This window comes from Paenibacillus protaetiae (assembly GCF_004135365.1).
GTDB classification, from domain to species: domain Bacteria; phylum Bacillota; class Bacilli; order Paenibacillales; family Paenibacillaceae; genus Paenibacillus_AP; species Paenibacillus_AP protaetiae.
Window position 1 is genome coordinate 1787137 of record NZ_CP035492.1, and the last position, 115343, is coordinate 1902479.

A 115343-nucleotide genomic window follows, 5' to 3' on the forward strand; every position below is an offset into this window, starting at 1 on the left:
CGCCGGAAATTTGGAACGAGCTGGCTCATTACAAAGACGCCGGATCGGATAAAATGAGCATCTGGGGTTATGACGAAGCTAAAAACTACCCGTCTTCCGACCCTAAAAAAGTGAAATTAAGAGGTCTTAATATCGGCCGCCAAAACGATGGCTCGATTCTGATCAATGCGATGCAGCTGTTTAACATTGACCCCCTTGATCCGCAGTCGGTTGCTCAAGGGGTTGAAATCGGACAGAAGGAAGCCCCTCTTATCGCTAATTATTTAAAAAGCCATTTCGACGGGTTTAAAAACCTGGAATATGCCGGAACGGCTAACGAGCTGTATATCCGGGAATCCCGGCATTTAATCGGCGAATACCGCTTGAAGCTTAAAGATTTGATGGAAAACAAAGACTTCTGGGATGCAATTGCTTACGGTTCTTATCCAATCGACATTCAAAGCATCTCATCAGGCGGCTCCGGCACAGTACTGATGAAGCCGAAGCAATACGGCGTGCCGTTCCGGACGCTTGTACCCAAAGATATCGACGGGCTGCTTGTAGTCGGCAGATCCGCCAGCTTCGATACCATTCCGCATGGCAGCGCCCGGGTTATTCCGCTTGGCATGGCTACAGGGCAAGCGGCAGGCGCAGCCGTAAAAATCGCGAAAGACAACGGCATTACGCTGCGTGAACTGTCCAAATCCGAGCCGCTGATCGATCAGCTGAAAAAAACGCTGGTGAAGCAAGGCATGGATTTAACGATGAACAAAATTGAAGCACAAGACTACGAGAAACATAAAGATTTCAACGGTCTTGTCGCCGCTGCCAGCATGTATTTAACATCCGGAGGATACAAGAACGACAGCTGGAAACTAGACGAGCCTACCAACATTCAGCGTTATTTGAACCAGCTGAGGCAGGTAAGGAAGTTCCATGCCGACAAGCTTGCAGGCGACCCTTATACAGCAGTTGATTCTATTCAAGACCCGATCCAGAAACCGCTGACGCTGACGATGGCGGCTTCGATGCTGACGGCGATGATTGGCAATGAGCAGGATGAACAGCATTCCGTTGATTATTTGCTGAAAAAAGGCTGGCTCAAGCAGGAGACTATCGACTCCATTACCGATCCGGCGCATCTGACAAACGGAGACGCTTATCAGATGCTGTACGATTTGTCGGTTTCGCTTATGAAGCTGGAATTTTAAGGCGCTCCTAAACCATGCACAAAAAGCTTCTAAATACCACTTGTGTGGCGTTTAGAAGCTTTTTTATTAGGACTGGACGAAAGCCCTTATACCTGCGCTCTCCCTTTATAAGCTACAGCTTAAACCGCTCGATATGTGACTGCAGCTGCTCTTGAAGCAAAATTTGTTTTTGTTTGGGGCCAATCAGATCAAAATGCGGATAAAGCTCTCTAACATGAATATATTTAGGGTTCAAGCCGTTTCGCCTGCACCAATCGGCCAGTTTTTCTATATTCGAACACCCTACCTTCGTTACCGTGCGAATGCCCGGAAACCGCGGGTCCAGCCAATAATGCGTCAAATAAGCAATTTCCCCGCTGGACGCTTTATTTTTCCAGTTCTGCAGCTCTTCGCGGGATATGCCAAATGCCATCGTTAGACACCACTTCCCTCTACGATACGCTTAACTCTTCCGACCTGGCCGTCGGACAGCCTGACTTTAATCCCATGCGGGTGGTTCGGCGAATTGGTAAGCAGCTGCGCCACAGTCCCTCTTGTCAGTTTTCCTGTCCGCTGGTCTTGTTTTAAAACAATATCAACCGTCATTCCGGGTTTAATCGCCGATCGTTGTGTGCCGTCCATGCTGATTTCATCCTTTTCCGCCTAAGTTTTTGTTTAAATAGCATATCACAGCCGCCTTCAGGATGCACTTCCGTTACGCTAATGTTATACTAGTCGTTATACGATGAAACGAAATGAGGAAATCTAAATCATGTCTAGCGCATTTACAACGCTTGGAGTTCATACGGAACTGGCACAGTTCCTTCGAAATAACGGCATTACGGAGCCGACTCCCGTCCAAACCCAAACAATCCCCCTCCTTCTGCAAGGGCAAGACGTCATTGCCCAGGCACAAACCGGGACGGGTAAAACGGTTGCTTTTATCGTGCCGATCCTGCAGCAAATCAACACGCAAAAAGATCAGGTTCAAGCACTGATATTGACCCCGACGCGTGAACTTGCCATTCAAATTACCGGAGAGCTGAAAAAACTTGCTCCTGCTGTTGGCGCTTCCGTACTTGCCGCTTACGGCGGCCAGGATGTGGAGGCGCAAATTCGCAAGCTGAACAACGCCCCTCATATTATAGTAGCAACTCCAGGAAGACTGCTGGACCATATGCGCCGCGAAACGGTCAATTTGGGCAAGCTGAAAATGCTTGTTTTGGACGAAGCGGATCAAATGCTTCATATGGGATTTTTGCCCGAGGTTGAAACAATCGTGTCTCAGACGCCGAAAGCGCGTCAAACGATGCTGTTCTCTGCCACAATGCCGGATGCCATCAAACGTCTCGCCGGCGAATATATGAAATCGCCTGCCGATATTCGGATCAAAACCGCACATGTGACGCTGGACAATATAAAGCAGCTTGTTCTCGAAACAACAGACCGGGCCAAGCAAGGCGCTCTCATCCGGCTTATCGAGCAGCACCGGCCGTATTTGGCAGTCGTATTTTGCAGAACCAAAATCCGCGCCAAAAAGCTGAATGAAGCGCTGCAGGACTACGGCATCGCCTCGGACGAACTGCATGGCGACCTGACGCAAGCGAAACGCGAGCAAGTGATGAAACGGTTCCGCGATGCCAAACTTCAAGTGCTTATCGCGACTGACGTTGCAGCACGCGGACTTGACGTAGAAGGCGTTACGCATGTATTTAACTATGACGTCCCGCAAGACAGCGAAATCTATATTCACCGGATCGGCCGCACCGGCCGCGCCGGGCAATCCGGGACAGCGATTACACTGGCAACGCCTCGCGATCGCGGCACTGTGCAATTGATCGAGCGGAACATTAACGCGAGCCTGGAACGCCGCCGGCTGGAAGCGGACGGCGCCATCGTGCGTGTAGACCGCGCGCAAGAAACAGCTGGCGGCCGTTCGCAGCGCGGCAGCAGCGGACGCGGGAACACTTCGCGCGCTGGCGGACGCGGCAAGCAGCGCGGCAACGCCCGCGGATTCGGCGACGCGGCGGGTTCTTCACGCGCTGGCGGCGACAGCCGCGGCAAACAGCGCGGCAACGCCCGCGGATTCGGCGACGCGGCGGGTTCTTCGCGCGCTGACGGCGACAGCCGCGGCAAACAGCGCGGCAACGCCCGCGGATTCGGCGACACGGCGGGTTCTTCGCGCGCTGGCGGCGACAGCCGCGGCAAGCAGCGCGGCAACGCCCGCGGATTCGGCGATGCGGCGGGTTCTTCGCGCGCTGGCGGCGACAGCCGCGGCAAGCAGTACGGCAACGCCCGCGGATTCGGCGACGCGGCGGGTTCTTCGCGCGCTGGCGGCGACAGCCGCGGCAAGCAGCGCGGCAACGCCCGCGGATTCGGCGATGCGGCGGGTTCTTCGCGCGCTGGCGGCGACAGCCGCGGCAAACGCGGGGCAAATTCGTCAGCGCCAAGCGGACCGCGCAGCTGGGCGACCGGACAGCAGCCGGCAGGCGCAGCCCAAAGCAGCGGCCGGAAACCGGCGGCCGGCGGCCGAAACGGCGGACGTTCCGGCGGCAGCGGGCGCGGAGCCGCTGGGAGACCAGGCGGCCGGCGCGGCAAATAAAATACGATGGCACCTGCCTATGCTGCAGGTGCCATTTTTGTATAAAAACAGTGCGTACAAACGCCTAAATTACTTCGCTTACGGATAAATGTCCATACCTATATCTCCGCTAATCATACAATACAGTATACCGGACGGCGGGATTCGCTCTGAAATGCCTGCCTCGGAAAAAAGATTTTAAAGGAGGAACAAAGATGTCTGGTTACGGCGGTTATGGCACTGGTTCGTTTGGTTTTATTCTGGTTCTGTTCATCCTTTTGGTTATTATTATTTCAGTAGGGGTATGGCACTAATTACAGCACAGCCCCGGCCATTATGAACGCATCTTGTATAACCAAAGAAGACATCAGCCTTAGAGGCTGATGTCTTCTTTGGTTATACGGTATATATGCAGCAATACCGCGCAGTTCCCCATTATGCAAACTTGCGCAGCGCGTAAGCAACGCCTTCTTCTTCGTTGGACAACACCACATCGTCGGCTGCTTCCTTCACCCGGTCGGGCGAATTCGCCATGGCAAGGCCAAGTCCGGCAAATTCCAGCATGGCAATGTCATTATAGTAATTGCCGATCGCAAGCACCCGCTCAGGGGGGATTCCGCGGGATTCCGCCAGCTGCTGAAGCGCCGCCCCTTTATTGGCATCCGGGTGCTGGACGTCGATAAAGAAATCTCCGCTCCGGATCAATTGCAGCTGCGGCGGCCATTCGCTCCAATCCGCTTCCACGCGGTCCATCTCTTCCTTGGAGCCAAAAACGGTAAATTTCAGCAGGCGGTCCGGCAGCTGATCATCCGGACCAACCAGCATCGGCTGCGCGTAAAACCGGCTGTACATTTCCTCGGCTTCCGGCGTCATGCCCTCCACGAACATATCAAAAGCAGTATTATAATCAAAATGGATGCCATGGCTGCGGCTGTATTCCAGGTACGGCTGCAGCAGCCGGTGTTCAATCGCATAATCATGCAGCACTTCCCGGTTGTCCGATAAAATGGTTGCCGCTCCGTTATGGGTAATGACTGTACCGCTCAGCCCAAGCTGCTCCAATACAGGCAATGCGCCGGACGGTCCGCGGCCGGTGCAAAGCACAATTTCAGCACCTCCTGCCGCAGCCTCCCGAACCGCCTCTCTCGTTTGCTCCGTCAGCTCATGATGGTCGGTAAGCAAAGTGCCGTCTACATCCAATGCAATCAGATCAAATTTTCTCTCCACTATGTTTCGCCCTTCCTCTCTCTTTTTGGTTATGAAACAAAAAAAAGCTTGCCCGCTACGCCTTCAAGACGCCGGCGCTGCGATGGGCGCGGAGCCGTTCCACTTCCTCTTCGGTCAGCTCCCGGTAAGTCCCTTCCTCGAGATCGTCATCCAGCGTCAGCGGTCCCATCGCCACCCGCTTCAAATAAACCACTTTTTTACCGACCGCTTCGAACATTCGCTTCACCTGATGAAACTTTCCTTCTTTAATCGTCAGCGAGATGGTTGACATCACTTGCCCATCTTCCGCTGTCTTTTGCTTCAGCACATGCAGGCTGGCCGGCATTGTCTTGTAGCCGTCATCCAGCACGACGCCTTCTGTAAAAGCAGCTTTGTCCCCTTCGCCAACATCCCCTTCGACAACCGCCTCATACGTTTTGTCGACATGCTTGCGGGGAGAAAGCAGATCGTGGGCGAGCTGCCCGTCATTCGTGAGCAGCAGCAGCCCTACCGTATCCTTGTCCAGCCGGCCTACAGGAAACGGCGACAGCAGCCGGTCCTCATCCTCCAGCAGATCAATAACCGTCCGTTCGCGGCCGTCTTCCGTTGCGGATATGACTCCCGGAGGCTTATTCATCATAAGATAAACGGTATCCCTGTATACAACAGGTTCTCCATGAAACGTCACCTGCTGCGTATCAGGGTCCACAATCAATCCGCTGTCCTTGGCGGTTTTGCCGTCAACGGCAACCGCTCCTTGCTTGACCGCTTTTTTGATTTCGCTGCGCGAGCCCAGTCCCATATTGGAAAGAAGCTTGTCGAGACGCAACTTTTTTGCCACTTACATCCTCCTCCATCCTGCAGGCAGCTTGTTTTTGACCATGCCGGCCGCATAAACGCCCCAGCCAAGCGGATAACCGTCCGCACAAATAAGCACATAACCCTTGAACTTATCCTTCTGTACGGAAGAATCCGCAGTAATCAGCTCATCCGGCTCCACAAACAACGTTTCCCCGCGCAAATAGCGAAAAACTTGCGGATCTTCAGCCGGCCAATTTAATGACACAGATGCTTCCCGCTGCGTTAAACCCATCGCCAGCGCTTGGGATGGCGTAAATTTGCCGTTATCTACGCCGCCGATCAGCCACCCTGACCGAACGACTTTAAGCCCGTCGAGGGATGGCATGCCAAGCGGCTGCAAATATACAAGCGATCCAAATAAGTAAATCTGCATCTCCTGCTGCCGCTGAAACAACAGCTGCTCCGATGCAAACCGCTCCCACAGCTGCTCAGGCGCAGCACCTTCTTCTTTCGTGGAAAGCCGTTTGAAAGCGCCTTTTCCTTTTGCCCCGCCGCGCGGAACGGACGCATTCAGGCGTCCGCCGCGGTCATCACGGCGTTTCTTGCCGCCCCGTTGATCCGGTGCAGGTTCGAATCGAGCGTCCCGATGATCAGGGTTCTCCGTTATGATATGGCCCCGGATGTCCCATGCAGCCTGCGCCGTTTCTGCTACAGCATCCCTATTCTCCGGTGCGGCTTCGCCCGGTTTCTTGCGAAGCACAGCTGCATAATGGCCTTCGCCATGGATCAAATACGGCCATAACCGTACCGTGCCTTGCGTTTCTGCCACATTTCGCTGCCATTCGCCTGCTTCGTAACCGGGCTCCGTTTCATCCGCCCAATCCGGACGCCCTTCCGTCCAGCCGTAATTGGGATCAACCGGCACAACTTCGAAATCAGGCCGGTCCGCCAAAAACTTGGCGATTTGCCGTTCGTTTTCTTCCGGCGCAAACGTGCAGGTCGAATAAACCAGCTTGCCGCCGGGCGCCAGCAGCTCCGCCGCATGCCGCAAAATATGATGCTGCATAACCGAGCAGCGCTCTACGGAATGCGATTCCCAGGACTGCACCATCGCCTCGTCTTTTCGGAACATCCCTTCGCCCGAACAAGGGGCGTCCACCAGAATCCGGTCGAACCAGCCCCGAAAAACCGTTACAAGCGAAGCCGGCTCTTCATTCAGGACAACGGCGTTGCGCACACCGGCAAGCTCGATATTTTTGGCCAGCGGCTTCGTTCTTTCCCTGGCGTTGTCATTGGTGACAAGTACGCCTTTGCCTTGCAGCTTGCCGGCAATTTGCGTCGATTTGCCGCCCGGCGCCGCACATAAATCAAGCACGCGGTGGCCCGGCTGTACATCCAGCAGCTCCACGGGCGCCATGGCGCTTGGCTCCTGGATATAATAAAGGCCGGCATGATAATGAGGATGTCTGGCAGGCCTGTCCTCTCCGTTATAGTAGAACCCTTCCGGCGCCCACGGTACCGATTTGGTGCTGTGCCCGATCGGAGACAGCTCCTTCCACTGGCCAGCCGTTATTTTTAGCGGGTTAACTCTTAATCCGTACAGCCTTGGTTCATCATAAGATGCGATAAAACGATCAAAATCGCCCTTGAGCAGCTGCTTCATCCGCTCGACAAACAATAGCGGCAGACTGACTGTCATGTTGTGAGATCCTCCTACTTCCTGCTTATGTCCGGCGAACCTGCGCGCGCCTTAATGGAAAAGCTAAACCCCAGTCCGCTTGGCAGCAGCGTTGCTGGAGGTTTAGCTTATTAAGTCGTGCCGTTGTTCTTTTTTGCACGGATAATTGCCGCTTCAAGTTCATTGGAAAGCTGGTCCAGGCCGTATAAATCTTCGCTTTCCCACAGCTCCTTGAATTTCAACTGGAACTGTGCAGCTTCCCGCACTCTGCGGTAAAAGTACAAATCCTGGATATGGTTCAGCACTTTGGATACGACGTTCGAACGCTCTTCAAAATCACGCTGCGAATCCAATATTTCATGCCGGATGCTCGACATCTCCTCATCCAGCTTAAATGCGGCTTCCGATGCGTTTTTTAAGCGGAGCCGAACATCCTCCGGCAGCGCCTCTTTATATTTATAGTTAAGGGAATGCTCAATCGTCGCCCAAAAATTCATCGCCAGTGTGCGGATTTGAATTTCAGCCAGCACATCTTTTTGTCCCAATGCGGTTTGCACCGGATATTTGACGATCATATGGTAGCTCCGGTAGCCGCTTTCCTTAAAATTCGTTATATAATCCTTTTCATAGACGAGCGCCAAATCTTTGCGGCTTCTAATCAGCTCCGCCACCCGGCGGATATCGTCTACGAACTGGCACATGATCCGGATTCCCGCTATATCTTCAATGCCTTGCTCAAGCTGGTCAGGCGGAACGTTCAAACGTTTCGCTTTCTCCAGGACGCTTGAAATTTTTTTCACTCGGCCGGTGACAAACTCTATCGGCGCATAAGCTTCACGCATCTTCAGTTCACTGCGCATCGTCTTAAATTTCACTTTCATTTCCTCAACCGCTTGCTCATACGGCTGTAAAAATAGATTCCAATCTCTTCCGTCCATCCGGCCGCCTCCAATCCTTAATGATGATCTGCGCCTACTGCCTCGGCAATGTTGCGGTAGCCGTCTTTTCTAAGCAGCTGAACCAGTCCGCCCGTTATCTCCCGCACCACGTCCGGGCCTTTGTAGATCAGGGCTGTATAAATTTCAACCAAGGATGCACCAGCGCGAATTTTATCGTATGCGTCAGCTGCTGTAAAAATGCCTCCGGAGCCAATAATGGGCAGCTGGCCTCCCGTTTGTCGGTAAACGAAACGGATAACTTCCGTTGAACGTTCCCGGAGCGGCTTGCCGCTTAACCCGCCGGTTTCCGCTTTATTGGCATGCGTCAGCCCATCGCGGGATATTGTCGTATTTGTTGCGATAATGCCCGATACGCCGCTCTCCTGGATGGCTGCAACCGTCAGCTCCAGCTGTTCGTCCGTCATATCCGGCGCAATCTTCACCAGAACAGGCTTCGCATGCTTGCCGGACCGGGACGCCTGACGGCCGATTTCCTCTTTCACTGCGGAAAGCAGCGTGCGAAGCTCATCGCCATGCTGCAAAGCGCGCAAATCCGGCGTATTCGGCGAGCTGATATTGACAACAAAAAAGTCGCCGTGCTCGTATAATGCTCGAATACAAGCCTGATAGTCTTCATGCGCCAGCTCATTTGGCGTCACTTTGTTTTTGCCGATATTGACTGCAATCGGTATGCGGTGCAGCTTGCGCCGAGCCAGCTGGCGGGCCATCGCTTCTACGCCGTCATTGTTGAAGCCCATCCGGTTCACCAGCGCTTCATCCGGCGGAAGCCGGAACAGCCTTGGCAGCTCGTTGCCCGCCTGCCCTTTTGGCGTAACGGTTCCCACTTCCATAAATCCTAGGCCAATACTCGTAAAGCCATCTGTCGCTTTCCCGTTTTTGTCCAGCCCTGCCGCCAGCCCCACCGGATGCGGAAAATGAAGCCCAAACAAATCGGTTGCCAGCTCAGGCGTTTCCTTGACGCCGTATAAAGCGTGCAGAATGCCATTTACACCGGGAATGCCGTTAGCCGTATGCAAGCCGTCTATTACGAGATGATGCGCTTTCTCCGCATCCATCCGGAATAATAAAGGCTTCGCCATATGTTTATATAACAACTTTCTTTCACTCCGTTCTAAGATGTTTGTCCTAACTGACAGTTTATCTTTTTTAAAGGAAAAAAGAAAGAGCAAGGTGCACGGAATAAGGCTGTTTTGCGTTGCAGCCCTTAGAGAAAACGGTTACAATAATAGCATCTATTTTATGCCTAAAAGAAAGGTTGATGGCCTGTGAGCAACACAAAACGGAAGCCGCCGGTAATGAAAGCAAAACAAAATGAGACCTTGAACAAAAAAGGCCTCATTTGGACGGGTTCGATATTTGGTGTCGTGCTGATTGCCGTAGTGGTATTGCTTCTAGTTCAATAACGGGTTATCCTAGCCAGCTGTATTTATGATGAGGATTGGTTTCGTCCTGGACAGGCTTTAGCCGGAATCGGGTTTCCGGCGCTGGAGCAGGTTTAGGCGGCATCAATCCTTTTTGTATCGTCACTTTTGTTCCAAGCGGCACCAAATCATACAGTTCCTCCAAATCCGCCCGCTCCATTCGGATACAGCCAAGCGATTCATCTTCGCCGATGCTGTCAGGCTCGTCGGTGCCATGAATGGCGTAAGGTCCGTCCGACAGCTCCATCCCCCGGCTGCCGTATGGGCCTTTGTCCGTTCCGTTCGGATTTTTAACCTTTTCGGTAATGGTAAACGTCCCCTCCGGCGTCTTATTCCCGCCAAGCCCGACCGGATAGCTTCTGACCATAATATCTCCGCTGACGACGGCAAGCCGATGTTTCGCAGGGTCAACTACGATCTGCAGCTCGGTCCGCCACTGCTTGTCCGCCGGTACGATGCCGGAACCGCTGCCGGGCGCCGGCTGCTGCTGGACGCCGGCTGCCAGCGCTTTCACGTTTTGATCAACGGCCAATTGCTGCATAAGCGGCGCAAACATTGCCGCCATGCCTTCTTTTTCTCCTGCTATGTAGTTATTCGGGTAAGACCCGATTAAATCAGACAACGATGCCGGCATCGACCCTTGCTGATGAAAATAAGCGATGATAGCGCTGGACAGCACCCATCGCAGCTCCTGCTCTGCGCTCCAATGCTTCAGCACCTTCACCATCGGCGCAGAGTCCGCCGGTTTGCAATTGCAGGATGCCGGGTCATACATTGCCACTTCCCATTGCCCGTCCGGCTTTTCTTTTTGCGTGGACAATAAGAGCTTTGTGCGTCCTTGCCATAAACGCCATGCCCCATCCTCTTCCATCTGCGCTGCCAGCACGGTCCCGGCGCGGCCGCTTTCCGCAGCAGCTAACTCCAATGCCGCGCCAAGCGGCTTCTTCTCGGCACGTTTCGTGAAGACAACCGCTGGAGGAGCCTGCTGCTGCAATGCTGATTCCGCAGCCGTATGTACGGCGGCGGCTTGCGGCCGCTTATCCCGCTCCACAGGGCTTGCTTGCAAGCCGGAAAGCAGCAGCAGCAATAATGCAAGCACAACCGACTTTAGCCGGAAGCGCCTTTGCCGGCCGCGCTCCTTCCACTTTTGAAGCTGCTCCAGCTCCTGCTCTACCGCAACAAGCGGATGCATTTTCCGTTCAAATGCTTCATACACTTCTCCGGCTTCCAAATAACAGTAATTCGCTTTGGATAACTTGCCTTGCTCTTCATATTGCTTGCCAAGCAAATACCAGGCCATCCGGTTGCCGGGATGCCGTTTGACAAAGCTCTTTAAATAATAAATATGTTCACGGTCCTCCATAACACCGCTCCTTAACCATGTCATACGATAGTTATCGGCAAAAAGACGGCATTTCGTTGCACTTCCGTTTGCCGCCCGCCTGACAGGCGGGCGGGCGCCTTATCACGGAATAAGGGGCTGTCCCCTATCATGCGGACAGCCCCTTATCCCACTTATTATCGAATCGTTAATTGCCGTATACATCAAACGACCAAAGTGAATAGCCGAACTGCGTGGCGCGTTCCGTTCCAAGCATACGCACGTAACGGCCGCTTCCGTTCACCGGGATCGTCTCTTCATTGCCTGTACCGGTTGTGGTGCTGTACAAATCCGTCCAGTCATTGCCGTTAGCTGAAATTTGCAGTTTATACGATTTGGCGTAAGCCGTCTCCCATTTCAGCTTAATGCTGGTCACGGTGCGTGTCTGCCCCAAATCGACCATCAGCCATTGCGGGTCCGCGCCTGGCGCAGATGCCCACCTTGTTCCCGGATCTCCGTCCACGGCCGATGAAGCTACAAACGGAGTTTCAAACGAAGAAGCGGCAGCGTCTTTACCCAAAGACAACAATGCTGCGTCTGCTCCTCCGCGCGGATGGCCATCCACTTCTATTTCATACAGCGAATATCCGTATATCGTTCCGCGTTCCGTTGCATACAAACGAACATAACGCCCGCTTCCGGTTACATCAAATTCGTCGGCTGCACCGTCGCCTGTCGTTGTCGAATATACATCTGTCCAATCGTTGCCGTTATCCGACACTTGGATTTTATAAGATTTGGCATACGCCGTTTCCCAATTCAGCTTCACGTGGCTAAGCTGATACGGTACGCCCAGATCAATCGTCAGCCACTGCGGGTCTGCGCTTGTCACAGATGCCCAGCGCGTCTCCGTGCTGCCGTCAACGGCGTTAGCGCCTGCGAACGGAGTTTCAGTGGATGAAACTGTTACAGGCTTGCCGGCAGCTACATTAGTATCCGTACCGTTGTTGCCGCCATTGCCGTTCTCACCGCCATTGCCGTTGTCCCTCCGTCGCCGCCGTTGCCTCCGCCAATCGGCGCCCACTGATCGTTTGCAGTCGAATTGACCATCGGGTTGACCGTCACTAATGATTTAGGTCCGACAACAGCCGTTCCTGTTGTTCCGCCGGCATTTTTAAAGGTAACCGTCACAGGGCTGGAAGTCGGATTCCACACTTGTGCCTTATAATCCGCGCCTTTCTTGTAAACCGTTGCGCTTGTCCATCCGGTTGCCCATACATCCTTCGTGCGGGTGCCAAGCGTAGCCATATTGTGCACAAACCAATACGTATTAAAGATTTCATTTTTTTGCATATGGGTTGCATCCCATTTGTTAATGACCGCCTGCGGGTCGCTTAACGCCTGGATTGGCCATACGATATGGTACCAGTCCGTTTCCGGGCCGCCGTTATCGGCTACAAATCCGTTATATAGTCCCGCCGCCTTGCCAGGCTCCAAGCTGTAGCTGGTCAAATATTCAGAGGTCGGCAGCCAGTGGATGCCATAGACATATACCGGGTCGCCGTTGAAAAACGTACCGAAGAAATTGGACGAGCCGTAAACCTGTCCGACAGACTTATGTGTAAATTCCGGCAGCCAGTTGTCGCCGTCATAGTTAAACCAGTACTGCTCAACCGCGTTCAGCTCCGTTGTAAAACCATAAATTGCGGCATCGCGGAACGATTGATCGTTGTTGACCAATGCCCACATGTATTCTCCGACCCAGCCAAACAGCGATTCGCCGGCTGCTTCCTGGTTATTGCCGTTGTCATTGTCGGCGTATCCGCCAGCCCATGAATGGCCTTCGTACGGATCAAAACTGCGGAAAAACGGGTACATGGAATCCGTGCGCGAAGGGTTGGCATAGTCACGGATCAAGTGATCCACCATCGAGCCGTAATCGGTTCTAAACCCGTCGTCAAATGTTGCCAGCACAGCTGAAGCAAACACATAATAACCGTACGTAAAGTGATGGTCCGTGATGCCGCTGTTCGCTCCAAATTCGCTTGTTTTATAATACGTCGTGCCCCAATCCGAATTGTAATACAAGAAATAGTCAGGTTCCCCGTTTGTATACGTATACCAATCCGTCAAAATAAGCTTGATGCGGTCCAGGAACTTATCGCGCAGCTCCGTTTCGCCAAGTTCATTGGCAGCAAGCACGCCCATCGCAAGCGGATGCAGCTTCTTGCCTTGCCAATACGCATCGGCGGCCATCAGATTGCTGCTTGTCTCCTCATCCAAATCTTCCAGATAAGAAACCATCAGCGACTTGTCATACGCAGAATCGGTCGGCTCCGTAAACTGCGGAACGATGCCGTAGAACTGGTCCACGGTAGTAAAACTGTTGCCTTCATGTACTTTCAGCGTACCGCGCACTGACGGATAAGTAAGCGCCGTCAGCGAAGAAGGGGATACTTTCCACTGATGCGGGTAAAGCGCCATCAGCGTTTGGTTGGAGAAACCGGAACGTACGAGCTGCGTCGACACATTAAAATTGGTCGTTACCTGGCTCGTTGCTTCATTATAGTTATAGTTCACCTTGGTGTCCGTCACAAAAGCATAAGCATGCTGATAGTAATAGTTCAGGTTGGAAGCTTGCGGCATCGCGCCGACGGACAAATAATTTTGCCCGCTGCCCAGCTCGATTTTAATTTTCGCCCCTACCTTCTTAAATACAGTGCCCGGAGGAGCAAAAATGCCGTAGTAACGGGTTTGCGGCGCGCCATTCGGGTCACCGTTCGTATTGGCGATCTTGACGCCGATGTGGTCAGCTGTCAGCGTGGAGCCTTCCGTTGTCAGCACGGCGTTGCCGTTATCGTCAAACAGCTGCGTCATAAGCGACGAGAAGATGTCCACTTGATTCGTGCCTGTGAATGTATTAAAAACATAAGGTGATCCTTTCACGAAGGTCGACTTCATCTTGTCCGCCTGACCGTCGCTTAACACGGCGTCAACGGCCCAGTCCGAGTAACCCGTTACGCGGGTGACCAGTTTGGAGCTGTCGATATTGCCGCCCATGACATACAGATCCGGATTGCCGTCGGCATTAACCGCACGCCCGTCCGAGGAAAGCCATCCGGCGCCCGGATTTAAGATGCCAAGTCCTTGCGGAAAATATTTCGATTTCAGCGGCAGTGTAACCAAATAATCGCCAAATGGCTTGATAAGCAGCGACTGCCACCAGTCGTTTGACGGGATCGGCGTTGTCACGTTGGAAGATTTATTCGCAGGATATTTCGGCTGTGGCATATGAATATCATTGGTCAAGTAGCTGCCTGCGCCCGATTGGACGGCTTGCGGCTGCGGCAGCGGCTCGATAGTGTACACCGGCTGCGGCTGCCCGGCCACATAGTCGTACACTTCAAATTCCAGCAAGGAATAGCCGAAGCTAGTAGCTCGTCCAATTCCGTTCATCCGCACATAACGGCCGTTCGTATAAAGCGGAATGTCCTCTTTGCCGCCTGATCCATGAAGCTGGCGGTAAACGGTAGTCCAGCTGCTCCCGTTATTGGACACCTGAATATCGTAAGCCCTTCCGGCTGCCGCTTCCCAATTCAAAATTACACGCCCGATCTGATGAACTGCCCCCAGGTCAACGGTAATCCATTCATTATCCGTTGCATTTGAAGACCAGCGGGTTGCAGTATTGCCATCAACGGCGTTGGACGCTGCCGTCGAACCCGGCGGCAAATAAGCGGAATCTTCAGTAGAAGACACGGATACCGGCTTATTCAGCGCCACATTGGCACCGTAGTCCGCCGGAGGGCCGCTAATTCCGCCTGTACCGTAAATTTCAAGCTCCAGTATCGAATAGCCGTAGGCAGCAAGCGCGCGTTCAGTGCCATATATCCGCACATAACGCCCGCTGCCAGTTATATGGAGATCATCTTCGCCGCCGTCACCCGTCGACGTAGAATAAATGTCCGACCAAGTCGATTCATCGTTGGATACCTGAACTTTATAAGCTTTGGCATAAGCGCCTTCCCAGACAATTTTGACCTCGTCAATTGAAGCGTTAGCGCCAAGATCCACATACAGCCATTGGGGATCCGTTCCCCACGTGCTTGCCCAGCGTGTGCCGGTCGATCCGTCTACAGCAAGATTCGCTGTATTGGCTCCCTCTGTGGAAGAGGCATAGGCGATACGGTTTTGCGACAGCAAATACGATCCGGCGGCGTGCGCCTCGCGGATAAACAGCGATGAGACGAGAGAAACCAACATCGAGACGATAAGCGACATGATAAATATGCGGCCTTTACCTGTTGCCCGATTCGATACAACTACCATTATTTTTTTAACCTCCTACAACAGTTCATTTATAATTACGATAGCTTATGCTGCCTTGCCCTCCTTTCTCGTTTTCTCAAGGTGAAATGATAACGCTTCCATATCATTTCACCGAATAGTATACGCTGCTGTTTTATGGTATAAAATGCCAATATTTTGCGTTTGATGCCATTACCTTTCCTTTTTTTGCGTTAGCCGCCTGAAGCCTTGCTGCGATTATCCCGAATAAGCGCCTCGGAGAGGAGCCTGCCGGCACGGCTATTCGGCTGCATGTTCCTTAACGCGCAAAAAAACCGGCCAGACATTATAGTCCGGCCGGTTTAAATCAGAGCAGAACGAAGCCGGCTTGCCAAAAAGGCATGCCGGCTTCGTCCGGTTGTTACATATTAAACGGTTCATCCGCTACTTTAATAGAATCGGTTGGGCAGCCGTCACATGCATCCTGCATATCGTCGTACAGATCTTCAGGAATTTCAGTTACGCCTTTGTTACCGTCGTTATTATATATAACTTCAGCGAGACCTTCATCATCGTAATCATAAATGTCAGGTGCAGTAGCCCCGCAAGCGCCGCAAGCGATGCAAGTATCTTTCTCGACCCAAGTAAATTTTGCCATATATGTTTCCCTCCTGTAAAATATACGAATCATTCTCTTTGTAAAAATGATAAGCTTGTCTTGTTCAGACTGCTGCCGTAATAGTAATCCTTACACCTCAATATATAACAATTATGCAGCCTTTTTCAACATGAATGAAACAAAAAAACATTTTATCATGGATGTTGCCAAATATCTATAGTGATTATTGTGATCTTTGCACATAGGCTATTTTATTCTTCACTAGGCGCTTTCGCCACTCTTTTTCCGCTTTTTGGAAGAAGTCCGGCTGAATGAATCGCCTTCTCCCCGAATTTATCTCTCAGCTTATCCATTGCCGCCTCAAGCGCATCCTTGCGGGGCTGTTGCTCATAATCAAATAAATCCAGCTGAATGGCGGTTTCTTCCGCAGGCGATAAATTTTGAAGGGTCACTCCAAGCAGGCGGATCGGATCCCCTTCCCGCCAATGGCGCTCCAGCAGGCGAAGCGCTTCCCGGTAAATATCCGACGTTTGCTGCGTAACGGCTTCCATCGTGCGCGAACGCGCTATAGTCGTCATATCCGGCTTGCGGATCGTAATCTGAACCGTTCCCGTGACCAGATGCTGCGCCCGCAGCCGGCGGCCGGTACGGTCGGACAACTCCAGCAAGATGCGGGCAGCTTCTTCTTTCTCGGTAACATCAGCAGGCAATGTTGTCATATGGCCGATGGACTTGCTCGCTTCCTCCTCCGGGTTAACAGGAGAATAATCACGCCCGTTCGCGGCATCCTTCAGCCATTGTCCCATGACGCCAAAATGGCGGCGTAAAAACTCCGCGTCGGCGGCAGCCAGCTGGCTGATTGTTTTCACTTGCAGGCGGTTTAATTTTTCAGCCGTTTTTTTGCCGACTCCAAACAGCACATCACAAGGCTTATCCCACATCAGCCTGGGCATGTCGCGTATACGCAATATCGTTAACCCGTTAGGCTTCTTCATGTCCGAAGCCATCTTGGCAAGCAGCTTGTTTGGTCCTATGCCGATGGAGCAGGGCAAAGCGCATTCCGATTGTATCCGCCTCTGGATCGTCTGCGCAATTTCCACCGGCGTTCCAAACAACCCGGAACCGGTAATGTCCAAGTAACATTCATCAATGGACATTTGCTGGACTAGCGGCGTATATTGGCGGGCAATGGCCATAAAGCGCTCCGAATAGCTGCGGTACAATTTGAAATCGGTTTTGATCAAAATAAGCTCCGGGCATGTTTTTAACGCTTCACGTACTGTCATGCCGGTTCGCACGCCTTTTGCCCGGGCGGCATACGAGCAGGTTACGATTACGCCTCTCCGCTGCTCGGCATCCCCGCCTACGGCAGTAGGTTTATTTTTATACTTACCCGGCTCCTCCGCTTCATGCACCGAACAATAAAAAGCGTTCATATCCAAATGCAGGATTACGCGCGGTCCGTTGTCAGCTGCAGCATGCTGCTTCACGTTTCCACCTCCGGCACGATGTTTGTTCTCCGAAATCAAAACATTTGTTCCCTTCAGCATACCGCCGCACAATGCTTCGGTCAACTTGCCGTGCCGGTTTCTTTAACCCGTTATTGCGGTATAGCAATAACGCTTTTATGCTAAAACTAAGCGCCACTTCCCCTTGCTGCATAAAAAGTTGCCGGACCACTCTACTTTCACGCGAACAAATGTTATAATACGTTAATATCTGATTTGACTTGCGTTCAGTTAGGAAGAGGAGGCGTCATGACGCATGACCACGAGCATTTCCATATTTGATACGACGCTGCGTGACGGCACACAAGGTGAAGGAATCAGCCTGTCGGCAGAAGACAAGTTAAAAATCGCTTTAAAGCTTGATGCTTTGGGCGTCCACTATATTGAAGGCGGAAATCCGGGCAGCAACAGCAAAGATATCGAATTTTTTCAGCGGATTAAGCAATACAACCTGTCCGCCAAAATAACGGCATTCGGCAGCACGAGGCGCAAAAACAGTTTGGCGGAACATGACACAAGCCTGCTTAGAATTGCCGAATCCGGCGTCCGGGCAGCTACCCTTGTAGGCAAGTCGTGGGACTTCCATGTACATACCGCCCTGCAGACGACGCTGGAAGAAAATTTGTCGATGATTTACGACTCTATCGCTTTTCTGAAGCGGAATCATATGGAAGCTCTTTTTGATGCCGAACATTTTTTTGACGGCTATAAAAACAATCCCGAATATGCGTTGTCCGTCCTTCGCCGCGCCGAAGAAGCAGGCGCAGACTGGATCGTCCTGTGCGATACGAACGGCGGGACGATGCCAACCGAAATTCACGACATTGTGTCCGTCATTCGCCGTGAGCTGAGAACAAACATCGGAATTCATACACATAACGATTGCGAACTTGCCGTGGCCAATTCACTGGCAGCCGTTCAAGCGGGAGCCCGCCAGGTACAAGGCACGATTAACGGATACGGGGAACGTTGCGGCAATGCCAACTTATGTTCTATCATCCCGAATTTGCAGCTGAAGCTTGGTTATGAAGTGCTTGCTGCAGACCAGATCAAAACCCTTACGGGCACAGCCCGTTATATAAGCGAAATTGCCAACGTCCATATGCCGGTCGGTCAGGCGTATGTCGGTAATGCTGCATTCGCGCACAAAGGCGGAATCCATGTATCGGCCATCATGAAGGATTCCAAAACCTATGAGCATATCCAGCCGGAGCTGATTGGCAACAAACAGCGCATTCTCGTATCGGAACTTGCCGGGCAAAGCAACGTCATTTCCAAAGCGCAAGAGCTTGGCCTTGACGTCAATGCAAACAATGAGAAAACAAAGCAAATTATTGACCGGATCAAAGATCTTGAGCATCAGGGTTACCAGTTTGAAGGAGCAGACGCTTCCATGGAGCTGCTTCTCCGCGAAGCATTTACCGAGATGAAAGAAGCATTCAAAGTCGAGTCGTTTAAAATGCTCGTTGACCGGGACAGCGGTTTTGAAAGCGGGCCAATGTCATCCGAAGCGATCGTGAAGCTGAATGTGGACGGCACTTATGTGTACACGGCTGCTGAAGGCAACGGGCCGGTCAACGCGCTCGACAATGCGCTCCGGAAGGCGCTTGTCCAATTTTACCCGAAAATCGAAGAGTTCCATCTGTCCGATTACAAGGTGCGCGTTCTGGATGAAAAAGGAGCGACGGCGGCCAAAGTACGCGTGCTGATCGAATCCGCCGGCAAAAACAGCACATGGAGCACCGTTGGCGTTTCCAGTAACGTCATCGAAGCCAGCTGGGAAGCGCTTGTCGACAGCTTCCGGTATGCACTGCTTCATATGGACAAAGTGGAACCGGCGCCGGTTGAAACATTGGAACGGGCCGGCCTCGTAAACCAGTAATAGAATAAAAGTGGTTGAACGCGTTGCTCACGCGCTCAACCACTTTTATTTTCACCGATATATTGATTAATGAGCCGCTCCCACTCCCCGTATGTAATTACGCCGTTAATCCGCTCAAGGATTACGCCATTCCGGTCAATGAGGAATGTGGTCGGAAACGTGTTTACCTTGTACATATCTGTCACTTTGCCGTCGCGGTCCATCAGCACGGGGAATGTAAACTTTTGATCCTGCACAAATTGGCGCGCAGCCCGCTCTTTATCATATTTGGTTGCATTCAGACCGTACATCAGTAGGGCATCCCCGTATTGTTCATGCAGCTTTTGCAAATCCGGCGCTTCCAGCTCGCATGGCCCACACCACGAAGCCCAGAAATTGACAAGCGTCAGCTTGTCCTGCGGTCCGCCAACCGTATACGGCTGATCATCCAGTCCCGGCAGCTGAAACGCTACCGATGACGAGCCTGCTTTTGGCTTAAAGTCAGCTGCTTGCACTTGCGTCTGGTCGCCCCATACAAATAAATAAACTGCAAGCGCTGCGAGAATGAACGCTGCCGTAAACCATCCTGAAGCTCTATTCACTTTCGCCCCTTCTTTCCGTTCAACGCAAAATATAATCTGCCTACATGGTATCACGGACAGATTGGAACAACAAGCGGGTTCCCTGTACAAACTTCCGCTTGCGCACGGTAGCTTCAGTGTTGGCTTGACCGGCCAGGATCATACCTAATTAAAATAACGGCGTGAAAGTGGAGGCTGCATAGTGGAATGGATAATATGACGGATATCCGCATAACACAAGATAGCTTACATACGTTGACAGCCTTATGCTTGTCTGCCCTGCCGCATGAATGCTGCGGATTGCTTACGGCTCCCGTTTCAAGCAACGGACAGGAGGCGGCTATAACCATCACAGGTGTCGTTCCTGTCGCCAATATTCATCCGCAGCCCGAAACCGGGTTTGCATTTGATCCTGCCGAATGGGTTGAAGCGTACTTCCGCATAACAAAAAACCGGCAGCACATTGCCGGCATGTATCATTCGCACCCTTCTTCGCCGCCAGTCCCTTCTGTCCGTGACCTTGAAGGGCTTCCGCAAGAAGAAGCAAGTACACATTGGATTGTTTCCTTATCCAATCCGCAGCGGCCTGCTGTCAAACCCTATCGGCGAAACGGAAATCAACTAACCGCTATCCCGCTAGTGATTGCTTAAATACGCGTAAAGTTCGCCTAACGTAAAAATTTGCTTATCGGCGATAAGCTTCAAATACGTCTGCCACAGCTCCGCCGTCATTCTAGCATCCTGCAAAGCATGGTGCCGCCCTTCAATCGGTATGCCGTTTGCCATCAGCAAATCGTCAAGGGCGTAACTATCCCTGCGGGGATCCAGCCATTTGGCAACCATCATCGTGTCCAATACCCGATGATTCAGGCTGATTCTTGATGTTTTCCATAATGCCGCATTCAAAAACTGCTTATCATGACCGGCCGCATGGGCGATCAGCATTCTTTTCCCGACAAATTCCATAAAATCATGCAAAACCTGCATCAGATCAGGCGCATCCTGGGCTTTCTCGTTCGTGATGCCCGTCAGATCCACAATGGAACGGGGAATAAGCCGCTTCGGATTAACGAGGCTGTAGAATGTTTCTTCCTCCAGCACCCGGCCTCCAATCATCCGGACAGCCCCAAACGAAATGATTTCATCCCCGTTACCCGGATAAAATCCCGTTGTTTCCAAATCAAACACGACGTATTCCAATTCGCTCAGCCGGGATTCCAACACAGCCTGCTTACGCTGCCCTTTGTTTACAGAACGAATAAATGCCATCTGCTGGGCATTTTGCGACCCTAACATCGAAGCGATCGCCGGTGTAAAGCCTCCCATTTTATATAAATTCCACATGCGTCCAACGCCTTTTGGCTGTTCTTTCATCGTCTGCTACACCGCCTTACATCAGCCTTCCCATACTCCCCATAATCTTTTTATATACACGCCGCTGCAGCTTTTTGCCGATGCGCAGCCCGCTTTTCAGCTCATCCGTCATTTCCTTCGTCAGGCTGGAGCTGGCCAGCTTCCCGTTATTCGCATACCAGCCGTTCTCCTGAACGGATATGGTCATCAGCCGCAGACGGACAAATAAACGAAATGCCTGCTCGTATTTGGCGCCTTCCTCCTTCGTCAGCTTCCCGATTTCCGACAATTTGCGAAGACGCGACAAGGTCGACGTTTCCCGCACTCCCGCTTCAATCGCAAGCAAACGGCTGGCATTCACCATCGGAATATAAGCGCCGTATTTAATATCCAAGCTTCCCGCGAATTGCCCGTATTGCTCTTTCAACAGCTGCCCGAACAAATTAAGCAGCACTTTATGGCGCATTGTATTATCCAGCATTCTTCTTGAAATTGGAGGATGCAGCCGAACCTGCTCGTAATAAAATGATTTCAGTTCATCCGCCAGCCTCTGCTCGCCGTATACTGCCCTGCCATCGGCCATAATTAGCAGGTACCGCACCGACTCCCAGGCCGGTTCTGCAAACCACCCGCCCAGCTTGGCTTTCCATTCCTGTAAATCGAGACACCATTCCGGCTGGTCGCTAAGCACATTCCCTTCACAAGGCGGATAGCCGGCTTGCTTCAAAACATTTACAATAATAGCTGCAAACTGCAAAAAGTATGATTTCACCGAATCCCGGTCATCGTTTGACTGCTCATATACGAAGCCGCTGTCCTGATCGCTCGACAAGGTCTGCTCCGTCCGCCCGCCGCTTCCGAACAATAAATAAACATATGGCACGGGGGAGAACCCATCCCCAACCGTGCCATTTCTGTTTCAGCGAGAATAATGGCGCGGCGGATGACCGCATCATGAATCTCGTTTAATTGTTCATTAAATTGTTCGATAGGCGATGCAGGGAGAACAGATTCCATATAAGACTGCGCCTGCATCCGGGCAAGCCGAAGCATATGCGCATCTTCAGCGGACCCGATTTGTTTAAGCAGCTGTCCTTGTATCGGATCAGCCATCCGATGCTCTCTCCCCTCAGACATCCTTTTTTTCTATTTTATTGGATTTAAGCTTGGATGTCTTGGCCTTTTTTCATTTGTTCCGGATAGCCGTAAGCGCCATGCTCGCTAAGGTCGAGACCTACAATTTCTTGTTCCTCCGTTACACGGAAGCCGATAATGAGCTTCATCACGCCAAGAACAAGGAACGATGCCGCCATTACGAATGCGCCGCACACGACAACCGATTCAAATTGCACCCACAACTGTTTCCAGTTGCCTGTATCAATCAGGCCGCCTTGACCGATACCTACTTTTTCAGCCAGCTCGGTTGTTGCAAAAATACCGTTAGCAAGCGTACCCCAAATCCCTGCGACGCCGTGTACCGACAAAGCGTAAATCGGATCGTCGACTTTCACTTTTTCGAAAAACTTCGCGCTGAACACAACCAGAATCCCTGCAACTGCACCGATGACAACTGCCGCCCAAGGGTCAACGAACGCACAGGATGCGGTGATCGCAACCAAACCTGCCAGCGTGCCGTTCAGCGTAGCCGTAATGTCCGCTTTGCCGGAAATTGCCCACGATACGAGCAATGCGGCAACAGCGCCTGCACCTGCGCCCAGCATCGTAGTAAAGCCTACATAGCCAAAAAATCCATCGCCGACCGAAACAGTCGAACCAGCGTTAAAACCAAACCAGCCTACCCACAACAGCAAGACCGAAAGAGCTGTAAATACTTGGTTATGACCTTGGATTTCATTCGCAGAGCCGTCTTTGTTGTATTTGCCGATCCGCGGTTTCAATAATACCGTTGCCGCAAAGGCAGCAATTGCACCCGACAAGTGAACGACTGTAGAACCGGCGAAGTCTTGCGCGCCGTCTTCAGCCAGCCAGCCGCCGCCCCAAATCCAGTGCGCGATAATCGGATAAATAAGTCCGGCGAAGAAAATCGTAAATACGAGGTAAGAAGACAATTTGGCACGTTCTGCAAATCCGCCCCATGCGATGGAAAGCGATACGACTGCGAATGCCAATTGGAACAGCCAATAAACGGAAGACGGATACGCGTCGCCGTCACCAGCGGCAAACGGCGGGCTGTAGAAGAAGTCGCCCCATCCGATAAAGCTGTTGCCGCCGCCAAAAGAAATTCCGTAACCTACTGCCCAATAGATCAAAGCTGCAAGGCCAGCGGTAAAAATCGTTTTGCCGGCTACGTGGCCAGCATTTTTCATGCGGGTCGATCCCGTTTCAAGCAAAATAAAACCGGCTTGCATCAGTAAAACGAGGACAAACGCTACCATCACCCATAATGAGTTCAACCCCATATTCAAGGTAGCGCCCGACGGGTCTTCAGCAAACGCCAAGGTCGGGAATAAAATGCAAAGCAACCCCAAAGCTAACACCATTTTCTTAATCACAACGACCACTCCCTAAATGTGATATTACCTAACATATGAGGAAAGACTTAATGCCATTATAGTCACAATTGCTTACTTTGACAATACACTTTGCCTTAAACTTCACAAAAAATCTAACGTTCGAGTCCTTCGTGTTCTTAAATGTTAAGTTTTTTAACAAAGTTTTAGTCGTTTCTAGGCGGGATAGGCATCATTTTTCGCATTTCAATTCTATGAGCGCCGCCGGCATTCTATTACTGAAGTGTTTGCATTGCTAGCCGATAGGAAGTACATGTAATACGTTTGACTGTACGGTTACTTTCCGATTATGATACATGTATAATGAAATGAGAGGAAAAAGGAGTTGAGTAAAATGGGGAGATGAAGCTGTACCGGATCGGAGAGTTGTCCAAGCTGGCGTCGGTAAGTGCCAGGACGATTGATTATTACACTTCGTTAGGCCTAATTGAACCGATGGAACGGTCAACAAAAAATTACCGGCTATATAGTGATGAAACTTTAATTCGGCTCAAACGTATTGAGCAAATGAAAAAAGATAAATTTACATTAGATGAAATCAAATCAGCCTTGTCAGAATGGGATAAAGTATCAAGCGCTGAACAAGTGACGCAAAGGATGACCGATCTGGAGAGGCATTTAAGCCAGCTGCAAAGAGAGGTCAAAGAATTGGAGCCGGTACTGAAATCGTTAAAGCCTAAACAGGTGAACAAGGTTTATACGCGGCTGATGCCCCAAACCATTGCTTGCATCGAAGCGCTTATGATTCTTTTGAACAAAAACAATCTGATGTAAACGTTGAGGAGGTATGGGCATGTTTTTCCACCCAATGGATTTCTTAATTATTATCGCAGTCGCAATATCCATATGGGCTCAATTCCGGGTTAAAGGAACGTTCAACAAATGGTCGGAGGTCAGAGCCGCCAGCGGCATGACCGGTTATGAAGCGGCGAGAAGAATGCTGGATGCAAACGGCCTTCACAACATTCCGATCGAGCCGGTCCGCGGCTCGCTGTCCGATCACTACGACCCGATCCATCGCGTTGTACGTCTATCGGAGCCTGTCTATTACGAAAATTCCATATCGGCCATTTCGGTCGCCTGCCACGAAGTAGGCCATGCCATTCAGCATAAAGCACATTACCCGATGCTTGTGCTTCGCCACCGGATCTTCCCGGTCGTGAACTTTGCATCCGGCCTGGCACCGTTTCTGCTGATTGCCGGATTTTTGTTTCAGGCTATGGGCCTCGTTGGACTTGGCATTATCTTCTTTTCGGTTACGGTTGCGTTCCAGCTGATTACGCTTCCTGTCGAATTTAATGCCAGCAACCGCGCCCGCGACATTATGGTCGCAGAAGGTTTCATTTCAAACGAAGAAGAACGGGGCGTTGCCAAAGTGCTTAATGCCGCTGCGCTCACTTATGTAGCTGCTGCTTTAATCTCTTTGCTCGAACTGTTGAAGTACATCATGATATTTACCAGCTCGCGTGATGAATAATCCCCTGCAAAAACCTGCAATGCAGCGCATTGCAGGTTTTTTTTGTGCGCACGGCGCTTTCGCTTTCCCCTGAGGCGCGTATCGCTATCCGAAGTCCCTGCTTTGTTTTGGCGGGCTAGTCTTGTTGCTTCCGCGTATCGAGTCCGTATATTGTGTACACGTGCCGCGTATCGCGGGGGCGAGTCTCGCTTGTCTCGCTGCCTTAAGCGTAATCCATCGGGATATACTGCAACAAGCACTTCTTGTCTGTAACTTTTTTCCACGGGCTGCGTCTAATGAGCAGAAAGGAGTTGGCATTACGATGATAAAGCGATTAGCCGGCTATGCGGCAGCATTGTCCTTATGCATGAGCTTGCTGTTCCCCGGCGGACGAACCTACGCCGCAGAAGCAAACGTGAAGGTTACATTGCCTTCGTTTGCCGTTACATTAAACGGCCATACAGTCGAAAATCAGTACCGCGAATATCCGCTGCTTGTTTACCGGGGCATTACTTATTTTCCGATGACATGGTACGATACACGGATGCTTGGATTAGAGGCAATCTGGTCGCAGCAAAGCGGGCTCCAAATTAATCAACAGAATGTGACAGCGTCCTATGCGCCATACAAATCCAAGCAGCGCAATGCGGTTTCTTATACCGCAAAAGTGACGGCCACAGCCGTTACCGTAAACGGCAAGATGATAAACAACAAGCAAGAATCCTACCCGTTGTTAAGCTTCCGGAATGTGACCTACTTCCCGCTTACGTGGCGTTTCGCACATGATGAATTTGGTTGGGACTATAACTGGAGCAGCACGGGCGGACTTCGCATCACTTCCCACAACCAGCAGCTCCAAACAGCGGCGCTCCCTGCCGATGCCGGCCAGAATGACGTTGCCTTGTACAAAGGGTATTATTATTTTGTCGAGACGACAGGCGTCATTAACCATGTGTACCGTTCTTCAGCGCTTCAGCCCTCCAAGAAGGAAGAAATCTATTCATACATCATAGAAACTGATGTCGGCCTGCAAAAGATGATCCAATTTCAAATCCGCGGCAACGCATTGTGGTTCACCTACCATCTTGGAGGAGGGATAATGGGGTCGGATCAATACGTTAAAATTAGCGAAGACGGCAAAGCAAAACTGATGCATTCAGGTTATCTGGACTTTCGCGATACGCCGGAAGGGACGCTCCTTATTTACCAAGGCGCCTCAGCGTTTGAAGGCAGCAACTTGCGATTGCTGTCGACAGCGGATGACCCCGAGACGGGCAAGTCCATTGGAGAGGCCGGAATCAATTATGGCGTGCACATCAAGTACAGCTTTGGCACAGCATTAACGCCTGATCCTTCTACCACTGTAATGGGAGACGATCTGTACATTCTTGCTTCACGCCAGGAAAACAATATTAATCAAATTCATAAAATCGATTTAAAAACGAATACAACCGAGGTTATTATTCAATCCGCAGTCAGCTCGTTCCGTATCATCGGCAACAAGCTGTATTACACGCAAGACGAGGACGGCGCTTTATATTCATCCGCTTTGGATGGAACGGGCAAGACCAAGATGACTGACCATGCCGTGTCCTGGTTTGACAACCTTGACGGGAACTTGTATTACACAACGAAAAAAGGGACAAACGAGTTCGAGCTGTACAAAGCCGATCCGGCCGCGCAGGACCCTCTTGTGTGGCCCAAACCATTTGCAGAAGTTCATGCTGTAAATGGAATTCTAGTGTGCCGGCCTGGCGATAACGACGGCGCTGTCCTGCTGAATGCATCAGGCAGTTTGCTGGTCAACATTACAGATCCGATTTCGAATATTCTTACTTCCGACGAAGGCGTATTGCTCCAGACGTCAAGAGATTCATCCATAGAGCTGATGCATGAAACCGGAATGTCAGGCAGCTTAACTGAACAGTAACCGTATCGATACGAATGAAAAAGCCATGCAGATTAGGGGCAGTCCATCGAACCTCTAATCTGCATGGCCTCTTTTATCGGAAATTATTGCAGTATCCACGGCTAACATTAGCCGAATCAGAACGGTTTATTTTTTAAAATGCTCTTCAAAATATTGCAGCAGGAAGCTGTGAAACACTTTGGCGACAAGCGGAAGCTTCTCATTGGAACGGTGAATCAGCCCGATTGTTCTCGTCACCTTCGGCGACAACAGCCGCACCTTCGCAGGATGGAGCGCGCCGTATTGATGAAGCGCCATCTCCGGCAGCAGGCTGACACCCATTCCTGCAGCGACAAGCCCGCTGATCGTCTCGGTCTCTTCGCCTTCAAATGCGATTTTGGGCGTAAATCCAGCCTCTTGGCACGCCTCCCACACAATGGGCCGAAGCGAATACCCTTCGCTGAACAAGACAAACACTTCATCCCTCAACTGGGACAGATGGATGGCCTCCTCATAAGCGAGCGGGTGGTTTGGCGGCAATACCGCATAAAGCTCTTCCGTCAGCAGCACTTCGCCGCCAAGCGCCTCATATTGCTCGGGAAATGGCGATATAAATGCGAGGTCAATTTCCCCTTTCAGCATATCGCGGATCAGTGACGGATACATGCCCTGCCTGAATCTGAACTTGACGTTCGGATGCAGCTTGCGGAAAGAAGCGACTACCTGCGGAATAACCGAGACGCCAAGACTGTGCGGAAAGCCTAATCGGATTTCGCCTTTTTCCGGATCCAGAAACTCATGAATTTCGACCACAGCTCTTTCCAAATCAGCCAATATCACTTCCGCCCGTTTCAAAAAAAGCTGTCCGACCGGCGTCAGCTGCAAATTTCTTCCTTTTTGCAAAAACAGTTTAACATTCAGTTCTTCTTCCAGCTGATGAATTTGCCTGCTGACAGCCGACTGGGCGACATGCAGCTCTTCCGCCGCCTGCGTGACATGCTCTTTTTTTGCAACTTTAACAAAATAATAAAGCTGACGAAGTTCCATAGCCTTCCCTATCCCCTACATAACAAAATAATCAATAGCGAGTTGTCTTGCGCACTTTGCGTTGCATAAACCGGTCAAACAGGCCAAACAAAATAAATCCGGCCAATCCGCCGCCGACATGAGCCCATAGGTTAACATTAGCTACCATCAGCGAGTACACAATGCCTGAAATCAGGATCATATAAACCGTTGTGCGCGAGCCGCTGTCCAGCCATGCTTTGCGGAACAGCGCCAAAAATAAATAAGCCCCGTACACGCCGTATATCGCACCGGAAGCACCTACCGACAATACTCCGTCTTCATCCAGCGCAATAGCCATCGCAGCGCTCACCGCATTGGCCAAAATCCCGCTCAGCAAATAAAACAGCAGAAACGGCGTATGGCCGATCAGCCGTTCAAGCGGCGGAGCAAAGATAAGCAGGGCAAACATATTGAACAGCAGATGTTCGATCCCTCCGTGCATAAACATGGATGTCACGTAACGGTAAATCTGCGCGGTTCCCATCGGGTCCTGTCCAGGCTCCGAATAAAATGCGCCGTAATTGAACAAATGGTACCCGTCCGTAAGGCTTCCCGTCGCCGCTACGATAATAAAATAAATGATATTCAGCGCAATAACAGCCGATATGACCGGGTATTGCTTCAGGTAGCCCCTGAAACTTTCATACCGCATAAATATCATCGCAATCCTCCTTACTATTCATCGGCATAACCACTTCACACCAACAGCTGCATCTATTGGACAATCATTCCTCCTAAGCTTATAATAATTGTGGCATTGACCAATCCATTACAAGGAGGACATGAATATGTCTCAAGAACGTACCGGCGTTGCCGCATTTAAAGGCAACCCTCTCACATTGCTTGGCCCTGCACTTCAAGTCGGCGACCAAGCCCCTGATTTTTCGATTAACAAAACTTTGGTAGATAACGTTTCCTTAAAAGATTATGCCGGCAAAATCAAGCTGATCAGCGTTGTGCCTTCGATTGATACAGGTGTTTGCGATGCGCAAACCCGCCGCTTCAATGTAGAAGCCGGCAGCCTTGGCGACAATGTTGTCGTGTTGACCGTCAGCGTAGATACGCCATTTGCGCAATCGCGCTGGTGCGGTGCCGCAGGCGTCGACAAAGTGGAACTGCTCTCCGACTTCAAAGGACATACATTTGGCGAAGCTTATGGCGTTTACATCAAGGAGCTTGGTCTTGATATGCGTTCGATATTTGTACTGGACGCAAACGACAAAATCCAATACATTGAAATTTTGTCGGAAATGACCGAGCATCCGGATTATGACAAAGCAATTGCCGCCGTTAAAGCACTTCTGTAAAGGAAATATTCACAAACAAAGCGAGTGAAGGGTAACCTTCCTCGCTTTGTTTTTTGTCGTCCGCTAAACGTTGGTTGTCTTGTATTGTGCAAGTTTTTTGTCCAGCGTACGGTATATTTCAAGAATAACTCTGTAATTAGATCCGAGATCTCCCAGGCTGCCTCTAGAGGCGGAATAAATATCAACAGCGGACGTCACCGGATTTACGCTAATAACCGACACGGTAATATCCATCGTCCGGCCAAATGCCGTTCTTTTTTCCATGACGATCTCGCCGACACTTTGAACCTCATGAAGAATTTTAAACCCTTGCATCTTCTTGAGAGTGGATGTTACTTCTTCCCAAGCCTTGTCTTTGGACAGCTTATAAAAATGAGATTTGAGCGCCGGGTCTTTAGCTTTATCTCCCGTTAATTCATGACTGCGCAGCAGCCCCATTAAGGTCCGCTTCAACAACAGAGATCTCCCCCTCTTGCTATGTACGTTGCGTATGACACGAAAAGACAAAAAAAAGAAACCCGCCTATGCCGTCCGACTCACATGTTTCTGAACCCGCTCTCGCAGGTGGGTGTCCGCAGAAATGGTTTTGAAGTCCCCGTTCGAGGGCATATCAGCTGCATTTCAATATTGAACTCCCGTGAAACAGCCATTGGTTCAAAACAACGAAGAGCCGAAACGAACATCGCAGGATGTACTGATTATTATAGCCCTTCGACACGCAAAAGTAAACCGCGAAGCGTTTTCCGCTATTGGCAAAGCTTGCTTTTGCGCGTCTAGCATTATGATTTGTTATGATCGGAAGACGAATCGGTCAGCTCAGGGAACTCTTCTTCCTCGCCTGCGTTTTCTTTCGCCTTCTCCGATTGTTCCTGCAGCTTCTGATAAATCAGGTGGAAGCTCCAGAACGATAAATAAGCAATAATGCTTCCCGCGAAAAACGGGATAAGGAATGTAAATTTCGTGCTGATAAAAATAACGACACCGTTCATCACGACCATCGAGATGGAGCGCAGCGGACGGCCAATCGTAATTAATAAGGCATTTTTAACTAATTGAAACGTTTTCATATGATAGTGGACAATCATAGAGAAAAAGTTAAATACTGATATCATTACGAGTACCAGGAACGCCACAAAAATATACGAAACGATATTGTTAATCTGATTGCGGTATACGACAAAATCAACAAGCAATATCACTAAAATAACGGTATAAAGAAGACCGCCAAGCATGCTTTGCTTGTAATTTTCTTTATAGCCTCTGAAAAACGTTTTGAGAAGCGGCACATCAGCTTCTCCCATCACCCATTTCCGCGCAACGGTAAACATAGCCGCCGTAGCAGGAAACAGTGTAAATGGAGCTGTGACAGCTGCCACAAGCAAAGTGGAGTACAGCTGATTTTTATCCTGGGCAAACAAAGATACAAACGCTGAAAACATAAACGGAATTGAACATACGATCCATAAAACATTGGTAACAGCCAGTCGCATAATCCACTCGGATATGCGGTAAAAGCCCCCCATTAAACCTCTAGGTTCCATTTGTTCCGCCTCCATATAGGTGAATTTATTTCCAATATCCAATGGGTGATACAGGTATTTGCCCGCCTATTTTTACCCGTGCTGGGCGAATGTCCAGACGGCGAACACCTAACCGCATAGGATATATTGTTAAAATTAATCAAGTCAGTAAGGAGGCTGCCCCATGAGCAACTACGGTGGTTACGGCGGTGTATGGTCTTCCACAGGACTCGTGCTTGTTCTTTTTATCCTGCTGGTTATCATCACGAGATCGTTTGTATATTGAAACTTGCGGTTTTAAAAAGGAGGGGAGCGTCAAAAGCCACTGACCTGCTCCCCTTGCCTGTTTAATTAGTTATTCGCGAAATCGCTGCCGGACGGCTTGCTTGGACGGCGTTCGCCGCTGCGTCCTTCACGGTTTTCGCGGCTTTTGTAGCCGTCGCGGCTTTTGCCTTCCCCGCTGCGGTAGCTGCTGCCGCCGCGACGGTCGTCACGGCCGCGGTATCCGCCGCCGCTGCCACTGCCGCTGCGGTTGCCGCCGTAAGAGCTGCCGTTAAAGCGGCGGCCGTTCGAGCGGACATCCGGTCTGCGTTTTTTCGCACGGATCGGATCTTCAGGCGTAAGCTCGATCGTAATGTCCTTCTTCTCGCCGGTAAGCAGCTTGATCGCTGCGGCAAGCAGATGAACGGAATCGTATTGCTCAAGCAATTGGATCGCGATGCCTTTATATTCATTAAAGCTGTCGTCTTGGATCGTCTCCAAAATTTTCTCAGCCGTTACGCGCTGTTTGCCTTCAATCGCTTCCGCGATGCTTGGCAGCGGTTTGCGCGTAATTTTGTGGCGCGTTACTTTCTCAATAAAATGCAGGTGGTCGATTTCGCGAGGCGTCACGAACGAATAAGCTGCACCTTCTTTACCGGCACGGCCCGTACGGCCGATACGGTGTACATAACTTTCCGGATCTTGCGGTAAGTCGAAGTTAATTACGTGCGTAACGCCGGAAACGTCCAGGCCGCGTGCCGCTACGTCTGTTGCAACAAGTACATCAATGCTGCCGTCGCGGAATTTGCGCATTACGTTGTCGCGTTGGTTTTGGGACAAGTCGCCATGCAGGCCGTCTGCGGAATAACCGCGTTTTTGCAGCGCTTCGCTCAGTTCGTCGACGCGGCGTTTCGTACGGCCGAAAATAATCGCCAGCTCAGGCGATTCCATGTCGAGCAAACGGCTGAGGGCATCAAATTTTTGACGCTCATGCACTTCAACATACGATTGCGCAATGGTTGGCGCACTTACTTGCTTCGGAATTACCGATACATGTTCCGGATTTTTCAGAAACTGTTGTGCAAGCTTCTGGATGTTTGGCGGCATCGTAGCCGAGAACAACATCGTTTGGCGTTCTTCCGGCACCATGCTGAGAATCGACTGAATGTCGTCCATGAAGCCCATATCGAGCATTTCGTCCGCTTCGTCGAGAACGACCGTATGCACATCATCCAGACGGATCGTTTTGCGGTTAATATGGTCAAGCAATCGTCCCGGTGTACCGATAATGATTTGCGGTCTTTTTTTCAACGCGCGGATTTGGCGCCCGATTTCTTGACCGCCGTAAATCGGCAAGGAACGAAGTCCTTTAAATTTCGTCAGTTTACCAATTTCCTCGGCTACTTGGATAGCAAGCTCGCGTGTCGGCGTCATAATGAGCGCAACGATACGATCTTCTGTAACGGGGATTTTGTTAATTAACGGAATACCGAATGCAGCCGTTTTTCCTGTACCTGTCTGAGCTTGACCAATGAGGTCGCTCCCTGTCAGCGCTATTGGTATGGATTTGTCTTGGATAGGGGTCGATTCCTCGAAACCGAGCTCCGTAATTGCCTGCAACACTTTAGGTTCCAGGCCAAATTCAGCAAATGTTTTCAAACTTTCTCATACTCCTTCTATCTGCAGCCTACTTGAAAATATCCAAATCATTATATCACAAACAGATGGACGAATACCAGCTAAGCATAAAAAGCCATACTATAAAGCGAAGCGACAAGGCATTTGTGCCAGTAATCCCCAAGTTTGGAGAGGGCCTTCATGATCAAGTCACCTTATGTATATGCCGCGGTCACAAGTATCGTTATGTTATGCAGTTCCGTGCTCATCGCCGTCTCCTTCAACTTGTTTCTTATACCGCACCAGCTGCTGAGCGGCGGTATATCCGGCATAGCGATGATGATCGGCTACATAACCGGTAGCAATATCGGCTGGCTGTATTTGGTATTGAACATTCCCGTGCTCATTTGGGGCTGGGTCATGCTGGGACGCCGTTTTATCGGATTAAGCATATTGAACGTGGTGGCCTCCACGCTGTTTATGCAGCTGATCCCGGTTAAGCCGATTACGGACGATATTGTGCTCGGGGCTGTATTCGGCGGAATCATTCTTGGCCTTGGCACCGGGTTTGCCCTGCGGTTTAACGGTTCGACCGGGGGTTCGACATTATAGCCTCCATTGTGACCCGAAGGCGCGATTTGCCGATCGGCATGATTATTTTTATTTTGAACGGTCTCGTCATCCTGCTGCTGGTGTTGTTCAAAAAAGACTGGAATCTGGCGCTTTATTCCTTGCTTTCCATCTACACCGCCGGTAAGGTTGTCGACATTATCCATGTCCGCCATTTGAAAATCACGGCGTTTATCGTCACGAACAAGTCAGAAGAAATGCTGAGCAAGCTTCTGAAGCATCGCAGAGGGGTAACCATTATGAAGACGCGTGGCGCTTATTCTCAAGAAGAACGGGATATGCTAATGACCGTAAGAACGAGATACGAATTAGCGGACCTCAGGAAAATGATTCTATCAATCGATCCCAAAGCTTTTGTGACGATCGTAGAAACGGCGGGCATTATCGGCGAATTCCACAGACAAAATGATTAAAAAACAGGCAATAGGCGTTTGGGAAATGCCGTATATCCCTATGTTTTTGAAATTTTTCCTGTTATACTGTGAGTATCCCGTCGCTCCACGTTTCTTGCCATAAGATTTGCCCTGAATTTTCGATTTTCGAACTTTCATTGAAAGGGTGATGCTGAGTGGATATGGAAACTGTCAAATTGTCACAGATTGTGGAAAAACTCGTTCCGGAGTTAAGTTCATTTCTGACCGAACGGGAGCTCGACATCAGCATCGTGCTGCGCGACGGACTCTCTGTGCTGGAGCCGGAGGACGCTGTTGAGATTGTGCAGCAGAGCATTTTGGAACAGCAAAGGAATGCTTGTTTGCAGTAACGAAGCATGAATACGAACGGCCTTGTCTTTACGAGCCTGCCCTGGCCAGGGGCAGGTTTTTTGTTTGCTTTCGGCGCTTGAAGAGGATGACCAAGGCAACAACCCTATATGATAATCCGTCCTTATCTTCGAAAAAGCAGGTGCAACCTCGTCCAATTGTGCTTATAATAAAGACGAAACGCTTACGGGGAGAGAGCATGATGGACATTATTTTATCTTCACTGCTGCTTTTGTACGGCCTTATGGGCGGCAACGGGGATCAAGACATCACCGCCCAGCAGCTTGCGGTTTCTTATATTAATGCAGCAGCCGGAACGACGATCGTTCAACCGGCTGAAGGTTACCCTGCTTTACCCGGCGAATCGGATAATTCAGCTCCTGCAGCCAAAACCGATCCGCAGCCGGACGCTCCCGAAATTAAAGGCATTTACGTATCCGCTTACTCTGCAGGCGGAGCCCGGATGCCCTCGCTGATCAAGCTGGTCGACGATACGGAGCTGAACAGCATGGTTATCGATATGAAAGACGACAACGGATATATTACATACGCGACGGAAACGCCGGAACTTCTGGATTTGGGGACGCCGCAAAAGTACATCGGCGACATTAAAGGCCTTATGGATACGTTAAAGCAGCATAACATTTATCCGATCGCCCGGATTGTAACGTTTAAGGATACGATGCTCGCTACAAAGCACCCGGAGCTATCGTTTTTGCAGGCGGACGGGACGTTGTTAAAAAACAGCAAAGGCGAAAGCTTTGTCAATCCGTACAGCGAGAAAGTATGGAAATATAATGTAGATATTGCCAAAGAGGCTGCCCGGCTCGGATTTAAAGAAATCCAGTTTGACTATGTCCGCTTTCCGGAAGGCTTTGAAACCAATGCGGATACGTTAACTTACGAAAAAACGGACAAATCCCGCGTGGACACCATTGCCGGTTTTGTCAAATATGCAAGGCAGCAGCTGGAGCCGCTTGGCGTCCGGGTATCGGTCGATATATTTGGCTACGCTGCATCCGTCCCTGCTGCTCAAGGGATCGGGCAAGATTTTGTTAAAATTTCAAATGACGTACATGTCATCTCGCCGATGATCTATCCAAGCCACTACAGCTCCGGCTGGTTCCATCTGGATGATCCCGATATGAACCCTTATGCGACTATAAAAGGCGCGATGGAGGATACGCATAAAAAACTGGACCCCATGGGCAGCCTGAAACCGGTTATCCGCCCGTGGATACAGGATTTTACCGCAAACTGGCTTGGCCGCGGCCATTATATGAAATACGGCAAGGAGCAGGTCGAGCAGCAAATCAAAGCGCTGAAGGATTCCGGCGTCAATGAATATTTGCTCTGGAATGCCGGCAATAAATATTCGTTTGACACTTCCGCTTCCGCCGATCCGGATTAGTAAAAAAAAAGACGTTCCGAAAGTTACTTCATACTTTCGGAACGTCTTTTTTTGGTTAAATGGCTTACGAGCGCAGCGGCGGAAAAAGCTAAGCCGTTATGAAGCCGGTTCTTCCTGGCAATCCGGCAGCTTCACCAGAAACGCCGTGCCGTGCCCCAATTCGCTTTCAACCTGCACGGTGCCGTGATGAAGTTCCACAATTTTTTTGACGAGCGAAAGCCCAAGTCCGCTTCCCCCCGCTTCACGGCTGCGTGCGGCATCCACTTTAAAGAACCGTTCGAACACAGCTTCATGCTGCTCTTTGGCGATTCCGATGCCCGTATCTGCGATCCGGAATAACAACCCGCTTCCGTCATGCTTCAGCTCAATTGTAATCGTGCCGTCCTTTGGTGAAAATTTGATCGCGTTATGAATCAAATTCACCCACACTTGGCTGAGCAGATCTTCATCCGCTTCTACGGTCACTTCATGCAAATTTACTTGCATATGAATCGATTTATCGGTCCATTGCGGCTCAAACGACAAAATAATGCGGCTGAGCTGACGGTCGAGGCGATAGCGCTTCAGCTCAAAAGGATGCCGCTCGGAATCCAGCGAAGCAAGCTTCAGCAAATTATCGCTTAGCTTGGATAAACGTTCGCTTTCCGCCTCGATGATCGATAAATATTGCTGGCGCTCCTGCTCGCTTAGTTTGGCATTGCGCAGCACCCGCGCAAAGCCTTTGATCGACGTCAGCGGAGACTGGATTTCATGCGAAACGTTCGAGACGAACTCCTGCCTCATATGCTCCAGCTGCTGCAGCTCCAGCACCATATTGTTAAGCCCGTTGGCAATATTCTCAAACGGATGCGTCTCATTAAACGGCCCCATATTTTCCTTGCGCAGATCAAGCCGGACGCTGAAATCGCCTTTCGCTATCCGCTCCATCGCCTCAATTAGCGACTGCCCGTTTTCCCTTCGTTTATGGCCGGTTAACAGCATAATCGTCATCACAAACAAATACATGATGATGATGCCAAGCAGCACATTGGCCATCTGATGAATGTACGGATTCAGCTTCCATCCGAACGCATGCAGCAAATAAGGAAGCAGCCAATACCCGACACTCCAGCAGGCAAGCAGCACAAACAAAAAGGCGACGACAGCCGCTATCATCTGCGCCAGCGCCTTCATAAACCGAATATTCATCCCGTTACCTCCAGCCGGTAGCCAAGCCCCCGGATCGTGCTGATTCGGAAACCGCAGCTTTCGGGAAAACGCTCCCGCAGCCGGTTAATATGGACATCAAGCGTTCGTTCGTTACCTTCAAAATCATAACCCCATATTTCCTCGATCAGCTGCCCGCGGGAAAACGATTGCCCCGGATAGCTGGCGAGCCTGAACAGCAGCTCGAACTCTTTGAGCGGCAGCGTAATTTCCGTCCCGCCTACCGATGTTTGGTACGTTTTGCGGTTCATCCACAAACCGCCGATCTGAATCATTTGAGACGCTTCAATCCGGTATCGTTTCAGCAGCGCCTTCACTCTTGCCACTAGCTCAAGCGGTTCGAACGGCTTCACCATGTAATCGTCCGTCCCCAGCTCAAATCCTTTCAGCTTTTGCGCCACTTCGCCTTTGGCCGTCAGCATGAGTGTAGGGATGTCCCAGACTTCCTTCAGCTGCCGGCACAGCTCCCAGCCATCCATGCCGGGCATCATGACATCAATAACAGCCAGATCCACCTTATGGTCTTCCAGCTTATCCATCGCTTCCAAGCCGTCGGACGCCTGCAGCACTGTAAAGCCTTCCTCTTTCAAAAAATGGCTCACCAGCTCCCGAATATGCGGATCATCATCTACAACAAGCAATTTGATCATCGGAATACCTCCCGCTTCCTTTTATCGTTATACCTTCTCGGCGATCCGCAGCTGCTGCGCGGCAAACTCCCGGTACAGCGAATGCGTCCGCATCAGCTCGTCATGCGTTCCCCTGCCGGTTATGGATCCATGGTCCATAAACAGGATCTGGTCCGCGTCCACAACGGTGGACAAGCGATGCGCGATTACGATCGTCGTGCGCCCTTTCATCAGCACGCTTAAAGCTTCCTGAACCGCTTGTTCCGACTTGCTGTCGAGGCTTGACGTCGCTTCATCCAGCAGCAAAATTTGCGGATTGCGCAAAAGCGCCCTGGCGATAGCGATCCGCTGGCGCTGGCCGCCGGACAACTTCACGCCTCTTTCGCCAACTTCGGTATCATAGCCGGCAGGAAGCTCGCTTATAAAGCCGTCTGCATAAGCCATAGCCGCAGCCATCCGCAGCTCTTCGTCCGTGACATCCTTGTCGAGGCCGTAACAAATATTATCTTTAACCGTGCCGGCGATAAGCGGGCTTTCCTGCGATACGTACCCGATCTGTTTGCGCCAAGACGCAAGCGACAATTCATAAATCGGATCCGGACCCAGCCGAACCTGCCCCTCCTGCGGCTCATAAAATCGTTCCAACAGCGCAAATAACGTCGTTTTTCCGCTTCCGCTTGGACCAACGATAGCGGTCATTTTGCCTGCTTCAATGGTGAAGCTGATATCTTTGATTACGCGCTCATCCGTTTTATAACCAAACGAAAGATGCTCCGCCCGGATCGGAAGACGGGCATTCTCCACTTTCCGCCCTTGCTCCAGCGCTTCAACCGGCGCCTCCAGCGTTTCGATAATCCGCTCCGTTGCTCCGACCGCCTTTTGCATTTGCGTAAAAAAGGTGGAAATCTGGTTGATCGGCATAATGATTTGCATCAAATACAAAATGAATGCGACAAGATCGCCGGCGGTAAGCGCGCCGGAAGAAACCCGCATGCCGCCGTAACCGATCAGCAGCACCATAACAGCCATCATAACAAATCCGACCAGCGGGCCGATAAACGCCTGAACGCGGCCTTCTTTGACGCCCAGCCGGAACAAACGGCCAATCGCTTGTTTGCCGCTTTCGTATTCGATGCCTTCGGCACGGTAAGCTTTCACAAGCCGGATTTCCGACACTGCCTGATTCAAGGTGGAAGTAAAACTTGCCGTCTCATCCTGCATTGATTTCGAAATCCGGAGCATCATGCGTCCGATCGGAAACATAATCAGTGCTGTCAGCGGGACGGCAAGCAGCATTAACAGCGTCATCCGCCAATCCAGCGTGAACAAAATAATAACGGCGCCGATAATGGAAATGATGCCGGTGAAAAATCCGGTTACATGCTCCGTAATCAAACCTTTGACGACAGCCGTATCGTTCATCATCCGGCTGACAGTCTCGCCGGTCCGATTTTCGTCATAATAGGGCATCTTCAGCAGCAGAAGCTTTTTCCACAACCTGTCGCGGATTTGAGCCACTACATATTGGCCGGCCTTGCCAAGCAAATAAATCGAAACGCCGGACGCCAGCGCCTGCATTCCGAAGAACAAGCCGAGCACCGCCATTTGCCAGCCGTTCAGCTCGGATAATGTAAAGCTGTCCACCACACTTTTGGTCATAAGCGGCACGAACAAGCCTGCGACCGTCGAGCATACGCTGAGGATAACAGCGATACCAAGCGTCCACTTCGGCGGCTTCGTATCCCGGATCAGTTTTATGAAAGGACGCAAATGTTTTTTAGGACTTGTTTGGCCTCCGCCGTCTTTTATGGCGGATCGGCCTGTGCGATTGTTCTCCATTCTGTCTCCCCCTAATTGCCTGCTCATGTGACCTTGATGGGCTTTATAAACTACAAGATACCGCTCCTATGTAAACTGGATTTAAATCAGCTTATTATCTCCTTCTCCGCAACAAAAAAGGCGCAGAGCATAATGCCCTGTGCCTTTTTTCGTTAAGTATGGTCTGCTGCTGTGCGCTATTGCGACAGGCGAAGCGCCAGTTCATACAATTCCATATTAAACGGTTTTTTCGTATTGACGATCGTTTCGATATCCGTTGCCACGAGCTTGCTGTTAATAACGCCGCAGCCTTTGCCGGATTCGCCGGCCATCAGCTGCTGCACAGCGAAATCGCCCAAACGGCTCGCCAAAATACGGTCGATAGCGGTTGGCGTTCCGCCGCGCTGAATATGCCCAAGCACCGTTACGCGCGCATCAAGTCCGGTTTCGTTCGTAATTTCACGGGTAACGTCTTCACCTTTTGCTGCGCCTTCCGCGATGACGATAATGCTGTGGCGTTTGCCTTTTTCAAAATTTGCTTTCATCCGTTCGGAAACTTCTTTTATATCATAAGGGACTTCCGGCACAATAATCGTCTCCGCACCGCTCGCTAGTCCGGCATGCAAAGCGATATCGCCGCAATGGCGGCCCATTACTTCCACTACCGATGCACGTTCATGCGAGCTCATCGTATCGCGGATTTTGTTGATTGCATCCACAACAATGCTTACAGCCGTGTCGAACCCGATTGTAGCGTCCGTAAACGGAATATCATTATCAATCGTTCCAGGCAATCCCATCGTTTTGATGCCCAGCTTGCTCAGCTTGTTTGCCCCTTGGTAAGAACCGTCGCCGCCAATGACAACCAAACCGTCGATACCGCGCGAACGGAGCACTTCCGCACCGCGCTGCTGCCCTTCTGAGGTGAGAAATTCTTTACAGCGCGCCGTTTGCAGCACCGTACCGCCGCGTTGAAGAATATCGCCCACGCTGCGCAGATCCATTTGGCGCAAATCGTCATTCAGCAGCCCTTGATAACCGCGCTGGACGCCATAAACCTCCAGTCCGTTATACAATGCGCTTCTGACAACAGCACGAACGGCTGCGTTCATGCCTTGCGAATCCCCTCCACTGGTTAAAACGGCGATTGATTTCACTGCTGACATGTGTCATTCCCCCATAAGCATCATAATAATATGTCAAGCCTGCTGCCGGCGGATCCATACGCTGTTGACCAAAAAGAAAACCCGGGTGAGCGGACTTCTTTTCATCAATTTCCGGGTCACCATACGTACTTCCGCTTGACCACGCACCTTCGGATCTGACAAATAAAGGGCGAGCAAGCCTTCAATAATTAAGCGATGAAATTTGGAACCCGGCAGTACAACCACATCTTCGCGGGCTCTTCTGGCAATCATGGACATACGCTCTGCAAGAAGTGTGTAATTGTCATAATAATTGCAAAAATTAAGATCGCCGCCTTGGACATCCTCTTCCTGATCAATTAAATAATCAAGCAGAATATGCAGGCCGCATACATGCGGGAAATATGTATTTTTAATCGCATCAGCTTCCCGGGCAGTTAGCCCTTCGCTGCCGGCAGCGAGAAAAAGCGTAAACATGCCTAACGTTGAACCGGTAGCCGCGGCAAATTCGTTCCATTGTAATTCCGGGTAACGGCTGCGGTACGGCTCCCACCAGGCGAGCAGGCGCGGCTCGCGCAATTCGCGGCGAATGTGCTTGTACACTTGAAGGTCGCTGTATAACATCACCAGTTCCGTTACAGCGCTCTGGACGCTGGCGTAAGAAGGCAAATTTGCGGCATGGCGCTGGCAAGTCTGCACCAAATGGCGCAAATAGCCGCCATCATCCTTCTCGTTATGCAAAGCGTAATAATCTTGAAGCTCCGCGCCGGGATGAACAGCATCCAGCATAGATTGGTGCAGCTGCCGAAAATCATCCGGATCAAGCGAAGTGCTTCGGTCGCATAAATTATCCAAATAATCGCTAATCGTCTGAAGCGCGACAATAAGCGGAATGAGCGTGTTTCGCTGCTCCAAATTAGCCGCCGCATATACGGCGCCGCCTTGGCAATGAAACTTCTTGCTGGTTAGGCTGTCCAGCGCCTGCGCACGAAGCTCCGGATCGGGGATCCGTTCGGCAAAAGCGCGCAGCTGCCGTAATTCGTGCTCGACACTGGGCAGGACATATTTATACACGCGATACATAAGCTTAAATGGGCTTTGGGGGATATGCCGGCCGTCTAATTTTGCTGCTCTCATCATACCCCTCCAATCCTAGTTTAACGATGAGGCCTGCTATCAACCTCTTGATCGGCACGATACCAAATGAGTAAATCATTAATGCGGCTGGCATATTCGGCAATTTCCGTATTCAGCCTGCACGAAACCTCAAAGTTGTCTTCTTGGTTCAGCTGATCCTGCTTCCGGTTAATAACCGTTTCCAGTTGTTTGACGAGGTCCGGAATCGATCCGCGGATCCATTCCCATCTTGCCACGATAGCGGCTTGTTCGTCCGGCTCCAGCTCATGCCACAATCCATCAACGGCCGGCAGCAATAACCCAAGCCTGTCATCCCGCTTAAAATGGTCATTTATCATCCAAGAACCTCCAACACTAATGTACCATTTCAACCGTTAATAATCCAGCATCCGCGCCAGATCCAAACATTATTGCCGGAAAAATGGCTGCGTAAAGTGCATTTCATGCTATACTTGGACAGAAAAACAGGAAATTAACATAACGGAGATGCAACCACAATGGACTTATCTGCCTCAGTGCAAACCAAATCCGCCTCTGCCAAAAAAGAAACGCTGGCGCTCCGGGGGTATACGTTTGCGGTTTATACAACGCAAGCGGTTGTGACATCCTTTTTGCCGCTTTATTTTTTGGACGGCGGGTATTCGGAGCAGCAAATCGGGCTGCTTTATTCGACTGGACCCATTATTTCGATCGTCAGCAACTTAATTATGGGTCTAGCAAGCGACCGGTACCGTACGGTCAAAAAGCTGCTGATCCTGTTGCTGTTCGGCCAGCTGGCTGCGATGGCGGCTTTGTTTCCCGCACAGCATTTTGCGGTCGTGTGCCTTATTATGGCGGCCTTTTATTTTTTCCAGACGCCGATGAATCCGCTGACGGACAGCATGATTTTACTGTCCAGCCAATATACCAAAACGCCGTACGCGCTCATTCGGATTTTCGGATCGCTTGGTTTTGCGTTGGCAGCTTATTTTCTTGGACTCGTGCTGAAGGCGACTGGACCCAACTGGACGCTGCCGCTTGCGTGGATGACCATTTCGCTCACGCTCATTTTAGCGTTTTTCCTCCGGGACTATAGAGCCGGATCTTCCAAAATGGATTTTTCCGGCTTTTTTAAAGTAGTAGGAAATAAGCATGTCGTTATTTTTTTCAGTATTATATTGCTGGTTTCGATACCTCACCGGATGTATGAAGGTTTCCTTGCCGTGAGCATGCGCCAGATGGGCGCAAGCCAGTCGCTGATCGGGCTTGCTTGGCTGGCTTCGGCAGCCAGTGAAATTCCGATTTTGTTCCTGCTCGGCAAATACGGCCACCGGTTTAAGGAGCTGCCGCTCCTCGCCCTGGCCGCTCTGATGTACGGCATTCGTTTCTGGATTAACAGCCAGGTGTCCGACCCGCACTGGATCATCGTGACACAGTTCATGCACAGCGTTTCGTTCGGCATCTTTTTCTCCACGGCGCTGCGCTACATTTCGCATATGATTCCGGATGAATACCGGGCGTCCGGCCAGGCGGTATTTACCGTCATCTGGCTTGGCCTGGCCGGCGCATTAAGCGGCACATTCGGCGGCATGCTGTATGAGCAGCTCGGCAGAACAGCCTTTTTCCAAACGGCTTCTGTTCTGGGTATCGCGGCTTCGGCCGCTTTCCTGCTGAACCATATCTGGTTAAATAAGAAGCCATGACATTAACGGAAGCAGCAAAAAAAAGACGGAGCCGTCATGGCTCCGTCTTTTTTACTTGTGGCAAGGTCTGTGCGTGAAATTGTACTGTACCCGTACAGCCTTAAGGAAAAGAAGCTTCGCGAGTGGACGCGAAGCTTCTTTCATTTTACACAAGAAGATTGTCAAATTTTATAATTTAACAACGTTAGCCGCTTGCGGACCGCGGTTGCCTTCTGTGATATCAAACTCAACTTCTTGTCCTTCATCCAAAGATTTGAAACCTTCGCCTTGGATTGCAGAGAAGTGAACGAATACGTCGTCTCCGTTCTCAACTTGGATAAAGCCGTAGCCTTTCTCTGCGTTAAACCATTTAACTGTTCCTTTCAAATGAACAACCTCCTAAAAATGACCGCCGATTAAACCGGCGAATGTCTACATTATACAGTTTCAAACTGGAAAAAGCAATCAATTCGTAATTCTCAAAAAAAATGGTGATCCGGGAATAAAAGGAAGCCTCGACGGGAACAGCTCCGGTTTCCCGCCCGCCTGTATAACAGCATTCATCAGCTCATCCAGTCCCGGATACGGTTCCCATGAAAGTGAAACGAGCGGATAAATGCGGACCTCGCCGCCCGGTTTGCATACACGCATCATTTCCAGAACTGAATCAATATGGAATTTATGCCCGAACTGCTCCGCATATAGAAACAAAAAATGGCTGCACAACACAAGCGAAAATCGCCCGCTCTCAAATGGCAGCTTCGGCAGCGCTCCCTGCACATAATGCGGCCGGCCCTGCTCGCTTAAGCAGTGGGCTGCGAATGTATCCAGCGACTTCATCCGATTGGCCCGGTGCGCCTCCGGACTGCCGTAATAACTCCAATCATAAATAGGTGCGATTTGTTGAAGCTTGCCCGTAGAAATATCAATCTCTTCCGCCGCTTCCCGGATCCAGCCGCTTGTTTCGGGGCCGTACCGCGGATCAACGGCATAGGCCGTTCCTTCCTTATTCAGCTCCGCCGTAAACGACGATCCGCCTGCCGCAATGTCCAGCACTTCGCCTTCTCTCAGCCGGCTCACATCCAAATCAAACATCCGGACATACTCCGCATAAGAACGGCATGTCATCGCAACGCCAGCCTGCTCGTATTTCGCTGCCTTCTTCATCCTTCTTGCTCCTCTCATCTCTGCTCTGCTCATCGCAATTTCACTCTTCTCCGAGGAAATTAATCCACATTTTACCATGGTCACTTGTTGATTTCCATCCCCCAAATTATTATGATGGGGAGATAGCAAAGACGTTAATCCTGCGACTTTGCAGAAAGGTGGAGCTGCATATGTTCAAGAAACACGAAATATACAAAAAGGATAAATACAATATGCTGACGGTGGAGGTGCAGGGCAAAACGCTGATCGTCCGCGAAATATCGGAGGAGTGGGGCGAAGAATGCCATACGTTCGTCAGCCGCCCCCAAATGATGCATTGGGCGGAAAACCGCTTCCGCGTCTCCGATTTTGAAGGCAATGAACAGGAACGGCAGTCCATTCTGGCCGCATTACGGTCGGTATAACGGGGCAATTCCGTTCCCGCAGGCAGGATAAAGCTGCCAAGCGGCGAAATTAACCGTATGCGGACGTAAAGCCGCTCACTGCAGCAATGGAAAGGACTAACCGACAGGCATGGATTTTACGGCTACTATTATATTTATTATTGCGGCGTTTGTGCTGGGAGGCGTGGTCATTCTACAGCGCAATTCCATCCCGGAACGGATGAGACGCCCGCTTGCGCTCATTTCGATCGCACTGATTGCATTTGCTTTCTTTTTGCTTGTGTACGGTTTGGCGACAATGGGTTAGCCGGCTGACCAAGCCTTCATCTCTCGCGGCGACATACTGTAAGGCCGGTTTGGGGCATACTACCAGCAAAATGTGCCCGCGAGGTGATTGGCTTGAAATGGCTGCCCCTATTGCTAGCTATAGTGTTGATACCAGGCTCAGGCTTCGCCGCTCCGCTGGACGACGCAAAACCTGCTTCGACGCATTCAACCCCGACTATAACCGATTTAAGGAGGAATTCGACGATGAGCCAATTGAAAAAAAGATCCGAATCGGCACCGGAAACCCGCTGGAAGCTGGAAGACCTGGTGCCAAGCCAGGCTGCTTGGGATGAGGAATATAAGCAAGCCAAAGCACTGATTCAGAAAGCCTCTTCTTTTGAAGGAAAGCTTGCAGACGCTGCGCAGCTGAAAGCGGCTTTTGAGCTGGAGGATGAGCTCTCGCTGCATGTGGAACGCCTGTATGTGTACGCCAATATGAAGCATCACGAAGATACGGCTGAGCCCGAATTTCAGGCATTATCGGAGAAATCGAAAAAGCTGAGCGTTGAAACCGGGGAAGCGTTGTCGTTTATTACGCCGGAAGTGTTGTCCTTATCCGATGAGCAGCTGGATGCTTTCATTCATGACCCGGGTTTGGCCAAATACCGCCACACGCTGGAAGAGATGCGCCGCCAGAAAGCGCATATTCTTTCCAAAAACGAAGAAGCGCTGCTTGCCCAGGTCGGCAACATCAGCTCGACGCCAAGCACCGTCTTCAGCCTGCTTAACAATGCGGACCTTAAATTCCCGAAAATCAAAAACGAAAAAGGCGAACTCGTCGATTTGACGCATGGCAGCTACATACAATTTCTGGAGAGCAAAAACCGCGACGTCCGCCGCGAAGCGTTCAAAGCGGTGTACGAAACATACGGCAAGCTGAAAAACACGTTAGGCGCAACGCTTAATGCGAACATTGCCAAAAACGTATTTTATGCCAAAGCCCGCAAATATCCTTCCGTTCTGAATATGTCGCTGTACGGCGATAACATTCCGGAGTCGGTATACACGAATCTGATCGACACCATCCATAAACATCTGCCGCTCATGTACCGTTACATGGAGCTGCGCAAAAAGCTGCTTGGCGTTGACGAGCTGCATATGTACGATTTATTTGCGCCGCTGGTGGATGAATTTGATATGAACATTACGTACGAAGAGGCGAAATCGACGGTAAAAGAAAGCTTGAAGCCGCTGGGCGAAGATTATTTGAGCCATCTGCAGGAAGGCTTCGACAACGGCTGGATTGACGTCTACGAGAACGAAGGCAAGCGAAGCGGCGCCTACAGCTGGGGCGCTTACGGCACGCATCCTTACGTGCTGCTGAACCATAACGATAACTTGAACAGCATGTTTACGCTGGCGCATGAAATGGGCCACGCGCTCCATTCGTATTATTCGGACCATAACCAGAACTACCGCGACGCGCAATACACGATTTTCCTTGCGGAAGTCGCTTCGACTTTAAATGAAGCGCTGTTAATGGATTATTTGCTGAACAAATCAACGGATCCGAAGGAAAAAATGTACCTGCTGACGTATTACGCCGACCAGTTCCGCACGACGGTGTTCCGCCAAACGATGTTTGCGGAATTCGAGAAAATCATTCATGAGCGGACAGAGCAAGGCGAATCGCTGACGCCGCAGGAGCTCAGCAAAATTTATTACGACCTGAACGTGCTGTATTACGGCCCGGGCATGGTCAGCGACAAAGAAATTGAAATGGAATGGGCGCGTATTCCCCATTTCTACACGAGCTTCTATGTGTACAAATACGCAACCGGCTTCTCGGCGGCTACCAGCTTTGCGAAGCAAATTATGGATGAAGGCGCTCCGGCCGTTGACCGCTACCTCGGTTTCCTGAAGAGCGGCGGCAGCGACTTCTCGATCAATATTTTGAAAAAAGCGGGCGTCGACATGTCGAGTCCGGAGCCAATCGAACAAGCGATGAGCGTATTCGAAAGCTTGATCGAGCAAATGGAACAGCTTACGAAATAATTGGCCCTGACAGGCAAATTACAAGTAGCATCAAAGCGGCATTCTTTCGCGAATGCCGCTTTTTTTATTGCGTCTCTTGCATTCCATTAAGACGCTGGTAATGGGAGAAACCGCGTGGACCCCTCACAAAGCCAAATCAGCCCCGGCTCCGGTCCGCGCTGCTTGAGCTATAAGATAAGGCAGCAAAAGGGCTGCTGCATTATAGCAGCAGCCCTATAAGCCAGCCGAGCAAGCCGGCGAAGACGGACGACAGGAGGTTCACCCTGTCGTTGTTCAGCCAGGCGAAGCCGCGCGTGCGTTCCGCCGCCTGCCCGCAATGGGCGGCGCGTTCGGTTTCGCTGCCGCATACCCGGCAGCGGTACATCGCTTGGCCGGTCGCGCCGAGCAGCGAATCGGCGAAGCAGCCGGCGAGGCCGGCCGCGGCTGCGGCGGCCAGCGCCGCCAAAGGGCTTGCTCCCGCAGGGGCAAGCAGCGCGGCAACCGCGCCAATGGCGGCGGCGCCGCATAGCGCCGCCAGGCTGCCAAGCGGCGTAACGCCGCCGCTTGTGCCGGACGGAACGCGCCGGCCGGTCGTCACCGACCGCGGCGCGGAGCGGCTGAGGGCGCCGATTTCCGTCGCCCATGTATCCGCATTGACAGAAGCCATTACGCCTATAAAAGCGTACAGCCAGCCGATATGCGGATGGATGGCATGTGCCGCGCAAAGCAGCAGCCCGGCACCGCCGTTTGCCCAAACTTGTCCCGCATCGCGGCGGCCGGTTTTTTCGTAGTTAGTTTCTGCTGCCGCCTTGGCGCGATGCCGTTTTTTCCATTTGGACCACAACGATGAGGTCACAAAAAAAGTAAGGAGCAGTGCAAACCATACCGGCTCGCCCAGCGTTACAAATCCCGTTCCCATCAGAACGGCCGACCACGCTCCGGACGCGGATAAAGAACGGAGCTTATACGCAGCCGCCGCAATAAGGCCGCTGCCGGCCATACCGGCCAGCAGCCGAAGCCACCAATCCTCCATGATGCCCACCATCACCTGCTGCTCCTTTGCATTTAACCGTACATCGCTTCACGCCATTTATCCGGATAATTGGTGCATATTAACAAGTCCGGATCAAGTGAAGCCGCATTGCGGATTGATTTCACATCGTTAGGCGTCCATGCCATCGTTTCAATGTTTCCCTGCTTCAGCCAATCCACTCTTGCTTTATTCAGCTTGGAATGGCTGATCGACAAAAAATCCGCTCCCAAATCTTGCAGCTCCTGAAGCAGGCTGGAGCGCCAAGAATCCACGATAAGCCCTGTCCGGATGGTGCTGGTCAGCTGGCGGAACGTATGCAAGGCCCCTGCATGAAACGATGTCACTACAACCTCTTTTTCCATGCTGTGCGTCTTAATTAAATCCAGCACTTCATTTTCAATTTGCGGATACTTGACGCCTTCGGTTTTCAGCTCGATATTTAAACGGCATTTGCCTTTGACGGCATGGAGCACCTCATCCAGCGTCGGAATCGCCTCGCCCCGGTAAACGGGGGAAAACCAGCTGCCCGCATCAAGTGAAGCAAGCTCTGCGGCCGTCCAGTTTTTAACTTCCCCTTTGCCATTTGTGGTGCGTCTAAGCGAATAATCGTGAATAACGACCGGTACCTGGTCCTTCGATAACTGAACGTCGATTTCAATCCAGCTTACATCCCGATTGCCAAGCGCAAGCCTTATGGCGGCCATCGTATTTTCCGGAGCTCTGCCGGACCATCCCCGATGCGCCACACATGGGTTGCTCATGAAATAGTTCCTCCTTATTTAACCGCAATAACCCCGTCTTTATTGACATGTACGCCATATGAGATCGATTCGATACGCGCCAGCAGCGCTTCAGCCGCCGGCTGCTCCATCGGGGCTGGCTGCGCTTTATTGCCCGACATCGGGTAAAATTGCAGCTGGCAGTCTCCGCCTTTGGTGCATTCCGCCCCCAGCACGCCTGTCTCGCCTGCAGCTCCTTTTGGATACGCGCTAAAAATAAAGTTCCCTAAACTGTATGCGATCCATTTGCCTTTATACATTTCAAACCCTTGCAGCACATGCGGGTGGCTGCCGATAATCAAATCTGCACCTGCATCTATATACTGTTTCGCAAAATCACGCTGATAGGCTTCGGGTTTATCCGACCTTTCGACGCCCCAGTGAACCATAACGACCACCAGATCGGCTTGTTCCTTGGCACTTTTAATCGCAGCGACAGCGCGGGTCGTATCGTACGTTTCCGCTACGCCCGGCTTGTTTTTATCCGCTTTCCACGATACATCGGGAACGACTTTGCTAAGGCCGATATAAGCGATTTTAATGCCGTTTTTTTCAATGATAACCGGCTGGAACGCTTCCATATCATCATGCCCGGCGCCCACATGCTGAATGCCGGCTTCGTCCAGATGCTTCATCGTATCCAGCAAGCCTTCGACGCCTTGATCCAGCGTATGGTTGTTTGCCAGCGTCACGAGATCAAGACCGGAATCTTTTAAGGCCGGCAAGGCGTCAGGCGAGCCTTTAAACACGTACGTTTTATTTTCCGCCGGCGTCCCGTTTTCCGTAACCGGATACTCCAAATTGCCCGCTGTAATATCGGGATCGCTTAAATACAGCTTGGCTTGTTTGTACGGATAATCGTAACCGTTGCTTGCAATCATGTCCGCTACGGAGGCGCCTAGCAAAATATCGCCAACAAAAGCAAGATTCACGCTGCTCCCATCCTGCGGAATCCCCGTATGGTCCGGCGTTCCTTCCGCTTGAGAGCCACCCTGCTGATCTTGGCCTGCCGGCACGCCATCCGGCTCTTCCGCCGCTTGTCCGGGCTGTCCGGCTGCTCCGTCGCCGCCCGTTTCTCCACCCGCCGTTTCCGCAGGAACAGTGTCGGCCGGCGCGCTTGGCGAAGGCTGGCCGGCAGCCGCCTGCCGGCTGTTCTCCGCAAACGGGTTGTCTATGGAGAACCATACGGCCACTAATACAATCAGCGCGCCAAGCATTGTCACATTGACAGCCAGCAGCCGGCGCGTTTTTTTCTTTCTATTTTCTTTATTTCTTCGATGCAGTTCGCTTCGGGACATATTCATTCAGCCAGGCTCCCCTTTTCAATAAAATATCAGATGTACAAAAAAAGCAGAGTCTGATTTATTATAGCAATCTTCCAACCCGAAACGAAAGTTTTATAGAATCATTCCGCCGGAAATACAAACGGCCGCGCAGGCTGAAAACCTGCACGGCCGTTATACATGTTCACTTTCCTTGCAACCTGTTTAAACCGTAAAAGCGGAAGCTGCTTCCTGAATCGACTCCGCCAGCGTCTCCATATAAAGCGGATCGCGATTCAGCATTTGAATGCGTTCCAGCGTCATGCCCAAGCCGGCTGCAACTTGTTTCGCTTCAATATCCAAATCATACAATACTTCCAGGTGGTCGGAGACAAACCCGACCGGCGCTACCAAGACGCCTTTAACCCCTTCTTCGCTCAATGTTTGGAGCGTATCCAAAATATCCGGCCCAAGCCAAGGTTCTTTGGTCCGGCCTGCGCTTTGCCAAGTAAACTGCCAATGTTCCACATTTGCCTGCTCCGCTACCGCCTTTGAAGTTTCAAGCAGCTGCTGTTCGTACGGATCGCCGATTTCGCGGATTTTGGCCGGCAGGCTGTGAGCGCTGAACAATACTTTCACCGGCTCGGCGCCGCCGGAAGCCAAGTCAAGGCGCCGCAGCCCGTCCTGTACCCGCTCTGTGAGCGCCTGCAACAGCTTCGGATGAAGATGGTAAGACTCCACCTCCGCCAAACGGATGCCAAGCTCATCCGCTTTTTCTTTAGCCCGCTTCATATAGCCGCCAATGCTCATCGTCGAGTAATGGGGAGCGAGCACGATAGCAACCGCCTGCTTGATGCCGTCCTTTGCCATTGCTTCGACACCGTCTTCGATGAACGGGCTTGCGTGCCTCAGCCCCTGGTAGCATACATACCGGCCGGGCGCAAGCTGCTCCAGCTTATCCTGCAAGCCGGCTACTTGCCCGTTCGTATTCTCGCGAAGCGGAAAAACGCCGCCAACAATCGCTTCATAACGGCCTTTCAAGTCAGCCAGCAGCTCCGGAGTTGGCGGATGTCCTCTGCGGATATGCGTATAGTACGCTTCCACGTCATCCATGCTTTGCGGCGTCCCGTATGACATAACCAGTACGCCTGTTTTATCGGTTGATTGTGACATGATCGCTGCTCCCCTTCCGGTCTTGTGCGGCAATTGCCTCCGCGGAGTATGAATGGATATATTCCGTCAAATGCTTCAGCTTGTCCAGCGATGCTTCCGGAAACAGGCCATGGCCTAAATTAAACACAAATCCGGGCTGCTGAATACCCTCGTCTATAATTTGCTTGGCGTACTGCTCGATGACCGATTCCGGCGCCGTAAGCACAACCGGGTCCAAATTGCCTTGCACAGCAAATGTACCGCCAAGGCGCCTTCTGCCTTCCGGTATCGAAATCCGCCAGTCGAGGCCGATCATATCGGCTTGCAGCTTGGTCAGCTCCGGCAGCAGTTCACCCGAGCTTACGCCCGGAAAATAAATTTTAGGCTGCGGCAGGTCAGACAGCTCGGCAAAAATCCGTTCAACCGTCGGCAGGACAAATTGGCGGAAATCGCCAGGCGTCAGCGCGCCCACCCAGCTGTCGAACAGCTGGAATGCCTTGCCGCCGGCTGCCATATGGGCACGCAAATAAGCGATAACCATATCGCCCAGCTTGCCCATCAGCTTATGCCATACTTCCGGCTCGCTGTACATAAGAGCTTTCGTCCGCAAATAGTTTTTGGATGGTTTTCCCTCTATTAAATAGCTTGCGATTGTAAACGGAGCGCCGGCGAATGTAATAAGCGGCACATCCAGCTCCCGGTCCAGAATGCGGATGGTCTCGAGTATATGGCCAAGATCGCCTTCTACATCAATAGGCTTCAGCCTTTCAACATCCGCTGCAGAACGCACTGGATTATGTATAACAGGACCGATATTTTGAACAATATCAAAATCTACGCCGATAGAAGCTACCGGATTCATAATATCCGAATATAAAATAGCTGCATCCACGCCAAGCTTGCGCACCGGCATCATTGTAACTTCCGCTGCCAGCTCCGGCTGCCTGCAAATTTCCAGCAAAGAATACTTTTCTTTTATTTTGCGATATTCCGGATCGTATCTTCCCGCCTGACGCATGTACCATACTGGTACACGATCGACGTGTTCCTTCCGGCTTGCCCGGATGAAACGGTCATTGTAGCTCATTGCCGTTCCCCCATTTCTATAATGTGGTCTATACCCCATTATGCCCTTTTTCATTTTTCCTAACAACTGTTGGCCCTTTGCTTCCTATGACAATAGTATGACAATCATTATCTTCAGTACGAGAATAAAAGAAGACGGCCGGAGTTTACCGGGCCGCCGTCTCATGGTCTGGCATCGCGTATGCCGTGACCGTTATGCGAAGGGAATATACTTGCCGGTTCGACAGAAGGTAGCCGGGAAGCTGAAGCTCCGGGTAACCGCTATAGCCCGAAGGCTCCAATCGATCCAATACGATGGAGGTTACGGCAAACAGCCGCTGCTGCTGCTGCAAAGCATCCATAAAGGCGATCAGGCGGTCAAGATGCCCGGCACTGTGAATATCGAAGACAGCCGCTTGGACACCGTCAGGCGCCTTCTGCCCGCCATCGCCTTCCGCGGGCTGCTGCTCGATGCCCCCTATGCTGACTTTCATCTCTCCGGCCAAGCGGCGCATAATGAGCACGATTGAAGAATCGGCGCTTGAGGAAGGCAGCACGCGGGCAAGGCGACTGGCTTCATCCTCTGCAATAACCGGCTTCATATAATGGGCTTCAACGCTGCGAAGATGGTCCGTGCTGGACTGCATTTGCATTTGCGCATTCTGTTTGCCGTCCCGCGCCGGAAGAAACACGAACGCAAATACAATCGCATTCATCAGCAGGCCGCAAATGATAATAACAAGCCATTCGGCAGAAAAAATGTTTTTGTTCAGCTTTGGCGGCCATTGAAGGCGAAGCTCCGTCATCAGCGCTTCTCTCCTTTCATATCAGCCGGCGTAAATTCCGCTGTCAGTATTTTTGCCCCGGAAGCGGAGGAAGAGCCTGCCTCCGCAACTAACGAGTCGAGGCGAACGCGGGCAAATTGCAAATCCGATTCCCATCTTTGCATCGCGGCCAGCGCTTCTTCCTCTGAAGCAAAATAGATTTCCGCCTTAATATCCGAACCTGTCCATTCCATATAACGCAAATAATCAGACGAAGCTAACCGGTCGGTTATCGCTTCCGCATAAGGCAGGATATCCGGCCGCTGTGCTAGCAGCAGCGCTGCCGCGCGGCTCCGCTGCTGCAAGTTTTCCTGCTGCTGGCGGGGCACTCCGCCGGCTTGCAGCCGGTCTGCGTCAGCCTGCTGCCGGTCTGCTGCGGCGAGCAGCTGATCCCGTTTCGATTCATCGCTGATCGCCGCGCCAAGCTGCGCTATAAGCAGCAGCGCAAATAAAAAGGCGGCAATAATGGGCGTACGGAACGCCCTTGCACCGGCAGCCGCTTTGGCGGGGGAAGCAAATTAATGGATTTCATCTATCGCCACCTCTTAACGCCAAACCTAAAGCTGCCGCGTAAGCCGGGACATGAAGCGCTTCGGCCCCTTCCGGCTGAAGCTGCTTCCAGTCGATCAAATGGACCTGCTGGGAGAACCGCTCGGCCATATCATTTACAATTGCCGGAAGCAGCGGGACGCCGCCTGATACATAAATGCGCAAAAAAGGGTCCGTTTCCTTATTAAACGTATAGTAATAAAAATTCATCAGCCGCTCCACCTCCGAAAGCAAATCCCGAATCGCCGCAAACGAAGGAGGGAACGCCGTCTCTCTATCGGTCCAATGGCCCGCGTGCACTGCGCTGCCCGACAAGGGAACATCAATATTGCGGGTCAGCTTCAAAATGCCGTTGTCGATTACGGTAATCTCACTGCTGCTCTCATTGACATGGGCAATCAGATTAACACCGCTTGTGTCAAACGGTCCCCGCTTCAGCAATCGAAGCAGCGAGAAAGCGGCAATCTCGAAGCTTTGCGGAGCAAGCTTCAGTTCCCTCAACAGCGTGGCAAAGGCTTGCAGCACCTGCAGAGGAGCCGCGATGACCAGCACCTCGCACAGCCGGGCATCCGGCTGCTCTTCCGAAGCCGCCCCCGTCCGCGCAGGCAGTTTGACGAAGTCAAAATACGGCTCATCCATGGCGGCCTGCAAATTATCCTTCATCTCAAAATCGATCAGCTTCCGCATTTCCTTCCGCGGCACATCCGGCAGCTGGAGCGTACGGATGACAACCGACTGGCTTGGCACAGCCAGGTGCACCCGGCGCGTGCGAATACGCCTCTCTTCAAGCAGGCTCCGGATCGCGGCCTGAAGCCGAACGCTGTCGATAAGCTTTCCGTCCGCAATTACGCCCGGCGGCAGTCCGGCTTGCGCATAGGCCGTTACTTGGATACGCCCTTTGCGAACCATCTGAACTTCCGACAGCCTGACAGCTTCGTCGGTAATTTCTACCCCAAGCGACCTTGTATTGCTGCTGAACAATTGCAGCTTCGGCTTGTCCATCCGCCGTCCTCCTACTCCGTTATACAAATGATGTTCGGATAATAAATCAGATAACTCTCAAAGGTTGTAAGCCCGCCCACCATAAAACGCTTCATCTGGTTATAGACGGCCTTATCAGCTTGACTGGAAGGATCGTAGGGCACCGCTTTAAAGGCGGCATCTCCATATATCATCCATATGCCGTTCAGCTTCAATTCTTTATTAATGTTATTGTTCATTGTAAAATTGCCATTCACAACCAGATCATGGCCGATTTTGATAGCGTCTATGCCGGAGTCGTTCGTCAGACTGCCGCCGCTTACAAGCGAACCTCCGATATTAATCGCCGTCACCCGGTTGCCGAATGTTAAATCGCCGCCTGTAATTACGTTGTTGGCGACAGACAGCTCCGACACGGTAATTGCAGAGGTTAAGGAGCCATTGACAAGCAGCGACCCTTGCACAACCAGATGGTTAATCGTATTGCTGATCGTTAACTTCCCGCCGACGGTCAAATCGCCGGATTGAACATATATGCCATCATTAATGGAATTGCGGAATAACAGGTTCCCGCCCACAGTCAATGACCGGCCGGTTTTTATAAATTTTGGCGTGCTTTGCACATCCATATTTCCTTTTACGTTCAAACTGCCGCCAACGCCGATCCCGTTGGTTACCGTATTTTTCAGGATAATGTCATGCATCGCATCGAGATCCCCGCCGACCGCAACCCCTTTTACCGTATTTTCAAAAATAATATTCCCGTCCACAATCATATTCCCGTCTACCGTTAAGGTGCCAAATGAATTTTTGATGAGAAGATCCCCGCCCACAAGCATATCGCCATGAACGGTTATATCTCCCTCAGAGCCGCCAGTCCCTAACGTTACATTGCCCTGCACCTTCAGATCGCCGCTTATATTCAGCGTAGTTCCTGCGGCGGAGGTCAAGTTCCCTCCGGCTTCCAGGCTGCCCGGCGTCTGCACCGCCTTCGTTCCATTGCCCAAGCTGACGTTTCCGTCAGCTGAAATCGTCGTGCCGGCTGGCCAAATGCCCGCTGCCGGATTCACTTCCTTGGCAAGGCGGAGCCCCGTTCCCGGCAAGCCGGCCAGTTCGCCCAGCTTTTGGCTTGTTTGGGCTTCCAGCACATCGTTCAAGTAGTAATCAACGTAGCTGCCGAACGCTTGGCGGAACGAATCCTTGTTGTAACTGTGATCAACCGTTATTTTCCCGCTGCCGCAGGCGCAAAACAGGCTGTCGAATTTCATCTTCGACTCCGGATAATAGCTTTGGATGACCGTGGCGTTTGTTGCAATCTCCGGCGGCCCTTGCGGACTTTCCGTCGGCTCCGGCGTCGGGTCCGGGCCGGGGCTTGGCTCCGGCGTCGGGTCCGGGCCGGGGCTTGGCTCCGGCGTCGGCAGATCCGGCTTGACGGCGGCCTTTAAAGGGAAGACAAGCGTGCTTTCCCGCTCCTGATTGGCAGCGCCGGCTTTGGCCCGGAACATGACCGCTTCAGGGTCCGCCTCGGAAGGCATCAGCCAGACGCGTTCAATATGCAGTTCTTCATGCATACGTTCGATTTCCGCCGTAAGCAGCGCAATATTTTCCGCCGTGTTCAGCTGGTTTGCTTTCAAATCGTCATAGACTTGTTCAAAAATTTGCATTGCCGACCGCGCGTTCGTAAAGGCAATTTCCGCATTTCCGTTCGTCTTGGCCTGCAGCAGCCCTATATTCGAATTAGCCAGCAGAGGAACAGCCAGCAAAGACAAAACGACAATAAAACCTAAAACCATGAGCAGCGTACTGCCGTTTTCCGAACGGATCGAATTCCTCATTGCCTTTACTCCTTCGCTGGATTATTCTTTAGTAAAACGATGCGAAAACTTTTATTTATGGAGGCCGCCTGCTATGAACGAAAAAGGGCTGACACTGGTCGAAGTACTGGGATCCGTTGTACTGCTGGGCATCGCCGTACTGGGCATCACCTTATTGCTGCAGCAAGGCGTTTCATCATCCCAAAGCAATGTACAGTCGGAGCAATCCGTTCAAATGGCAAGGACCGTTATGGAAAATGTGCGGTCCAAGCTCGCTTCGCCGGACCGTGAAATCGAACTGTACGGACAGTCCCTTAGCCTGGACAGCCTCCGGAAGCCGTCATCCACGGCCCAAACGCTCTATTACCCCGATGCGGATGACCAGCAATACGAAATTTCGATACGCAGCCTTGCAAGCAGCGAGCTGCAGCACGAAAATATCGTTGTCGGCGACCGGATCTATCCGCTCCAATCGCATTTCCGTTTTATCCAAGTTTCAGCCGCCCGTCTAACCGGCACGAATCCGCCATTTACGCTGGAGGCATCCATCCCTTACACCCTTACCGATACGGAGTGACCGATATGGATAACATGCTGCGCAACAACAAAGGTTTAACGCTTGCTGAAGTAACCGGCACACTTGTCCTTACGGTCATGCTGCTCGGATTTATGCTGTTTTTGGTAATGCAGGCGCATAACGGCGTCCGGGATGTGTCCGGCAGCGAAGCAGCCGTGCAGCAATCCCAGACAATCGTGAACGCCATTGTCGCTTCAGCGCGCCAATACGGATTTAAGCCTTCGGCCGCCCCAAACAGCTTGCAATTTACCGGCAGCGGAGGCGAGTCCGTTACGTACACCTATAATCCCGCAAACCGCAGCGTCACAGCGGATTCCAGACGGCTGGACGGGCAAGGCGTTTTGCAGCAGTCAAGCATTGTTTTTCCCGGGCAGGTCGCCTCGTTCGACTGTAACGTAACCGGCAGCAAAATCGAAATTTCATTGACGATGCTGCGCCCGAACAAGCAAATCTACCAAACTTCCACAACCGTTTATTCGCTGTCCTAATCTTATAGCCCCGCTAAAACGAGATAACCGCTGATCCACGAATCTCCCCACCAATAAGCAAGCAGCGCCCCTAAAGCGATATAAGGGCCAAAAGGAATCGCTCGCCCCGCCTCCTGCCGGCCGAGCATCCGTGCTGTTAGCCCTGCAGCCAGGCCGGATAATGCGGCCAGAAACAAACTGAGCAGCGTCAGCTTGATGCCAAGCACCAGCCCCAGAAACAGGTACAGCTTGATATCTCCTCCGCCCACGGTTTCTTTCCCCGTAATAAGGCCGCCGATCCAGCCGATTCCGAGCAAAAAGCCGCTGCCGGCCAGCGCAGCCATTCCATAGTTGGCAAGCGGCAGCGGATGGGCAAACAACCGCAGCAGCGCTGCTGCTATTATCCCGGCCGCCACAACCCGGTTCGGGATGGTCATGGCGCTTAGATCCGTCTGCACAATGATCAGCAGCACGGATATAAGCAGCAGCGCCGCAAACAGCTCTGCATGGCTGCCGTTTATCGCAGCCGCGAGAGCGTACAGCAGCGCGCAGCCCGCTTCGGCCAGCGGGTAGCGCCAAGGGAGCCGCCGGCCGCATGTCCGGCAGCGGCAGCCGTTTGCCGCAGCCGGCAGCAGCGGCAGCCAGCGGAGCGTTCCGCCCCCGCTGCGATGCCCGTCCGGGCAGTAGACCGGCGGGTAAGCGGCTGTGAGGCGCGGGTCCCAGCGCAGCGCGACCGCGTTTAAAGCGCCGCCTGCAAGCAAGCCGGCGGCTGCAAACAGCGTGATGGCTGCAGCAGGCATGGGCGTTCACGTCCTTTAAGGAATGTAGGCAAGGCAACCTTGCGGTTGCCTTGATGGATGGTTATGGGCGTGCTTTATTATTCTGGGGGGTTGCTGGCTGAATCGGAATTTTCAGTAATTTTCCAGTTCACGCCGTCTTTTGCTGCTGTAACCGATTTGATCGTTTTCGTTTTTAAAACCGGTGTGCTATTCAAATATCCCTGTTTCACCAATGTATCAATATCAACGGTTGTAGTTGTGCTCGCATCAGTATCAATCACATACCTCAAAGCCGCTTCCTCGATCATACTAATACTCGCCGCGTCCGCTTTCTCTTTGGACTTGCTGATCGTTCCTGAAATAGCCGGCACGGCAATGGCCGCAATAATACCGACAATAACAAGCACGCCCAGCAGCTCGATCAGCGTTAAGCCTTTTTCATTTTTTTGGAATGATTTCCATATCCGCATCTTCATACGCCTCCCATGAAATAGTTGATCCCATCTATGTAACTTCCTTTGAAACCTATAATTACAACATGTTTTGCATCATTTTAAACGACGGCATCATAACCGCCAGCACGATGATGCCTACAACCGCCGTCAGGATGACGATCATCAGCGGCTCCAGCAGCGATTTCATCCGTTCAGCCATTTGATCGACGTCCGCTTCGTAAAAATCAGCCACCTTGTCCAGCATCTCATCTACAGAGCCGGAACGTTCACCTACGGCAAGCATTTGCGTCACCATCGGCGGGAACAGCTTGGACCGCTTCAGCGATTCCGACATCGCCCCCCGCTCAGCACGCTTTCGCGCATGTCGGCAATGACGTTCCCGATGGCGGCATTGCCAACCACATTGGATACAATCGCGACCGCCTGCATAAGCGGTACGGCTGCTGCCGTAAGAGAACTGAATGTCCGCGTAAAACGCGCCAGCGCTTGCTTGTGCCACAGCTTGCCGAATACCGGAACAGAAAGCTTCAGCCGATCGACACGGAGCCGTCCCGCTTCATGGCGGATCACCATTTTCAAGCCCAGCCACGGCGCGGCCAGAAGCAAAATAACGGTATACCAATACTGCTGCATGAAATCGCTGGCCGCCATAACGATCCGGGTCGGAAGCGGCAGTTCGATGCCCATCCCGGCAAAACTTGCCGCATATTGCGGAATGACAAACAGCATCAGAAAAATGACCACGATTACCATAAGCACAAGCATAATAACCGGATAAACCATCGCAGATTTCACTTTCTCAACCGTATTCCGTTCCTTCTCGTAAAAAACAGCCAGCCGGTTCAGCATCGTATCCAGATTGCCCGCAGCTTCTCCGGCATGAACCATATGGACAAACACCGTTGAAAAAATGGCGGGATGTTTCGCCGCCGCTTCCGACAGCTGCGAGCCGCTGCGCAGCTCTTCGGCAACTTCCAGAAGCACCTTTTTAAACGCTTTGCTTGACGTCTGCTCGCTTAAAATAACAATCGCTTCAAGCAGGCTGACGCCCGCCCGGTACATTGTTGCCAGCTGCCGGCAAAACACGGCAAACGTCTCTGTCTTGACGCGTTTCCCGCCAAACGTCAATTCCCTGTACAGCAGACTTTCATTCGTATCGGTTATGGCGGTAATCCATAATCCTTCGCCCTGCAGCATTTCTTTGGCCCTTTGCAAAGAGGTCGCTTCCAGCGTCCCGCTTGCGCGGCGGCCGGCTGCTGTGACAGCTTTATAACGAAACTTGGGCATCGTTGCCCTTCCCCCTTACAGCTGCTGCAGATCGGGGAAACCAAACATCGCTTCCTTAGCCGCCTGTTTGGATATGCGCCCTTCGCGCACAAGCTCGTTCAAATGATAGCTCATCGTCTGCATCCCTTGCGCCCGGCTCGTCTGCATGACCGATCGCAGCTGATAAATTTTTTCACTGCGGATCAAATTGGCTACTGCCGGCGTATTCACCAGCACCTCGAAGGCAGCGGTGCGGCCATTGCCATCCAGGCAAGGAATAAGCCGCTGCGAAATGACGCCCAAGAGCACGGCCGAAAGCTGCACACGAATTTGCGCCTGCATGCCCGGCGGAAATACGTCTACGATCCGGTCAATCGTCTGCGGCGCATCGGCGGTATGCAGCGTAGCCAGCACCAGATGCCCGGTCTCGGCGGCGCTTATCGCCGTACCGATCGTTTCCAGATCGCGCATCTCGCCGAGCAGCACCACATCCGGGTCTTGCCGGAGCGCTGAACGCAAACCGCTGGCAAACGACATCGTATCCAGCCCGATTTCCCGCTGATTCACCATCGAAAGGCGATGATCGTAAATAAATTCGATTGGATCTTCCAGCGTAATAATGTGCGCGCTCCTTGTATCGTTCATATGATTGATCATTGAAGCGAGCGTTGTCGATTTCCCGCTGCCTGTCGGCCCCGTCACCAGCACAAGCCCTTGCGGCTTGCCGGTAAAATCATAGGCGATTCCCGGCAGCATCAGTTCCTGCATCGTCGGGATGCGGCTCGGCACAATCCGTATCGCCAGTCCTACGCTTCCCCTTTGCTTGTACGCGTTCACGCGAAACCGGGCTACTCCTGCAATGCCGTAGGAGAAATCAATATCGCCTTCGGATATAAAACGCTCATGCTGCACGTCCGTCATCAGCTGCCGCGCAAGCCCGCTTGTATCAGCCGGCTTCAGCACTTCGCCGCCATATGGCCTCAGCTCTCCGTTCCAGCGAAACACAACAGGCGAATTGACCGTCAAATGCACGTCGGAGGCTCCTGCTTCGTAAGCCGCCCGCATCAGCTCCTCTGCAACAAGCATGATCCTTGCCTCCTTCCTATTCCTTGCCAAGGACGCGGTATACTTCCGCCAGCGTCGTCTGGCCTTCAGCCGCTTTGCGCAGCCCGTCCGCCATAAGCGGAATCATGCCCTGCTTAAGCGCATGGGCGAAATAATCATGGTCCGAACGTTTCGCCAACACCATTGCGCGCATCGCATCATCTACCTCCAGCACCTCATGGATAGCGATTCGCCCTTTATAGCCTGTCCGCCCGCAATCTCCGCAGCCCGCGCCATGAAACAGGCGGTTTGTATAGAGACCGTGGTCCGATAACCGCTTTATTTCTGCCGGCAAAGGCTCGTACTCCGTTTTGCAGTGCGGGCATATTTTCCGAACCAGCCGCTGCGCCACTACACACCGGACCGACGAGGAAATAAGGAACGGTTCCACCCCCATATCCGCCAGCCGCGTAACCGCTCCCGCCGCGCTATTGGTGTGCAGCGTACTGAGCACAAGATGGCCGGTTATAGCCGCCCGCACCGCAATCTCCGCCGTTTCCGCATCGCGGATTTCTCCGATCATAATAACATTTGGATCCTGCCGCAAAATGGCGCGCAGCCCGCGGGAAAAGGTCATGCCCGCCGCATGGTGAACCTGCACCTGGTTAACGCCGTCCAGCTGGTATTCGACCGGATCTTCGACTGTAATAATGTTGACATCGTCCCGGTTCAAATGCGACAGCGCCGAATACAGCGTCGTTGACTTGCCGCTTCCGGTTGGCCCGGTAATGAGCACTACACCGCTCGAAGCTTCAATCTGCTGCAGAAACCGGCGCTCATTGGGTTCGGAGAAACCTAGCGATGACACGCTGGACAAGCCGTGCCCGAGATCCAGGATGCGGATCACGATTTTTTCGCCGTGAAGGGTAGGAAGCGTAGCAATGCGGACGTCGATTTTGCGAAAGTCCACTTCGAGTTCGACGCGCCCGTCTTGGGGCACCCGGCGTTCGGCAACGTTCAAATTAGCCATAATTTTAATGCGGGCAGTAATGACATTATGCATGTTGGGGGAAGAAGCCGTTCCGTCCGCATGACGCCGTCAACACGGTAGCGGACACGGTAGCTGCCCTCCTGCGGGTCAAGATGAATGTCGCTGGCCCCAAGCAGGACGGCTTGTTCAATAATTTGATTGACGCTTTTGACAACTGGGGAATGTTCGTCATGAACGGACGGATCGTCGTTCATATCGTTAAGCTGCAAATGCTGGCTGATCTGATCAATGGTTTCCTGCATGCCGTAATACCGGTTGATCGACCGGTTCAGCTCGTCTCTTGAAGCGATAACCGGTTCAACCCGAAAGCCGGTGGCGAGACGAATCTCATCAATGGCGAAGTAATCGAGCGGATCGGCCATCGCCAGCACCAGCTTGCCGTTTTCGACCCGCAAAGGCATAACGCAATGCTGCTCGGCCAGCCGCTGCGGCAATAGCGAGGTCATTTTGGAGTCGATTTTTTGCCTGTGAAGCTGAACATGAGGGATGCCAAGCTGAAATTCCAGCGCTTCGATAAACTGCTGCTGCGTAATGTAGCCGTTGCTGACAAGCACGTCGCCCAGCCTGGATTTCGACTCCCGCTGCTGCATTAAAGCAAGTTCCAGCTGCCCCGCTGTAATTAAACCGGAGTCCACAAGCAAGTCGCCGATCCGTTTGCGCGATACCGTCATCTCATCACCTTTGCCAATTCATTATGAAAACCGACAAATTACCGCAAATTCCTTCCAATATGTACTAATTTATAACAGTTAACCGGCTTGTTCGTCAATGACTTTTTTCCTAATTTAATATTAAATTTTAGTTCCATAGCCCTATAATTGTGCTATACAACCAAATGAGCCGTTTACAAAGCTAATAGAAGAAAATGGAGCGTCTGGCGGTTGCCATGCTTAACCGTGCTCCAAATCACTGGCCCATCCGCCGGTGCATGGGCATAAATAGCCTATGGTATACTAGTTTCTATGGAACAGTGGAAAAAAAATCTGATTGTATTATGGTTCGGACAGTTTCTTATTAACGCAGGGATGACGATGATTATCCCGTTTATGTCGCTTTACTTGCAGTTTGATTTGGGTCTTAGCGACAAACACGAAATCGGCGTGTGGGCAGGCATTATTTTCGCCGGCAACTTTGTGACTTCATTTATTTTCCAGCCGATATGGGGCAAATACGCCGATAAGTACGGCCGCAAGGTGATGCTGCTGCGCTCCGGCTTTGGCATGGCCATCGTCATGACCTTGATGGGCTTCGCTACGACGCCATGGCATCTGCTGCTGCTCCGTTTGCTGAACGGCACCATCTCCGGCTTTAATCCCGGAGCCGTATCGCTGATGTCTGCGACAACGCCCAAAAGCAAAGTTGGCTTTGCGATGGGCACGCTGCAGTCCGGTGGGATTGCCGGCACAATACTCGGGCCGCTCATCGGCGGCTTGCTTGCGGACTCCATCGGCTACCGCCCGATTTTTTATTTGACCGGCGCGTTAATGTTCGCCGCCTCCATGCTTGCTTTTTTTGTCGTGAAAGACCCGTTCGACCGGTCCAAAGCTGCGTCGAAGCACACGATTTCCGTCAGGGAGGGATTAAAAAAACTGATCAAGGTGCCCGGTATATCTTCGCTGTACACGGTTACCTTCCTTATTCAATTCGCCATGATGAGCCCGATGACGCTGATCCCGCTTTTTGTGCAGGAGCTGCACGGCAACGGTCCCAATCTGGCGTTCTGGGCCGGCCTCGTCAGTTCGGTTACCGGCTTATCCAACATGATTGCTTCACCGCTGCTCGGGAAAATAAGCGATAAAATAGGCTCCGTAAAAGTGCTCAGCGTATCGCTGATCGGTGCAGCGCTCTGTTTTATTCCGCAGGCGTTGTCCCACCATGTGTGGTCGCTGCTTGCCTCCCGTTTCGCACTCGGCATCTTTCTTGGCGGGCTGAACCCTTCCGTTAACTCGCTTATCCGCAAATATACGCCGGACGGGATGGAAAGCCGCTCGTACGGCTTTAACAGCAGCATGCTTGCGCTTGGCAATATGGCCGGGCCGATTGTCGGCGGCGCATTATCGGGAAGCATCGGCATTCAAGGGCTGTTTGTGCTTTCATCCGTCTTATTGTTCGCGAACATGTTCTGGGTTTGGCAGAAGCTGATCCGCAACGTGCCGGTGCAGCAAAAAAATGTATGATTCCGCACGCACAAAAAAACGTGATTCCATCCGTTACGGGGAATCACGTTTTTTTGTAAATCGGACTGCATCATGCAGCCGACTTTATTTTACAATTGCAACGGCCAGGCCGTCATAACCCGGCAGAACGGTGCTTAAGAGACGCTCGTCCGCTGCAATCCGCTCGTTGAACAGGCGGACGGCTTGCACCGCCGGGCCTTGCTTCGCTTCGTTCGTAGTTCTTCCCCGCAGCAAGATATTATCCGCAACAATAACCGCCCCCGGATTCGCCAGCTCCAGCGCGTAATCCAAATAAACCGGATACCCTTCTTTGTCCGCATCAATAAAAAAGAAATCAAACCGTCTGCCTTCGGCCTTAAGCTGCTGCAAGCTTTCCTTGGCATCTCCCACCATGTAGGCAACTTGTCCGCCGTATCCCGCCTCCGCCATATGCTTGCCGGCAATTTCTGCATTGCGCTCCAGCAGCTCAAGCGACGTAATATGGCCGTCTTCGCCAATGCCGCGCGCCAGGCAAATGCCGCTATAGCCGCCCAGCGCCCCAATCTCCAGCGCCGCCTTGGCGCCTGACATCTTCGCCAGCATCGTAAGCAGCCTGCCGTACCCTGCCGCAACGGATACATCCTGCATGCCGGCTTCCTGGATTCCTAGATGGACCGCTTCCAGCGAAGCGTCTTCCTTATATAACGATTCTACATATTGTTCGTCAGTCATCATCATCAATCTCTCCAAATTTACAATTTGTAAATACTTGTTGCTTTGTCCTATACTTGATTGTATGATTTTGTCCGACACGTGACAACTACGCCTCTATACACAGGCATCCGGCTAACGGATAAAACGGCCGCATACAGCCCGAATAGCCGGCTGTTTACGGCATTCGAAAGCGTTTAACTACGAAGGAGATGTATGAATGAATAAGCTTCAACTTATAGCTACCGCCCCGATGGGGCTCGAAGCGATCGTATCGCGCGAGCTGAAGGAGCTTGGCTATCATGACCAGCAGGTCGAGAACGGCCGGGTCATATTTGCCGGCGAGCCGCTGGATATATGCCGCGCCAACCTGTGGCTCCGCTCGTCGGACCGGGTGCTCGTCAAAATGGCGGAGTTCCCGGCTACCACATTTGAAGAGCTGTTTGAAGGAACGAAAGCGATTAACTGGCCCGACTGGATTCCGGGCGACGGCGAATTTCCGGTCGAAGGACGCTCGCACAAATCGCAGCTGTCCAGCGTACCGGCCTGCCAAAGCATTGTCAAAAAGGCAGTCGTCGAAAAAATGAAGGAGCGCTACAAAACGGACTGGTTCCCGGAGGATGGAGCGCGCTTTGTCATCGAGGTATGGCTGCTGAACGACGTGGCGATGATTACGCTTGATACGACGGGCGCAGGCTTGCACAAAAGAGGCTACCGCCAGCAAATTACGGAAGCGCCGATTAAAGAAACGATGGCGGCCGCGCTGCTCGACATCAGCCGCTGGCGCCCGGACCGCCCGCTGTATGATCCGTTCTGCGGTTCCGGCACCATTCTGATTGAAGCGGCGATGAAAGGCTGGAACATTGCGCCGGGCATCCGCCGGTCGTTTAACAGCGAAGGCTGGCCGCTCGTGCCGGAGGAGCTGTGGGAGCAAGCGAGAGAAGAGGCGTACGACGCGGTTCAGGACGATTTGCCGCTGGAAATCGCCGGCTCGGATATCGATCCGCAGGCGATTGAAGTGGCGGAAGCGGCTGTCCGCCGTGCCGGCTTCGGCAAGGACATCAAGCTGCAGGTGCTGCCGGTTTCGAAAGCGATGCCTTCGGGGGATTACGGCTGCATCGTCACGAACCCGCCTTACGGTGAGCGGCTTGGCGATGTCGAACAAGCCGATATTGCAATCCGCCAGCTCGGCGCTGTAGCGAAGTCGCTGCCAACCTGGTCGTATTTTGCGATCAGCCCGGCCAAAACGTTTGAGCATCATTTTGGGCGTAAAGCCGACAAAAAAAGAAAGCTGTTCAACGGGCGAATTGAGTGTCAATACTATCAATTTTTTGGTCCGCTCCCTCCTAGACGCTAATCATCACGAACAAAGCGGATATGCGAAAGGATGAGAGCTGAAATGCCGGCAAGCAATTGGTTTCGGCAAACCTGCCGTTTTATGCTGCAAAGCTTTCAAAGGCTCAAAGGAGCGGACTTTCTGCTTTTTTTGGCCGTCATGCTGCTTAAGCTGTATTTCTTCGACCGCCTCATTCACGTTCAGTACATGGACATGAACCAGACGGACGCGCTTGTGGCGCTTGGCACCCTTGCGTTAATCGGATTTTGGACATTATGGCTGCCCGTTCGCGGCCGCCTCATCGCTCTGATCATTATCGATTTTATATTAACGTTTGTGGTTTACGCCGATTTGATTTATTACCGCTATTTCCAGGACTTTATTTCCGTGCCGGTGTTGTTTCAGGCCGGTCAAGTGGAGTCGCTGGGCGGCAGCATCACGACTTTGCTGAATATTAAAGACGCCAAGCTGCTTGCGGATTTGCCTTTCGTATTCCTATTCCTGCTGTATTTGCTGTTCAGGGGCAAACGCGATTTGCCTGCCCGCCGCCGGTTCGGCTGGAAAACAGCGGCTTACCGCGCAAGCATCAGCATAGTTGTTTTTGCGGCGGGCTACGGTTTTGTTTTCGGAACAATCAAGGACGCCAGAAGCACTTGGGCGCAAGGGCTGTTCGAGCAAAGCTACTGGAACGTCTCGCTGTACAACTTGACCGGCGTGCTTGGTTTCCACGGCTACGATATTTACCGTTACGCCAAGCAAAACTGGCTGGACGGCGGCAGCGTATCCGCCACACAAGCGGCTGCAACCCTCGACTATATGCAGTCGCGCGGAGAAGCCCGCAAGGAGCTGGAGCAGGACAAGCTGTTTGGCGCCTATAAAGGAAGCAACGCCATTGTGGTGCAAGCTGAAGCGTTCCAGAACTTTGTCGTTGGACAATCCATCGGCGGCCAGGAGGTTACGCCGAATATAAACAAGCTGATCGGGGAAAGCGCCTATTTCAGCCAGTTTTACCACCAGACCGCGCAAGGACGGACATCTGACGCCGATTTTGCAGCCAACTGCTCGATGCAGCCGGTAACGAACGGCTCTGTTTTTATTATGTATGCGCAGCATCAGTTCGACTGTACGCCTTCGATTCTGAAGGATAACGGCTACTACACTGCGGCATTTCATGCGTATGACGGCGGCTTCTGGAACCGGAACAATATGTATGCCAACATGGGATACGACCAGTTTAACAGTCGCAAAAGCTTCATCGAAGATGAACATGTCGGCTGGACGGTCGGAGACAAGTCTTTTTTCACCCAGTCGGTAGATCTGATGGCGAAAGAGCAGCAGCCTTTTTACTCGTTCCTCATTACGTTGTCCAGCCATCATCCGTTTACGCTTCCGGACAGCGTGAAAGAGCTGAATACAGGCGAGCTTGACGGCACGCTGATGGGCGATTATTTGCAGGCGGTCCATTATGTCGACGCCGCATTGGGCGTGCTGGTCGAACAGATGAAGGCAAAAGGGCTGTGGGACAACACAATTCTTGTTTTTTACGGCGATCACGACAATTCCATCAAAGAGTGGGATACATTCGAGAAGTTTCTGGGCAAAAAATTAAACAAGCTGGACCGCGAAATGATTTTGAAGCAGGTTCCGCTGCTTGTCCACTTGCCGGACGGCGCGCAAGCCGGTGTCCATCCAGCTGTCGGCGGACAGCTGGACATCGCTCCAACCATTATGCATTTGCTCGGTATTTCAACCGCGGATCAAATGATGCTCGGCACGCCGCTGCTGACGGAAAAGCCGGCAGAGCATAAAGTCATCGTATTAAGGAACGGCTCCTACACAGACGGGCATGTGTATTATATGCCTTCCACGGACGGGCTGGGTACGGGCAGCCAATGCCTTAGCATCGACACTGGCGGCGTAGCCGTAGATTTAGACGAGTGCAGACCGATGACGCAGCAAGTCCATGACGAGTTGTCCCATTCGGACTTGATCGTGACGAATGATCTCATTCCGGAGCTGCATGAGCTTGCCGCTACCAAGGCGAAGGCGGCAAGCGAAGCAGCAGACGCAAGCGCCGGGAAGCAGTAGATGCTCTAATACTTAAGTTTGTCTGTCACAACCAAAAGACCGCCATAGCTGGCGGTCTTTTTATCTTAATTCCCGCTTGATTTATTTCTCCCGTACAAAAAACACGGCCCTCGCCCTCCTTTCGTGGACTTAGGCCGTCTTCTGTTTGTCTTGATTCGTTTTTCGTTCATACTCCCTATGCTTTTTTATGTGCCGCCAGCCAGTTCAAAATATCGTCCAGCGTCTTCACCGGCACGATATTCAGGTCGGGCGCTCCTTGATACGCTTCATCCGCTTCGTCGGCCGGGACAAAAAAGACGTCCGCATTCGTACGGCTGACCGTGTAAGCCTTTTGCCGTACGCCGCCTACAGGGCCAACCGAACCGTCCGCTTCGATCGTACCTGTACCCGCTACATTTATGCCATGGGTGACACCGCCCGGCGTCAGCTGGTCCAGTATGGCCAGCGTCAGCATAGCTCCATGCGAAGGGCCGCCGATATGGGCAATATAGTGCCGGTACGAAACGCCCAGCGGGATGTCCATTACCAGATCATTTTGGACAGAAATGCCGAATACGGCGCGATTATCGCCGTCCTCCGACGATTTGGTCGGCACCTTGACTGTCAGCGTTTTGCCTTCACGGTTCAAGGTCACGTTCACCTCTGTTCCGGCTTTCACTTGCTTCATATAAGCGGTCATCGCATTCAAATCGTCAATACCATGGCCGTCAAGCTGCCGGATCACGTCCCCGGCCCGCAGCAGCTTGTCCGCCGGACTGCCTGCCACAATCGCCGCCACCTTGACCCCCTGCACAGTAATGCCTTTGCCGACGCCGGCCCGCTGCATAGCAATCGCTCCGGCCACGCTGTTGGCATCATTTTTCATCTCCAGCACTTCCGTATATTGTTCTGCAAGCGGAGGTTCGTCAGGACCTACCTGATCAAGCTCGTAATCCGGGAATACCGCCTTGTACAGCCAGTCCGCCGGAAAAGCCGGCCTTTCGAATACCAATACGCCGTTAATGCTGCCGCCGGAAGAACCGCCCTCCACATGCGCATAACGGTTCATCGGCATCGTCAGTCCCGGATAAGTAACGCGGTAGGAGGTTGGCCAGCCAAACAGCACGAGCAGCGCAAGGATGATAAGCAGCGTTGCCGTAGAGCGCAACGGCCATCTCCGCCGGCCTGATCCCGCTGAAGCCCGCGCCGAAATTTCCATCGCAAACAAATCCACCAGCGTCCAAAGCCAAGCGCACACAAGCAGGCTTACTGCAATCAGCAGATGCCGCTGCAGTGCAAAAAAACCGATAAGCGAGCCGCCGGACAACACCGCCGATACAATCCCGATTATACGGTTCCGAAGCCCGGAGGCGGCAGCTGCGCTGCAGACAGCTCCTATCAGCCATAACAAAGGGATCAAGCAGATCCCATAATAAAGCGGATTGATAAGATCAATCCATTCCGCTCCGCCAGGCAGCCGGATGGGATCCGCAATCCAGATCAGCTCGCCTGCGAGTATGCCTATGAATACTCCAATTGTGCCTGCCAAATAAAATAAACGGCTGCGCTGCACGGTCAACATGATCCCTCTTTTCACCTTTTGCAAAAAAAGAACCCGGCCATCTGGTCTGCGGCGAGTTCTTTCATTTGCTTTCGTTATTTCACGTAGGGCTTGATTTTTTCGACTGCTTCGTCTTCGTTTGCTGCTTTTATATAACGGCCATTAATATAAATAAAGGCGTATTTTTTGCACGGGCCGCAATACGATTTGCAGCCGACCTTTATTTCGGCATCCGGCGAAAGCTTTTGCAGCTTCGGAAGCAATGTCTTCAGCTTCACGCTTTGGCATTGGTCGCAAACGCGAATGTCATTAACCGCCATTAGTGATTATGTGTCCCAAAGGATGGATTTGTAATTTCAAAGCCCTCTTGCGGTACATAGAAATAATCGATGCGGATGCCGTCGAGAAAAGCGTTTCCTTCCTCCAAAATGACATCGATATCCTTGTCTGTCGATACAACCGCGTCCTTCTCGCCCGGTACGTCAATCGCCATGCCGTAATGGGCATGGTCGCCGTGCGCATGCGTTACGTATACGCGTACTTTTTTTCCTTCGTTTTCAGGCTTGTCCAATTCAAGCTTTAATATTTTGGCGGCGTTGCGCGAAATTTTGCATTTCATAACGTTCCCCAGCTCCTTCAGCTATGTTTATGGCATACTCAAAAAGAATGCCAGTATTATTTGATTTTATTATTATACTTCTTCTCCATCCGCCCGGCAAACCATTCTGCAGCAATCATCGTTACCGCAATATCGTCAAACGGCATAAGCGGAAGCGCATCGGGAAGAACCCAATACAGCAGCACCGGAATCGTGAAAAGAAGTTTGTCCGCCAAAGCGACATCCTTAGATCCCAGCAGCCGGAAAACGCGGACGAACGTATCCTTCCAATGCCGGAGTGAAAGCAGCTTTCGCATTCGCTCAAGTCCCCTCCCGCTTCAAAATCGGTCGCTGTTAGCATAGCCGAAAGAGGTTATTCTAACACGCCAAGAGGGAAGGCGGCAAAGCCCTCCCGCTGATCACCGGCGCCATTGCATCGCTTCGAGCAGAAGCGGCTTCACTTCGGCATAAATAGCCGGAACATCCGAGTAAGGCAGCGGATTAACGCCTTCGCCGGCTTCAACCGTAAAACCCGGGCGGCGGAAACGTTTGATGAACCAGTCCTTGTACCCTGCATCGCTGTCCGTCAGCTTTACAGGCTTATAGCCGCTGGCCTGGCCAAGCCGCGCTGCAAGCTCCTCCGCATCGGCCGGCTCATATTCTTTGTAGTTCCAATAAATTTCCTTGCCTTGTGTATGAAGCGCGATCACCGTATCAAACGGAATGGACATGGTGAAGCTGGCCATCGCTTGCGCTTCAGGCTCGCTGAGCGGGCAAATCCCGGCATAATCCCGCGGTCCCGGGCCTGCGACTCCGCGCCGCAGCCTTTCTTCCTCCCACCCCGCAGGGAACTGGTCGTTTAAATCTACGCCGCGGATATTCGCCTTCCACTGGTCAAACCGCCCGCTGCCTCCATTCCACTCGAGCAGCTGCCGATCCAACGGCAGGATGCCTGTTGTCCCAAACAACGACAAATCGACTCCGTCCGGGTTAACCATCGGCACCGCCCATAACGTTGTTTCCTTGTATAAGCGGGCGGCTCCGGCTTCCCCAGCAGCATAAGAGCCGGCCAAATCGTCCAGAAAGCGCATCAGCAGCGCTGATGTAATCCATTCATTGGCGTGAAAAGAACCGTTCATGTGGATAGGCCTGCCGCCTTCGCCCAGACGGAGCGCAATAAGCGGCTTGCCCAGCACGCTGCAGCCGACCGCATACGCTCTGACGAACGGATATTTGCGGAGCAGCAGGTCACAGTCCGCCCGAAACAAGCTGAAATGATACCCCGGAACGCGGGAATAGCCATACATAGGATACGCCTCCTTGTTCGCGTGTTAACAACCCGAAAGCGCGGATGCTCTCTACATGCTATGAACCGGGCGGCGGGCAAAGACCCGTAAAAAAACCAATTGGCACCGCCCATAGCCGTAACGGCCGGAGCGGTGCCAATGGGGTTATCCGATTTGCTTGACCTGCCATACAACCGGAGTTAATTGAATTTGTTCCCCAAGCCATTGCTGGGCAATCATTTTGAACAGGCCGGCATCCCCGCTGCAAAAAAACTGGTGAACCGGCATTAATTCCGACCGCGCCTGCTTGCCTTGATCATGGAGAATCGTGCTGATGTCACGAGCGGTTTCATCCGCCGAGCTGATTAAATTCACTTTGTCCCCCATCACTTCCGCAATCGTTTCTGTTAGAAAAGGATAATGCGTACAGCCTAAAATAAGGCAATCCATCGGATAATTGCGCAAATGGCCAATCGAAGACAACACGGTTCTGTACGTCTCCTCTGAACGGAAATTGCCTTGCTCTACAAGGGGGACAAACTCCGGACAAGCTTCACTGATCACTTTCACATGAGGTGTTATTTCCTTTAACGCCATATCGTAGGCGCCGCTGTTGATCGTGCCTTGCGTACCAATCACGCCGATACAACCGGATTGCGTACGCTTGACCGCCGCTCTCGCCCCGGGATTAATGACGCCGATAACCGGAACGTCCACCCGGGAGCGGATATCTTCCAGCGCTACCGCTGTCGCCGTATTGCAAGCAATAACAATCATTTTGGGCTGGAATTGAAGCAGATAATCCACGATTTCTCTCGTAAAACGGACAACTTCCCAGGAAGGCCTGGGACCGTAAGGCGTGCGGGCCGTATCCCCGAAATAAACAACCTTCTCACGCGGCAGTTGGCGCATAATTTCTTTGACGACAGTCAACCCGCCTACTCCGGAATCCAATACTGCAATTGGCTGCTGCACAAGCACACCGCTTTCTTTGCGCAAAGTTGTCGAGCTTTCTGAGAAGCTGGTGAAACTTTAGTAGCATATGTATTTTGCAGCTAAAAGGTACCTTCGCTTGCCGCAGGCATCCCCAACGCCGCAAACGAAAAACCTCCGGTACAACAGCCTCTGCGCCGCTTGTAGGGGAGGTTTTTCAATTGGCGTTTCACCGCCGTTATGAGCGGGCCGGATCGCTGTCCGTTTCGTCCTTGCCTTCTCCGAATAGCTCCAGATCAGAAAATGCAAGCTCCAGTTCTTCCTGGCGGGAATGGTGGCTGCTGACAGCAGCAAGCTCCTCTTCGGTGCCGGCGCCGCGCCACGATTTCACCGTACTGGCCACTTTGCTTCCCATTTGTTTTGCTTTTTCCGCCATATCGGATGCCGTTTCGCCTACTTGGCTGGCAACTTTCACCGTAACATCCCCAACCTTATGTGCCCCAACCGAAATATCATGCCGCATTTCTTTTCCCGTTTTTGGAGTAAGCAGCAAAGCTGCGATAGAGCCTGCAACCCCTCCTGCCAATGCGCCTAACCAAAATCCTTTTCCTTGCTTGCGAGTAGACATATTATTCGCTCCTTTCGACCTTATGGTGCCCTTCATCTGTGCGCTGCCATTCGGAGCCGGCGTTCTTTTCGGCGGTTTTTCGGCGGGACTGCCACAGCTGCCACGCTGCCATGCCAATTTCCATCCATTCAAAAGCTTCGCCGATTTGTTTTTTTTCCGCCGCCCGCTCCACATGCTGCGCCGCTTGATGCGACAATACGGAGGAAACGCGATGGACGGCTCTGGTCGACTGCTCAATCGCCCCGCCGATTTGATCCGCTGCTTCAAACAGGCGGCTCGCCGATTGCAGCTGCCGGTTCGCGGACTTCAGCGCTTGCTCGGCAGGCGGCACCAGCCTGGCATACTGCTGTGCCAGCTGCTGCACTTCCTGTTTCGCTTCTCCTGCCAAAACCAGCATCGCCTGCATTTTTACAGCAAGCATCCGCAGTGCAATCAGCAGACCTGCGGCAAGCCCTACAAAAGCTGCAGCCGCAATCACTGCACTCCATTCCATCACCGTCATAGGCGTCTCCTCCTTCATATGTGGCGTCAAACTAGACGAATGCCCATTTCGTATTGCCATTATAAGCAGGTTAGGCTTATCCTGACACAACGTTCAAAAATAAAAAAACAGAAAGGCAAAAGCGCATGGAGGAGGAGTCCCTGTCTCATGGTCAGGAATCCTTCCTTTTCGCTTTTGCCCTTCTGTATCACTCATCAAGCTCCGGTAAATTACAGCTCGTCCTTCAAATACTGTTCAACGGCGTCTTTAAAAGCATGCAGTACAGCTCCAAGCTGCCCTGTTAACGGATGAAGCTGTGTACGGTCTAGCTCAAAATAATCCTGCACAAGCGGCTTGCGCAGCTTAACCAGCTCCGTAAGCGTCTCGGACAGGTGCTCCGGGAACGCTCCAGCTTCCCCGATAATATCAATGATGTCCTCATAGCTGCTGGCATCCCGCAAAATAAAACCGTCGATCAAAAAGCTGCCTACATCCGTTACCGTTTCGATTGCCAGATGAAGCGCGCGCTCCTGGGCCAGCCCTTCAATCAGCGTCCCGCTCCACTCCGCGGACAGCTTGTTCAGCGCTTCCGCAACCGCCGGAATCGTCTGCAGCCGGATCGCGATTTGCTCTTCGTTTACGTAGTACATGATTTCGCCTGCTTTCAAACTTGCTTCTTCTTTTTAGCCGCCCGGCGCTTCAGCCAAGGCACCATAATTATAGCGCTTACGATAATGACAATTAAATAAGTCAATATTTCATAAACGTCGCCCATATCCGGTTCTATGTCTCCTTAAGATTCATAATCCACGCTGACCGAAGACTCGCGCACTTCGTTCATATGTACAATCACTTTCTGATGGACCGGATGTACCTGGTAAGCTTCCAGCGCTTCAAGCGAATCAAATGTTGTCACCAGCGCGATATCGTAGGAACGGGCGGAATGCACCACATCAATGCCCACTTCGATCGACTTCAGCACATCAATCTTCCCTTTCATATCCCGAAGCACCTGAGCTGTACGTTCCACATTCTCGGCGCTGCCGTCCTTCAGCTTAAAAAACACGATATGTGTAATCATTTCATTTCCTCCTCCGCATTCGCATGACAAATTCCCTTCTGTCACATAATAACCCAAGCACTCTCTTTACGGCAATCTTATACGAAAGGTTCGATGCCTCCATGCGTTATCCGGTAACGATTGCGGCCACCCTGATCGGACTGGCCGTTTGCTTGTACAATTATACGGGGTACGACCCGCATAATATGATTTTCTTTATGTTCAGCGTGCCCGCCTGGTTCGTGGATTTGTTTTACGATGTCCATGACGTAAGCGTAATGTTGATGTACATCCTTACCGTTGCGACCTGGGCGCTGATCGGCTATATCGCCGACCGGATCATTTTGCGGAGCAGCCGCCGCTCGCGTACTTAAGACATACGGAACAAGCCGGCAAGCCGTTACAGACCTGCAAAAGGCCGATCCCGGCCGGCGGATACGATAAAGGAGCCCTTCCGGGCTCCTTTTCTATCCTTTATGAACCTTCTACAATAAGCTTGGCCGTCATGGTCGCGTGGCCAACCCCGCATGGCACCGAGCAATGCATCACATATTCTCCCGGTTTCGTGAACTCAATATCCTGCTGAAGATGATCGCCTTCCAAATCCACGTTCAGATCTTCGATTTTCAAGCCATGGATACCGCTTTTGTTCGAAAGCTTCAGTCTAACCTTATCTCCTACTTTAACCGTATAAACATCTTGGTCATACACAAAATCGTTGGAGGCAGACACTTTAAGCAGCGTCATCCCTTCCGGCAGCGAAGCGCTTTCGTCAACTGGTTTCTCAGGCAATCCGAATGTCAGCAAGTACACTCCCAGAAGCGAGGCGGCAATGAATAGGACAAACATAACCCATTTGTGCATTGCAATATGCTCCCCTTTGCGGCAATAATGTCTATTCTTTATATTAATAAGATGGTCTGAAGTTCTCAACCTTAAACTGTTTATTGTGGAAAGTTTTTTTATATTTATGGCAAAACCATGAACAAAAGCGCGAATTATCCATTATTGCGAAAAATACGTTTTTAACACCCGCTCGGACTCTGCTTTTACAAATCCCCATACCATATAGAACCGGTGATGATAACCTCGGCATACATACTGTGCTTCAAGCCCGTTTTTGTCCTGGCGCTGCTCATATATTTTAATTCCTTTGCTGCGGAAATCTTTGCGGATCGCCGCCATATCCAGCAGCACCCGGTCTTGTACGGCGCGCAGCAGCGAATCGTACAGCCGGGGCAGCTTCATAGAGGCGGAGCCGATTACCCCGATATCATGATCCAGGATACGCAGCACGATGCCCAGCAGCACGTATTGTTTCACCAGATCCAGCTCTTCTTCCGTCTGAACCGGCGGCTGTAATCCGGACGGCTCACCGTCTGCGCGTTCATCCGCTTTTGTTGTTGCAGCCATCGCTATTTCCTCCCGCGGTACATAATAAGAACATTTGTTCTCTTTTTATTATATCCCCGCAAAGCCTGTCCATGCAATAGAAGCAAAAAAAGGGCCTTTCACCTCGCAGCTGCGTCCCCTTCTTTGTTCCTCATGTTTTCATTCCATCCGGGTTACGTCTTGTCCTTCAACGCAGCAATAATTTTACGCAGCCGGTCCGGCAAAGGAAGCCCCAGCTTCCCGTAGTTCTCCACGATAGAAATCAGCTCGTTGGCCGTATAAAAGTAAATAGCCGCACCCATCGTCGCATTATTCAAGTCCAGAAACAGGTCAATGCGATGCGACAGCATAATGATTAACAGCGTCAAACCTTTTCGGGTCAGCCCCAGAAGCCGACGGCGCTGCTCAGCTTTTTATCCTTCAACGCAACCAGCACGCCGGTCAAGTAATCAAGGCCCATCCCAATTAACAGCACGGTAAGCGCCTCCGACCATTTACCGAACGTAAATGTCAAGACAGCGCCGGCTGCCCCGCAAACCGAACAAAGCATTACAAATGGCATTTTTACACCTCATCTCTGTACAACCATGCTGTATGTTATGCGGAAAAAATCAGGTTGTCCGTTATACTTCGCGCGGGTAAAAAGCCCGATTCTATCAATTGTGGCATCAGCCCGTTCCGGACGGCTATCGCCCATGCCCGCTGTGAGCCGGCTATCCGTTCCGGCCGGAGCCGGCCCGGCGTCCGCACATTAAAAAAAGCCTCTAAATCTACCTGCAATGCGGTAGTTTAGAAGCTTCCCGTGTCTGGTTTCGGAACCGGATTATCCAAGGCTGTTCTTCCGGAGGGCAGCCTTTGCCCGAAAGAAAATCCAGCCGTTACGGCTTTATAGACTGGTTCTGGCCACCGTCAGCGGCAGCCCGGCGGCACGGAAGCGGCTGATTTCGAATTCATCCAGCCGATCATCCGTAATAACGCTGTCAAATTGATCCAGAGCAGAAAAAATGGCAAACGAGTGATACCCGAATTTCGTGGAATCCGCAAGCAAAATATTTTTGCCGGCCGCGCTCATCGCCGCCTGCTTGGCGCCAACGATTACGGGCGACCACGCCATCGCCCCTTTGACGAGCGATACCGCTTCGCAAGAAGAGAACGTAATGTCCGCCGTTACGCCGGCAAGCATTTTTTCCGTATACAGCCCGTCGAGGCTGCCTGCCCATTTGCTGAGGCGGCCGCCGGTGCAGTAGACATCAAATGTCGCAAAACGCTTCTCGTTCGCCAGCAGCAGCGCCGTGTTCAAATCGCGGGTAATGATTTTCAGATGGCGGAACGGCTCCAGCTCATCAATTAAAGCGGCAATCGTCGAGCCGGCGTCCAGAATCAGGCTCATGCCGTCCTGCACATGCTTCGCCGCTTCTTTCGCAATGGCGGACTTCAAAGGCTGGTTCTGCTGAGACCGGTATTCGTAGCTGGCTCCCGCGAAAGTCTGAATCCGGACCGCTCCGCCATGGGAACGCTGAATTTTCCCCTCGGACTGCAGCAAATCCAGATCGCGCCGGATCGTCATGGAGGAAACCCGGAATTTTTCAGCAAGCTCCACAATCGTGACCTGATTTTGCTGCTCCAGCATCCGCATTATTTCATGCCGCCTTGTGCCCATCAGCATGCCGCATCCCTCCTTAGTTCATCAATCGGGCATCGCAGCCCAAGGCACCAGCCGGTTACCGCAGACATGCGCCGGTTATAAGCCGTGAGAGCCGTACCGCGCCCACTCCGCCGCCAGTTCGGGCAATTCCCATCCTGCGGGCGGCGCCGCTGTCTTCAGCCAGGCGCCGCCGCGGTAAATCCAGCGCCGGTCCGGCATCATCGTAAACAGCTCATCCGGCGTGCCCGCATCGAGAATGACAAAATCAGCGGTATGGCCGGCCGCAATGCCGTAATCGCGCAAGCCGAGTATACCGGCTGGCACTACCGTCATCATCCGGAGCAGCGTACGCAGGTCGGCGGGCGACCCCATATGCGCGCCATATGCCGTAATAAGCCCGATCTGCAGCAGATCGCCCCGCCCAAACGGATGGAACGGATCATGTACATTATCAGATGCAGCGGCTACTGGAATACCAGCCGCGATAAGCTCCTGTACGCGCGTTACCCCTCTGCGGGCGGCTTTGTCATCCCCCGGCCCTGCAAATACAGATTGGCGGCAGGCAGCGTCACCGCATTAAGCCCCGCTTCCGCTATACGGGCGATAACCGCATCCGCCTCCTTGGGCTCCATAGAAGCAAGGGAGCATAAATGGCCGACGGTCGCCCGGCCGCGGAAGCCGTAATCAATTGTTTTTTGCGCGACCGTTAACGCCGTTTTTTTACGGGGATCATCGGATTCATCCGTATGCAGGTCAATCGGACAGCCGTACCGGTCCGCCAGCTTGAAGAGGAGATCGATATTGCGGTCCGGATCGTCCGCCAGATGCGGCGCTCCGCCGATGCCGGTCACGCCCATGGCAACCGCTTCGTCAATCAGCTCCAGCACATCCGCACCCGCAGAACGGTAAGGGACCATCGGAAAAATTTGCAGTTCCAGCTGCGAGGCCAGCTTTTGCTTCAGCTCCAGCGCGGCTTCGATGGATTGCAGCGCTACTTGCCTGCCGGCAGCCGCATGGAAATCAATATGTGTACGAATCGCCGTTGTACCGTAACCGATCGCCAGCAGAGCCGTTTTGGCCATTCGGGCATAGATTTCCGCTTTCGTAAAGTGTGGTGCCATTTCCGAATAATTGCCGATAGCCTCGGCTAACGTTCCGCTGCGGTTCCCGACCTGGCGAAGGGAAAAGGCTTTGTCCAAATGCATATGCGCATCGACAAAACCCGGCAGTACCAGTTTCCCTTCCGCATCCAGCATACAGGAGCCGCCCGTGACGGGAGCGTCCTGCATGCTGGAGCGATCAGCTCCGTAACCGTCCAGCGTCAAATGCGGCGTACCGGCGCCAGCGGGCAAATAGCTTTCCTGGGCTTCGACATGCGTCCACGTTCCGTTCACTGCGCGAAGCGTATACCATAACCGCTCATCGGCAAGCGGCAGACGCGCATTAATGATTTCAAGGCGGTGTTCCATCGTCATTTCCCCTTTGCTGTTCACATAAACGAATCGGGAGCTTCCGTGATGCGAAAGCTCCCGATGGGCGGGCTAAACGGATACCGGGTTGCATAACGGGCTTAACCCGCCGCTAATCCGGCATTGCACGGTATCGCCGTCCCGAATCAGGACCGCCCCCGGCGTGCCTGTGAGAATGACATCTCCCGGCAGCAGCGTCATAACCTGCGAATGGAACGCCACGATCAGCGACGGCTGATACCGCATGTTAGAGATTACATTCACATGCCGTTGCTCGCCGTTATGCCACGTTTCCACCTGCAGCGCCGCCACATCGTCTACCGCATCCGCTGTCAGCAGCTCCGATCCAAAGCTGAAAAAGGTATCGAAGCTTTTGGCGCGGGTGAGAAAACGCTGATTGCGGGCGTGAATGTCCGCTGCCGTCACATCAAGCGCCGCCGCATAACCGGCGATATACGCGCCGGCCTCTTCCGCTTCGATGCTGCGACATTCTTTGCCGATGATGATTGCAAGCTCGGCTTCCGCCGTGACTTCGGCCGACTGTACAGGCAGCCGTATCGCATTCCCGGGGCCAATGATCGTCGTGTCCGGCTTCATAAAGCTGACCGGCTCGGACCCTTCCGGCACATGCTTCAGCTCCTCGGGATCCGTCACATAATTCATGCCGATGCCCCATATTTTGCGAGGATGGCGGTAAAGAGGAGCGGCCTGCGCTTCGGAAAGCGCAACGCGCTCCAGCCCTTCAAGCGCTTCCCAGCCGCCTTCGTTGTACCAGTCGGTTAGACCCGCCAGCTGTCCGCTGGCCACCAGCTCAAACATATCGGTGCTCCAGCCCGTTCCCTCCAGCTGATTGACCGTCTCCATTAACACGTAACCGCCCGGCGTTACGACTGCCGCTTGCTCTATGCCCCGTACGCTTATCGTCGCCAGCTTCATCGCTTTCCCCACCTTCTCCGGTTATTTCACCTGCAAAAATTCGTCGATTTCAAACCGGCTTAATTCCGCAAACGCTTTGGCCAAAATATCGGTAACGCGCTCCTGAATAATCCGGCCTTTCTCCGCCGTCGCAGCGGTCGCATCCCCCAAAATGCCGCTGGCGGAAATATCGTCCATTTTCCACGCAAACCGGATTTTGCTCTCCAGCGTCAAATAATCAAACCGCTCCATACGCGGCATTTCCTTCACCCGGTATTGTTCCTGCACCCAATCCGGCTTCACATGCATGGCGATCGACGTCTCGTAATCGCCGCCGTGAATGCCAAACTCCAGCTCCTCCGGCGCCATCAAATCCGAAGCAGCGTCCAGGCTGCTTGGCGACAAATAAAAGACCATCATGCCCGTCGCAATCCGGATCTCCCGCGAAATAACGTTCAGCAAATCCATATTGCCGCCGTGAGTATTAAACAGCAGCAGCCTGCGGAACCCGCTCGCCTGAAGGCTTGCCGCGATATCTTTGACGATGCCGGCCAGCGTGGCGGCCGACAGCGAAATCGTGCCGGGGATGCCGATATGCTCATTGCTTTTGCCATAGGAAATCGGAGGAATAACCCATACCTGCTCGGCCGGGTCCAGCTTCTCCAGCGCCTCTGTTAAAGTCGCTTCCCCGATCAGCGCATCCGTCATGACCGGCATATGGTCGCCGTGTTGCTCAACCGCCCCGATGCTTAAGACGACGAGCGCCTTTTCTTTAGGCAGCTCGCCAATCTGCTTGCGGGTTAAGCGCGGTAAAAATTTGCTTTCCCACGCCGTTCCTTCATATCGTGTAAACATAGGATGGCCCCCTGTCGCTTCTGTTGTTTTTATATTTCTGCAAAGCAGCTGCCGGTCATAGCCCGGCGCATCGCAATAACTTCGCTGCTGGATTAATGTGCCAGCACCGCCGGCCATATGCCGGCGATGCTGTCGGCAATACGGTGCCACACAACCGGCTTATGCCGGTACCGCTTTCGGCACCCGCGCGTTCTCTCCGGCACTCGCTGTCTGTCAGCTTTGCGCCAACAAGCTCGAGTGGCGGGACGTCCAGCCGTCTACCCAGCGCAGCAGCTTCAAATCCTCGCCCGCTCCCGCGATGACGGATAAGCCAATTGGCGCTCCGTCTGCAGCCGCAGCGGGGATCGTCACTTGCGGCAAGCCGGATAAACCGGCGATACACGACAGCTGCATCGTACGCGAACGCCGCTCTTCGTTGGCTTTGCCGCCGATATCGCGATGCGGCGGCGGGCCTGGAATCGTAGGCAGCACGAGCAGCCCGCCATCCGCCAGCAGGCCGCGCAGCCTTGCCCGGATTTCGCGGCACAGCCGCTCTTCCCCTTCGCTTTCGCTCCGTTTCAGCCCTGCGGCCCAATCAAACCGTTCGGCAATGCTTGGCTCAAACACCGGGCTTTCCCGTTTAATCCAAGCGCCGTGTATCTCTCCGATCTCCAGCCCCTGCAGGACGCGGAATACCCGCATCCATTCATCAAGCCCTTCCGGGGCGACAGTTATCGCCTCAGGCGGTGCAATATCCGCCGCAAGCCGCTCGGCAATTGGCTTCAGCAGAGCAGCGCTTGGCTCATCGGCCATCGCCCATGCCTCTTCCGGCCAGTACAGCCGGGTGAACCCGCCGCCTGCGGCAGCGTCCGGCAGCAGCGCTTCTCCAACCTGCAGCAGCAAGCGGGCATTCCGCGCCATCCAGCCGACGGTATCGAAACGCGGAGCCAGCGGAATGAGGCCGTCCGCCGTTACGGCACCGTGTGTCGGGCGAATGCCGTATATGCCGCAATAAGCGGAAGGCACGCGGACCGAGCCGCCGGTATCGGTGCCGATGGCAAAATCGGTTAATCCAGCGGCTACGGCAACCGCCGAGCCGCTGGACGAGCCGCCCGGCAGCCGGTCCGGCGCTTTTGGATTAATAGGCGTGCCGTAATGGAAATTTTGCCCGTTCAAGCTGTACATCAGCTCGTCGGTATGCGTCATCCCGCGAAGCCGGGCGCCTTGCGCCAGAAGCCGGTCTACGACGGCGGCGTTCCGTTCGGCCGGCTCATGCGTGCGCAGCCAATCCGGATTGCCCGCGCCGGACACATGCCCTTTGACGGCAAATACATCTTTTAGCCCAAACGTCTTTCCGTCCAGCAAGCCGCTGCCGGTTGCTTCAAGACGGATATCTTCACGAAAAAATGCGTTCCACGAGTCGTTCATCGCTTGCTCCCCCATTCTCATGCACACCCTGGAAGCGGCGTTATCGCGAACGCCGACCTCCTTCCCTAACCGGCGAAAGCCGCCTTCAGCACTTGCAAATCGTCTTCGTCCAGGCTCGCTTTAGGCCCGGCTTTGATCAAATCCGAAAACCGTTCGTCCGGAATCATCGTCGTCAGTGTATACAGCTTCTCGTCGCCCGTGTTAATAATGTCGTGATGGTTGCCGGGAGGCACAATAACGAAGGAGCCCTGCTTCAGCGGTGTTTCGAATTCGCCGACCTTCGCCAATCCCGTTCCTTTCAACACGTAAAAATATTCCGAAGCTTCCTGATGCTCATTGGAAGGCGTTCGGCCGCCTACATCAAAAATTTCAACAAACGACACAAACGGAACCTCCGTCCGGTCGCACAGCAGCACAAACTTATTCGTATCCCGCGCGGAAATTTTATGGACCGGGCAATCCTCGAAATTGCCGTATACCAACCCTGGAATTGTCGCCATCGTTCCTCTCTCCTTTGCCTTATTGCTACACGCTCGTTTTCAACTGGGCCGCCATTGCCTGCACCAGCTCGCCCGAATCGGACACGAAGCCGTAACATTGCTTAATGTTGTACAAAGCCGCCTCCGCACAAAAACCGGGCGAGTTCGTTGCGGCGCAGTCGGCCAGCAATATACTGTCGTAACCGCAATTGACCGCATCCTGCAAAGTTGCCATGACGCATTGATCCAAATTAACGCCTGCAAACAACACGGTGCGGATATTCATATTCCGCAAAATACTGTCCAGCGGCGTATCCCAAAAACCGCTCATCCGGTATTTATCCACGTAGATATCGCCCGGCGCCTGCACCAGCTCCGGTACAAGGTCCGCTCCCCAGCTGCCCTTCTCCAGCACGCGGGAGCCGTTCAGCGGCAGCGGATCGCCGATGCCGCTGCCCTCGCCGTCACTGTTGTACACATGCAGAACGGACGGGCTTAAGTTCAGCCGGTCGGGGCGGTTGCCCCAGTTCAGCCAGATGACCGGCACCTCCTCCTGCCGCAAAGCGGGAAGGAGCCGGTTCAGCGGCCCGACCGGCGCCTGAAGCGCTTCGAAGTCGCCGCCGATGCTGTCCACCCAGCCGCCTTCGCTGCAAAAATCGTTTTGCATATCAACCACGATGATGGCGGTATGGCTTAAATCCAAGGTCAGCATTTGCGGCTCCGCGTCAATTGTGACAATTCGCCGCGGAAGCGGGTGGCGGACAAGATTAACGTCGCTTCCGGAGATGCACCAATAATTTGAGGGATGGCCAAGCCGAAACATACGCACACTTCCTTCTTATATAATAGGCAGCTCCAGCACCGACGGCTGGCTGCCGCCGCTGCCGATGGCGACTGCGGCGATTCGAAGCCGCTCCTCGCCGGAGGTATGCTTCTCGCCCGCCCGGCCGTTCGGATGGCGGACGAACAGCGGAAAGGCGCTTCCTGTCAGCTCCAGCCGGATTCGTGTTCCCGGCATAAGCGCTGCGCCACACGGCCGCAGCCGGATGGTTGCGGTGCGCTGGACATCCTCGCCTTCAGCGCCGTCCACGCCGATATCCGTCCGGCCGATGCTCAGAAACCGGGCCGTGCCGTCCGGCAGCAGCGCGGTCAGCGCAGCTACAAGATCCGTAGGCCCTTCCATCGTCTCATAACGGATTGCCGCCTTTGGCGTGCCCAGCAAATGAAGCGGTTCTGTCAACGCTTCGCTTGTATACACCAATATTTCATAACGGTCCTGCTGGGCGCTCCGGTCTGCCGGCAAATAACTGTCCAGCCGCATCGGAAGCCGCGCATCGTAGACGAATACGTCCGGGACGCCTTCCTCCGCCTCCGGCGACAGCTTTAAAGCTCCGCCGCCAAGCGCGCCGCTTGCCGGCTTCGCGGAACCGGACAAATACAAACGCTGCCGTCCCGGCTCCTGCTCGCCCGGGAAAACATCGGCCGTTCTCCACTCCTTGCTGTATTGCTCGAAATATTTGACCGCCGGCTCGGCGGCCTGATCCGCGAAGCGGTCTCCCTTCAGCCAGTAGTCGAACCAGCGGACCTGCTCCTCATGGATATTTCCGTCTGCATGCGGGCCATGATCCACTCCGCCTGCTTTTTGGCCCCACGGGATATGTGTCCAAGGACCAACGATCAGGCGGTGGAACACGCCTTCGGCGGCCGGAGCCGATTGCAGCGCTTCGTACGACCGGAGCGTTCCCATCAGATAGGAATCGTACCAGCCTCCGATATGCAGCGTTGGAACCGGATGCTCCATAAACTTCGTCAGCCAGTTTCTGTCCTGCCAATACTCGTCATATTCCGTATGCTCGCACCATTCGTAATATTCGGGGAAATACCGCTCCAGCACCGGATGTTTATCCAGCACCGGCACGCGGAACAGCTGATCTTCCGGATGGCGCATCATCTCCGAGCAGAGCCGGACTGCGTCATGGTCGCCCGCCCGCATCGCGGTATCCCGCGCAAGCTGGAACGCCCACGGCAGCTTGTCGCCGATAGAGAAGCTGCCAAACGGATAAAAGGAGCCGTGGTACAAATCGGCCGGGCACATGCTTGGGGCAATCGCCTTCAAGGAAGGCGGCGCTTCGGATGCCGCCGCCCACTGCGTCAGCCCCTGGTAGGAAAAGCCGTACATGCCCACCTTGCCATTCGAGCCGGGCAGCGCCGCCGCCCATTCCACAGCGTCGTAACCGTCCGCCGCTTCCTGAATGAACGGGCGGAACGTGCCTTCCGAATCTCCCCGCCCCCTCACATCCTGAATGACAACGATGTAGCCCCGGCTCGCATACCATACCGGATGCGCATGGCTGACGGTCGACGCGATCATCCGGCCGTACGGCTGTCTCATCAGCAGTACCGGGTACGTTCCTTCTTGCACCGGCATGTAAATATCACTGTATAAAGTAACGCCGTCCCGCATCGTGCACGGGACACCGCGTTGTACATTCGTTCCTCCAAAGCGCATGGCTTTCCTCTCCCTTGCGCCGCCGTCCCGCGGGTTCGATTAGGATACGGTCAGGTCAGGCTTATATTCTTTCAGCTTCAGCTGGTTTAGCAGCAGATAAGGGTCGTTCGCTTGCTTCAGTTCCCACAGCTTCCGATGGACAAATGAACGTCCGCCGTCTTCCAAATCCCATGTATGCGGGTTGCTGACCGAAGCGCCAATCTCGTTGTAGCGGCGGATCAGCTGGTTCAGCCTTTCATCCGATGTAAACGTCAGCAGCGGCAGCCCGGCGATTCGCAGCTTTCCGGCCTGCTTGTTAAACTCCAGATGCTGCATCACTTCCGGGAATTCGCTTTTAATGACGGCCATTTCTTCAAATACATGGTCCCAAGTATGCGTCGTTTGCAAATAGGTCAGGCTCGTATCGGCTTTGCGTGCCCATAAGGTTGTATGGTTCCACGTAAAATCGGATACGCCGATCCCTTTCCGGTATTTGTCGGCCGTTATGCGGCGGTCTATTTGGCCCCCGTGGCGGCTGATCGCTTCCAGCAGCTTCCGCTCGTCTTGCTCGTCGATTTCAAGCAGGGCGGCGGAACGTTCCGCCGGCAGCTTTAATGCCTTGAAATATTGCGAAACCGGCCATTCATGCACCGATACAAGCCGTTTCATCATGGAATCGTCGGAGGCAAGCTCCATCGCAAAACGGACCGCATCCTGCCACGCTTCAAACGTAACCGCCCACTGCATCCATTCCACACGCGGAGCCAGCTTGACCCGCAGCTCGGAAATGATGCCAACTACACCGTACGTATGCAGATATGGCCGGATTTCATCGCCGGTGAGCGTAAAGGTCTGCGGCGGCGATTCGATTGTTTTGACCGTGATCTGCTCGACAAAGCCGTCCCAGATCGTCCCCCATGTAATGGAGCCGATCCCGCCAAAACCGCCGCTAATGAAACCGCCGATTGACGCGGTATGGAAGGTCGAAGGCATCATCATCACTTCCTGGCCGCATTCGCGCGCCGCTTCGTCCATTTTGCCGAGCCGCGCTCCCGGCTCTACCCGCATATAGCCGTCTCCGATCTCCAGCACCTTGTTCATATTGGCGAGGTTGATTACCGCACCGCCCGTAAGCGGAACCGCCTGCCCGTAGTTGCCGGTGCCGTTCCCGCGCACGGTAACCGGCACCTTCTCCTCCGTCAATATCGATAAAACGAGATCCAGTTCTTCTGCGCTGCGCGGCGAAACGATGCATTCGGCTACTTTGTCCTTCAGCTCCCGCGCCAGCACGGGAGAGAAGTGATGATAATCCATTGAATATTTAGCCAGCGAAGCATCGTCCCACAGCAGGCAGTCCGGATCAAGCTGCTCTTTCAACCGCGTTTTCCAATCCATGCTCATCTTCCGTCCCCTCCCGGTTATGTCGCCAATCCATTCATGATAACGAAGTCAGGCAATGATTATTTCGTGAAATATTCGTCCGTGTACACTTCGGATACGTCCGGCATTTTGTCCAGCAGCCCGGTATCCGTCATTTGTTTGGCAAGCGTCTCCCAGCGTTCCTTCGACATATACCCTACGCCATGCTCCTTCGCGTCGCCGTCAAACACAAGCGGCATCATCGTTTCCGATGCATAGGTCAATTTCTCCGTTGTCATGTCGGGGCTTTCTTTTTGGATCGCTTCGTTGATCGTTTTATAGTCGGTTTTGTACGCTTCAAAGCCTTTAGCCGTCGCTTCGACAAACGCTTTGACGACATCGCCGTGTTTCTTCAAATAATCTTCCGTCGTAAACAGCACGTTGCCGTACGGGTTATAGCCAAAATCGGCGTTCAGCAGGAAGTCGACGTCTACGTTTTGGTTTTTCATTTCAAACGGCTCGCTGGTGACATAACCTTGCAGCACGACATTGGAATCCGCCAGGAACGGCGCTGCCGATCCGGTGTAAGCCATTTGCTTCACATCCGACAAGCTGTACGCCTTCTTCAAATATTCCCAGTAGCCGGCGCCGCTGGATACATAGACGCTTTTGCCGTGCAGATTGTCCGGGGAAGCAATACCCGCGTCTTTATGTACAACGAGACCTTGCGGGTTCGTTTGGAACGATGCGAACAACGCGACGAGCGGGATGCCGTTTTGGCGGGCGAGCAAAATTTCATCGGCTTGCGCCATGCCAAACTCCGCTTTGCCGGAAGCAACGATTTGGGTCGCAGAAATTTGCGGGCCGCCAGGGGTAATCGTCATATCGAGGCCGGCATCCTTATAAAAACCTTCCTCCAGCGCTGCGTACACCCCGCCGTGCTCCGCTTGGGCAAACCAGTTCGTCACGGTTGTGACTTTGGCCGAAACTTTGCCGCCTTCCGGCGTTCCGGCCGATACGGCGCTATTATTGTTATTGCCGCAGGCGCTCAGCAGAAGGGCGGATACAGATATTGCCATTACAACAGCATGCAGCTTAAACATTTTAGGTCGGGATGTCTTTTTCATTCCAATCACTCCTGTTTTCGTTGTATGGTTCTCTTTATAGGGAATTGCGGATTGCTAAACAGATGGATGGCTTGGCACATGGATTGCTTAATTGCGCATTTCCGATTCATGCCAGGAGCTGAGCAGCCATTTGGACAGCTGGTTAATCAGCAGGAAGAACACGATGCCGAGCACGGCGGCCGACAGGCCGCAAGCGAACAAATAAGCCGTTTGGAGCCGGGTTGAAGCAACGGTAATGGCGTAGCCGAGGCCGCCTTTTCCTCCGCCGATGCCTGCGATGTATTCGCCGACAATGGCGCCGATTACCGACATCGAGCATGAGATTTTCAAGCCCGCTACGATATAAGGCAGCGCCGCCGGAATGCGGAGGCGGATAATGGTCTGCAGCTTCGTGGCATTATACAAGTAAAACAGGTTTTTCATGTTCTGATCGGTTGAGTTCAGCCCGATGAGCGTATTGGACAAGATCGGGAAAAAGCTGATCAGGAACGAGATGATGACAATGGCGTTTAGGCCTGCGCCAAACCAGATGACGATAATCGGCGCTATAGCTACGATGGGGATCGTTTGAAGAATGATGGCGTAAGGATACACGCTTTTTTCGATCATTTTATTCATGGCCAGCAGCACCGCCAGAACGACGCCAAGCACGACGCTTGCCAAAAAGCCAAATACCGCTTCCGATACCGTGGTGCCGACCGAAACCATCAGATTGCTCCAGTTATCCGCAGCCGCCTTGACGATGTCCGTCGGCTTCGGCAGCAGGTACGGCTTAATGTCCGCCGCTCTCGCGACCAGCTCCCAGCCGCCAACGACAATGAGAAAGACGACAAACGGGGGAAACACGCTTCGGAACGTTTTAAGCAGAATATTTTCTGTTTTCTGACTATTACGGACAGAACTGCCGGAGTTTGTCTTCGTATCTAACCGCCTGCCGCTGTCAGCTGCTGCTGGCACCCATTGTTTTGCCATGCTCACCACTCCTTTTTCTGTTTAAGCCCTTGCTGATCAATGCTGAAGCGCGCCGGAAATGAGGCGTACATAATCGCTGAATTCATGCGCCGTGCGGAACGTCTCATTCCGCGGAAACGGCTGCGGGATGTCGACAACTTGTGCAATTTTGCCCGGCCTCGGCGTCATTACGACAACCCTCGTGGACAAAAAGACCGCTTCAAAAACGTTATGGGTAATGAACAATACCGTCATTTGCTTATCTTGCTGCCAAATGCGAAGCAGCTCATCCTGCAAAGTTTGGCGGGTAATCTCATCCAAAGCTCCAAACGGTTCATCCATCAGCAGCAGCTTCGGACGGGAGATCAGCGCCCTGGCAATGGACACCCTCATCTTCATGCCGCCTGACAGCTGGCGGGGCAGCACTTTCATGTAATCCTTCAGGCCAACAAGCTCCAGTACTCGTTGTCCTTCTTCGATTCTCGTTTTTCGCGGAATGCCCCGAAGCTTCAGCGGCAAGGTTACATTCTCCAGCAGGTTCGTCCAGGGGAGCAGCGTATGCTCCTGGAACACAAACGCGATTTCATTATGCCGCCTCGCCTGGAACGGTGTTGTTCCGAGTACGGACAAGCCGCCTTCCGTATGAGAGGTCAGCCCGGTAATCATATTGAATATGGTTGATTTGCCGCATCCCGACGGTCCTACAAAACATAAAAATTCGCCTTCCGTCACTGCAAGATTCGCGTTCTGTACGGCTACCGTTCCATTCGGGTAAACTTTGCCGACCTGATTCAAGCTAACCAGCACGCTGCTGCCGCTGGCGGGGATTGCCGCCGTTGTAAGCTCGTTTGTTGTCGTCATGCTCATGGCCTGTCTCCACCTTTCGAATCAATTATGTAACATAAGTTAACATGTTGATGAATCAAAAGAATCGTTTTCGTTTTGTTAAAAACATTTGATTTTATAAGCCATTACGCATGGTTTAGTTGTTTCTCATTAACTATTTGCTTTTGGGATAGTTTGATTATATCGACCCTTTTCTTTTCCGTCAACGGTTTTATGTTAGAATATGTTACATTAATTTTCATCAAACTTATCAGATTCAGCTAAAACAGGCACAAAAAAACACATAAGAGCGTAACAAACGCTCTTATGTGTTAGTTTATATTACATTGATTTAATAGAGCTGACGCTATGGGCAGCGCTATCGCTTCGCTAGCTCACCAGCCGATAGCGGCTCCATCACAACGCGGATCCGTTCCGCCGCTGCGAAAGCCCTGCTCGTCGATGTAAATGGCGTGCGCATGGCCGACAATGCCGTCAAACGGCGCTACTCGCCGCACCAAATGCCCCGCGGCAGCCAGCTTCTCCATGACCCCGCCGTCGATGCGGCTTTCCAGCTTCAGCTCCATCGTTGGCGCCCCCCAAGTGCGCCCCCATACAAAACGGGGTTCGTCAATCGCCCGCTGCGGATCCATGCCGTAATCAATCATCCGCGTCAATAGTGCCGCCTGGGTTTGCGGCTGCCCTTCTCCGCCCTGCGTCCCGAACAGATGGCTTGGGCGGCCATCCGTAAACGCCATGCCCGGCATAAGCGTATGAAACGTCCGTTTGCGCGGCATCAGACGGTTCACATGGCCCGGATCAAGCGAAAAGAAAGAACCCCGGTTTTGCAGCAGCACTCCCGTCTCCCCGCCGGCCGTTCCCGATCCGAACTCGAAATATAAGCTTTGAATAAAAGAAACCGCATTCCCTTCCTTGTCGATGACAGCGGCGTATGCCGTATCATTGCCGACGGAAGGGCTGGCAAAATCAAACGCGCGGTCCATTCGGATTTGCGCGGCAAGCTCCGCCGCATAAGCCCGGCTTAGCAGCCGTTCAAGCGGGACGGGATGAAAGACAGGGTCGGTCAAATACGCGTTCCGGTCCTTAAAGCTCAGCTTCAACGCTTCGACAAGCAGATGATAATACTCATAAGAGCCGTGCGGAACAGCAGACAAATCAAACCGGTCCAGCACCTGCAGCGCCATCAGGCCGGCGAAGCCTTGCGAGTTCGGCGGCATTTGGTACACATCCCGTCCCCGGTAGGAGCCCTGAACAGGCTCAACCCAATCCCCGTGATGATCGGCAAAGTCTTCCCGGTCAAGCAACCCTCCGCACTCCTTCAAATAACGGGTTATTTCAAGCGCAGCTTCCCCTTTATAAAAATAATCTTTGCCGCCTTGCGCCAGCCCCCGCAATGTACGAGCCAGCTGCTGCTGCACGAAACGTTCGCCCGTCCGCGTGACCCGGCCTCCCGGCACATACACGGATGCGGCGGCCGGATCCGCCGCCAGCATCAAACGGTGCGCGGCCGTATGCTCATACTGGTCGGGCGACATCGGAAACCCGCCCGCAGCGTAACCGATTGCCGGCTCCAGCACCTCCGCGAAACTTAACCTGCCGTATTCGCGATGTACGGCATGCCAGCCGTCCGCCATACCCGGAACGGTGACGGCGCTGCGCGCGCCCCTTACCGGAATGGCCGCTTCCCCCGCAAACGCCGCCCGCTCGGCCCGTCCGGCCGACCGGCCGCTGGCATTGTATCCGCGCACCTGTCCGTCGCTATGGTGATACGTCAGCCAGAAGGAATCGCCGCCAAGCCCCGTCATATGCGGATAAACGACAGCAAGGCACGCGCTGACGGCAACGGCGGCGTCAAAAGCATTGCCGCCCCGCTCCAGCATCCTTGCTCCTGCGGCCGATGCCAAATAATGCGGGCTTACAACCATTACATCCGTACCTACAACCGGTTTCCCCATCTTCCCACACTCCCGTAAAATAGCCGCTTAAATGTCATGTAATCTAACATACATCTATTTTCTAAAAATACCATGCTGCTGGATTTAGTGCAATCATTTTGATTGATTCGTAATCAAATCCAGATTTTTATGTTGTAATCGGATGGTTTAAGCGATATATTCTATTCATATAGAAACTGAAACACGAATTTAGCCGACATATCGGAATTGATTCGATTGATGGAAGGAGCGCTAAATATGAACGAATACGAAGCTGCTATTGTTGAAATTGATGACATTGACCGCAAAATCATCGGGGCATTAAATAAAAACGGCAGAATATCTTACACAGACCTTGCTAAAGATATCGGCTTATCCCGGGTTGCCGTACAGGCGCGCATCAATGCGCTGATGGATAACGGTGTAATTGAAAGGTTTACGGCGGTCATTAATCCGGAAAAAATCGGCATTCAGGTCTCCGCTTTTTTCAATGTGGATGTAGAGCCCAAACATTTGCATGATGTAGCCGACAAGCTGGCGGACGATCCGTTTGTGACCAGCTTGTATCATATGAGCGGCCCCAGCAAACTCCATATGCACGGGCTGTTCAAGAACAACCGCGAGATGGAAGAGTTCCTGCGGGAGAAGCTTTATCAAATGCCCGGCGTCACAAGCGTAGACTGCCAGGTGCTTATTAACCGGTACAAGAGCCGGATGGGAATGAGGCTGTAGCGATGGAAGACACTTTGCAAGCTCAGGCTCCCGGCCGGTACCGCGACTTGTGCTGGGCTATGGCCAAAACCGGCGTCATCGGCTATGGCGGCGGACCCTCCGTCATTCCGCTTATCCGTTATGAGGCTGTTACACATTATAAATGGGCCGACGACGAACAGTTTGCGGAAATATTGGCGATTGCCAATGCGCTGCCCGGCCCGATCGCCACAAAGATGGCCGCTTATCTCGGCTACCGGGTCAAAGGCTCTCTCGGCGCCTGCGCTGCCGTCATCGCCCATATTCTGCCGTCCGCTGTGGCGATGATCGCCTTAATGTCGATTGTGCAATGGCTGAGCCAATCCGCAATCGTGCAGGGCATGATTGCCGCCGTCGTTCCGGTCATCGCCGTAATGATCGGCGTTATGGCTTACGAATTCGGCGAACGCGCCGTCAAAGGGCTTGGCAAGGTGCTTGGCATTGTGCTGTTTGCGATCGCATTTGCGCTGCTGCAGCTGCTTGGCGTTCATGCCGCAATTGTAATTGTGCTTTTTCTGGCTTATGGAGCCGTTCACTTCAAACTGGCGGAACGGATTAAAAACCGGCGCAACAGGCCAAAAGGCATGCGCAAGGAAAGCGGGGAACATCATACATGGAATGGCTGAAGCTGCTGCTTGGTTTTTTTATGTCCAACGTGCTTGGATACGGCGGAGGTCCAGCCTCCATTCCGCTTATGTATCAGGAGATCGTGACGCATAACCATTGGGCAACCGATTCGCAGTTTTCCAATATTATCGCCCTTGGCAATACGCTCCCGGCCCCATTGCAACCAAAGTAGCCGCGTTTGTTGGTTATGACGTGCTTGGCATCCCCGGCATGGTTCTCGCGTTAATCGCAACCGTCGTTCCGTCTGCCGTCGCCCTTATTCTATTGTTGAAGCTGCTGCAAAAGCACCGCAAATCGGTTGTCGTCAAAGGATTAACGCTGCTCGTGCAGCCGGTAATCGCCGTAATGATGGCGCTGCTGACCTGGCAGCTTGCCTCCGAATCTACCAAATCAATTGGCATTTGGCAGTCGCTTGGCATCGCAGCAGCCGCTTATTGGCTGATGGAACGCAAGAAAATTCACCCCGCCATCGTCATCTGCATCGCGTTCGTTTACGGCGGCGCGGTCCTGTCTCATACGCTGTAAAAACGATAAACGCCGCCCGTTCTCGAAATCTGAGAAAGGCGGCGTTTAATTATGAGTGTTTTTTCATTTTATTCTCATAAAGGCGATAATCCGCGTGTAAACGGTATTTTAAGCTCTCATTTGTCGAAAAGGGGCTGTTTGGGGTGTGTTATAGTAGATTTAACGAACATTCGTCGACTACATATTAGATGTGAAGGAGCAACTTAAGAGCATGCGGAAAAACAAATTTCTGAAACAAATCGCTAAACTTACACTCTGCGCAGCAATTGGCTTTTCAGCATTTACCCTTGGTTCGGCCGCACAGGTACATGCAGCGACACCACAATCTTTGAAACTGATCAGCACAGGCGAAAACTACTTGGGCACCCCTTATAAATATGGAGCACCGGCAGGCGTTACTTACGCATTCGACTGCTCCTCCTTTACTCAATTTCTTTACAACGCTTTTGACGTCTCTTTGCCTCGCACGGCTTTGTCGCAATCCTATAAAGGCGAAAAAGTTCCAAAGACGGAACTTAGCACCGGCGATCTCGTCTTTTTCAAAACGAACGGAAGCTCAATCAGCCACGTGGCCATCTATGCCGGCAACCAAAAGATTTTGCACAGCTCCAGCAGCCAAGGGGTCACGCTTTCCAGCATGAATACCTCCTATTGGCAAAAATATTACGTGACCGCACGCCGGGTGCTGTAGCAGCCGAACCGGCACATCATCTGCACCTGCACAAAAACGATCGGCCCCTTTGGAAAGGGCCGATCGTTTTTGTGTGCGGCCTGCCGTTCACGCGCAGCTCGCCTGCCCCATAAGGAATGCGGGGGCAGCAATATGCAGCCCCCGCATTCCTTATGCTTGCTCCCGGCTCTCCTCGCCCAAACAAAAATGAACAAAAAAAGTCGTGCCCCTGTCGCTTGTTTGCACCTTAATGACCGCATCATGGCGGGCTGCGATGCCGTAGCAGACCGACAATCCGAGGCCTGTCCCGTTTTGCTTCGTGCTAAAAAAAGGAGTTCCGAGCTTCTCCAGCAGTTCTTCTTTAATACCGCTGCCTTGATCCTTTACCTCCAGAACAACCTCATTGCCGTCAAAGCGCGTTTTGATCGTTAAGGCGCCCCCCGAAGACATCGCATCCAGCCCGTTTAACGCAAGATTGAGGATAAGCTGGCGAAGTTCCTTTTCATCCAGCATAAGAGGCGGGCATTCCGCCAAATCAAGCACAATTTCCTGGTTGCTGGTTAATGCTTTCGATTGCATAAGCGGGAACAACGTCTCAATTACCGTATTCAGCTGCTTTAATTTGCGGTTGGTCGGCGCCTGGGAGCCGACGGAAAGAAATTCCGTCACAATGCTGTGCACCCGGTCAAGTTCTTCAATCATAATGTCGGTATATTCCTTCGACGGCTGGCTTTTGGACAACTGCAAAAATCCGCGTACCGTCGTCATCGGATTGCGAATTTCGTGCACGATTCCCGCCGCCATTTCTCCGGTTAAGTTAAGCCGGTCAAGGCGGACCATCTCTTTCTCTAAAAATACGCGCTCCGAAATATCGGTTATTACGCTTAACAGGCATTCCTCGCCGTGAATGATCATCCTTTCACTGGATAACAGCCCTTCCCGCAAATCACCGGAATGGGTCATATACCGGATGCGGACATTGCGTTCCGGCTTCCAAGGATTATGAATGTCCTGCCCGCTGTTATCGACGATATATTGCAGCAAATCGGCCGTTTGATTGATAACGTCCTCTTTATGCAAGCCCGCGGCGTTCAAGAAGCTTTCGTTCACATTAATGTACCGTTTGTCCACCATCGACCGCAATGAAACGAAGCACGGCATCGTATCCAACATTTTGCGGTAACGCTCCTCCTCCATCAGCTTGCGGTCGGTGACATCGCGGATGGAGCAGACAAACAGCGGATGACCGGCTACACTTGCCGCTCCGAATTGAATATCTGCGGGAAACGGGATGCCGTCTTTCCGTACGGCCGTTGTTTCGATAAGACGAATCCCGTTGTCCGTCTTTTCGGCGAGAATCGCTGAAAGGCCCGGGACGATAAGGTCAATCGGCTGTCCGGCCAGCCTTGAAGGCGGGTAGCCGAACATTTTGGCAGCGGACGGATTAATCGTCTGCAGGATGCCCTGTTCATCGACCGTCGCAATCGTGTCGTTGGATGTTTCTCCGATGACGCTCAGCAGCTCGTTCTGCAGCTTGATTTGTTCCTGGTACTGATACATTTGCACAAAAGCTTCGATTTTCATCTTTAACGTTTCCGGATGGAATGGCTTAAAAATATAATCAATCGCGCCAACGGAATAGCCATGGTTCACATGCTCGGCCGCCTGGCTGATGGCGGTTATAAAAATAATCGGGACATACTTGGAGCGCTCTCTCATTTTGATCAGCCTTGCCGTTTCAAAACCGTTCATGCCGGGCATCTGCACATCAAGCAGGATAACGGCAAAATCCGTCTGCAAGACATGGCGGAGCGCCTCCTCGCCGGAATGGGCGCGAAACAGCGTGTAATGAGGGGCGTCTAATATCGCTTCCAGTGCGATCAGATTTTCCGGCCGGTCATCCACCATCAATATATTCACCTGCGACACGGCGCTACTTAATTTTGCGATAAAGTTTCTCATTGTACACCAGCTCCTTATAACAATCTGTGAAGCCTGTAAACGCCATGCTTTCTTTCTGGCCAAGGCCAAGGTAGCCGCCGAGGGAAAGGCTTTGATAAAACAGTTCATGCACGCGATGCTGCAAGCCGGAATTAAAATAGATCATTACATTGCGGCAAATAATGACGTGGAACTCATTAAACGACTCGTCAACAGCCAAATTATGCTGTGCAAATGTAATTTTTTCCGCCAGAAAAGGCTTGAACTCCACTCTTCCGTTACTTAAGGACACGTATTCATTTAATGTTTTGGTCCCGCCGGACAGCGTATAGTTGCGCGTATACTGGTGCATCCTCTCCAGCGGGAACGACTTCAGCTTTGCTTCTTCAATGACCGATTCATTCATATCCGTCGCGTAAATCCTCGTTTTTTCCAGAAGCCCTTCTTCATGGAGCAAAATAGCCATCGAATATGCTTCTTCACCAGTCGAGCACCCGGCATGCCAAATACGGATAAAAGGATACTCTTTCAGCTGCGGCACGACGGCAGCCCGAAACGCCTTAAAAAAATCCGGATCGCGAAAAAGCTCCGTTACATTGATGGAGAAATCATTCAGAAGCCGGTTGAAAATACGGCGGTCATGCAGCACTTTTTCCTGCAAGCCGGATACGCTTTTTAATCGCTCTGCACGAATGCGGTACCAGATTCGCCGTCTGATCGTCGGAAATACATAGTTCCGGAAGTCAACCCCGTAATAACGGTACAGCGCTTCAAGGAAAAGCTCGATTTCGATTCGTTCGCGTTCATCAATCGGCTCCTTATCCATCGTATTCAATCGGTTACCACCTATCTGCGGTAAGCCAGGAATGGATACAGGCAAAAAGCTGCTCCAGCTTCACTGGCTTGCTAATATAATCGGAAGCGCCGGCGTCGATACATTTGTCCCTGTCGTCTTTCATCGCCTTTGCCGTTAACGCAATGATGGGCAGCAGCTCGAAACCCGGCATTTGGCGCAGCGTCCGCATCGTTTCATAGCCGTCCATCTCTGGCAGCATAATGTCCATCAGGATCAAATCCACATCCGGATGATCCTTCAGTACTTTCAAGCATGAAAGTCCGTTTTCAGCAAAAAGCACGGTTGCTTTTTTGCTTTCAAGGGCAATCGTCATGGCGTAAATATTGCGCATATCATCATCAACGATCAATATTTTTTTGCCTTCCCATATCGCCCCGTCCAGCTCATCCTGGCTTTCGCTCACTTGCAGCCCGTTTGTAAAATGGCGGTCCGCTGCAGCGGCGGCCGACTCCAGCTCTACAAGGGACTGAGCTTCCTCTTCTTCCTCCGGCTGCTCGCATAGAAGGACAAGCGAGAACATGCTGCCTTTGCCGGTGTCGCTGTTTACCACGATATGCCCGTTTAATAATTCGGCTATATTCGAGCTGATGGATAAGCCCAGCCCGGTACCGCCATATTTGCGGTTGGTTGTGCCGTCCGCCTGCTGGAACGCTTGGAAAATAAGGCTTTGCTTGTCCCGCGGAATGCCGATGCCGGTATCGCTAATGGAAAAGGCAATGCCGGAGCCGCTTGCAAGCAGCTTGTTGTGCGCAGGCAGCAACGCTTGATTCGCGTGGTGAATGTGCAGCTTCACTTCCCCGCTTTCCGTAAATTTAAAGGCATTGGAAAGCAGATTTTTTATAATTTGCAGCAGCCGCTGCTCATCGGTCACGATCGTTTCCGGCAGCCCGGCGTCAAGCTTAACCGTAAACGTTAGTCCCTTTTGGCGGGCAACCGGGGCAAATTGCTGTTCAGCCGTTTCCAACACGGCCATCAAACTGACAGGACCTTTCACAAGCTCGATTTTGCCGGACTCCACCTTGGACAAGTCCAGAATGTCGTTAATCAGCTGAAGCAGATCATGCCCGGATTGGTGGATCGTCTGCGCGTATTTGATTTGATTTTCCTGCAAATTACCGTCCTTGTTATCCGCCAAAATATTGGACAGGATGAGCAGGCTGTTCAGCGGCGTCCGGAGCTCATGGGACATGTTCGCCAAAAACTCGGATTTATATTGCGAACTGAGCGCCAGCTGCTTCGCTTTTTCTTCCAGCTCATTTTTGGTAATTTCCAATTCTTTTGTTTTTTGCTCGGAGTTTTTGTATTGCTCCTCCAGTTTTTCATTGATGCCGCGCAGCTCTTCGGATTGCGTTTGCAGCTCTTCGGTCAGCACCTGCGACTCCACCAGCAGCTGCTCAACCTGCATCCGTCCCGAGATGCTGCTGATGACACTGCCAAGATGCGCGCATAAGTGCTGCAGGAGCGTTTGCTGAATCGGCTTGAACTTGCTGAACGAAGCCAGCTCAATAACGGCTACGACCTGGCCTTCGAACTGCACAGGCATTATCATCAGGCTTGCAGGAGCAGCTTTGCCGAGTCCCGACGAGATTTGAATATAGTTATCCGGCAAGTGTTCCATCACAATGGTCCGGCTTTCCAGCGCGGCTTGCCCGATCAGCCCTTCCCCGCTTCTAAAAGACTCTATTCCGACCTCATGCTGCTGATAAGCATAGGAAGCAAGCTTGTTCAGCTGCGGATGGCGGCCGCTTTTTTGCTGGATATAAAAAACGCCGTAACTTGCTTCAACTAACGGAGTAACGGTCGTAATAAACAGCTGGGCCAACCCTTCCAGATTTTGTATGCCTTGAAGTTTCGTAGCCATTACGGCTACATTCGTTTCCATCCAGCGCTGCTCTTGTTCCAGGTTGGAATAATGTTTCAGCATCTTGGCCATTTCATTAAACGACCGGGCAATGTCGCCGATTTCATCCTGCGTCCGCACATCAATATGGGGCAGCTCGGAAGCGGACATGGAATCATGCGTCACTCCGGTAATTACACTCGTAATTTTGAACAGGTTTCTCGTAATCCGTTGCGACAAAACAAGTCCGATCAGCAGCGTTAATAAAAAGGTTACAACCGTTAATATGGCCGTTGTCCGGTTTACGAAGTTAACCATTGCAGTGTTAGCCTGCTTGCCTTTATCCAATAATTGCTGCTGATAACCCGCAATCGACTGGGACAAAGCCCCAAGCTCCTGGCCAATAGGAAGCACTTCGTCCTTGAAATAAGCTAAAGCGGCATCCTGATCCTGGTTCTGCTGCAGGTTATCAAGCATATGTTCATAGCTTCGCATAAACGCCTGATTCGTTTCGTACAGCTTTTGGGAAGATTCTTTAGTTTCCGGCTGGGTCATCAAAGCCCCCGCTTGTCCGGTCAGCAAATTCAGCTGTTCGTTGGCGGTTTGCAGCTCCGTCAAATAACTGGAATCTCTCGTAAGCAGATATCCTTTCAAGCTGCTTGTCTGCTGCACAGACAAGTACTCCACGTCTTTGGCCATGCTTAACACCGTGACCCGCCGGTCTATCAAGTCGTTATACGACTTATTCACCCTGTCATTGTAAACATAGGCTGTAATATTAACTGCAGTCACCAAAAACGCAACAGATAAAAAACAGAGAAGCAGCTTGCTTCGAATGGTAAATCTCATGGAAATCCTCCAGTTATCCGGCCTGTCGCCTTCATTGAATAAATAGCCTTATCTCCTTGTATCTTACATTCCTACTAATCAGATGCCTATAGTGCAAAACAATTATTATGAGGTTAATTTGCCATTGTCACAAAATAGACACATTTAAGCAAGCAGTTTCGACATACAACCAAAACACGCTTACTCTATACTTAGCTGTGTTATCCGATGTTATATAAATTCACATAACCATAAAAGAAGAAATAAATATCGATGGAGGGATTTCCCAATGGCCATATTGATGGCGAAGGATAACATGAATCAGCCGTTTGCAAGTTATGAGCTGCTTCCTTATTACGATGAAATGTTTGAAGGACGGGGTAAAGCGAGGACCCATTATAGCGCGGTGCTGCACCGGATTTCGAGAATGGGCATGGATGAGCTGAAACAAAAGGATGCCGTCATGCAAGCCGAAATGGTATCCCAGGGCATTACGTTTACGGTTTACAGCAGCGAGCCGGACAAATCCGACCAGGAGAGAACAATACCTTTCGACCTGCTCCCCCGCCTGATTACAGCAGAAGAATGGCAGCAGCTGGAGAAAGGGCTGCAGCAGCGGACCCGGGCATTAAACCGTTTTATTAGCGATATTTATCATGAGCAGCATATTTTGAACGATGGACTTATTCCGCGGGATTTGGTATTGAATAACCCTTATTATGTACCGGCTATGGCCGGACTTGATGTGCCAAACGATGTGTATATCCCGCTGTCGGGCATTGATCTGGTACGCGGCGACAACGGTCAGTTCTATGTGCTGGAAGATAACTTAAGGACGCCTTCGGGATTGTCCTATATATACAAAAACCGGGAAATGATGAGGAACCTGTTTCCGGAATTGTACTTTGACTACCGTGTCCGCGATATCGATCCCGGTATGAATGCGTTATTAAGCTGCCTGCGGAGCATGGCGCCGTCTTCCAAAGCCGATCCCTGCGTAGTGCTGCTGACGCCGGGCAGCTATAATTCCGCTTATTACGACCATTCCTTCCTGGCGCAAGAAATGGGTATCCAGCTTGTGGAGCCGCACGATTTAACCGTTATTAACCGGACTGTTTATGTGAAAACAAGGAACAGCCTTCGCCAGGTAGACGTCATTTACCGGCGTATTGATGACGAGTTTTTGGACCCGCTCGCCTTCCGTAAAGATTCTTTGCTTGGTGTCCCCGGCCTCATGGATGCCTATATCGCCGGGAATGTTGCGCTTGCGAACGCGCCGGGAACCGGCGTAGCCGATGATAAAGCGGTATACGCCTACGTTCCGGATATGATCCGCTACTATTTGAATGAAGAACCGATCATTAACAATGTTCCCACTTATATATTGTCCAGACCGCATGAGCTGGAATTTGTATTGTCACGCCTGCCCGAGATGGTCGTAAAAGAAAGATGCCTCTCCGGCGGCTACGGCATGCTGATCGGCCCTACTTCAACGGATGAAGAAATAAAAAAATTTCGCGAAAAAATAATACTTCATCCCGAGCGGTACATAGCGCAGCCGACTGTCAAATTGTCTTGCAGCCCGTCGCTGGCCCATGACCGGATCGCGCCGCGGCATATCGACTTGCGCGCATTCGTGTTTACGGGTGACAACACTTCCTATGCCGTTCCCGGCGGGTTGACCCGTGTAGCGCTGCAGCAAGGCTCTCTTGTTGTAAACTCATCGCAAGGCGGCGGCACGAAGGATACATGGGTTCTGACTTCGTCTGCCGCCAGCCGACTTGAACTGAATTCGAGGTGATCCAACCATGACCCGTTATGCCGAACAATTGTATTGGATTGGACGATATTTGGAACGTGCCGATCATTATGTCAGAATGATTAATGTGTATTATCATAGGCGCGATGACAGGGCTACCCATCACGAATGGCTGCGGCTCGCCGCTGCTGCCGGCGATTTAACCGGCCTGCAAAATGCGCATCCCCACCCCAATGAGCTGAATACGCTCAGCTACTTCACTTTTGAGCCTTCGAATCCGAACAGCATCTTGTCCAGTGTGCAGAAGGCGAGAAACAATACGCGCGTAATGCGGCAAATGCTGCCCGGTGAGCTGTGGGAACTGATCAACTCCCTGTATATCTGGCTTAAAGAGCAGGATGTCTATCAAGTGCAGGCTTATCCTCCCTATAAGTTTTATAAACGGATTGGGGAATGGCTGTCGTTATTCAACGGAGCTGCTGATTCATCCATGAGCCGGGGAAGGAACTGGAATTTCATTCAGGCCGGCAAATATTTGGAACGGATGCGCAATACGATTCATGTCCTGTATGACAGCTGCAGCCATGTGCTGGCGGATGAAAGCTGCAGCAGCGATTATGAATACAGCCAGTGTGTGTCGCTTCTGAAAGCATGCGGCGGTTATGAAGCGTTCCGCAAACTGTATGCCAATCACGTCAACCTGGCGGAGACAGCGGATTTTTTACTGCAGAACGCTTATTTCCCGCGGTCGGTCCGGTTTGCCGTTCACGCTTTAAAAACATGCTGCGAATCCGACTTGCTGATCCATGGCCAGATTGAGCAGTTATCCGATCAAATCAATCATCTGCTTGTTCATATTCGAATCGACGGCATCAGCCGCGATGCAAATGACGGCAATGCCATCCTGGACCACCTTCTTCAAATGACGGAGTCGTGCGACCAGCTTGGGCAGCTCATTTCGGATACGTGCATGGATGAGGAAAACCCGATACGGATCGCTAGCTTCGTTCAATAAGCACGCCAAAAAAGCCAAGGATGAGATATCCTTGGCTTTCGCTTATCCGTTTGCTTACACAATCAGACTGCTGATTGAGAAGCTCATGCCGACATAGACAATAAACAACAGCATGCCGACTGCTGTGTTGCCTTGCTGCAAATGCTCGGACAACTTCAATCCCGGCGTTACCCAGTCAAACACACAGTATACCGCCAACAGGCACACATAGCCGATTGCAAACCATAACATCATATGCCAAATGGATGTATTCGTATAAGCAGCTACGCCCAATATAATGGCTGTCCCCAAAAACTGCCCGCCCATCGCCAGTCCTGCTGCAATATTGCCGCGCTTCAGCTCCTTCAAATCGCTGTACGGCGTCATCCAGCTGAACAACACCATGCCCAGCAGCTGAAGAATGACGATCACGGCAACGCCTACAATTAAATCAAGCAAATCTACCCAACTCAAGAAGCCCACCCCCGGAACTTGGCATACGTCAAATCATAATCGGAAAAATCATGTACCTCTTCGACAATAATATTCGCTTTATCCGCTGTCTTCAGCTTGGCGTAACGGTCTGCATCAATCGGCTGTTTCACCCGGTTGCCGGAAGGCAATTCCAGAACAGCGAATTGCCTGAATTCGCCGTTATATTCCGTTTGGTATACACCAATCAGCTTCGTTTCCGTCGTAATGCGGACCTTCAGCTTCTCCAAATCCTGCTCGGCGGCCTCTTTAGTCGGAAACGATTTGATGGTGCGCCATGCGCTTAACGTTACATCATTGCGCCCGTCGCTGCCGGTCATCATATCCGCGCTCATGTACTGAAGCGTATACAGCTTGTCGCCGGTGGCGTAATTATTATCATTCGGAAGCATTTCATTATCCGGCAATACTGTCATATCGCTGCCGATCAGATCGCTAACCTCGCCTTCCACGATCCGGTAATCCCAAGGCACGGTGCTTGGGTCCGTTTCATCCGCTTGTACGGTTGCAGTATCCTGAGGGATCGCCGACGTTTCGGTTGACCATGAAATCGCGGAATCGCTGCTGTACCGGTCATTCGAACAGGAGTTAAAGGCAAAAGCGATAAACACAACTAGCAAAATGCCCCCGACCAGCATGGATGCCGGACGATTGTTCCGGTCTCCGCCGCCGCGGTTATATCCGTTACCATACTGCATCATTTCACCCCTATCGCTACAAAATGGCTCGTATTGCCCGTAATAAGCCCGCCGGCGCGGCCAAGCAGGCCGCACGGCTCGCCGTTAATGACAAACACGCCCGTGAGCAGCCGGAATTGGCCGGCCGCCAAATCTATCTTTGCAAGCTCGGCCCGCTTCTGGTACACGCGCGGAAAAAACACGCTTGTATCAAAGCCGTCCGTGTCTTGGATCTCCAGCTCGCCCGACGCATTATAAATCGACACAGATCCGCCTTCGCGCCCAAACATGGACTTGCTGACATAACTTCCGTCAAATACCGCCTTATTGTAAGTAGGCAGCATATAACGGCCGATGACAGCCCGCTCTTCTTCGCTGAACAGCATTCCCAGCTCATAAAGGCCCCAAATCAATGCCTGCAGCCCTTTGGATTGGAGCAATATAGCATGGATGCCGTTAAACAATACGAGCTGCTCCGTTTCCAGGGCATAAGCGAGAGCGTCGCCGCCGTCATCAATCGCCATCCATTCTTTCGGATACAGCGCAAACATGCGCCGGATCGGCTCGCCGCTGCCGTCTTTAAGCACGCCTTCGTCCACCCACAAGTCCAGGCAGTCCACGAAATTTACGGGCAAGCCGCTATGTTTCGCCATCATTTCGATCGTGCCCGAATCCTCCAGATGCTCGCCGTAGGCAACGCAAGCGGCTGTATCCGGCTGCTCGGCAGTCCAAGCCGCTGCCAGCAGCTCCGGCATGCGGTCGTTAGGTGAAGCCAAACCGCGCTGCCCGCACACCCACGGCGTTGCAACGGACGCTTCGACATAACCGGTAGGCGTATCCGCATTAAGCTCCAGCAGCTTAATAGCGCCGTCATCGCTAATGGCAAAATCAAACCGGGCATAGCGGCTGATCAAGCCGGGGCCGTTCATCTCCAGCCGGTCGAGCGCTTCCCACAGCAGCTCCGGAATACCCAGCATCGCATACAGCTCCTTGCGCTTGTGGGCATAACGGGCGGCGCGGTCGAAGATGCGCCATAACGCCGCCGACGCCTGCACCAGCTCTTCATACACATCCCGCCGCATGGCGACGGCCTGATCCAGCCAATACGCTTCCTCCTCCAAATCCGCCCAGGTGAATCCCATGTCCCGCAGCGCGCGCGTCTTCTCCGTCCGGTCGGGCCCCGGCACGCCAACCGCCTCAAATACTTTGACCGGACTCATCCGCCAAAACCGCCCGAGTGGCTGATGGAGCTATGCCCGCTTGACGAGGAGGAGCCGGACGAAGACAATCCGCTCGATTTGCCGCCGATACCGCCAGGCGAAGAAGAAACCGATCTGCGCGTAATGGAACCGGTCGTATTGGATGTTTTGGGACGTACAGTTGAACCGGCCACCGGTTTATTTTGAAAAGTGCCCGAATCGTATACGGACGGTTTGTATACTTTGCCGGTTCTTGCGTCATAAGTTGTTTGCGTATTGTGCCAGGTGGTAGAAGAATACGCCGTTCCGCGGTTAAAGATTAAATGATACAGCAGCAGATCATCCCAGCCAAACGAGGAGTGCATCACAGCTCCGCCGCCGCCGGACGGGCCGCCTCCTCCTCCAGTGGTTGCGGATGAACCCCCTCCCCCGCTCTGCTCTTCGTTATCGTCATCCGTACCATCGTCCAATAACGGCAAATTCCAGTCCAAATTAGCGTCATAATACGATTTCACCGCATCCGTCGACCATTCTACAAGCCGGGGTCCGTTGTCTGCTGCAGCTTCCGGCGACGCAGCCCCTGCTTCGGCATACACTTTGCCGGATGGTATAACGCCCGCGACAGCATGAGCGATAAGCGCTATGCCCAAGGAAGTCGACAATACTTTTAAAGGCAGCCCTTCCGCATTAAAAAAACGCGCGGGAAACTGTTTGCCAGGCTTTTCGGCCATCGGTTTATTCTCTCCTTCCATTGCTAGCGCGGCTGAACCTTAACCGCCAGCAGCTCCATCGTACCGGAATCTATATTAAGCCTTCCTTCAATCGTCTCATACTCCACGCCTCCAACCATCAGGTAATTGACATGATGCAAGGCGCCAATCATGGCGTCGGTCCACTCGCGGTCGTCAATTTGCCGCAGCTCGCCGCTTGGCAGTTTTTCCATTACAAGCACTCTCATTAACGTTCCACTCCCGTTTCGATTCTGTTGCCGGCAACATACATACGGATGCTGCGCCAACTTGGTTTCATTTTACAATTAAACAGGATTTCGGAAATCGTGACAACCCTTTTGAATGGATTTCCTTTTTTATGAAAATGCTATATAGCTGATGGAAAAACATACATCTTAGGAGGAACAAGCAACATGAACAAACGAGCTTTATTGGCCTGCTTCAGCGCAGTGGCGTTATCGGCGGGCAGCCTGTTTGCCCAATCCGTAACGGCTGATTCAAAAGAAACGGCGGGAACCGCCTCTGTCAGCATTATTAATGCACAAGGCGAAAAAATCGGCACGGCCGGCCTGAAGCAGGAAAAAGACGGTGTGCATATTCATCTGACAGCGGAGAAGCTGCCTCCCGGCACACACGGGTTTCATTTTCATATGACAGGCAAATGCGATCCGCCAAAATTCGAATCGGCGGGCAGCCATTTCAACCCGTTCAACAAGGAGCATGGCTTTCATAATCCAAAAGGATTCCATGCCGGCGATTTGCCCAACATCGAGGTTGGCGCAGACGGCAAAATCAACGTGGACATCAAAACCGAACAGGTGACGTTGGACAAAAACAAGCCGAACTCGCTTCTGAAAGAAGGCGGAACGGCCATCGTCATCCATGAGAAAGCGGACGATTATGTCACCGATCCTTCCGGCAACTCCGGCGACCGCATCGCCTGCGGCGTAATCCGCTAGCCTGCACGACCTGCAGCCCGATCCGGGCTGCTTTTCTTATGCCTGCTATCTTCTCTTCCGTTTCTTTCATTAGCCGTCCTGCAAAAAAATAAAATGGCTTTCCCGCTGCAGGCTACTTTCCACAACCGGCTTATATTCGGTAAAATAAGGTACAGTTGTACAAAAAGCCTTTATACTTCCAATTGACGATAGAAAGGAACTTCCGAAAATGATCATTCAACCGAAAACACGCGGTTTTATTTGCACAACCGCCCATCCGGAAGGCTGTGCCGCTCAGGTTCAGCGCCAAGTGGAATATGTACAAGCCCAGCCCAAAATCAGCGGGCCGCGCAACGTGCTTGTGGTCGGCGCTTCGACCGGCTACGGACTTGCTTCCCGTATCGTATCCGCCTTTGGCGCCGGCGCCAACACGGTTGGCGTATTTTTTGACAAGCCGGCGGAAGGCTCCCGTACCGCATCTGCAGGCTGGTACAACTCGGCGGCATTCGAAGCGGAGGCAGCAAAAGCCGGCTCCAAATCGTACAGCATCGTTGGCGACGCATTCTCCGATGACATCAAAGCCAAAACGATTGATCTGATCCGCACCGAGCTTGGCTCCATCGACCTGCTTGTGTACAGCGTAGCTTCGCCGCGCCGCACCCATCCGAAGACCGGCGAAACATTCAGCTCGGTTATTAAGCCGATCGGCGAAACGTATACGAACAAAACGGTCAATTTCCATACCGGCGAAGTGACAGAAGCTTCTATCGAACCGGCTTCTGAAGATGAAATTCGCCAAACCGTAGCCGTTATGGGCGGCGAGGACTGGCAAATGTGGATAGACGCCTTGCAGGAAGCAGGCGTTCTGGCCGATGGAGCCACTACGGTGGCGTATTCCTATATCGGGCCGGAAATTACACATGCCGTCTACTGGGATGGAACGATTGGCAAAGCCAAAAACGATCTGGAAGAAACGGCTAAACGGCTGAACGAACAGCTGGCCTCCAAAGGCGGACGGGCGTTTATTTCCGTCAATAAGGCGCTTGTGACCCAGTCCAGCGCAGCGATTCCCGTTGTTCCGCTGTACATTTCCGTGTTGTACAAGGTGATGAAAGAGCACGGGCTTCATGAAGGCTGCATCGAGCAAATGTACCGCCTGTTCTCGCAGCGACTGTATACCGGAGAAGCTGCGCCGCTTGACGATCAAGGCCGCATCCGCATCGACGATCTGGAGATGCGTCCGGAAATTCAGCAAGAAGTAACCCGGATATGGGAAAACCTCAGCACGGACAATATTAACGAGCTGTCCGACCTGGCTTCGTACCGGGAGGAATTTTTCCAGCTGTTTGGTTTTGAAACAGCAGGCATTGATTACGATGCCGACACCGATCCGGCCGTTGATATTCCAAACCTCCGGTAACGATCCGGCATAACTTGCACAGCAGAAGCCCCGCCATCTGTCTGAATACAGATGGCGGGGCTTCTTGAATGAGGACGCTTATTTTGTTCTGGCCAGCTCGATGATCATTACGACAAGTACGAGTACCTGAATGAGCAGTTCTGCGCTCATAGCGGCTCCCTCCATGACTGCGTAATGCTCCTTCGAACGGTTTCCCCTGTCCCGATGATGCCCTTTACGTCTCCCGTGCTATGTGTATGCGCGATTCCGCGCCTTTATGACTATGGAATAAACTGCTGCACAATGCGGACGATTTTACCGCCTTTTACCGTAAGATGGTACGGAAAATCTTTGATCGACAATTCATCATCCGACTGCAGCAGCTGAACGAATTTGTCCAGCGTAATCGATTCGTTCCATTCGGTATCCGACGCGTTCGGGTCGCCGGTCCGGTCATAGATTTGCATGACGACTTCCGCCTTTGGAGATATCGGCAGCCGGCTGATCGTCGGATCATCATTTACGATATAATAGCCGTCCGGAGGACCATCCTCACCGGAGCCGCCTTCACGCTCTTGAAAAATCTTTTTCGCCTGATCGCCTTCGTACCAATCAATAGCATCAATAGACAACACATAATTTCCGGCAGTACCGCTGATCCCTTCGATATATCCCGTTTCCGTATCCGCCGTTTTTGGCACCGGCGTATAATCCTTGCCTCCCGCAAGCGCGAAAGTTACGGTCGTCAGAAAAGCTATTGCAACAGCCGCACCTGCAATATATTTTTTCATCGCGCCATCGCTCCTTCATTTCGTGGAGTATTCTATTTGCCTGTTATTAGCATATAACGAGCGGACAGGGGAGAAAGTTACAAAACAGCAACAGGAATGTAAATGATTTTTGTTGGTCGGCTATGGGGATGATGAGCTTGCTCCAGCTTCAAACCGGCGGCTGCCAGCGGTATAGTATAATTGGAAATTGGGCTGCACAGGCTTGCTAGAGGTTGCTGCAATTTAATTAAACGCCGTTTATACTAAATTTAGTAGTTATTTTGAGGTTCACTTTCAAAATAAAATTTCTAAAGAAAACCTTTTGCGAAATGGAGTGACGTTGAACAAATGAAACGGAACCTTTTAGGCCGCTCGGAGCTTATGGCGGGCGAAATCGGGCTTGGCTGCATGTCGCTGGGCACGAATAAGCCTGCCGCCATCAAAGTTGTGCATGAGGCGCTGGACAAAGGCATTAATTTTTTGGATACGGCGGATTTGTATGATGACGGTTTGAATGAAGAAATAGTAGGCGAAGCGATCCGGGACGGAGGCAGGACGTAATTGTCGCCACCAAGGCCGGCAACCGGCGTATTCCGGGCCAGGAAGGCTGGGTATGGGACGCGTCCAAGGCTTATATTAAAGAAGCTGTCAAAGGCAGCCTGAAGCGGCTGCAGACCGATTATATCGACTTGTACCAGCTGCACGGCGGCACATTGGACGATCCGATCGACGAGACGATTGAAGCGTTTGAAGAGCTGAAGCAGGAAGGCGTTATCCGGTATTACGGCATCTCCTCCATCCGGCCGAATGTGATTCGGGAATATGCGAGCCGCTCCAGCATCGTAAGCGTTATGAGCCAATACAGCATCCTTGACAGGCGTCCGGAAGAAACCGTACTGCCGCTGCTGGCGCAGGAAGGCATCAGCCTGATCGCACGCGGACCTGTTGCCAGAGGCATCCTGTCGGATGGCGGCAAAGCCAAAATAGCAGGCGGCTACTTAGGCACGCCGCAGGACAAGCTGGAAGCCATCTATGAAGGCTTGGACGCTCTGAAGGGGAGCCGCAGCCTGGCGCAGCTTGCGATCCGTTACGCGCTTGCTGACACCGCCGTAGCCGTGACGATTCCCGGCGCCAGCTCGCTTGAGCAGCTGCGCCATAACATTGGCGCTGCAGAGCTGCCTCCGCTGCGCGCAGACGAGCTTGCCGCAATCCGCGAGCTGAGCGCCGCGGGCGTGTATGAGCAGCACCGCTGAAGTAAGGCTGCGGCAACGGGCTTCGAATTTGTCTTCGCCCTCTATAATCACTGACCGTATCTGTCAGTTCTAGCGGGATATCCTTTAATCAGGAGGCGAATTACTTGAATAAGAAAGCTAGTGAACTTCCGATTATATTGTTCGTCGACCAACAGTCTCTAGACAATTGGCTTGAACACAATTATGATACTTCAGCGGGAATCCGGCTGCAGATCGCGAAAAAAAATTCCGGCGTAGCTTCTGTTTCCTATGACGAAGCGCTCGAAAGCGCATTATGTTACGGATGGGTGGATAGCCAAAAAGAATCGTTCGATGACAAAACTTGGCTTCAACGATTTACTCCGCGCGGGGCTAAGAGCATTTGGTCGAAAGTGAATAAAGAAAAAGCGGAGCTTCTAATCTCCAATGGAAGGATGAGGCCCTCCGGCATAAAAGCAATTGAAGCTGCAAAACAGAACGGACAATGGGATAAAGCTTATGAATCGCAAAGCATTGCTTCTCTGCCAGAGGACTTCGCCTACGAATTGGAACGAAATGTAAAGGCGAAGGCATTTTATGATACGTTGGATAAACAAAATAAATATTCCATTTTATTTAGAATCCATAATGCAAAAAAGCAAGAAACGAGAGCTAAGCGGATCGAGCAGTATATCACCATGCTTGAAAAAGGCGAAAAAATTTATCCCTAATTGTTCCGCTCTGAGCTGTCGTCTCCGTTAGCGCAATCCCCTTAAGTGACCAGGTCATCTTACCGTCTGGTAAACGAGGCCGATGGCTCCAGAATCAAAGGTCTTGTTTTCGATTAACTTAAGATTGATTCTCTCCTTGACACCTTGGAATAACGGCAATCCCTTTCCGATCAGGACGGGAGAAACCGTAATTTTATACTCATCAATTAAATCAAACTGCATAAGGCGGTGCGCGAATCTGGGACTGCCGAGGATAACCATATCCTTGCCTGGCTGCTGTTTGAGGTGATTGATCTCTTCCTCAACATTTTCTTTCACGAGTCTGGAATTATTCCATTCGACTTTCTCCAGCGTCGTGGAAAAAACGATTTTGGCTGTCTTTTCAATCCACTCGGCATGATTCCGTTCATGCTGCGAAGCGGATGGGTTCGAAGGCACAGATGGCCAGTAACTGTACATCATCTGATAAGTCCCGCGCCCCCAAATGACCGTGTCGGCAGTACTCAAAATTTCTTTCGCGTGTTTCTCCAAATCAGCATCGTAGGAAACCCAGCCAATGTCCATTGCACCATTCGGCCCTTCTACAAAACCGTCAAGCGATGCGTGCAGAAATAGAACGAGTTTTCTCATGTTCAGTTCTCCTTTGTTCATGAGGGATATCTACATTTTTACATAAGCAGAAAGCCGAAGCATTGTTGCGTTCGTGCCGGCGGCAGTAAACAGACATGATTTAACCAGCATCTTTTTCTTATTCGATGAGGTATACTCATACTCCTTGTTGTCTATATAACGGAACCAAGCCAAAAAGGAGCTGTCCCCCGGCCATCTTGCGATGGCTTCGGGGACAGCTCCTTTTATTCAAACGGGGTATTCCCCGCTAACTCGCTTATTTAACCGATTTAGCCCAGTCTTTAGCGAATTTGTCCAAACCTTGGTCCGTCAAAGGATGTTTGGAAAGTTGTTCGATAACGCTGTAAGGAATCGTCGAGATGTGTGCGCCAGCCAGTGCTACGCGGGTAACATGGTCAGGGTGGCGTACGGAAGCTGCGATGATTTGCGTGTCAAGGTTAGCTACGCGGAACAGCTCAGCGATTTTAGCAACCAGTTGAACGCCATCTTCGGAGATGTCATCCAGACGGCCCAGGAATGGCGAAACGTAAGTTGCGCCAGCGCGAGCAGCCAGAAGCGCTTGGTTAACCGTGAAGATCAAAGTAACGTTTGTTTTAACGCCTTTTTTCGTCAGGTAACGGCAAGCTTCCAAACCAGCAAGCGTCATTGGAAGTTTGATTGTAATATTTTTGTCGCCGCCGTTGATTTTGATCAGTTCGTTGGCTTCAGCGATCATTTGCTCAGCAGTAACAGCGTCTGGAGTAACTTCCGCGGATACGGATTCTACTTCCGGTACAGCTTTCAGGATTTCTTCGATGCGGTCTTCGAATTTCACGCCTTCTTTAACAACCAGGGAAGGGTTCGTCGTTACGCCCGACAAAATGCCCATTTTGTACGCTTTTTGAATGTCATCCAAGTTAGCAGTATCGATGAAAAATTTCACAATCCATTACCTCCACTTAACTATAATTTATTTTTTTTCGACAGCGTGTCCACCAAATTCGTTGCGGAGAGCCGCTACGACTTTACCAGTGAACGTATCGTTGTCAAGAGAACGATAACGCATCAGAAGCGACATTGCAATAACCGGAGTTGCGGTTTGCAGGTCAAATGCCGTTTCAACCGTCCATTTGCCTTCGCCGGACGAATGCATGATGCCTTTGATTTCATCCAGGTTCGCGTCTTTCGAGAAAGCGCGCTCCGTCAGTTCCATCAGCCACGAACGGATAACGGAACCGTTGTTCCATACGCGTGCTACTTTTTCGTAGTCGAAATCAAAGTCGGATTTTTCAAGAACTTCGAAACCTTCGCCGATAGCAGCCATCATGCCGTATTCTACGCCGTTGTGAACCATTTTCAAGAAGTGGCCGCTGCCGGATTTGCCAGCGTACAGGTAGCCGTTTTCGTTAACAGCCGTGTCTTTGAACAAAGGCTCAACGATAGCCCAAGTGTCAGCGTCGCCGCCGATCATGTAGCAAGCGCCGTTACGAGCGCCTTCCATACCGCCGGAAGTACCAACGTCCATGTAGCTTACGCCCAGAGCTTTCATTTTTTCGTAACGAGCGATCGACTCTTTGTAATGCGAGTTGCCGGCTTCGATTACGATGTCGCCTTTTTCCAGCAGAGCGGATACTTGATCCAGAACTGTGTCAACAACGCCGTGAGGAACCATGATCCATACGATTCTTGGAGCTTGCAGGTTTTGTACCAGCTCTTCGAGCGTGTAAGCGCCAGTTGCGCCAAAACCTTTCATTTCGTCAACTGCTGCTTTGTTCAGGTCAAATGCTACAACCTCGTGTTTGTGGTCGAGCAAGTTTTGGCCCAGGTTAAGGCCCATTTTTCCTAATCCAACTAAACCGACTTTCATGGGATTCCCTCCGAGTGAATAATTATGTGTAGAAGCATTTTTCCTCGCGGAAAAATGCTTTTATCTTGTTATAACGTTTGTCAAAAGCCCCGATTTTATCGGTTCAACAAGCTTGCAGCCGTTTGGGCAACATTGTCAGCCGTAAAGCCGAAGTAAGCGAGTACTTGGTTGCCGTTGCCGGATGCGCCGAACGTATCGATGGAAATGATTTTGCCGTCGTTGCCAGCGTAACGTTCCCAGCCTTGACGGATACCCGTTTCGATTACAACACGGTTTTTAACTGCGGCAGGCAGAACCGATTCTTTGTATTCGTCCGTTTGTTTTTCGAACAGTTCCCAGCTTGGCATCGAAACAACGCGTACCGAAACATTGTCTTGTTCCAGTTTCGCTTTTGCTTCAACAGCAAGGGAAACTTCGGAACCTGTTGCAACGAGGATTACGTCAGGCGTTGCGTTTGTTTCCGTCAGCACGTAAGCGCCGGAGGAAAGCTGTGCAACGTTTGCTTTCGTTTCTTCGAATACAGGCAGGTTTTGGCGGCTCAATACGAGCGCTACCGGACCTTCGTTTTGTTGCAGCGCGTAAGCCCAAGCGTTAGCTGTTTCGTTAGCGTCAGCAGGACGGATAACCGTCAGGCCTGGGATTGCGCGCAGCGCTGCCAAATGCTCAACAGGCTCATGGGTAGGGCCGTCTTCGCCAACAGCGATGGAGTCATGCGTAAATACATACGTTACAGGCAGCTTCGAAATCGCAGCCAGACGGATGGATGGACGCAGGTAATCGTTAAATACGAAGAACGTGCTCACGAATGGCTTCACGCCGCCATGCAGCGCCATGCCGTTGCCTGCAGCGCCCATAGCGTGCTCGCGAACGCCGAAGTAAACGTTGCGGCCTGCATAGGATTCCACAGCAAACGTTTTTTCACCCGCGATATCCGTCATTGTGGAGTGCGAAAGGTCCGCGCTGCCGCCAAAGATGGACGGGATCGATTTAACGAAGTGGTTGATGGCTTGTCCGCTTGCAACGCGAGTCGAAACCGTTTTGGACGTGTCGAACGTCAGAACGTCTTTCGCTTCGATCAGCACTTTGCCGCTGATAGCATCAAGCAGTTCTTTTGCAAGCTCAGGATGAGCTTCTTTATAGGAAGCGATCAGGCGGTTCCATACGGATTCCTCAGCATCGCCTTTATCCTTAATGGATTCCAGGTGAGCTTTCACTTCAGCGGGCACATAGAAGTTTTCTTCGTAGTTCCAGCCGTAAGCCGCTTTCGTCGCTTTTGCTTCTTCAAGGCCCAGCGGATTGCCGTGCGCTTTGTTCGTGCCGGCAACTTTAGGGCTGCCGTAACCGATGATCGTTCTGATTTCGATGATCGTAGGTTGATCAGCGTTCAGTTTTGCTTCTTCGATTGCTTTCGTGATTGCTGCAACATCGTTGCCGTCTTCCACGCGCAGGTATTGCCAGTTTGCGGATTCCGCACGTTTTTGGATGTTTTCCGAGAACGACAGGTTCAGTTCGCCGTCAAGGGAAATATCGTTGGAGTCGTACAAGGCAATCAGCTTGCCGAGCTTCATGTGGCCGGCCATGGACATCGCTTCGTACGAAACGCCTTCCATCAAGCAGCCGTCGCCAACAAGCGCGTAAGTGTAGTGGTCGACTACCGGGTAGCCTTCACGGTTGAACTTCGCAGCCAGATGCGCTTCAGCCATAGCTACGCCAACAGCTGTTGCGATACCTTGGCCCAAAGGACCCGTTGTAGCTTCTACGCCGTCTGTGTGGCCAACTTCAGGATGGCCTGGCGTCAAGCTGTTCAGTTTGCGGAATTGTTTCAGATCGTCGATCGAAACGCCGTAGCCGAACAGGTGCAGCAAGCTGTAAAGCAATGCCGAA

Annotated in this window: 115 protein-coding genes, 1 other RNA gene and 5 pseudogenes (2 of these 121 only partly in view); 34 read left to right on the forward strand and 87 right to left on the reverse strand. The window is 52.2% G+C overall.

Translation table 11 applies throughout. The features are described 5' to 3' along the window. Positions 1-1190: the 3' portion of an FAD-dependent oxidoreductase gene (locus ET464_RS08140; protein ID WP_244226712.1), read on the forward strand. The gene continues 742 nt to the left of window position 1, outside the view; the window shows 1190 of its 1932 coding nt (coding positions 743-1932); the start codon falls outside the window, past its left edge; it ends in the stop codon at positions 1188-1190. A gap of 112 nt (positions 1191-1302) precedes the next feature. On the opposite strand, the gene ET464_RS08145 is transcribed toward ET464_RS08140, so the two are convergent. After that, on the reverse strand, positions 1303-1602 hold the full coding sequence (locus ET464_RS08145) for a hypothetical protein (RefSeq protein WP_129439918.1): 300 nt from the start codon (positions 1600-1602) through the stop codon (positions 1303-1305). Between the two features lie 2 nt (positions 1603-1604). Continuing rightward, positions 1605-1811 carry a YwbE family protein gene (locus ET464_RS08150; protein ID WP_129439920.1) on the reverse strand — a complete coding sequence of 69 codons (207 nt, stop codon included), beginning with the start codon at positions 1809-1811 and terminating at the stop codon, positions 1605-1607. A 130-nt stretch (positions 1812-1941) separates the two neighbouring features. On the opposite strand from ET464_RS08150, the gene ET464_RS08155 reads away from it, so the two are divergent. Further along, positions 1942-3771, forward strand: coding sequence for a DEAD/DEAH box helicase (locus ET464_RS08155; protein ID WP_129439922.1), 1830 nt, complete (start codon positions 1942-1944; stop codon positions 3769-3771). Positions 3772-3965: 194 nt separating this feature from the next. After that, positions 3966-4064, forward strand: coding sequence for a YjcZ family sporulation protein (locus ET464_RS08160; RefSeq protein WP_129439924.1), 99 nt, complete (start codon positions 3966-3968; stop codon positions 4062-4064). Between the two features lie 121 nt (positions 4065-4185). On the opposite strand, the gene ET464_RS08165 is transcribed toward ET464_RS08160, so the two are convergent. From ET464_RS08165 to ET464_RS08185, 5 genes are all read right to left on the reverse strand, one after another. Next, the gene (locus ET464_RS08165) at positions 4186-4977 is read right to left on the reverse strand and encodes a Cof-type HAD-IIB family hydrolase (RefSeq protein ID WP_129439926.1); all 792 of its coding nucleotides are present in this window, start codon (positions 4975-4977) and stop codon (positions 4186-4188) included. 55 nt (positions 4978-5032) lie between these two features. Continuing rightward, positions 5033-5797: a pseudouridine synthase gene (locus tag ET464_RS08170; protein WP_129439928.1), complete on the reverse strand. Its 765-nt coding sequence runs from the start codon at positions 5795-5797 to the stop codon at positions 5033-5035. Next, on the reverse strand, positions 5798-7456 hold the full coding sequence (locus ET464_RS08175) for an RsmB/NOP family class I SAM-dependent RNA methyltransferase (RefSeq protein ID WP_129439930.1): 1659 nt from the start codon (positions 7454-7456) through the stop codon (positions 5798-5800). Positions 7457-7566: 110 nt separating this feature from the next. Next, complete coding sequence (gene yjbM, locus ET464_RS08180; protein WP_129439932.1) at positions 7567-8373, reverse strand: GTP diphosphokinase; 807 nt, start codon at positions 8371-8373, stop codon at positions 7567-7569. A gap of 17 nt (positions 8374-8390) precedes the next feature. Continuing rightward, positions 8391-9488: a quinone-dependent dihydroorotate dehydrogenase gene (locus ET464_RS08185; RefSeq protein WP_208543907.1), complete on the reverse strand. Its 1098-nt coding sequence runs from the start codon at positions 9486-9488 to the stop codon at positions 8391-8393. Positions 9489-9659: 171 nt separating this feature from the next. On the opposite strand from ET464_RS08185, the gene ET464_RS19790 reads away from it, so the two are divergent. Then, positions 9660-9797 carry a hypothetical protein gene (locus tag ET464_RS19790; RefSeq protein ID WP_165279848.1) on the forward strand — a complete coding sequence of 46 codons (138 nt, stop codon included), beginning with the start codon at positions 9660-9662 and terminating at the stop codon, positions 9795-9797. 4 nt (positions 9798-9801) lie between these two features. Here the strand turns inward: ET464_RS19790 and ET464_RS08190 are convergent, their stop codons facing one another. From ET464_RS08190 to ET464_RS08205, 5 genes are all read right to left on the reverse strand, one after another. After that, positions 9802-11178, reverse strand: a complete 1377-nt coding sequence (locus tag ET464_RS08190) for a L,D-transpeptidase (RefSeq protein ID WP_165279949.1) — start codon at positions 11176-11178, stop codon at positions 9802-9804. A 166-nt stretch (positions 11179-11344) separates the two neighbouring features. Beyond that, positions 11345-12220, reverse strand: coding sequence for a discoidin domain-containing protein (locus tag ET464_RS19990; protein ID WP_244226713.1), 876 nt, complete (start codon positions 12218-12220; stop codon positions 11345-11347). Next, positions 12121-15465 carry a galactose-binding domain-containing protein gene (locus ET464_RS08195; protein ID WP_208543909.1) on the reverse strand — a complete coding sequence of 1115 codons (3345 nt, stop codon included), beginning with the start codon at positions 15463-15465 and terminating at the stop codon, positions 12121-12123. The genes ET464_RS19990 and ET464_RS08195 overlap by 100 nt, the downstream gene beginning before the upstream one ends. Before the next feature lie 379 nt (positions 15466-15844). After that, positions 15845-16081: a ferredoxin gene (locus ET464_RS08200; protein WP_129439936.1), complete on the reverse strand. Its 237-nt coding sequence runs from the start codon at positions 16079-16081 to the stop codon at positions 15845-15847. Between the two features lie 212 nt (positions 16082-16293). Further along, a complete protein-coding gene (locus tag ET464_RS08205; RefSeq protein WP_244226754.1) occupies positions 16294-17478 on the reverse strand; it encodes a DNA polymerase IV in 1185 nt (394 codons plus the stop codon). Positions 17479-17806: 328 nt separating this feature from the next. On the opposite strand from ET464_RS08205, the gene cimA reads away from it, so the two are divergent. Continuing rightward, complete coding sequence (gene cimA / locus ET464_RS08210) at positions 17807-19432, forward strand: citramalate synthase (protein ID WP_129439938.1); 1626 nt, start codon at positions 17807-17809, stop codon at positions 19430-19432. Positions 19433-19467: 35 nt separating this feature from the next. On the opposite strand, the gene ET464_RS08215 is transcribed toward cimA, so the two are convergent. Then, positions 19468-20013 (reverse strand): TlpA family protein disulfide reductase, encoded by a 546-nt coding sequence (locus tag ET464_RS08215; protein WP_129439939.1) that lies wholly within the window; start codon positions 20011-20013, stop codon positions 19468-19470. A gap of 186 nt (positions 20014-20199) precedes the next feature. Here ET464_RS08215 and ET464_RS08220 point away from each other — a divergent pair, with 186 nt between their 5' ends. Further along, positions 20200-20643 (forward strand): M67 family metallopeptidase, encoded by a 444-nt coding sequence (locus tag ET464_RS08220; protein WP_129439941.1) that lies wholly within the window; start codon positions 20200-20202, stop codon positions 20641-20643. Here ET464_RS08220 and ET464_RS08225 read toward each other — a convergent pair. Genes ET464_RS08225 through ET464_RS08235 form a run of 4 tightly spaced genes read right to left on the reverse strand, consistent with a single transcriptional unit; the run spans position 20629 to position 23858 of the window. Beyond that, positions 20629-21366 carry a 3'-5' exonuclease gene (locus tag ET464_RS08225; protein ID WP_129439943.1) on the reverse strand — a complete coding sequence of 246 codons (738 nt, stop codon included), beginning with the start codon at positions 21364-21366 and terminating at the stop codon, positions 20629-20631. The genes ET464_RS08220 and ET464_RS08225 overlap by 15 nt on opposite strands. A 16-nt stretch (positions 21367-21382) precedes the next feature. Next, positions 21383-22177: a putative nucleotidyltransferase substrate binding domain-containing protein gene (locus ET464_RS08230; protein ID WP_244226714.1), complete on the reverse strand. Its 795-nt coding sequence runs from the start codon at positions 22175-22177 to the stop codon at positions 21383-21385. Next, positions 22114-22458, reverse strand: a complete 345-nt coding sequence (locus ET464_RS20285; RefSeq protein WP_244226715.1) for a hypothetical protein — start codon at positions 22456-22458, stop codon at positions 22114-22116. The genes ET464_RS08230 and ET464_RS20285 overlap by 64 nt, the downstream gene beginning before the upstream one ends. Positions 22459-22505: 47 nt before the next feature. After that, complete coding sequence (locus ET464_RS08235; protein WP_129439945.1) at positions 22506-23858, reverse strand: ammonium transporter; 1353 nt, start codon at positions 23856-23858, stop codon at positions 22506-22508. Positions 23859-24218: 360 nt separating this feature from the next. Here ET464_RS08235 and ET464_RS08240 point away from each other — a divergent pair, with 360 nt between their 5' ends. From ET464_RS08240 to ET464_RS08250, 3 genes are all read left to right on the forward strand, one after another. Next, positions 24219-24650 carry a MerR family transcriptional regulator gene (locus ET464_RS08240; RefSeq protein ID WP_129439947.1) on the forward strand — a complete coding sequence of 144 codons (432 nt, stop codon included), beginning with the start codon at positions 24219-24221 and terminating at the stop codon, positions 24648-24650. 19 nt (positions 24651-24669) lie between these two features. Continuing rightward, entirely contained in the window at positions 24670-25353 is a 684-nt protein-coding gene (locus ET464_RS08245) for a zinc metallopeptidase (RefSeq protein WP_129439949.1), read from the forward strand. A 301-nt stretch (positions 25354-25654) separates the two neighbouring features. After that, entirely contained in the window at positions 25655-27262 is a 1608-nt protein-coding gene (locus ET464_RS08250; protein WP_129439951.1) for a DUF5050 domain-containing protein, read from the forward strand. A gap of 126 nt (positions 27263-27388) precedes the next feature. On the opposite strand, the gene gltC is transcribed toward ET464_RS08250, so the two are convergent. Beyond that, positions 27389-28288 carry a glutamate biosynthesis transcriptional regulator GltC gene (gene gltC, locus ET464_RS08255; RefSeq protein ID WP_129439953.1) on the reverse strand — a complete coding sequence of 300 codons (900 nt, stop codon included), beginning with the start codon at positions 28286-28288 and terminating at the stop codon, positions 27389-27391. A 31-nt stretch (positions 28289-28319) separates the two neighbouring features. After that, positions 28320-28970: a rhomboid family intramembrane serine protease gene (locus tag ET464_RS08260; RefSeq protein ID WP_129439955.1), complete on the reverse strand. Its 651-nt coding sequence runs from the start codon at positions 28968-28970 to the stop codon at positions 28320-28322. A 127-nt stretch (positions 28971-29097) separates the two neighbouring features. Between ET464_RS08260 and tpx the strand changes: the two genes are divergently transcribed. Then, positions 29098-29616, forward strand: a complete 519-nt coding sequence (gene tpx, locus ET464_RS08265; RefSeq protein ID WP_129439957.1) for a thiol peroxidase — start codon at positions 29098-29100, stop codon at positions 29614-29616. A gap of 63 nt (positions 29617-29679) precedes the next feature. Here the strand turns inward: tpx and ET464_RS08270 are convergent, their stop codons facing one another. From ET464_RS08270 to ET464_RS08280, 3 genes are all read right to left on the reverse strand, one after another. Further along, a complete protein-coding gene (locus ET464_RS08270; RefSeq protein WP_129439959.1) occupies positions 29680-30072 on the reverse strand; it encodes a DUF1499 domain-containing protein in 393 nt (130 codons plus the stop codon). A 55-nt stretch (positions 30073-30127) separates the two neighbouring features. Beyond that, positions 30128-30310: non-coding RNA, 6S RNA (ssrS, locus tag ET464_RS08275), on the reverse strand. 85 nt (positions 30311-30395) lie between these two features. After that, positions 30396-31157, reverse strand: a complete 762-nt coding sequence (locus ET464_RS08280) for a YesL family protein (RefSeq protein WP_129439961.1) — start codon at positions 31155-31157, stop codon at positions 30396-30398. A 163-nt stretch (positions 31158-31320) separates the two neighbouring features. Here ET464_RS08280 and ET464_RS19995 point away from each other — a divergent pair, with 163 nt between their 5' ends. Next, the gene (locus ET464_RS19995) at positions 31321-31422 is read left to right on the forward strand and encodes a sporulation protein YjcZ (protein ID WP_208543910.1); all 102 of its coding nucleotides are present in this window, start codon (positions 31321-31323) and stop codon (positions 31420-31422) included. A gap of 65 nt (positions 31423-31487) precedes the next feature. Here ET464_RS19995 and cshA read toward each other — a convergent pair whose 3' ends face one another. Further along, the gene (cshA, locus tag ET464_RS08285) at positions 31488-33056 is read right to left on the reverse strand and encodes a degradosome RNA helicase CshA (protein ID WP_129439963.1); all 1569 of its coding nucleotides are present in this window, start codon (positions 33054-33056) and stop codon (positions 31488-31490) included. Between the two features lie 159 nt (positions 33057-33215). Here cshA and ET464_RS08290 point away from each other — a divergent pair. The 3 genes and pseudogenes from ET464_RS08290 to ET464_RS08300 all read left to right on the forward strand — a co-directional run bounded on the left by ET464_RS08290 (position 33216) and on the right by ET464_RS08300 (position 35816). Continuing rightward, positions 33216-34057, forward strand: a pseudogene (locus tag ET464_RS08290) (YitT family protein). A 161-nt stretch (positions 34058-34218) separates the two neighbouring features. Next, positions 34219-34407, forward strand: a complete 189-nt coding sequence (locus tag ET464_RS08295) for a hypothetical protein (RefSeq protein ID WP_208543936.1) — start codon at positions 34219-34221, stop codon at positions 34405-34407. A gap of 200 nt (positions 34408-34607) precedes the next feature. Then, the gene (locus ET464_RS08300; RefSeq protein WP_129444209.1) at positions 34608-35816 is read left to right on the forward strand and encodes a putative glycoside hydrolase; all 1209 of its coding nucleotides are present in this window, start codon (positions 34608-34610) and stop codon (positions 35814-35816) included. Positions 35817-35912: 96 nt separating this feature from the next. Here the strand turns inward: ET464_RS08300 and ET464_RS08305 are convergent, their stop codons facing one another. From ET464_RS08305 to ET464_RS08330, 6 genes are all read right to left on the reverse strand, one after another. After that, on the reverse strand, positions 35913-37004 hold the full coding sequence (locus ET464_RS08305; RefSeq protein WP_129439967.1) for a sensor histidine kinase: 1092 nt from the start codon (positions 37002-37004) through the stop codon (positions 35913-35915). Beyond that, on the reverse strand, positions 37001-37672 hold the full coding sequence (locus ET464_RS08310; protein ID WP_129439969.1) for a response regulator transcription factor: 672 nt from the start codon (positions 37670-37672) through the stop codon (positions 37001-37003). Before ET464_RS08310 ends, ET464_RS08305 begins: the two co-directional genes overlap by 4 nt. Before the next feature lie 27 nt (positions 37673-37699). Continuing rightward, positions 37700-39490, reverse strand: a complete 1791-nt coding sequence (locus tag ET464_RS08315; protein WP_129439971.1) for an ABC transporter ATP-binding protein — start codon at positions 39488-39490, stop codon at positions 37700-37702. Between the two features lie 176 nt (positions 39491-39666). Beyond that, entirely contained in the window at positions 39667-40635 is a 969-nt protein-coding gene (pfkA, locus tag ET464_RS08320; protein WP_129439973.1) for a 6-phosphofructokinase, read from the reverse strand. Between the two features lie 33 nt (positions 40636-40668). Then, positions 40669-41751: a tetraprenyl-beta-curcumene synthase family protein gene (locus ET464_RS08325; RefSeq protein WP_129444212.1), complete on the reverse strand. Its 1083-nt coding sequence runs from the start codon at positions 41749-41751 to the stop codon at positions 40669-40671. A 20-nt stretch (positions 41752-41771) separates the two neighbouring features. Then, the gene (locus ET464_RS08330; protein WP_341869765.1) at positions 41772-42089 is read right to left on the reverse strand and encodes a hypothetical protein; all 318 of its coding nucleotides are present in this window, start codon (positions 42087-42089) and stop codon (positions 41772-41774) included. Between the two features lie 159 nt (positions 42090-42248). Here ET464_RS08330 and ET464_RS08335 point away from each other — a divergent pair, with 159 nt between their 5' ends. Further along, on the forward strand, positions 42249-43433 hold the full coding sequence (locus ET464_RS08335; RefSeq protein WP_129439975.1) for an MFS transporter: 1185 nt from the start codon (positions 42249-42251) through the stop codon (positions 43431-43433). A 168-nt stretch (positions 43434-43601) separates the two neighbouring features. Here the strand turns inward: ET464_RS08335 and ET464_RS08340 are convergent, their stop codons facing one another. Further along, complete coding sequence (locus ET464_RS08340) at positions 43602-43799, reverse strand: cold shock domain-containing protein (RefSeq protein WP_129439977.1); 198 nt, start codon at positions 43797-43799, stop codon at positions 43602-43604. Positions 43800-43877: 78 nt separating this feature from the next. Further along, positions 43878-44579 carry a class I SAM-dependent methyltransferase gene (locus ET464_RS08345; RefSeq protein ID WP_244226716.1) on the reverse strand — a complete coding sequence of 234 codons (702 nt, stop codon included), beginning with the start codon at positions 44577-44579 and terminating at the stop codon, positions 43878-43880. A gap of 170 nt (positions 44580-44749) precedes the next feature. Between ET464_RS08345 and ET464_RS08350 the strand changes: the two genes are divergently transcribed. The 3 genes from ET464_RS08350 to pepF all read left to right on the forward strand — a co-directional run bounded on the left by ET464_RS08350 (position 44750) and on the right by pepF (position 47284). After that, the gene (locus tag ET464_RS08350) at positions 44750-44983 is read left to right on the forward strand and encodes a hypothetical protein (protein WP_129439982.1); all 234 of its coding nucleotides are present in this window, start codon (positions 44750-44752) and stop codon (positions 44981-44983) included. 109 nt (positions 44984-45092) lie between these two features. After that, positions 45093-45269, forward strand: coding sequence for a hypothetical protein (locus ET464_RS19795; RefSeq protein ID WP_165279950.1), 177 nt, complete (start codon positions 45093-45095; stop codon positions 45267-45269). Positions 45270-45493: 224 nt separating this feature from the next. After that, complete coding sequence (pepF, locus tag ET464_RS08355) at positions 45494-47284, forward strand: oligoendopeptidase F (RefSeq protein WP_129439984.1); 1791 nt, start codon at positions 45494-45496, stop codon at positions 47282-47284. Between the two features lie 199 nt (positions 47285-47483). On the opposite strand, the gene ET464_RS08360 is transcribed toward pepF, so the two are convergent. The 9 genes from ET464_RS08360 to ET464_RS08400 all read right to left on the reverse strand — a co-directional run bounded on the left by ET464_RS08360 (position 47484) and on the right by ET464_RS08400 (position 56743). Next, the gene (locus ET464_RS08360; RefSeq protein WP_129439986.1) at positions 47484-48308 is read right to left on the reverse strand and encodes a DUF92 domain-containing protein; all 825 of its coding nucleotides are present in this window, start codon (positions 48306-48308) and stop codon (positions 47484-47486) included. 20 nt (positions 48309-48328) lie between these two features. Beyond that, a complete protein-coding gene (locus ET464_RS08365; RefSeq protein WP_129439988.1) occupies positions 48329-49057 on the reverse strand; it encodes a glycerophosphodiester phosphodiesterase in 729 nt (242 codons plus the stop codon). A gap of 14 nt (positions 49058-49071) precedes the next feature. After that, the gene (locus ET464_RS08370) at positions 49072-50379 is read right to left on the reverse strand and encodes a CapA family protein (protein WP_129439990.1); all 1308 of its coding nucleotides are present in this window, start codon (positions 50377-50379) and stop codon (positions 49072-49074) included. A gap of 183 nt (positions 50380-50562) precedes the next feature. After that, complete coding sequence (gene hemH / locus ET464_RS08375; protein ID WP_129439992.1) at positions 50563-51510, reverse strand: ferrochelatase; 948 nt, start codon at positions 51508-51510, stop codon at positions 50563-50565. Beyond that, a complete protein-coding gene (gene hemE / locus ET464_RS08380) occupies positions 51491-52576 on the reverse strand; it encodes a uroporphyrinogen decarboxylase (RefSeq protein WP_129439994.1) in 1086 nt (361 codons plus the stop codon). Before hemE ends, hemH begins: the two co-directional genes overlap by 20 nt. Before the next feature lie 145 nt (positions 52577-52721). Further along, a complete protein-coding gene (locus ET464_RS08385) occupies positions 52722-53360 on the reverse strand; it encodes a type II secretion system protein M (protein WP_129439996.1) in 639 nt (212 codons plus the stop codon). Continuing rightward, positions 53360-53683 carry a hypothetical protein gene (locus ET464_RS08390; protein WP_165279951.1) on the reverse strand — a complete coding sequence of 108 codons (324 nt, stop codon included), beginning with the start codon at positions 53681-53683 and terminating at the stop codon, positions 53360-53362. Before ET464_RS08390 ends, ET464_RS08385 begins: the two co-directional genes overlap by 1 nt. A 223-nt stretch (positions 53684-53906) precedes the next feature. Further along, entirely contained in the window at positions 53907-54929 is a 1023-nt protein-coding gene (gene pilM / locus ET464_RS08395) for a type IV pilus biogenesis protein PilM (RefSeq protein ID WP_129440000.1), read from the reverse strand. 11 nt (positions 54930-54940) lie between these two features. Further along, on the reverse strand, positions 54941-56743 hold the full coding sequence (locus ET464_RS08400; RefSeq protein ID WP_165279952.1) for a hypothetical protein: 1803 nt from the start codon (positions 56741-56743) through the stop codon (positions 54941-54943). Positions 56744-56816: 73 nt separating this feature from the next. Here ET464_RS08400 and ET464_RS08410 point away from each other — a divergent pair, with 73 nt between their 5' ends. Both ET464_RS08410 and ET464_RS08415 read left to right on the forward strand, forming a co-directional pair. Next, positions 56817-57299, forward strand: coding sequence for a type IV pilus modification PilV family protein (locus ET464_RS08410; RefSeq protein ID WP_129440006.1), 483 nt, complete (start codon positions 56817-56819; stop codon positions 57297-57299). A gap of 5 nt (positions 57300-57304) precedes the next feature. Continuing rightward, positions 57305-57787 carry a hypothetical protein gene (locus ET464_RS08415; RefSeq protein WP_165279953.1) on the forward strand — a complete coding sequence of 161 codons (483 nt, stop codon included), beginning with the start codon at positions 57305-57307 and terminating at the stop codon, positions 57785-57787. Between the two features lie 2 nt (positions 57788-57789). Here ET464_RS08415 and ET464_RS08420 read toward each other — a convergent pair whose 3' ends face one another. From ET464_RS08420 to ET464_RS20720, 7 genes are all read right to left on the reverse strand, one after another. Beyond that, the gene (locus ET464_RS08420) at positions 57790-58566 is read right to left on the reverse strand and encodes a prepilin peptidase (RefSeq protein ID WP_129440010.1); all 777 of its coding nucleotides are present in this window, start codon (positions 58564-58566) and stop codon (positions 57790-57792) included. A gap of 77 nt (positions 58567-58643) precedes the next feature. Then, a complete protein-coding gene (locus tag ET464_RS20570) occupies positions 58644-59015 on the reverse strand; it encodes a prepilin-type N-terminal cleavage/methylation domain-containing protein (protein WP_425271752.1) in 372 nt (123 codons plus the stop codon). A 61-nt stretch (positions 59016-59076) separates the two neighbouring features. Further along, a complete protein-coding gene (locus ET464_RS20290; RefSeq protein WP_244226717.1) occupies positions 59077-59334 on the reverse strand; it encodes a type II secretion system F family protein in 258 nt (85 codons plus the stop codon). After that, on the reverse strand, positions 59319-60287 hold the full coding sequence (locus tag ET464_RS08430; RefSeq protein ID WP_244226718.1) for a type II secretion system F family protein: 969 nt from the start codon (positions 60285-60287) through the stop codon (positions 59319-59321). The genes ET464_RS20290 and ET464_RS08430 overlap by 16 nt, the downstream gene beginning before the upstream one ends. A gap of 15 nt (positions 60288-60302) precedes the next feature. Continuing rightward, positions 60303-61352: a type IV pilus twitching motility protein PilT gene (locus ET464_RS08435; protein ID WP_129440012.1), complete on the reverse strand. Its 1050-nt coding sequence runs from the start codon at positions 61350-61352 to the stop codon at positions 60303-60305. A 16-nt stretch (positions 61353-61368) separates the two neighbouring features. Continuing rightward, positions 61369-62373, reverse strand: a complete 1005-nt coding sequence (locus ET464_RS20715; protein ID WP_341869766.1) for a GspE/PulE family protein — start codon at positions 62371-62373, stop codon at positions 61369-61371. After that, complete coding sequence (locus tag ET464_RS20720) at positions 62328-63032, reverse strand: GspE/PulE family protein (protein WP_341869767.1); 705 nt, start codon at positions 63030-63032, stop codon at positions 62328-62330. The genes ET464_RS20715 and ET464_RS20720 overlap by 46 nt, the downstream gene beginning before the upstream one ends. Positions 63033-63323: 291 nt before the next feature. Between ET464_RS20720 and ET464_RS08445 the strand changes: the two genes are divergently transcribed. Beyond that, positions 63324-64538, forward strand: coding sequence for an MFS transporter (locus ET464_RS08445; protein WP_129440014.1), 1215 nt, complete (start codon positions 63324-63326; stop codon positions 64536-64538). 84 nt (positions 64539-64622) lie between these two features. Here ET464_RS08445 and ET464_RS08450 read toward each other — a convergent pair whose 3' ends face one another. After that, the gene (locus ET464_RS08450) at positions 64623-65255 is read right to left on the reverse strand and encodes an O-methyltransferase (RefSeq protein WP_129440016.1); all 633 of its coding nucleotides are present in this window, start codon (positions 65253-65255) and stop codon (positions 64623-64625) included. Positions 65256-65448: 193 nt separating this feature from the next. Here ET464_RS08450 and ET464_RS08455 point away from each other — a divergent pair, with 193 nt between their 5' ends. Both ET464_RS08455 and ET464_RS08460 read left to right on the forward strand, forming a co-directional pair. Continuing rightward, a complete protein-coding gene (locus ET464_RS08455; RefSeq protein WP_129440018.1) occupies positions 65449-66585 on the forward strand; it encodes a THUMP domain-containing class I SAM-dependent RNA methyltransferase in 1137 nt (378 codons plus the stop codon). 42 nt (positions 66586-66627) lie between these two features. Continuing rightward, positions 66628-68652: an LTA synthase family protein gene (locus tag ET464_RS08460; protein ID WP_244226719.1), complete on the forward strand. Its 2025-nt coding sequence runs from the start codon at positions 66628-66630 to the stop codon at positions 68650-68652. A gap of 175 nt (positions 68653-68827) precedes the next feature. On the opposite strand, the gene ET464_RS08465 is transcribed toward ET464_RS08460, so the two are convergent. From ET464_RS08465 to ET464_RS08510, 10 genes are all read right to left on the reverse strand, one after another. Further along, positions 68828-70213 carry a PDZ domain-containing protein gene (locus ET464_RS08465; RefSeq protein WP_165279955.1) on the reverse strand — a complete coding sequence of 462 codons (1386 nt, stop codon included), beginning with the start codon at positions 70211-70213 and terminating at the stop codon, positions 68828-68830. 74 nt (positions 70214-70287) lie between these two features. Continuing rightward, entirely contained in the window at positions 70288-70512 is a 225-nt protein-coding gene (locus ET464_RS08470; protein WP_129440024.1) for a YuzB family protein, read from the reverse strand. Continuing rightward, the gene (locus tag ET464_RS08475; protein WP_129440026.1) at positions 70512-70811 is read right to left on the reverse strand and encodes an iron-sulfur cluster assembly accessory protein; all 300 of its coding nucleotides are present in this window, start codon (positions 70809-70811) and stop codon (positions 70512-70514) included. The genes ET464_RS08470 and ET464_RS08475 overlap by 1 nt, the downstream gene beginning before the upstream one ends. Positions 70812-70867: 56 nt before the next feature. Further along, a complete protein-coding gene (locus ET464_RS08480; protein ID WP_129440028.1) occupies positions 70868-71107 on the reverse strand; it encodes a hypothetical protein in 240 nt (79 codons plus the stop codon). Between the two features lie 102 nt (positions 71108-71209). Continuing rightward, positions 71210-72097 (reverse strand): M14 family metallopeptidase, encoded by an 888-nt coding sequence (locus ET464_RS08485; RefSeq protein WP_129440030.1) that lies wholly within the window; start codon positions 72095-72097, stop codon positions 71210-71212. A gap of 144 nt (positions 72098-72241) precedes the next feature. Further along, complete coding sequence (racE, locus tag ET464_RS08490; RefSeq protein ID WP_129444218.1) at positions 72242-73051, reverse strand: glutamate racemase; 810 nt, start codon at positions 73049-73051, stop codon at positions 72242-72244. Between the two features lie 196 nt (positions 73052-73247). After that, positions 73248-73637, reverse strand: a complete 390-nt coding sequence (locus tag ET464_RS08495) for a YtxH domain-containing protein (protein WP_129440032.1) — start codon at positions 73635-73637, stop codon at positions 73248-73250. Position 73638: 1 nt separating this feature from the next. Next, positions 73639-74139: a hypothetical protein gene (locus ET464_RS08500; RefSeq protein ID WP_129440034.1), complete on the reverse strand. Its 501-nt coding sequence runs from the start codon at positions 74137-74139 to the stop codon at positions 73639-73641. A 209-nt stretch (positions 74140-74348) separates the two neighbouring features. Then, positions 74349-74768 (reverse strand): DUF86 domain-containing protein, encoded by a 420-nt coding sequence (locus tag ET464_RS08505; RefSeq protein ID WP_129440037.1) that lies wholly within the window; start codon positions 74766-74768, stop codon positions 74349-74351. 143 nt (positions 74769-74911) lie between these two features. Next, the gene (locus ET464_RS08510; RefSeq protein WP_129440039.1) at positions 74912-75199 is read right to left on the reverse strand and encodes a Dabb family protein; all 288 of its coding nucleotides are present in this window, start codon (positions 75197-75199) and stop codon (positions 74912-74914) included. A gap of 101 nt (positions 75200-75300) precedes the next feature. Between ET464_RS08510 and ET464_RS08515 the strand changes: the two genes are divergently transcribed. Continuing rightward, positions 75301-75552: a hypothetical protein gene (locus tag ET464_RS08515; protein WP_129440041.1), complete on the forward strand. Its 252-nt coding sequence runs from the start codon at positions 75301-75303 to the stop codon at positions 75550-75552. A 100-nt stretch (positions 75553-75652) separates the two neighbouring features. On the opposite strand, the gene ET464_RS08520 is transcribed toward ET464_RS08515, so the two are convergent. From ET464_RS08520 to ggt, 16 genes and pseudogenes are all read right to left on the reverse strand, one after another. After that, positions 75653-76042 (reverse strand): cupredoxin domain-containing protein, encoded by a 390-nt coding sequence (locus tag ET464_RS08520; protein WP_129440043.1) that lies wholly within the window; start codon positions 76040-76042, stop codon positions 75653-75655. 141 nt (positions 76043-76183) lie between these two features. Beyond that, on the reverse strand, positions 76184-76591 hold the full coding sequence (locus ET464_RS08525) for a YhjD family protein (protein WP_129440045.1): 408 nt from the start codon (positions 76589-76591) through the stop codon (positions 76184-76186). A gap of 152 nt (positions 76592-76743) precedes the next feature. Continuing rightward, positions 76744-77132: pseudogene (locus ET464_RS20850) on the reverse strand (phage holin family protein). Between the two features lie 324 nt (positions 77133-77456). After that, positions 77457-78236 (reverse strand): DeoR/GlpR family DNA-binding transcription regulator, encoded by a 780-nt coding sequence (locus ET464_RS08535; RefSeq protein WP_129440047.1) that lies wholly within the window; start codon positions 78234-78236, stop codon positions 77457-77459. Positions 78237-78436: 200 nt separating this feature from the next. Further along, a pseudogene (locus tag ET464_RS08545) lies at positions 78437-79690 on the reverse strand (amidohydrolase family protein); the annotation flags it as partial. A gap of 66 nt (positions 79691-79756) precedes the next feature. Continuing rightward, entirely contained in the window at positions 79757-80620 is an 864-nt protein-coding gene (locus ET464_RS08550; RefSeq protein ID WP_129440053.1) for a fumarylacetoacetate hydrolase family protein, read from the reverse strand. Between the two features lie 21 nt (positions 80621-80641). Continuing rightward, complete coding sequence (locus ET464_RS08555) at positions 80642-81454, reverse strand: creatininase family protein (protein WP_129440055.1); 813 nt, start codon at positions 81452-81454, stop codon at positions 80642-80644. Between the two features lie 213 nt (positions 81455-81667). Then, positions 81668-82861 (reverse strand): amidase, encoded by a 1194-nt coding sequence (locus ET464_RS08560; RefSeq protein ID WP_129440057.1) that lies wholly within the window; start codon positions 82859-82861, stop codon positions 81668-81670. 65 nt (positions 82862-82926) lie between these two features. Next, positions 82927-83361: a cupin domain-containing protein gene (locus ET464_RS08565; protein WP_129440059.1), complete on the reverse strand. Its 435-nt coding sequence runs from the start codon at positions 83359-83361 to the stop codon at positions 82927-82929. Positions 83362-83386: 25 nt separating this feature from the next. Then, complete coding sequence (locus tag ET464_RS08570) at positions 83387-84163, reverse strand: cysteine hydrolase family protein (protein WP_129440061.1); 777 nt, start codon at positions 84161-84163, stop codon at positions 83387-83389. Positions 84164-84178: 15 nt separating this feature from the next. Continuing rightward, positions 84179-85849, reverse strand: a complete 1671-nt coding sequence (locus tag ET464_RS08575; RefSeq protein ID WP_129440063.1) for a CocE/NonD family hydrolase — start codon at positions 85847-85849, stop codon at positions 84179-84181. A 39-nt stretch (positions 85850-85888) separates the two neighbouring features. Next, positions 85889-87229, reverse strand: a complete 1341-nt coding sequence (locus tag ET464_RS08580; RefSeq protein WP_129440065.1) for an FAD-binding oxidoreductase — start codon at positions 87227-87229, stop codon at positions 85889-85891. Positions 87230-87288: 59 nt separating this feature from the next. Then, complete coding sequence (locus tag ET464_RS08585) at positions 87289-88314, reverse strand: ABC transporter substrate-binding protein (protein WP_129440067.1); 1026 nt, start codon at positions 88312-88314, stop codon at positions 87289-87291. A gap of 87 nt (positions 88315-88401) precedes the next feature. After that, positions 88402-89286 (reverse strand): ABC transporter permease, encoded by an 885-nt coding sequence (locus ET464_RS08590; RefSeq protein ID WP_129440069.1) that lies wholly within the window; start codon positions 89284-89286, stop codon positions 88402-88404. 36 nt (positions 89287-89322) lie between these two features. Next, a complete protein-coding gene (locus ET464_RS08595) occupies positions 89323-90126 on the reverse strand; it encodes an ABC transporter ATP-binding protein (RefSeq protein WP_244226756.1) in 804 nt (267 codons plus the stop codon). Positions 90127-90485: 359 nt separating this feature from the next. Beyond that, a complete protein-coding gene (gene ggt / locus ET464_RS08600; RefSeq protein WP_129440073.1) occupies positions 90486-92066 on the reverse strand; it encodes a gamma-glutamyltransferase in 1581 nt (526 codons plus the stop codon). 237 nt (positions 92067-92303) lie between these two features. On the opposite strand from ggt, the gene chrS reads away from it, so the two are divergent. From chrS to ET464_RS08620, 4 genes and pseudogenes are all read left to right on the forward strand, one after another. After that, positions 92304-92777, forward strand: coding sequence for a chromate efflux transcriptional regulator ChrS (chrS, locus tag ET464_RS08605; RefSeq protein ID WP_129440075.1), 474 nt, complete (start codon positions 92304-92306; stop codon positions 92775-92777). A 2-nt stretch (positions 92778-92779) separates the two neighbouring features. Beyond that, entirely contained in the window at positions 92780-93421 is a 642-nt protein-coding gene (chrB, locus tag ET464_RS08610; protein WP_244226720.1) for a chromate efflux transporter ChrB, read from the forward strand. Further along, positions 93409-93947: pseudogene (chrA, locus tag ET464_RS08615) on the forward strand (chromate efflux transporter ChrA). Before chrB ends, chrA begins: the two are co-directional and overlap by 13 nt. A 211-nt stretch (positions 93948-94158) precedes the next feature. Further along, positions 94159-94638, forward strand: coding sequence for a C40 family peptidase (locus tag ET464_RS08620; RefSeq protein ID WP_129440077.1), 480 nt, complete (start codon positions 94159-94161; stop codon positions 94636-94638). A 150-nt stretch (positions 94639-94788) separates the two neighbouring features. On the opposite strand, the gene ET464_RS08625 is transcribed toward ET464_RS08620, so the two are convergent. From ET464_RS08625 to ET464_RS08635, 3 genes are read right to left on the reverse strand one after another with little or no spacing between them, the layout of a single operon-like run. Further along, positions 94789-96579, reverse strand: coding sequence for a response regulator (locus tag ET464_RS08625; protein WP_129440079.1), 1791 nt, complete (start codon positions 96577-96579; stop codon positions 94789-94791). Further along, complete coding sequence (locus tag ET464_RS08630) at positions 96551-97384, reverse strand: CheR family methyltransferase (protein WP_129444222.1); 834 nt, start codon at positions 97382-97384, stop codon at positions 96551-96553. Before ET464_RS08630 ends, ET464_RS08625 begins: the two co-directional genes overlap by 29 nt. 13 nt (positions 97385-97397) lie before the next feature. Beyond that, positions 97398-100103 carry a response regulator gene (locus ET464_RS08635; protein ID WP_129440081.1) on the reverse strand — a complete coding sequence of 902 codons (2706 nt, stop codon included), beginning with the start codon at positions 100101-100103 and terminating at the stop codon, positions 97398-97400. 268 nt (positions 100104-100371) lie between these two features. Here ET464_RS08635 and ET464_RS08640 point away from each other — a divergent pair, with 268 nt between their 5' ends. Together ET464_RS08640 and ET464_RS08645 are read left to right on the forward strand one after the other, a co-directional pair. Then, on the forward strand, positions 100372-101883 hold the full coding sequence (locus tag ET464_RS08640; RefSeq protein WP_244226721.1) for a circularly permuted type 2 ATP-grasp protein: 1512 nt from the start codon (positions 100372-100374) through the stop codon (positions 101881-101883). Positions 101884-101890: 7 nt separating this feature from the next. Beyond that, positions 101891-102856 (forward strand): alpha-E domain-containing protein, encoded by a 966-nt coding sequence (locus ET464_RS08645; RefSeq protein WP_129440083.1) that lies wholly within the window; start codon positions 101891-101893, stop codon positions 102854-102856. A gap of 54 nt (positions 102857-102910) precedes the next feature. Here ET464_RS08645 and ET464_RS08650 read toward each other — a convergent pair whose 3' ends face one another. From ET464_RS08650 to ET464_RS08670, 5 genes are all read right to left on the reverse strand, one after another. Then, the gene (locus ET464_RS08650; protein ID WP_244226757.1) at positions 102911-103240 is read right to left on the reverse strand and encodes a DUF350 domain-containing protein; all 330 of its coding nucleotides are present in this window, start codon (positions 103238-103240) and stop codon (positions 102911-102913) included. Positions 103241-103305: 65 nt separating this feature from the next. Then, the gene (locus tag ET464_RS08655) at positions 103306-104028 is read right to left on the reverse strand and encodes a hypothetical protein (protein ID WP_129440087.1); all 723 of its coding nucleotides are present in this window, start codon (positions 104026-104028) and stop codon (positions 103306-103308) included. Further along, a complete protein-coding gene (locus tag ET464_RS08660; protein WP_129440089.1) occupies positions 104025-105224 on the reverse strand; it encodes a glutathionylspermidine synthase family protein in 1200 nt (399 codons plus the stop codon). The genes ET464_RS08655 and ET464_RS08660 overlap by 4 nt, the downstream gene beginning before the upstream one ends. Continuing rightward, positions 105221-105934 carry a hypothetical protein gene (locus ET464_RS08665; protein WP_129440091.1) on the reverse strand — a complete coding sequence of 238 codons (714 nt, stop codon included), beginning with the start codon at positions 105932-105934 and terminating at the stop codon, positions 105221-105223. The genes ET464_RS08660 and ET464_RS08665 overlap by 4 nt, the downstream gene beginning before the upstream one ends. 23 nt (positions 105935-105957) lie before the next feature. Beyond that, entirely contained in the window at positions 105958-106161 is a 204-nt protein-coding gene (locus ET464_RS08670; protein WP_129440093.1) for a hypothetical protein, read from the reverse strand. 186 nt (positions 106162-106347) lie between these two features. Between ET464_RS08670 and ET464_RS08675 the strand changes: the two genes are divergently transcribed. Both ET464_RS08675 and fabV read left to right on the forward strand, forming a co-directional pair. Continuing rightward, positions 106348-106893, forward strand: coding sequence for a superoxide dismutase family protein (locus tag ET464_RS08675; RefSeq protein ID WP_129440095.1), 546 nt, complete (start codon positions 106348-106350; stop codon positions 106891-106893). A gap of 208 nt (positions 106894-107101) precedes the next feature. Then, positions 107102-108292 (forward strand): enoyl-ACP reductase FabV, encoded by a 1191-nt coding sequence (gene fabV / locus ET464_RS08680; RefSeq protein ID WP_129440097.1) that lies wholly within the window; start codon positions 107102-107104, stop codon positions 108290-108292. Positions 108293-108552: 260 nt separating this feature from the next. Here fabV and ET464_RS08685 read toward each other — a convergent pair whose 3' ends face one another. Then, complete coding sequence (locus ET464_RS08685) at positions 108553-109062, reverse strand: hypothetical protein (RefSeq protein ID WP_129440099.1); 510 nt, start codon at positions 109060-109062, stop codon at positions 108553-108555. Positions 109063-109389: 327 nt separating this feature from the next. On the opposite strand from ET464_RS08685, the pseudogene ET464_RS08690 reads away from it, so the two are divergent. Both ET464_RS08690 and ET464_RS08695 read left to right on the forward strand, forming a co-directional pair. Continuing rightward, positions 109390-110294 (forward strand): annotated as a pseudogene (locus tag ET464_RS08690) (aldo/keto reductase). Between the two features lie 104 nt (positions 110295-110398). Further along, complete coding sequence (locus tag ET464_RS08695) at positions 110399-110983, forward strand: YdeI/OmpD-associated family protein (RefSeq protein ID WP_129440101.1); 585 nt, start codon at positions 110399-110401, stop codon at positions 110981-110983. 54 nt (positions 110984-111037) lie between these two features. On the opposite strand, the gene ET464_RS08700 is transcribed toward ET464_RS08695, so the two are convergent. From ET464_RS08700 to tkt, 4 genes are all read right to left on the reverse strand, one after another. Further along, positions 111038-111613, reverse strand: coding sequence for a dihydrofolate reductase family protein (locus ET464_RS08700; protein WP_129440103.1), 576 nt, complete (start codon positions 111611-111613; stop codon positions 111038-111040). A gap of 256 nt (positions 111614-111869) precedes the next feature. After that, on the reverse strand, positions 111870-112535 hold the full coding sequence (fsa, locus tag ET464_RS08710; protein WP_129440106.1) for a fructose-6-phosphate aldolase: 666 nt from the start codon (positions 112533-112535) through the stop codon (positions 111870-111872). A 27-nt stretch (positions 112536-112562) separates the two neighbouring features. Continuing rightward, positions 112563-113459, reverse strand: a complete 897-nt coding sequence (gene gnd, locus ET464_RS08715) for a phosphogluconate dehydrogenase (NAD(+)-dependent, decarboxylating) (protein ID WP_129440108.1) — start codon at positions 113457-113459, stop codon at positions 112563-112565. 95 nt (positions 113460-113554) lie between these two features. Beyond that, positions 113555-115343: the 3' portion of a transketolase gene (tkt, locus tag ET464_RS08720; protein WP_129440110.1), read on the reverse strand. 209 nt of this gene lie beyond the right edge of the window; 1789 of the gene's 1998 nt are visible here — the last part of the coding sequence; its start codon lies off the right edge, out of view; its stop codon occupies positions 113555-113557.

Excerpts from the sequence above, each read along its gene's own strand:
- pepF (WP_129439984.1), top strand. The coding sequence starts at position 45,494 with ATGAGCCAATTGAAAAAAAGATCCGAATCGGCACCGGAAACCCGCTGG.
- ET464_RS08465 (WP_165279955.1), bottom strand. The coding sequence starts at position 70,213 with ATGTTGACCGTGCAGCGCAGCCGTTTATTTTATTTGGCAGGCACAATT.
- ET464_RS08240 (WP_129439947.1), top strand. The coding sequence starts at position 24,219 with ATGAAGCTGTACCGGATCGGAGAGTTGTCCAAGCTGGCGTCGGTAAGT.
- ET464_RS08470 (WP_129440024.1), bottom strand. The coding sequence starts at position 70,512 with ATGGCGGTTAATGACATTCGCGTTTGCGACCAATGCCAAAGCGTGAAG.
- ET464_RS08655 (WP_129440087.1), bottom strand. The coding sequence starts at position 104,028 with ATGATGCAGTATGGTAACGGATATAACCGCGGCGGCGGAGACCGGAAC.
- ET464_RS08620 (WP_129440077.1), top strand. The coding sequence starts at position 94,159 with ATGCGGAAAAACAAATTTCTGAAACAAATCGCTAAACTTACACTCTGC.
- ET464_RS08360 (WP_129439986.1), bottom strand. The coding sequence starts at position 48,308 with ATGGTGGGCATCATGGAGGATTGGTGGCTTCGGCTGCTGGCCGGTATG.
- chrB (WP_244226720.1), top strand. The coding sequence starts at position 92,780 with ATGGAAGACACTTTGCAAGCTCAGGCTCCCGGCCGGTACCGCGACTTG.
- ET464_RS08495 (WP_129440032.1), bottom strand. The coding sequence starts at position 73,637 with ATGTCTACTCGCAAGCAAGGAAAAGGATTTTGGTTAGGCGCATTGGCA.
- ET464_RS08645 (WP_129440083.1), top strand. The coding sequence starts at position 101,891 with ATGACCCGTTATGCCGAACAATTGTATTGGATTGGACGATATTTGGAA.
- fabV (WP_129440097.1), top strand. The coding sequence starts at position 107,102 with ATGATCATTCAACCGAAAACACGCGGTTTTATTTGCACAACCGCCCAT.
- ET464_RS08670 (WP_129440093.1), bottom strand. The coding sequence starts at position 106,161 with ATGAGAGTGCTTGTAATGGAAAAACTGCCAAGCGGCGAGCTGCGGCAA.
- ET464_RS08565 (WP_129440059.1), bottom strand. The coding sequence starts at position 83,361 with ATGGCGACAATTCCAGGGTTGGTATACGGCAATTTCGAGGATTGCCCG.
- ET464_RS08590 (WP_129440069.1), bottom strand. The coding sequence starts at position 89,286 with ATGGCAAAACAATGGGTGCCAGCAGCAGCTGACAGCGGCAGGCGGTTA.
- ET464_RS08420 (WP_129440010.1), bottom strand. The coding sequence starts at position 58,566 with ATGCCTGCTGCAGCCATCACGCTGTTTGCAGCCGCCGGCTTGCTTGCA.
- ET464_RS08400 (WP_165279952.1), bottom strand. The coding sequence starts at position 56,743 with ATGAGGAATTCGATCCGTTCGGAAAACGGCAGTACGCTGCTCATGGTT.
- ET464_RS08200 (WP_129439936.1), bottom strand. The coding sequence starts at position 16,081 with ATGGCAAAATTTACTTGGGTCGAGAAAGATACTTGCATCGCTTGCGGC.
- ET464_RS08365 (WP_129439988.1), bottom strand. The coding sequence starts at position 49,057 with ATGAGCAACCCATGTGTGGCGCATCGGGGATGGTCCGGCAGAGCTCCG.
- ET464_RS08450 (WP_129440016.1), bottom strand. The coding sequence starts at position 65,255 with ATGATGATGACTGACGAACAATATGTAGAATCGTTATATAAGGAAGAC.
- gltC (WP_129439953.1), bottom strand. The coding sequence starts at position 28,288 with ATGGAACTTCGTCAGCTTTATTATTTTGTTAAAGTTGCAAAAAAAGAG.
- ggt (WP_129440073.1), bottom strand. The coding sequence starts at position 92,066 with ATGGGGAAACCGGTTGTAGGTACGGATGTAATGGTTGTAAGCCCGCAT.
- ET464_RS08625 (WP_129440079.1), bottom strand. The coding sequence starts at position 96,579 with ATGAGAAACTTTATCGCAAAATTAAGTAGCGCCGTGTCGCAGGTGAAT.
- ET464_RS08525 (WP_129440045.1), bottom strand. The coding sequence starts at position 76,591 with ATGGCTGCAACAACAAAAGCGGATGAACGCGCAGACGGTGAGCCGTCC.
- ET464_RS08345 (WP_244226716.1), bottom strand. The coding sequence starts at position 44,579 with ATGAAGAAGGCAGCGAAATACGAGCAGGCTGGCGTTGCGATGACATGC.
- ET464_RS08350 (WP_129439982.1), top strand. The coding sequence starts at position 44,750 with ATGTTCAAGAAACACGAAATATACAAAAAGGATAAATACAATATGCTG.
- yjbM (WP_129439932.1), bottom strand. The coding sequence starts at position 8,373 with ATGGACGGAAGAGATTGGAATCTATTTTTACAGCCGTATGAGCAAGCG.
- ET464_RS08330 (WP_341869765.1), bottom strand. The coding sequence starts at position 42,089 with ATGATAAATGACCATTTTAAGCGGGATGACAGGCTTGGGTTATTGCTG.
- ET464_RS08635 (WP_129440081.1), bottom strand. The coding sequence starts at position 100,103 with ATGAGATTTACCATTCGAAGCAAGCTGCTTCTCTGTTTTTTATCTGTT.
- ET464_RS08660 (WP_129440089.1), bottom strand. The coding sequence starts at position 105,224 with ATGAGTCCGGTCAAAGTATTTGAGGCGGTTGGCGTGCCGGGGCCCGAC.
- ET464_RS08445 (WP_129440014.1), top strand. The coding sequence starts at position 63,324 with ATGGAACAGTGGAAAAAAAATCTGATTGTATTATGGTTCGGACAGTTT.
- tpx (WP_129439957.1), top strand. The coding sequence starts at position 29,098 with ATGTCTCAAGAACGTACCGGCGTTGCCGCATTTAAAGGCAACCCTCTC.
- ET464_RS20570 (WP_425271752.1), bottom strand. The coding sequence starts at position 59,015 with ATGCGGATATGGAAATCATTCCAAAAAAATGAAAAAGGCTTAACGCTG.
- ET464_RS08475 (WP_129440026.1), bottom strand. The coding sequence starts at position 70,811 with ATGAAATGCAAAATTTCGCGCAACGCCGCCAAAATATTAAAGCTTGAA.
- hemH (WP_129439992.1), bottom strand. The coding sequence starts at position 51,510 with ATGTCACAATCAACCGATAAAACAGGCGTACTGGTTATGTCATACGGG.
- ET464_RS20285 (WP_244226715.1), bottom strand. The coding sequence starts at position 22,458 with ATGGCTGATCCGATACAAGGACAGCTGCTTAAACAAATCGGGTCCGCT.
- ET464_RS08480 (WP_129440028.1), bottom strand. The coding sequence starts at position 71,107 with ATGCGAAAGCTGCTTTCACTCCGGCATTGGAAGGATACGTTCGTCCGC.
- ET464_RS08305 (WP_129439967.1), bottom strand. The coding sequence starts at position 37,004 with ATGAATATTCGGTTTATGAAGGCGCTGGCGCAGATGATAGCGGCTGTC.
- ET464_RS08220 (WP_129439941.1), top strand. The coding sequence starts at position 20,200 with ATGGATAATATGACGGATATCCGCATAACACAAGATAGCTTACATACG.
- pfkA (WP_129439973.1), bottom strand. The coding sequence starts at position 40,635 with ATGTCAGCAGTGAAATCAATCGCCGTTTTAACCAGTGGAGGGGATTCG.
- ET464_RS08575 (WP_129440063.1), bottom strand. The coding sequence starts at position 85,849 with ATGCGCTTTGGAGGAACGAATGTACAACGCGGTGTCCCGTGCACGATG.
- gnd (WP_129440108.1), bottom strand. The coding sequence starts at position 113,459 with ATGAAAGTCGGTTTAGTTGGATTAGGAAAAATGGGCCTTAACCTGGGC.
- ET464_RS08415 (WP_165279953.1), top strand. The coding sequence starts at position 57,305 with ATGGATAACATGCTGCGCAACAACAAAGGTTTAACGCTTGCTGAAGTA.
- hemE (WP_129439994.1), bottom strand. The coding sequence starts at position 52,576 with ATGAGCTACAATGACCGTTTCATCCGGGCAAGCCGGAAGGAACACGTC.
- ET464_RS08485 (WP_129440030.1), bottom strand. The coding sequence starts at position 72,097 with ATGTATGGCTATTCCCGCGTTCCGGGGTATCATTTCAGCTTGTTTCGG.
- ET464_RS08510 (WP_129440039.1), bottom strand. The coding sequence starts at position 75,199 with ATGATTACACATATCGTGTTTTTTAAGCTGAAGGACGGCAGCGCCGAG.
- ET464_RS08155 (WP_129439922.1), top strand. The coding sequence starts at position 1,942 with ATGTCTAGCGCATTTACAACGCTTGGAGTTCATACGGAACTGGCACAG.
- ET464_RS08245 (WP_129439949.1), top strand. The coding sequence starts at position 24,670 with ATGTTTTTCCACCCAATGGATTTCTTAATTATTATCGCAGTCGCAATA.
- ET464_RS08370 (WP_129439990.1), bottom strand. The coding sequence starts at position 50,379 with ATGAATATGTCCCGAAGCGAACTGCATCGAAGAAATAAAGAAAATAGA.
- ET464_RS08650 (WP_244226757.1), bottom strand. The coding sequence starts at position 103,240 with ATGGTGTTGTTCAGCTGGATGACGCCGTACAGCGATTTGAAGGAGCTG.
- ET464_RS08685 (WP_129440099.1), bottom strand. The coding sequence starts at position 109,062 with ATGAAAAAATATATTGCAGGTGCGGCTGTTGCAATAGCTTTTCTGACG.
- ET464_RS08145 (WP_129439918.1), bottom strand. The coding sequence starts at position 1,602 with ATGGCATTTGGCATATCCCGCGAAGAGCTGCAGAACTGGAAAAATAAA.
- ET464_RS08205 (WP_244226754.1), bottom strand. The coding sequence starts at position 17,478 with ATGAACGCTTTTTATTGTTCGGTGCATGAAGCGGAGGAGCCGGGTAAG.
- ET464_RS08250 (WP_129439951.1), top strand. The coding sequence starts at position 25,655 with ATGATAAAGCGATTAGCCGGCTATGCGGCAGCATTGTCCTTATGCATG.
- ET464_RS19795 (WP_165279950.1), top strand. The coding sequence starts at position 45,093 with ATGGATTTTACGGCTACTATTATATTTATTATTGCGGCGTTTGTGCTG.
- ET464_RS08430 (WP_244226718.1), bottom strand. The coding sequence starts at position 60,287 with ATGCCCAAGTTTCGTTATAAAGCTGTCACAGCAGCCGGCCGCCGCGCA.
- ET464_RS08385 (WP_129439996.1), bottom strand. The coding sequence starts at position 53,360 with ATGACGGAGCTTCGCCTTCAATGGCCGCCAAAGCTGAACAAAAACATT.
- ET464_RS08315 (WP_129439971.1), bottom strand. The coding sequence starts at position 39,490 with ATGGAGAACAATCGCACAGGCCGATCCGCCATAAAAGACGGCGGAGGC.
- ET464_RS08225 (WP_129439943.1), bottom strand. The coding sequence starts at position 21,366 with ATGAAAGAACAGCCAAAAGGCGTTGGACGCATGTGGAATTTATATAAA.
- ET464_RS08175 (WP_129439930.1), bottom strand. The coding sequence starts at position 7,456 with ATGACAGTCAGTCTGCCGCTATTGTTTGTCGAGCGGATGAAGCAGCTG.
- ET464_RS08585 (WP_129440067.1), bottom strand. The coding sequence starts at position 88,314 with ATGAAAAAGACATCCCGACCTAAAATGTTTAAGCTGCATGCTGTTGTA.
- ET464_RS20290 (WP_244226717.1), bottom strand. The coding sequence starts at position 59,334 with ATGTCGGAATCGCTGAAGCGGTCCAAGCTGTTCCCGCCGATGGTGACG.
- ET464_RS08295 (WP_208543936.1), top strand. The coding sequence starts at position 34,219 with ATGGAAACTGTCAAATTGTCACAGATTGTGGAAAAACTCGTTCCGGAG.
- ET464_RS08500 (WP_129440034.1), bottom strand. The coding sequence starts at position 74,139 with ATGACGGTGATGGAATGGAGTGCAGTGATTGCGGCTGCAGCTTTTGTA.
- ET464_RS08335 (WP_129439975.1), top strand. The coding sequence starts at position 42,249 with ATGGACTTATCTGCCTCAGTGCAAACCAAATCCGCCTCTGCCAAAAAA.
- ET464_RS08555 (WP_129440055.1), bottom strand. The coding sequence starts at position 81,454 with ATGTTTACACGATATGAAGGAACGGCGTGGGAAAGCAAATTTTTACCG.
- ET464_RS08570 (WP_129440061.1), bottom strand. The coding sequence starts at position 84,163 with ATGTTTCGGCTTGGCCATCCCTCAAATTATTGGTGCATCTCCGGAAGC.
- ET464_RS08460 (WP_244226719.1), top strand. The coding sequence starts at position 66,628 with ATGCCGGCAAGCAATTGGTTTCGGCAAACCTGCCGTTTTATGCTGCAA.
- ET464_RS08190 (WP_165279949.1), bottom strand. The coding sequence starts at position 11,178 with ATGGAGGACCGTGAACATATTTATTATTTAAAGAGCTTTGTCAAACGG.
- ET464_RS08300 (WP_129444209.1), top strand. The coding sequence starts at position 34,608 with ATGGACATTATTTTATCTTCACTGCTGCTTTTGTACGGCCTTATGGGC.
- ET464_RS08195 (WP_208543909.1), bottom strand. The coding sequence starts at position 15,465 with ATGGTAGTTGTATCGAATCGGGCAACAGGTAAAGGCCGCATATTTATC.
- ET464_RS08560 (WP_129440057.1), bottom strand. The coding sequence starts at position 82,861 with ATGAACGACTCGTGGAACGCATTTTTTCGTGAAGATATCCGTCTTGAA.
- ET464_RS08160 (WP_129439924.1), top strand. The coding sequence starts at position 3,966 with ATGTCTGGTTACGGCGGTTATGGCACTGGTTCGTTTGGTTTTATTCTG.
- ET464_RS08520 (WP_129440043.1), bottom strand. The coding sequence starts at position 76,042 with ATGCACAAATGGGTTATGTTTGTCCTATTCATTGCCGCCTCGCTTCTG.
- ET464_RS08580 (WP_129440065.1), bottom strand. The coding sequence starts at position 87,229 with ATGAGCATGGATTGGAAAACGCGGTTGAAAGAGCAGCTTGATCCGGAC.
- chrS (WP_129440075.1), top strand. The coding sequence starts at position 92,304 with ATGAACGAATACGAAGCTGCTATTGTTGAAATTGATGACATTGACCGC.
- ET464_RS08325 (WP_129444212.1), bottom strand. The coding sequence starts at position 41,751 with ATGAGAGCAGCAAAATTAGACGGCCGGCATATCCCCCAAAGCCCATTT.
- ET464_RS08435 (WP_129440012.1), bottom strand. The coding sequence starts at position 61,352 with ATGCTTGTTGCAGAGGAGCTGATGCGGGCGGCTTACGAAGCAGGAGCC.
- ET464_RS08505 (WP_129440037.1), bottom strand. The coding sequence starts at position 74,768 with ATGTACTACGTAAACGAAGAGCAAATCGCGATCCGGCTGCAGACGATT.
- ET464_RS08455 (WP_129440018.1), top strand. The coding sequence starts at position 65,449 with ATGAATAAGCTTCAACTTATAGCTACCGCCCCGATGGGGCTCGAAGCG.
- ET464_RS08630 (WP_129444222.1), bottom strand. The coding sequence starts at position 97,384 with ATGGATAAGGAGCCGATTGATGAACGCGAACGAATCGAAATCGAGCTT.
- ET464_RS08410 (WP_129440006.1), top strand. The coding sequence starts at position 56,817 with ATGAACGAAAAAGGGCTGACACTGGTCGAAGTACTGGGATCCGTTGTA.
- ET464_RS20715 (WP_341869766.1), bottom strand. The coding sequence starts at position 62,373 with ATGCATAATGTCATTACTGCCCGCATTAAAATTATGGCTAATTTGAAC.
- ET464_RS08640 (WP_244226721.1), top strand. The coding sequence starts at position 100,372 with ATGGCCATATTGATGGCGAAGGATAACATGAATCAGCCGTTTGCAAGT.
- ET464_RS08280 (WP_129439961.1), bottom strand. The coding sequence starts at position 31,157 with ATGGAACCTAGAGGTTTAATGGGGGGCTTTTACCGCATATCCGAGTGG.
- cimA (WP_129439938.1), top strand. The coding sequence starts at position 17,807 with ATGACCACGAGCATTTCCATATTTGATACGACGCTGCGTGACGGCACA.
- ET464_RS08535 (WP_129440047.1), bottom strand. The coding sequence starts at position 78,236 with ATGCTGATGGGCACAAGGCGGCATGAAATAATGCGGATGCTGGAGCAG.
- ET464_RS19995 (WP_208543910.1), top strand. The coding sequence starts at position 31,321 with ATGAGCAACTACGGTGGTTACGGCGGTGTATGGTCTTCCACAGGACTC.
- ET464_RS20720 (WP_341869767.1), bottom strand. The coding sequence starts at position 63,032 with ATGACGGTATCGCGCAAACGGATCGGCGACTTGCTTGTGGACTCCGGT.
- ET464_RS08515 (WP_129440041.1), top strand. The coding sequence starts at position 75,301 with ATGCGTTATCCGGTAACGATTGCGGCCACCCTGATCGGACTGGCCGTT.
- ET464_RS08310 (WP_129439969.1), bottom strand. The coding sequence starts at position 37,672 with ATGATCAAATTGCTTGTTGTAGATGATGATCCGCATATTCGGGAGCTG.
- ET464_RS08665 (WP_129440091.1), bottom strand. The coding sequence starts at position 105,934 with ATGGCCGAAAAGCCTGGCAAACAGTTTCCCGCGCGTTTTTTTAATGCG.
- ET464_RS08550 (WP_129440053.1), bottom strand. The coding sequence starts at position 80,620 with ATGAAGCTGGCGACGATAAGCGTACGGGGCATAGAGCAAGCGGCAGTC.
- pilM (WP_129440000.1), bottom strand. The coding sequence starts at position 54,929 with ATGGACAAGCCGAAGCTGCAATTGTTCAGCAGCAATACAAGGTCGCTT.
- ET464_RS08675 (WP_129440095.1), top strand. The coding sequence starts at position 106,348 with ATGAACAAACGAGCTTTATTGGCCTGCTTCAGCGCAGTGGCGTTATCG.
- ET464_RS08595 (WP_244226756.1), bottom strand. The coding sequence starts at position 90,126 with ATGACGACAACAAACGAGCTTACAACGGCGGCAATCCCCGCCAGCGGC.
- ET464_RS08260 (WP_129439955.1), bottom strand. The coding sequence starts at position 28,970 with ATGATATTTATGCGGTATGAAAGTTTCAGGGGCTACCTGAAGCAATAC.
- ET464_RS08700 (WP_129440103.1), bottom strand. The coding sequence starts at position 111,613 with ATGAGAAAACTCGTTCTATTTCTGCACGCATCGCTTGACGGTTTTGTA.
- ET464_RS08150 (WP_129439920.1), bottom strand. The coding sequence starts at position 1,811 with ATGGACGGCACACAACGATCGGCGATTAAACCCGGAATGACGGTTGAT.